Source organism: Myxococcus virescens, from assembly GCF_900101905.1.
In the GTDB taxonomy this organism is placed as follows: domain Bacteria; phylum Myxococcota; class Myxococcia; order Myxococcales; family Myxococcaceae; genus Myxococcus; species Myxococcus virescens.
On the sequence record NZ_FNAJ01000006.1, the window covers coordinates 56,356 to 169,655 of the forward strand.

99 protein-coding genes (2 of these 99 only partly in view) are annotated in these 113,300 nt (G+C 70.3%); 54 read left to right on the plus strand and 45 right to left on the minus strand.

What is annotated here, in order from left to right; translation table 11 throughout:
• A protein-coding gene (locus tag BLU09_RS18845; protein WP_090490936.1) for a sensor histidine kinase crosses the window boundary here: on the minus strand, nt 1-2,031 show its 5' portion. Its footprint begins 39 nt before the window's first position; 2,031 of the gene's 2,070 nt are visible here — the first part of the coding sequence; it begins with the start codon at nt 2,029-2,031; its stop codon lies off the left edge, out of view.
• Nucleotides 2,032-2,073: 42 nt separating this feature from the next.
• Between BLU09_RS18845 and BLU09_RS18850 the strand changes: the two genes are divergently transcribed.
• Complete coding sequence (locus tag BLU09_RS18850; RefSeq protein WP_090490937.1) at nt 2,074-3,183, plus strand: DNA alkylation repair protein; 1,110 nt, start codon at nt 2,074-2,076, stop codon at nt 3,181-3,183.
• On the opposite strand, the gene sitI6 is transcribed toward BLU09_RS18850, so the two are convergent.
• The 3 genes from sitI6 to BLU09_RS18865 form a co-directional block, all read right to left on the minus strand.
• The gene (gene sitI6 / locus BLU09_RS18855; protein ID WP_090490938.1) at nt 3,173-3,895 is read right to left on the minus strand and encodes a SitI6 family double-CXXCG motif immunity protein; all 723 of its coding nucleotides are present in this window, start codon (nt 3,893-3,895) and stop codon (nt 3,173-3,175) included. The two genes, BLU09_RS18850 and sitI6, sit on opposite strands and share 11 nt — an antisense overlap.
• A 6-nt stretch (nt 3,896-3,901) precedes the next feature.
• Entirely contained in the window at nt 3,902-4,573 is a 672-nt protein-coding gene (sitA6, locus tag BLU09_RS18860; RefSeq protein WP_090490939.1) for a SitA6 family polymorphic toxin lipoprotein, read from the minus strand.
• Nucleotides 4,574-4,697: 124 nt separating this feature from the next.
• Entirely contained in the window at nt 4,698-5,027 is a 330-nt protein-coding gene (locus BLU09_RS18865) for a hypothetical protein (RefSeq protein WP_090490940.1), read from the minus strand.
• Nucleotides 5,028-5,110: 83 nt separating this feature from the next.
• Here BLU09_RS18865 and BLU09_RS18870 point away from each other — a divergent pair, with 83 nt between their 5' ends.
• On the plus strand, nt 5,111-5,743 hold the full coding sequence (locus BLU09_RS18870; RefSeq protein ID WP_090490941.1) for a DUF1990 family protein: 633 nt from the start codon (nt 5,111-5,113) through the stop codon (nt 5,741-5,743).
• Nucleotides 5,740-7,014 carry a DUF1990 family protein gene (locus tag BLU09_RS18875; protein ID WP_090490942.1) on the plus strand — a complete coding sequence of 425 codons (1,275 nt, stop codon included), beginning with the start codon at nt 5,740-5,742 and terminating at the stop codon, nt 7,012-7,014. The genes BLU09_RS18870 and BLU09_RS18875 overlap by 4 nt, the downstream gene beginning before the upstream one ends.
• 124 nt (nt 7,015-7,138) lie before the next feature.
• Here BLU09_RS18875 and BLU09_RS18880 read toward each other — a convergent pair whose 3' ends face one another.
• Nucleotides 7,139-8,461 (minus strand): hypothetical protein, encoded by a 1,323-nt coding sequence (locus BLU09_RS18880; protein WP_186817947.1) that lies wholly within the window; start codon nt 8,459-8,461, stop codon nt 7,139-7,141.
• 100 nt (nt 8,462-8,561) lie between these two features.
• Nucleotides 8,562-9,668, minus strand: a complete 1,107-nt coding sequence (dnaN, locus tag BLU09_RS18885; RefSeq protein ID WP_090490944.1) for a DNA polymerase III subunit beta — start codon at nt 9,666-9,668, stop codon at nt 8,562-8,564.
• Between the two features lie 210 nt (nt 9,669-9,878).
• Here dnaN and BLU09_RS18890 point away from each other — a divergent pair, with 210 nt between their 5' ends.
• Nucleotides 9,879-10,340 carry a DUF6748 domain-containing protein gene (locus BLU09_RS18890; RefSeq protein WP_090490945.1) on the plus strand — a complete coding sequence of 154 codons (462 nt, stop codon included), beginning with the start codon at nt 9,879-9,881 and terminating at the stop codon, nt 10,338-10,340.
• A gap of 21 nt (nt 10,341-10,361) precedes the next feature.
• On the opposite strand, the gene BLU09_RS18895 is transcribed toward BLU09_RS18890, so the two are convergent.
• From BLU09_RS18895 to BLU09_RS18905, 3 genes are read right to left on the minus strand one after another with little or no spacing between them, the layout of a single operon-like run.
• Entirely contained in the window at nt 10,362-10,970 is a 609-nt protein-coding gene (locus BLU09_RS18895; protein WP_090490946.1) for a peptidase, read from the minus strand.
• Complete coding sequence (locus BLU09_RS18900) at nt 10,970-11,761, minus strand: ActD-like protein (RefSeq protein WP_090490947.1); 792 nt, start codon at nt 11,759-11,761, stop codon at nt 10,970-10,972. Before BLU09_RS18900 ends, BLU09_RS18895 begins: the two co-directional genes overlap by 1 nt.
• Nucleotides 11,758-12,243 (minus strand): RNA polymerase sigma factor, encoded by a 486-nt coding sequence (locus tag BLU09_RS18905; RefSeq protein ID WP_090490948.1) that lies wholly within the window; start codon nt 12,241-12,243, stop codon nt 11,758-11,760. Before BLU09_RS18905 ends, BLU09_RS18900 begins: the two co-directional genes overlap by 4 nt.
• A 298-nt stretch (nt 12,244-12,541) precedes the next feature.
• Here BLU09_RS18905 and BLU09_RS18910 point away from each other — a divergent pair, with 298 nt between their 5' ends.
• From BLU09_RS18910 to BLU09_RS18925, 4 genes are read left to right on the plus strand one after another with little or no spacing between them, the layout of a single operon-like run.
• Entirely contained in the window at nt 12,542-13,204 is a 663-nt protein-coding gene (locus BLU09_RS18910) for a cobalamin B12-binding domain-containing protein (protein ID WP_090490949.1), read from the plus strand.
• Nucleotides 13,205-13,211: 7 nt separating this feature from the next.
• A complete protein-coding gene (locus BLU09_RS18915; RefSeq protein WP_090490950.1) occupies nt 13,212-13,916 on the plus strand; it encodes a hypothetical protein in 705 nt (234 codons plus the stop codon).
• The gene (locus tag BLU09_RS18920) at nt 13,913-15,964 is read left to right on the plus strand and encodes a hybrid sensor histidine kinase/response regulator (RefSeq protein WP_090490951.1); all 2,052 of its coding nucleotides are present in this window, start codon (nt 13,913-13,915) and stop codon (nt 15,962-15,964) included. The genes BLU09_RS18915 and BLU09_RS18920 overlap by 4 nt, the downstream gene beginning before the upstream one ends.
• Nucleotides 15,957-17,483, plus strand: a complete 1,527-nt coding sequence (locus BLU09_RS18925) for a response regulator (RefSeq protein WP_090490952.1) — start codon at nt 15,957-15,959, stop codon at nt 17,481-17,483. Before BLU09_RS18920 ends, BLU09_RS18925 begins: the two co-directional genes overlap by 8 nt.
• 20 nt (nt 17,484-17,503) lie before the next feature.
• Here BLU09_RS18925 and BLU09_RS18930 read toward each other — a convergent pair whose 3' ends face one another.
• The gene (locus BLU09_RS18930; RefSeq protein WP_090490953.1) at nt 17,504-17,872 is read right to left on the minus strand and encodes a helix-turn-helix transcriptional regulator; all 369 of its coding nucleotides are present in this window, start codon (nt 17,870-17,872) and stop codon (nt 17,504-17,506) included.
• Nucleotides 17,873-18,356: 484 nt separating this feature from the next.
• Here BLU09_RS18930 and BLU09_RS18935 point away from each other — a divergent pair, with 484 nt between their 5' ends.
• Nucleotides 18,357-19,988, plus strand: coding sequence for a methyl-accepting chemotaxis protein (locus BLU09_RS18935; protein WP_090490954.1), 1,632 nt, complete (start codon nt 18,357-18,359; stop codon nt 19,986-19,988).
• Nucleotides 19,989-20,273: 285 nt separating this feature from the next.
• On the opposite strand, the gene BLU09_RS18940 is transcribed toward BLU09_RS18935, so the two are convergent.
• Nucleotides 20,274-21,791 (minus strand): acyl-CoA synthetase, encoded by a 1,518-nt coding sequence (locus BLU09_RS18940; RefSeq protein WP_090490955.1) that lies wholly within the window; start codon nt 21,789-21,791, stop codon nt 20,274-20,276.
• Between BLU09_RS18940 and BLU09_RS18945 the strand changes: the two genes are divergently transcribed.
• A complete protein-coding gene (locus BLU09_RS18945; RefSeq protein WP_244171834.1) occupies nt 21,790-22,101 on the plus strand; it encodes a hypothetical protein in 312 nt (103 codons plus the stop codon). The two genes, BLU09_RS18940 and BLU09_RS18945, sit on opposite strands and share 2 nt — an antisense overlap.
• 242 nt (nt 22,102-22,343) lie before the next feature.
• Entirely contained in the window at nt 22,344-22,814 is a 471-nt protein-coding gene (locus tag BLU09_RS18950; RefSeq protein WP_244171835.1) for a hypothetical protein, read from the plus strand.
• 9 nt (nt 22,815-22,823) lie between these two features.
• On the opposite strand, the gene BLU09_RS18955 is transcribed toward BLU09_RS18950, so the two are convergent.
• Nucleotides 22,824-23,861: a synaptic vesicle VAT-1 family membrane protein gene (locus tag BLU09_RS18955; RefSeq protein WP_090490957.1), complete on the minus strand. Its 1,038-nt coding sequence runs from the start codon at nt 23,859-23,861 to the stop codon at nt 22,824-22,826.
• 155 nt (nt 23,862-24,016) lie between these two features.
• Between BLU09_RS18955 and BLU09_RS18960 the strand changes: the two genes are divergently transcribed.
• The gene (locus tag BLU09_RS18960; RefSeq protein ID WP_186817946.1) at nt 24,017-25,015 is read left to right on the plus strand and encodes a lipase family protein; all 999 of its coding nucleotides are present in this window, start codon (nt 24,017-24,019) and stop codon (nt 25,013-25,015) included.
• Between the two features lie 62 nt (nt 25,016-25,077).
• Here BLU09_RS18960 and BLU09_RS18965 read toward each other — a convergent pair whose 3' ends face one another.
• The 6 genes from BLU09_RS18965 to BLU09_RS18990 all read right to left on the minus strand — a co-directional run bounded on the left by BLU09_RS18965 (nt 25,078) and on the right by BLU09_RS18990 (nt 32,193).
• Nucleotides 25,078-26,268, minus strand: coding sequence for an alpha/beta fold hydrolase (locus BLU09_RS18965; RefSeq protein WP_090490959.1), 1,191 nt, complete (start codon nt 26,266-26,268; stop codon nt 25,078-25,080).
• A gap of 2 nt (nt 26,269-26,270) precedes the next feature.
• Entirely contained in the window at nt 26,271-27,932 is a 1,662-nt protein-coding gene (locus BLU09_RS18970; RefSeq protein WP_228557589.1) for a hypothetical protein, read from the minus strand.
• A 209-nt stretch (nt 27,933-28,141) separates the two neighbouring features.
• The gene (locus tag BLU09_RS18975) at nt 28,142-28,762 is read right to left on the minus strand and encodes a hypothetical protein (protein WP_244171836.1); all 621 of its coding nucleotides are present in this window, start codon (nt 28,760-28,762) and stop codon (nt 28,142-28,144) included.
• Nucleotides 28,763-28,864: 102 nt separating this feature from the next.
• The gene (locus BLU09_RS18980) at nt 28,865-30,442 is read right to left on the minus strand and encodes an acyl-CoA synthetase (RefSeq protein WP_090490962.1); all 1,578 of its coding nucleotides are present in this window, start codon (nt 30,440-30,442) and stop codon (nt 28,865-28,867) included.
• Between the two features lie 8 nt (nt 30,443-30,450).
• A complete protein-coding gene (locus BLU09_RS18985; RefSeq protein WP_090490963.1) occupies nt 30,451-31,446 on the minus strand; it encodes a 3-oxoacyl-ACP synthase III family protein in 996 nt (331 codons plus the stop codon).
• A gap of 9 nt (nt 31,447-31,455) precedes the next feature.
• Nucleotides 31,456-32,193, minus strand: a complete 738-nt coding sequence (locus tag BLU09_RS18990; protein ID WP_090490964.1) for a TetR/AcrR family transcriptional regulator — start codon at nt 32,191-32,193, stop codon at nt 31,456-31,458.
• A 631-nt stretch (nt 32,194-32,824) separates the two neighbouring features.
• On the opposite strand from BLU09_RS18990, the gene BLU09_RS40105 reads away from it, so the two are divergent.
• The 4 genes from BLU09_RS40105 (at nt 32,825) to BLU09_RS19005 (ending at nt 35,890) form a co-directional block, all read left to right on the plus strand.
• Nucleotides 32,825-33,004, plus strand: a complete 180-nt coding sequence (locus tag BLU09_RS40105; protein ID WP_222595302.1) for a DUF5953 family protein — start codon at nt 32,825-32,827, stop codon at nt 33,002-33,004.
• A 269-nt stretch (nt 33,005-33,273) separates the two neighbouring features.
• Entirely contained in the window at nt 33,274-33,750 is a 477-nt protein-coding gene (locus BLU09_RS18995; RefSeq protein ID WP_090490965.1) for an Lrp/AsnC family transcriptional regulator, read from the plus strand.
• 3 nt (nt 33,751-33,753) lie between these two features.
• A complete protein-coding gene (locus tag BLU09_RS19000; protein ID WP_090490966.1) occupies nt 33,754-34,974 on the plus strand; it encodes an aminotransferase-like domain-containing protein in 1,221 nt (406 codons plus the stop codon).
• Between the two features lie 169 nt (nt 34,975-35,143).
• Complete coding sequence (locus BLU09_RS19005; protein WP_011550357.1) at nt 35,144-35,890, plus strand: SDR family oxidoreductase; 747 nt, start codon at nt 35,144-35,146, stop codon at nt 35,888-35,890.
• Between the two features lie 61 nt (nt 35,891-35,951).
• On the opposite strand, the gene BLU09_RS19010 is transcribed toward BLU09_RS19005, so the two are convergent.
• Nucleotides 35,952-38,348, minus strand: a complete 2,397-nt coding sequence (locus BLU09_RS19010) for a lytic transglycosylase domain-containing protein (RefSeq protein WP_090490967.1) — start codon at nt 38,346-38,348, stop codon at nt 35,952-35,954.
• 290 nt (nt 38,349-38,638) lie between these two features.
• Here BLU09_RS19010 and BLU09_RS19015 point away from each other — a divergent pair, with 290 nt between their 5' ends.
• The gene (locus tag BLU09_RS19015) at nt 38,639-40,249 is read left to right on the plus strand and encodes a DUF3466 family protein (protein ID WP_090490968.1); all 1,611 of its coding nucleotides are present in this window, start codon (nt 38,639-38,641) and stop codon (nt 40,247-40,249) included.
• A 38-nt stretch (nt 40,250-40,287) separates the two neighbouring features.
• Here BLU09_RS19015 and BLU09_RS39420 read toward each other — a convergent pair whose 3' ends face one another.
• The 3 genes from BLU09_RS39420 to BLU09_RS19030 are packed head-to-tail and all read right to left on the minus strand — an operon-like array spanning nt 40,288 to nt 41,179.
• Complete coding sequence (locus BLU09_RS39420) at nt 40,288-40,575, minus strand: type III secretion system effector protein (RefSeq protein ID WP_244171838.1); 288 nt, start codon at nt 40,573-40,575, stop codon at nt 40,288-40,290.
• A complete protein-coding gene (locus BLU09_RS19025; RefSeq protein ID WP_143043146.1) occupies nt 40,572-40,946 on the minus strand; it encodes a hypothetical protein in 375 nt (124 codons plus the stop codon). Before BLU09_RS19025 ends, BLU09_RS39420 begins: the two co-directional genes overlap by 4 nt.
• The gene (locus BLU09_RS19030; protein ID WP_143043147.1) at nt 40,943-41,179 is read right to left on the minus strand and encodes a hypothetical protein; all 237 of its coding nucleotides are present in this window, start codon (nt 41,177-41,179) and stop codon (nt 40,943-40,945) included. The genes BLU09_RS19025 and BLU09_RS19030 overlap by 4 nt, the downstream gene beginning before the upstream one ends.
• Nucleotides 41,180-42,046: 867 nt before the next feature.
• Between BLU09_RS19030 and BLU09_RS19035 the strand changes: the two genes are divergently transcribed.
• Complete coding sequence (locus tag BLU09_RS19035; protein WP_143043148.1) at nt 42,047-44,467, plus strand: FG-GAP repeat domain-containing protein; 2,421 nt, start codon at nt 42,047-42,049, stop codon at nt 44,465-44,467.
• A gap of 330 nt (nt 44,468-44,797) precedes the next feature.
• Here the strand turns inward: BLU09_RS19035 and popD are convergent, their stop codons facing one another.
• The gene (gene popD, locus BLU09_RS19040; protein ID WP_244171839.1) at nt 44,798-45,214 is read right to left on the minus strand and encodes a PopC secretion inhibitor PopD; all 417 of its coding nucleotides are present in this window, start codon (nt 45,212-45,214) and stop codon (nt 44,798-44,800) included.
• A gap of 63 nt (nt 45,215-45,277) precedes the next feature.
• Entirely contained in the window at nt 45,278-46,705 is a 1,428-nt protein-coding gene (gene popC, locus BLU09_RS19045; protein ID WP_090490973.1) for a subtilisin-like protease PopC, read from the minus strand.
• Between the two features lie 644 nt (nt 46,706-47,349).
• Here popC and BLU09_RS19050 point away from each other — a divergent pair.
• Both BLU09_RS19050 and BLU09_RS19055 read left to right on the plus strand, forming a co-directional pair.
• Nucleotides 47,350-48,159 carry a prolipoprotein diacylglyceryl transferase gene (locus BLU09_RS19050; RefSeq protein ID WP_090490974.1) on the plus strand — a complete coding sequence of 270 codons (810 nt, stop codon included), beginning with the start codon at nt 47,350-47,352 and terminating at the stop codon, nt 48,157-48,159.
• A gap of 115 nt (nt 48,160-48,274) precedes the next feature.
• A complete protein-coding gene (locus BLU09_RS19055) occupies nt 48,275-48,853 on the plus strand; it encodes a class I SAM-dependent methyltransferase (protein ID WP_244171840.1) in 579 nt (192 codons plus the stop codon).
• Between the two features lie 16 nt (nt 48,854-48,869).
• Here the strand turns inward: BLU09_RS19055 and BLU09_RS19060 are convergent, their stop codons facing one another.
• On the minus strand, nt 48,870-49,835 hold the full coding sequence (locus tag BLU09_RS19060; protein WP_090490976.1) for a sigma-70 family RNA polymerase sigma factor: 966 nt from the start codon (nt 49,833-49,835) through the stop codon (nt 48,870-48,872).
• A gap of 3 nt (nt 49,836-49,838) precedes the next feature.
• Entirely contained in the window at nt 49,839-51,134 is a 1,296-nt protein-coding gene (locus BLU09_RS19065) for a phytoene desaturase family protein (RefSeq protein WP_090490977.1), read from the minus strand.
• 295 nt (nt 51,135-51,429) lie between these two features.
• Here BLU09_RS19065 and BLU09_RS19070 point away from each other — a divergent pair, with 295 nt between their 5' ends.
• On the plus strand, nt 51,430-52,374 hold the full coding sequence (locus BLU09_RS19070) for an alpha/beta fold hydrolase (protein ID WP_090490978.1): 945 nt from the start codon (nt 51,430-51,432) through the stop codon (nt 52,372-52,374).
• Between the two features lie 25 nt (nt 52,375-52,399).
• Here the strand turns inward: BLU09_RS19070 and BLU09_RS19075 are convergent, their stop codons facing one another.
• Together BLU09_RS19075 and BLU09_RS19080 are read right to left on the minus strand one after the other, a co-directional pair.
• A complete protein-coding gene (locus BLU09_RS19075; protein ID WP_244171841.1) occupies nt 52,400-53,314 on the minus strand; it encodes a DMT family transporter in 915 nt (304 codons plus the stop codon).
• Between the two features lie 56 nt (nt 53,315-53,370).
• Nucleotides 53,371-53,652, minus strand: a complete 282-nt coding sequence (locus BLU09_RS19080; RefSeq protein ID WP_090490980.1) for a rhodanese-like domain-containing protein — start codon at nt 53,650-53,652, stop codon at nt 53,371-53,373.
• A gap of 87 nt (nt 53,653-53,739) precedes the next feature.
• On the opposite strand from BLU09_RS19080, the gene BLU09_RS19085 reads away from it, so the two are divergent.
• Nucleotides 53,740-54,255, plus strand: a complete 516-nt coding sequence (locus BLU09_RS19085; protein WP_090490981.1) for a GreA/GreB family elongation factor — start codon at nt 53,740-53,742, stop codon at nt 54,253-54,255.
• A 70-nt stretch (nt 54,256-54,325) separates the two neighbouring features.
• Nucleotides 54,326-56,842 carry an ATP-binding protein gene (locus tag BLU09_RS19090; protein WP_244171842.1) on the plus strand — a complete coding sequence of 839 codons (2,517 nt, stop codon included), beginning with the start codon at nt 54,326-54,328 and terminating at the stop codon, nt 56,840-56,842.
• Nucleotides 56,843-56,846: 4 nt separating this feature from the next.
• Here BLU09_RS19090 and BLU09_RS19095 read toward each other — a convergent pair whose 3' ends face one another.
• Complete coding sequence (locus BLU09_RS19095) at nt 56,847-58,571, minus strand: sensor histidine kinase (RefSeq protein ID WP_244171843.1); 1,725 nt, start codon at nt 58,569-58,571, stop codon at nt 56,847-56,849.
• 232 nt (nt 58,572-58,803) lie between these two features.
• On the opposite strand from BLU09_RS19095, the gene BLU09_RS19100 reads away from it, so the two are divergent.
• From BLU09_RS19100 to BLU09_RS19110, 3 genes are all read left to right on the plus strand, one after another.
• On the plus strand, nt 58,804-61,662 hold the full coding sequence (locus BLU09_RS19100; RefSeq protein ID WP_186817683.1) for a PAS domain S-box protein: 2,859 nt from the start codon (nt 58,804-58,806) through the stop codon (nt 61,660-61,662).
• 113 nt (nt 61,663-61,775) lie between these two features.
• On the plus strand, nt 61,776-63,212 hold the full coding sequence (locus tag BLU09_RS19105; protein WP_090490985.1) for a vWA domain-containing protein: 1,437 nt from the start codon (nt 61,776-61,778) through the stop codon (nt 63,210-63,212).
• Between the two features lie 18 nt (nt 63,213-63,230).
• Nucleotides 63,231-64,334: a hypothetical protein gene (locus BLU09_RS19110; protein WP_090490986.1), complete on the plus strand. Its 1,104-nt coding sequence runs from the start codon at nt 63,231-63,233 to the stop codon at nt 64,332-64,334.
• An 8-nt stretch (nt 64,335-64,342) separates the two neighbouring features.
• Here BLU09_RS19110 and BLU09_RS19115 read toward each other — a convergent pair whose 3' ends face one another.
• Nucleotides 64,343-64,690, minus strand: coding sequence for a hypothetical protein (locus BLU09_RS19115; RefSeq protein ID WP_090490987.1), 348 nt, complete (start codon nt 64,688-64,690; stop codon nt 64,343-64,345).
• Between the two features lie 277 nt (nt 64,691-64,967).
• Between BLU09_RS19115 and BLU09_RS19120 the strand changes: the two genes are divergently transcribed.
• The 5 genes from BLU09_RS19120 (at nt 64,968) to BLU09_RS19140 (ending at nt 70,089) form a co-directional block, all read left to right on the plus strand.
• Nucleotides 64,968-65,783 carry a sterol desaturase family protein gene (locus BLU09_RS19120; protein ID WP_090490988.1) on the plus strand — a complete coding sequence of 272 codons (816 nt, stop codon included), beginning with the start codon at nt 64,968-64,970 and terminating at the stop codon, nt 65,781-65,783.
• Between the two features lie 150 nt (nt 65,784-65,933).
• On the plus strand, nt 65,934-66,329 hold the full coding sequence (locus tag BLU09_RS19125) for a BlaI/MecI/CopY family transcriptional regulator (RefSeq protein WP_026113917.1): 396 nt from the start codon (nt 65,934-65,936) through the stop codon (nt 66,327-66,329).
• The gene (locus BLU09_RS19130; RefSeq protein ID WP_090490989.1) at nt 66,326-68,458 is read left to right on the plus strand and encodes a M56 family metallopeptidase; all 2,133 of its coding nucleotides are present in this window, start codon (nt 66,326-66,328) and stop codon (nt 68,456-68,458) included. Before BLU09_RS19125 ends, BLU09_RS19130 begins: the two co-directional genes overlap by 4 nt.
• Before the next feature lie 109 nt (nt 68,459-68,567).
• Nucleotides 68,568-69,545, plus strand: a complete 978-nt coding sequence (locus BLU09_RS19135) for a GPI anchored serine-threonine rich family protein (RefSeq protein ID WP_090490990.1) — start codon at nt 68,568-68,570, stop codon at nt 69,543-69,545.
• 112 nt (nt 69,546-69,657) lie between these two features.
• Nucleotides 69,658-70,089, plus strand: coding sequence for a fibril protein (locus tag BLU09_RS19140; protein ID WP_244171844.1), 432 nt, complete (start codon nt 69,658-69,660; stop codon nt 70,087-70,089).
• 8 nt (nt 70,090-70,097) lie between these two features.
• Here the strand turns inward: BLU09_RS19140 and BLU09_RS19145 are convergent, their stop codons facing one another.
• Nucleotides 70,098-71,792, minus strand: coding sequence for a DUF885 domain-containing protein (locus BLU09_RS19145; protein ID WP_244171845.1), 1,695 nt, complete (start codon nt 71,790-71,792; stop codon nt 70,098-70,100).
• A gap of 344 nt (nt 71,793-72,136) precedes the next feature.
• On the opposite strand from BLU09_RS19145, the gene BLU09_RS19150 reads away from it, so the two are divergent.
• From BLU09_RS19150 to BLU09_RS19180, 7 genes are all read left to right on the plus strand, one after another.
• Nucleotides 72,137-73,651 (plus strand): ELWxxDGT repeat protein, encoded by a 1,515-nt coding sequence (locus BLU09_RS19150; RefSeq protein WP_244171846.1) that lies wholly within the window; start codon nt 72,137-72,139, stop codon nt 73,649-73,651.
• A gap of 372 nt (nt 73,652-74,023) precedes the next feature.
• Nucleotides 74,024-76,726, plus strand: a complete 2,703-nt coding sequence (locus tag BLU09_RS19155) for a DUF748 domain-containing protein (protein ID WP_090490994.1) — start codon at nt 74,024-74,026, stop codon at nt 76,724-76,726.
• A 151-nt stretch (nt 76,727-76,877) separates the two neighbouring features.
• Complete coding sequence (locus BLU09_RS19160; RefSeq protein ID WP_143043149.1) at nt 76,878-78,149, plus strand: NAD(P)/FAD-dependent oxidoreductase; 1,272 nt, start codon at nt 76,878-76,880, stop codon at nt 78,147-78,149.
• Nucleotides 78,150-78,178: 29 nt separating this feature from the next.
• Nucleotides 78,179-79,465, plus strand: a complete 1,287-nt coding sequence (locus tag BLU09_RS19165; RefSeq protein ID WP_090490996.1) for a sigma-54 interaction domain-containing protein — start codon at nt 78,179-78,181, stop codon at nt 79,463-79,465.
• 231 nt (nt 79,466-79,696) lie between these two features.
• Nucleotides 79,697-80,401, plus strand: coding sequence for an MBL fold metallo-hydrolase (locus BLU09_RS19170; protein ID WP_090490997.1), 705 nt, complete (start codon nt 79,697-79,699; stop codon nt 80,399-80,401).
• Between the two features lie 17 nt (nt 80,402-80,418).
• On the plus strand, nt 80,419-81,030 hold the full coding sequence (locus tag BLU09_RS19175) for a rhodanese-like domain-containing protein (protein ID WP_090490998.1): 612 nt from the start codon (nt 80,419-80,421) through the stop codon (nt 81,028-81,030).
• On the plus strand, nt 81,030-81,908 hold the full coding sequence (locus tag BLU09_RS19180; protein ID WP_244171903.1) for a sulfite exporter TauE/SafE family protein: 879 nt from the start codon (nt 81,030-81,032) through the stop codon (nt 81,906-81,908). The genes BLU09_RS19175 and BLU09_RS19180 overlap by 1 nt, the downstream gene beginning before the upstream one ends.
• A gap of 7 nt (nt 81,909-81,915) precedes the next feature.
• On the opposite strand, the gene BLU09_RS19185 is transcribed toward BLU09_RS19180, so the two are convergent.
• Nucleotides 81,916-83,460 (minus strand): sensor histidine kinase, encoded by a 1,545-nt coding sequence (locus BLU09_RS19185; RefSeq protein ID WP_244171847.1) that lies wholly within the window; start codon nt 83,458-83,460, stop codon nt 81,916-81,918.
• 153 nt (nt 83,461-83,613) lie between these two features.
• Here BLU09_RS19185 and BLU09_RS39425 point away from each other — a divergent pair, with 153 nt between their 5' ends.
• Both BLU09_RS39425 and BLU09_RS19190 read left to right on the plus strand, forming a co-directional pair.
• Nucleotides 83,614-84,048 carry a hypothetical protein gene (locus tag BLU09_RS39425; protein WP_244171848.1) on the plus strand — a complete coding sequence of 145 codons (435 nt, stop codon included), beginning with the start codon at nt 83,614-83,616 and terminating at the stop codon, nt 84,046-84,048.
• A gap of 241 nt (nt 84,049-84,289) precedes the next feature.
• Nucleotides 84,290-85,945 carry a formate--tetrahydrofolate ligase gene (locus BLU09_RS19190; protein WP_090491000.1) on the plus strand — a complete coding sequence of 552 codons (1,656 nt, stop codon included), beginning with the start codon at nt 84,290-84,292 and terminating at the stop codon, nt 85,943-85,945.
• A gap of 61 nt (nt 85,946-86,006) precedes the next feature.
• On the opposite strand, the gene BLU09_RS19195 is transcribed toward BLU09_RS19190, so the two are convergent.
• Both BLU09_RS19195 and BLU09_RS19200 read right to left on the minus strand, forming a co-directional pair.
• Entirely contained in the window at nt 86,007-87,599 is a 1,593-nt protein-coding gene (locus BLU09_RS19195) for a methyl-accepting chemotaxis protein (RefSeq protein ID WP_090491001.1), read from the minus strand.
• A 376-nt stretch (nt 87,600-87,975) separates the two neighbouring features.
• Nucleotides 87,976-88,452 (minus strand): hypothetical protein, encoded by a 477-nt coding sequence (locus tag BLU09_RS19200; protein WP_244171849.1) that lies wholly within the window; start codon nt 88,450-88,452, stop codon nt 87,976-87,978.
• Between the two features lie 70 nt (nt 88,453-88,522).
• Here BLU09_RS19200 and BLU09_RS19205 point away from each other — a divergent pair, with 70 nt between their 5' ends.
• From BLU09_RS19205 to BLU09_RS19220, 4 genes are all read left to right on the plus strand, one after another.
• Nucleotides 88,523-89,884, plus strand: a complete 1,362-nt coding sequence (locus BLU09_RS19205; RefSeq protein ID WP_090491003.1) for a sigma-54-dependent transcriptional regulator — start codon at nt 88,523-88,525, stop codon at nt 89,882-89,884.
• Nucleotides 89,885-90,077: 193 nt separating this feature from the next.
• Nucleotides 90,078-90,545 (plus strand): hemerythrin domain-containing protein, encoded by a 468-nt coding sequence (locus BLU09_RS19210; RefSeq protein WP_090491004.1) that lies wholly within the window; start codon nt 90,078-90,080, stop codon nt 90,543-90,545.
• Between the two features lie 226 nt (nt 90,546-90,771).
• Nucleotides 90,772-91,275 carry a helix-turn-helix domain-containing protein gene (locus tag BLU09_RS19215; RefSeq protein ID WP_244171850.1) on the plus strand — a complete coding sequence of 168 codons (504 nt, stop codon included), beginning with the start codon at nt 90,772-90,774 and terminating at the stop codon, nt 91,273-91,275.
• Nucleotides 91,276-91,362: 87 nt separating this feature from the next.
• Nucleotides 91,363-91,941 (plus strand): PIN domain-containing protein, encoded by a 579-nt coding sequence (locus BLU09_RS19220; protein ID WP_143043151.1) that lies wholly within the window; start codon nt 91,363-91,365, stop codon nt 91,939-91,941.
• Nucleotides 91,942-91,950: 9 nt separating this feature from the next.
• On the opposite strand, the gene BLU09_RS19225 is transcribed toward BLU09_RS19220, so the two are convergent.
• The 7 genes from BLU09_RS19225 to BLU09_RS19255 form a co-directional block, all read right to left on the minus strand.
• The gene (locus tag BLU09_RS19225) at nt 91,951-93,798 is read right to left on the minus strand and encodes a HAMP domain-containing sensor histidine kinase (RefSeq protein ID WP_090491006.1); all 1,848 of its coding nucleotides are present in this window, start codon (nt 93,796-93,798) and stop codon (nt 91,951-91,953) included.
• Complete coding sequence (locus BLU09_RS19230; protein WP_090491007.1) at nt 93,795-94,964, minus strand: sensor protein KdpD; 1,170 nt, start codon at nt 94,962-94,964, stop codon at nt 93,795-93,797. The genes BLU09_RS19225 and BLU09_RS19230 overlap by 4 nt, the downstream gene beginning before the upstream one ends.
• Nucleotides 94,965-95,051: 87 nt before the next feature.
• A complete protein-coding gene (gene kdpC, locus BLU09_RS19235; RefSeq protein WP_090491008.1) occupies nt 95,052-95,687 on the minus strand; it encodes a potassium-transporting ATPase subunit KdpC in 636 nt (211 codons plus the stop codon).
• Nucleotides 95,688-95,701: 14 nt separating this feature from the next.
• Entirely contained in the window at nt 95,702-97,762 is a 2,061-nt protein-coding gene (kdpB, locus tag BLU09_RS19240) for a potassium-transporting ATPase subunit KdpB (RefSeq protein ID WP_090491009.1), read from the minus strand.
• A gap of 1 nt (nt 97,763) precedes the next feature.
• A complete protein-coding gene (kdpA, locus tag BLU09_RS19245) occupies nt 97,764-99,485 on the minus strand; it encodes a potassium-transporting ATPase subunit KdpA (protein ID WP_090491010.1) in 1,722 nt (573 codons plus the stop codon).
• A gap of 9 nt (nt 99,486-99,494) precedes the next feature.
• Nucleotides 99,495-99,584: a K(+)-transporting ATPase subunit F gene (gene kdpF, locus BLU09_RS19250; protein ID WP_044890200.1), complete on the minus strand. Its 90-nt coding sequence runs from the start codon at nt 99,582-99,584 to the stop codon at nt 99,495-99,497.
• A 108-nt stretch (nt 99,585-99,692) separates the two neighbouring features.
• The gene (locus BLU09_RS19255) at nt 99,693-100,796 is read right to left on the minus strand and encodes an outer membrane beta-barrel protein (protein WP_090491011.1); all 1,104 of its coding nucleotides are present in this window, start codon (nt 100,794-100,796) and stop codon (nt 99,693-99,695) included.
• Between the two features lie 287 nt (nt 100,797-101,083).
• Between BLU09_RS19255 and BLU09_RS19260 the strand changes: the two genes are divergently transcribed.
• The gene (locus BLU09_RS19260) at nt 101,084-101,743 is read left to right on the plus strand and encodes a cytochrome b/b6 domain-containing protein (protein ID WP_261770650.1); all 660 of its coding nucleotides are present in this window, start codon (nt 101,084-101,086) and stop codon (nt 101,741-101,743) included.
• A complete protein-coding gene (locus BLU09_RS19265) occupies nt 101,736-102,431 on the plus strand; it encodes a molybdopterin-dependent oxidoreductase (protein WP_090491013.1) in 696 nt (231 codons plus the stop codon). Before BLU09_RS19260 ends, BLU09_RS19265 begins: the two co-directional genes overlap by 8 nt.
• A gap of 107 nt (nt 102,432-102,538) precedes the next feature.
• Here BLU09_RS19265 and BLU09_RS19270 read toward each other — a convergent pair whose 3' ends face one another.
• Both BLU09_RS19270 and BLU09_RS19275 read right to left on the minus strand, forming a co-directional pair.
• On the minus strand, nt 102,539-102,973 hold the full coding sequence (locus BLU09_RS19270; RefSeq protein ID WP_090491014.1) for a hypothetical protein: 435 nt from the start codon (nt 102,971-102,973) through the stop codon (nt 102,539-102,541).
• 25 nt (nt 102,974-102,998) lie between these two features.
• Entirely contained in the window at nt 102,999-103,784 is a 786-nt protein-coding gene (locus BLU09_RS19275) for an alpha/beta fold hydrolase (RefSeq protein ID WP_090491015.1), read from the minus strand.
• Between the two features lie 129 nt (nt 103,785-103,913).
• On the opposite strand from BLU09_RS19275, the gene BLU09_RS19280 reads away from it, so the two are divergent.
• A complete protein-coding gene (locus tag BLU09_RS19280) occupies nt 103,914-104,654 on the plus strand; it encodes a site-specific DNA-methyltransferase (protein ID WP_167371116.1) in 741 nt (246 codons plus the stop codon).
• Here BLU09_RS19280 and BLU09_RS19285 read toward each other — a convergent pair whose 3' ends face one another.
• Entirely contained in the window at nt 104,655-105,317 is a 663-nt protein-coding gene (locus BLU09_RS19285) for a hypothetical protein (RefSeq protein WP_186817684.1), read from the minus strand.
• Nucleotides 105,318-105,404: 87 nt separating this feature from the next.
• Nucleotides 105,405-106,292, minus strand: a complete 888-nt coding sequence (locus tag BLU09_RS19290; RefSeq protein ID WP_090491018.1) for an EamA family transporter — start codon at nt 106,290-106,292, stop codon at nt 105,405-105,407.
• A gap of 173 nt (nt 106,293-106,465) precedes the next feature.
• On the opposite strand from BLU09_RS19290, the gene BLU09_RS39430 reads away from it, so the two are divergent.
• The 7 genes from BLU09_RS39430 to BLU09_RS19325 all read left to right on the plus strand — a co-directional run.
• Nucleotides 106,466-106,888, plus strand: coding sequence for a hypothetical protein (locus tag BLU09_RS39430; protein WP_244171851.1), 423 nt, complete (start codon nt 106,466-106,468; stop codon nt 106,886-106,888).
• Nucleotides 106,885-108,243, plus strand: a complete 1,359-nt coding sequence (locus tag BLU09_RS19300) for a sensor histidine kinase (RefSeq protein ID WP_090491019.1) — start codon at nt 106,885-106,887, stop codon at nt 108,241-108,243. Before BLU09_RS39430 ends, BLU09_RS19300 begins: the two co-directional genes overlap by 4 nt.
• Nucleotides 108,240-108,977: a hypothetical protein gene (locus BLU09_RS19305; RefSeq protein ID WP_090491020.1), complete on the plus strand. Its 738-nt coding sequence runs from the start codon at nt 108,240-108,242 to the stop codon at nt 108,975-108,977. Before BLU09_RS19300 ends, BLU09_RS19305 begins: the two co-directional genes overlap by 4 nt.
• On the plus strand, nt 108,974-109,855 hold the full coding sequence (locus tag BLU09_RS19310) for an SAM-dependent methyltransferase (protein ID WP_090491021.1): 882 nt from the start codon (nt 108,974-108,976) through the stop codon (nt 109,853-109,855). The genes BLU09_RS19305 and BLU09_RS19310 overlap by 4 nt, the downstream gene beginning before the upstream one ends.
• A gap of 143 nt (nt 109,856-109,998) precedes the next feature.
• Nucleotides 109,999-110,328, plus strand: coding sequence for a hypothetical protein (locus BLU09_RS19315; RefSeq protein WP_090491022.1), 330 nt, complete (start codon nt 109,999-110,001; stop codon nt 110,326-110,328).
• A gap of 287 nt (nt 110,329-110,615) precedes the next feature.
• Nucleotides 110,616-111,869 carry a metallophosphoesterase family protein gene (locus BLU09_RS19320; RefSeq protein WP_174256807.1) on the plus strand — a complete coding sequence of 418 codons (1,254 nt, stop codon included), beginning with the start codon at nt 110,616-110,618 and terminating at the stop codon, nt 111,867-111,869.
• Nucleotides 111,866-113,300, plus strand: partial view of an AAA family ATPase gene (locus BLU09_RS19325; RefSeq protein ID WP_090491024.1) — the beginning only. It continues 1,790 nt past the right edge of the window; only the first 1,435 of its 3,225 coding nucleotides appear in the window; it begins with the start codon at nt 111,866-111,868; its stop codon lies off the right edge, out of view. The genes BLU09_RS19320 and BLU09_RS19325 overlap by 4 nt, the downstream gene beginning before the upstream one ends.

Sequence of the window (113,300 nt, forward strand, 5' to 3'; positions counted from 1 at the left end):
GGCGCCCTCGCCGGGCTGGCTGTCCACCTGGATGGTGCCGCCCAGGGCCTCCACCAGCGTGCGCGTCACGTAGAGCCCCAGGCCCATGCCGCCGTAGTTCCGCTCGGACACGGCGCGCTCGAACTTCTGGAAGATGCGCGCGTGGGCTTCCGAGTCGATGCCAATGCCCCGGTCCTTCACCCACAGCCGGGCGCCCATGCCCCCTGGCGCCACGTCGATGTGCACGGGTGCGCCCGCACCGTACTTGAGCGCGTTGGACAGCAGGTTGGAGACCACCTGCTCCAGCCGCAGCCGGTCCCACACCCCTTCGAGCCCTTCCGCCCGCGTGACGTGCAGCTCGCAGCCGGCGCGCGCGGCCTCCAGCTCGAAACGCGCGGCCACCTCACGCACGAGCGAGGGCAGGTCCACCGGCTCGAACTGGAGCTTCAACCGGCCGGTGCTGATGCGCGACACGTCGAGCAGCCCGTCCACGAGCTCGGCCAGACGCGTCACCTGCCGGCGCATGGCCTCCACCTCGCGCCCGTGACGCTGGGCCAACGCGGACTCCGGGTCCGCGTGGATGGCGCGCACGAAGGACTGGAGCCGCAGCCCCAGTGACGTCAGCGGCGTCTTGAGCTCGTGGCTGGCCACGGACAGGAACTCGTCACGGGCACGCACGGCCTCCTGGAGGTGCTGCTCCACCGTCTTCAGGCGGGTGATGTCCAGGAAGGGAATCACCACCACGGACGGGTGGCCATGCATGGCGGGCAGCGTCTCCGACGAGATGCTGAGGGCGTACTGGCCCGCGGGCGTGTGCCAGTGGACCTCCAGCCCGTCCAGCCGCTCGCCCCGGGCCGCGCGGTTGGAGGGGATTTCATCCACGCTCAGCCGGCGGCCCTCCAGGTCCGTGACGTGGAAGTGGTCGCCAAACGCGGTGGCGGGCACGTCCTTGGGGATGTGCAGGCCGTAGAGCCGGTCCGCCGCGGCGTTGGAGAAGGTGAGGTCGCCACTGGCCGGGTCCGCCATCACCACCGGCATGGGCATCAGGTCGAGCACGGCCTCCAGCCACTTCTGCTGGCTCTCCACGGCCTGGCGCGCGAACACCTGTTCGGTGACGTCGAAGGCCAACGTCACCAGGCCGTCCACGAGGCCGCGCTCGTCGCGCAGGGGCTCGAAGATGATGTTCCAGAACCGGGTCTCGACGCGGCCGGCGCCCTCGTAGTCGATGGTGACGGGGTACTCCCGCGCGGTGGCGCGCTCGCCCGTCTCCAGCACGCCCCGGTGGAGGCTCAGCAGCTCCGGGGACAAATCCGGAATGGCCTCCTCCTGGGTGCGCCCGTTCAGCTCGCGTCCGCCCATGAGCTTCTGGAGCAGCGGGTTGGCGAACTCGTAGCGCAGCTCGTAGCCACGCAGCACGCTGATGGCCACCGGCGCCTGCGTGAAGACCTGGAGCAGGTTGCGCCGCTCCACCTGCGCCGCCTCACGGGCAGCCAGCTCCGCCGTCATGTCCTTGTAGGCCACGGCGAGGTGCGTGACGCCGCCGCTGGAGGAGACCAGGGGGAAGCCGGTGCAGGAGATGGCGATGCGCCGCGCCTCGGCGGGCGCGCGGACGTGCGCCAACTCCTTCACGTCGTACCAGAACACCGGCGTCTGGACGCGCTCGCCCGACACGACCCGCTGGAGCAACTTCGCGTAGCCCAGCTGCGCGAGCAGCTCGTCCTTGAAGAGGCTGTACTCGGGTGGCGGCGCCGCGCCGAACATCGCCAGGAAGGCGGGGTTGGTGAGCAGGCAGTGGCCGTCCGAGGTGAAGACGGCGTAGGGCACCGGCGAATGGGTGAACAGCCCTTCGAGCAGCGCGAGCGAATCCGGCACCTCGGAGAGCTGTTCGCGCAAGGAGCGGGGCTCCGTCACCACGGGCCTGCTGCGCGTGTCCTGACTCCAGTGCTGGCCCGTTCGCGTCGCCACGGGGCCAGGGCCTAGCAGAGCCACCCCGGGCTGCCCAGTCCACCGTTGACCAGCCGCCTGCCCACCGCGGTCCCCTGGCACGCACATGGTGCTGGTGCACCGGCGAGCCCATGCCAGGATGCGCGCCCCATGGCGGACCACCTCAAGACCTTCTTCGACGCGCGGCTCGTCGAGCGCCTCGGCGCGTCACTCCACGCCGCGGCGCCTACCTTCCCTCGCGCTGCGTTCATCCGAGAGGCCGCGAAGGGCCTGGATGGCCATGAGTTGATGGACCGGGCGCGTCATATCGCTGGCGCGATGCACCGTGCGCTGCCCCAAGACTATCCGGAGGCGGTGGAGGTGCTGCTGCGCTCGCTCGGCCCCCGGACGGAGGCCACGGAGGGAGGGGCCATGGCGACCTTCTACTATCTGCCGCACACGATTTTCGTGGCGGAGCATGGCCTGGAGCACTTCGAGCCGTCCATGCGCGCCCAGCATGCGCTCACCCAGCGCTTCACCGCGGAGTACTCCATCCGGCCCTACCTGGAGCGGCACACCACGAGAACGCTGGCCCGCCTGCGCGAGTGGACAGAGGACCCGAGCGAGCATGTCCGGCGGCTCGTGTCAGAGGGCACGCGCACGCGCCTGCCGTGGGCCTCACGGCTGCGCGAGTTCCAGAAGGACCCCACACCCGTGCTCGCGCTGCTGGAGCGACTGAAGGACGACCCGGCGCTGTACGTGCGCCGCTCGGTGGCCAACAACCTGAACGACATCGGCAAGGACCACCCCGCGCTGCTGGTGCAGGTGGCGACGGCGTGGATGAAGGACGCCACGCCGGAGCGGGAGTGGCTGGTGCGCCATGCGCTGCGCTCGTCCATCAAGCGCGGAGAGCCCGCGGCGCTGGCGGTGGTGGGCGCTCGGCCGCCGTCAGGCATCGAGGCCCGCGTGACGCAGCTGCCCCGCCGCGCGGCCCTGGGCGACACGGTGGAGGTCCACTTCGAGGTGACCAACCGCTCGAAGCAGCAGCAGACGCTGGTGGTGGACCTCGCGGTGCATTTCCAGAAGGCGAACGGCGAGGCGCGGCCCAAGGTGTTCAAGGTGCGCGAGCTGCTGCTTGGCCCCGGACAAGCGGAGACGGTGAGCAAGCGCGTCTCCTTCGCGCAGCTCTCCACACGCAAGCACTACGCCGGGCCACACCGCTTCGAGGCCCTGGTGAACGGACAGGGATTGCCGCTGGGTGTCGTCGAGGTCAGCGGGTAGGAAGTTCCCGGCAAGCGATCCCCTCCAGCCCGAGGCGCCTCACCGCATCCACGAACCGGTCGGTCCCGATAATCATCGTCGCGAAGTTCACGAGCCGGAACGCGTCCACGTCCGCCGGGAGCGAAGCTGCAGCGAGGATGGGGGCATCGGGCCGAGCAAAGGCATTCCGCCCGCAGGTTGGACACGGCGGCGATGCGTCGGATGGGATGCAATCCGGATGCAGCAGACCGCGTGGCTCCAGTTGGAGGTCCAGTAACTCCGGTGACTCCTTCTTGCGGAATCGCAGTTCCGTTTGTCCGCCCAGCAGACCGCGTACGCCTTCAGCTTGCAGGCGCTCCAGCGCATCGCGGCGTACGAGCAATAGCGAAGTCCCCTGCCATGTGAATGGACCGAATTCGCCGGACGCAGTGCCAACCAATGGCCCGAAGGCCGCGCCAGGGGGCAGCTCCGCATCCGGAGGAGCCAAGGGGCGTACCAGTTCCCGAAGACGGGAGAACTCCGTGAACGGCTCCGGCCGGGCCTTCTCGAACGCGGCACGCTCCGGCAGCTGCGACAGGTCCACGAGGGGATAGTGGTTCCCCCAGGAACTCCAGGTCGTGCCACAGGCAGAGCACTTCACGCCGGGCAGACTCCACTTGTGCGCGGCGTTGAAGCTTCCACTGAAGGCGGCCGTTGCCGCTTCGTCTTCGCGCAGCCAGAAGAATCGGGTCATGGGTCCCTACGCGCCAGGACGGGAATAATAGGGCTGAATCGGACCACCGATGAGCTCGAAGCGATGAATCAACTCCCCCGCATGCTTGAAAATCTCCTCTGCGCTCGCGTTCCGGTTCCGGTCCCGGAACTCACGCCATGCTTTGTTCCACGCGCCACCATTGCCAAGGGGCCCATGAATCCGCCGGTGCACGTCACGAGGAATGGGCATGGTGTAGCTGTGGATTTTCACGCCCTGCCCTTCGAACCATCGAGCCAGGTCTTCTGCCTGCGGGAAGATGTGGTGCTTTTCCCAGCGACCGGGCGTTAGACGGTGCGACGGAGGAATGACCCGCGAGGAACCACCATTCCAGTTGGGGAAGACCATGACAGCCCCGCGTGGAAGCTGCTGCCCACCTCCCCAATTTCGCCGAGGTCCACTGCCCGGCGCTGCCGCGGCCACAGGCGGACGTGCGGGAGGAAAGCGCGCCAACTCCACTTCACCGTGCAGGTCCTCGCAGCGGTAGAAGCCACATGAGTCCCCCTCGCAAAGGAGGCTGACGCAACGGTCCTCATGCGAAGCGGAACACGCCTCCGTCGCCGCGTGCGCTGCTCGCTGAATGGGAGTCTTTGCGGTGGTGGAGCACCCCAACCCAAACGCAACAAGCAGTGAAAGACCCAAGCCAGGATGGATGCGCATCTCAAGCGGACCCTATCCTGTTTGGAACGACACGTTACGCCACGAGGCCCTCGGCTTCTCACCTTCCGTGCCCCCTCCACCTCATTCTTCACCACGACGCGATGGGCCGCATGGGCACACGGCCTCACCGCTGCCCGAAAATCTTCACCAGCTTGTTGTAGACGCCCATCACCAGCAGGGGCGACACCCACTGGCCAATGAAACGGCTGGGGCGCGAGCGGCCCGTCACCTCCAAGACGAAGGAAGCGCCCATCGAGGCGAGGCTCGCCACCAGGAACACGTGCGAGGGCACCTTCGCCGTCTGCTGTTCAATCAAGCGCGTCAGTGACGCCTCGGCGTGCTCCGCTCGCACCACCGGGGGCACGTCCATGTACTCATGCTCCGAAGCCCGGCTCGCCGGGTTGACGTCCATCTCCATGCTCCCTCCCAGGGCGGGCAGACAGGCCCGCCGCATGCACTGCTCTTCCGCCGAGCCACGCCATGCAGCCCGGCGGAGAGGTCCCCATCATGGTGTGACCGATGGAGGCAAACGGCGAGATGGCGAGCGAGTCCATGCACACAGATGCCAACCCGTCAGGCGAACTGCAGCTCCCTGAAGAAGGGGCAGGCCCCCTGCTCCAGCGCGACTACTGGGCGGTCATCCGCGACTGCCGGGTCTCCCCCAAGGAGCTCATGCGCTGGGTGGCCGTGCGCTTCGCCGAGTTCGCCCCGTCCGAATTCTGCGTCTTCGAGCGCGGACACCCGGAACGCGGGGGCCAGCCGCTGGAACTGGGCGACGAGCTGACGGTGAAGATTCAGGGCGCGGGCACCTTCGCCGTGCGCGTCATCCACCAGGACGCCCAGAGCTTCACGCTCGGCACGCTCCACGGGCACCCGGAGGCGGGGCGCATCACCTTCGGCGCTTACCGGAACGCGCGCGACGATGTCATCTTCCACATCCGCAGCCGGGCGCGCTCCGGCTCGACGTTCCACTACCTCGGCTTCGTCACCGCCGGAGACGCCATGCAGACCAACACCTGGACCGAGTTCGTCCTGCGCGCCGCGCTGACGGCCGGTGACGGGGTGCATGGCGTCATCCACGCGGACACCACCGAGCTGGAGGACGAACCGCCCGGCGGCGACACCGCCCACGGGCCCACCTTCCTGGCGCGGGGAGACGGAAGACAATGATTGAGTGGCGCTGGTTCTCCGGCTGGACGGAAGAGGAAATGGTGCCCCGGCTGGCGCGGGCTCGCACGCTGGCGCGCAACTTCCCGGAGGTCTCCGGAGAGATGACGCTGCAGGGCGGGTGGAGCCAGGTCCGCTCGGAGAGCGTGCTCGGCCGCGAGCCGCCAGGGCGCCCTGTCCCGGGCGGGCTCTTCGAGCGCGCCCAGCAGGTGCTGGAGACCTTCGACTTCTCCGACCCGCGCATCGTCGCCTGGCACTTCTCCGACGAGGAGCCGATGCAGGGCCGCACGGTGCTGCTGGAGCTGCGCGCGCTGGGGCAGCAGCTGCGCTACCTGTGCGGCGTGCGGGTGGGAGGCACGCGCGAGGAGCACGACGAGGGGTGCAGCGTCTTCGGCTTCAGCTTCGAGACGCTCCATGGACACATCGAGGCCGGGCGCGAGTGGTTCCTGCTCAAGAAGGAGCACGAAAGCGGCGAGGTGCGCTTCCACATCGAGGCGGCCTGGCGTCCCGGCCAGTTCCCCAACTGGTGGAGCCGGCTGGGCTTCGCGATGGTGGCTCCGCGCTATCAGCGCGCGTGGCACCGGCTGACACACGTGCGGGTGCGCGAGCTGGCGTTGAAGCACCCGGAGCTCATCGGTCAGCTCGCGAGCCACGGCCGGCTGGCGCACGCCGGCCATGCGCTGGGGACGGCCCCGGTGCAGTTCTTCGCGCAGCGGGCGCCAGGGCGGCGAGAAACGCAGTTGGAGGAGGAGATAGAGGCCATGAATCGAGCACACGGGTTGAGGGCCCTGGGATTGGGCGTGCTGGCGGGAATGCGGAGCATGAGCGCGCCGGCGCTGGCGAGCCGCTGGCTGACGAAGACACAGCCCGACAGCGAGGACCGGCTCGCCAGAACCCTGGCGCATCCGTGGACGCCGCGCGTGCTGGGCCTGCTCGCCGTGGGTGAGCTTGTCGCGGACAAGCTGCCGATGGCGCCCCCGCGTGTCGCCGCCGTGCCGTTGACGGGCCGGATGTTGTCGGGCGCCCTGGCCGCGGCCTCGGTGACGACGGAGCGCCAACGCGGTGTGCGGCTCGCGGCGGCGGCCCTGGGCGCCCTGGCGGCGCTGGCATCGAGCTGGGCCTTCTATTCGCTGCGGCGCACCGCCACGAAGAAGCTGGGCGTTCCGGACGTGGCCGTGGCCCTGACAGAGGACGCGCTCCTCGCGGGCCTGGCCTCGCGGCTGCTGCCTGTCAGCGAGCATCAGGCCGGACAGGCCACGCTGTCGCCCGCGTGACTGTCTTGGCCCCTCACGCGGTGGCGGGCATCTCCGCCACGCCGCCGCGCGGCCACAGACACCCCTGAAAGCAAGCCCCACACGGCCAATGCCGGCCTCCGCCGCTGGCCCCCGCGCGGCGGCCTTAGCGCCCGCGCCACGCCGCCGCGCGGGCCGCATGCACCAGCGCGGGAAGGTCCTTCACGGCCGCCCCCGCGTCGGCCCCGATTTCCACCGTGGGAACCCGCGCCCGCTCGGGAGAGAACAGGCGCGCGGGCGTCTGTCCCTGGCCGCGAAGGAGGATGAACAGCCGCAGCGCGTCCCGCAGCCGCTCCACGTCCTCGCCCTGCTCGCCTCGAGCCCGCTGCGCCGCGTTCCACAGCCGCGCCCACGCGGTCTCCTCATCCCACGTGCCCACGGGGCGCTCGCGAGACAGCGCCGCCAGCTGCGCGGCCAGCTCGAAGAGCCCGGCGCGCCCTTCTCCAAAAACCTCGCAGGCCGGAAGCCGCACCTCCCCAGCCCCCTCCACGCCCACGCCGCGCGGCCCTACGGCCCCGCCCGTCCGAGGCTGCGGGCCAGGCGCCTCGGGCGCGAACAGCCCCGGCCCGCCCATCCGAGGCCCCGCGCCCCGCTCGAAACGCCCCTCGCGCGCCGCCAGCCACACCAACAGCGCCGGCACCTCGGCGTCCGCGGGCACCACCGGGGCCAACCGCTCCTCCAACGAGGCGCGCAGCCGCGCCCAAGCCACGCCCCGCCAGAAGGCCGCGTGCAGCAGCAGCTCCGGCCCGCTGCGAGGCACCCGCCGCGGCGCGCGCGAGACGCGGGCCTGCAGGAAGCCCTTCACCTGCCCCCGCGTATCGAAGTGCTCCAGCCGCTGCCACAGCGCCGCCAGCGCGGTCTCCGCCAGCGGCAAGGCCCGCTGAAGCGCCTCCGCCTCCTCCACCGTGAAGGGCAGCACCCCTTCCGGCGCGGGCCGCTTGAAGACGTGCTCGAACACCTCCGCGGCGGCGCACGCGGCGCGCAGCTCCGGCAGGTTGCGCGGCAACAGCTCCACCGCCCGAGCCCAGATGTGCCGCCCCAGGAGCGGCCCCGCCTCCAACACCGTCTCTTCCAACTTCAGCAGCGCCTCGCCCAGCGTGGCGGGCCGGCCCTCCGCGGGCAGCCGCTTGAAGGCCACGCGCCGCACGTCCTCCCGCAGGCGCTCCACCTCACGCATCAGCTTCATGGGCGCGGCGTTCGCCGGCCACCCTTCCGCGGCGGCGCGGCGCTTCAGCGCGGCCAGGGTGGCGTCCACCTCCGGCTGCGCGCGCGCCACCTCCAGCAGCAGCTCGAACTGCGCGCGCACCCGCTGCTTCCAGAAGAAGGACGCCAGCATGCCGCGCAGGGCGCGATAGCGAAGACGCGTGGCCTCCAGGAGGTCCGCGCGGTCCTCCAGCCGGGCGCGCAGGTTGTCCGGGTGCGTGGCCATGCCCTCACCATAGGAAGGCACCGGCCGGGTGTCAGGCCCCCCAGGGGGCCGACGCGTCGCGAGTGAACGGTGCGGGCCCTCTCGAGGGGGCCCACCCGACTCACACGCGCATGGGCATGACGACGGCGGTGAAGCTCCGGTCACCGGGGGCGTGGAGCACGCCCGGGCTGTGCTCGTCACCCAGCTCGAAGGAGACCTCGTCCGTCTCCGTCACGGAGAGCACATCCATCAGGTAGCGCGCGTTGAAGCCGATGGTGATGCCGTTGCCGCGGTAGGCCAGCTCCAGCACGTCCTTGGCCTCGCCCAGGTCCGGGTTGCTCGCGGTGATGATGAGCTGGTTCTCCTCCAGGCCGATGCGGACCGCGTTGCTCTTGTCCGCCGACAGCAGGGCGATGCGCTTGAGGCTCTCCAGCAGGCGCACCTTGGGCACCAGGACGACCTTCTCCCCTTCCTTGGGGATGACGCGCTGGTACTCCGGGAACTGGCCGTCGATGAGCCGCATCACCATGGTGAGGCCCGGCTTCTTGAAGAGCGCCGAGTTCTCCGCGAAGCCCAGGTAGCACTCCGCGTCCGGCGCCTCGTCCAGCAGGCGCTTGAGCTCCATCAGGCCCTTGCGGGGGATGATGACGCCGCTCTTGAGCTTGAAGTCGCCCGGCAGCTCGCGCTCCACCAGCGCCAGCCGGTGGCCGTCGGTCGCCACCATGCGGACCTTGCCGGTGGACTGGGGCTCGAAGAAGACGCCGTTGAGGATGTAGCGCGTCTCGTCGCTGGAGATGGCGAACTGCGTCTTCTTGATCATCTCCAGCAGCGTGTTGCCCCCCACCTGCACCAGGGGCGCGTTCTCTTCCTTCGGCAGCTTGGGGTACTCCTCGGCCGCCATGCCCACGATCTTGAAGTGGGCCGAGCCGCTGGAGATGTCCACGTAGTTGTTGGCCAGCTTCTTCAGCGTGACCTGCGCGTCCGGGAGGTTCTGGACGATGTCGAAGACGTACTTGGCGCTCAGCGTGACGGCGCCCGTCTTGATGACCTCGGCCGGGTGCTCGGACACGACGCCGATGTCCAGGTCGAACGCGGTGACGGTGATGCCGCCCTTGTTCGCGGTGACGAGCACGTTCGCCAGGATGGGCATCGTCGTCTTGCGCTCCACGATGCCCTGGGCGCGGTAGAGGGCCTTCTTCAGCTCGTCGGCGGCGATGCGGAATTCCATCGGAGGGCGTCCTTACGGGTCTCGGCCGCGAAGGCCGATCTACGAGGCCGGATGTAGCCCCTGCACTCCCCTCCGTCAACGAACCCTGAGCGACGCGGGAGCATCAATGTCCACCTGCAACTGACCGCCAGTCACCAATTCGCGAGACAGACTGGCCCCCGGCAGCGAGCCGGAGCACACTGGCGCCTCTTTCCTCCCCTGGAGCCCCTCATGAACAGCCGCTCGCTGGTGCTCGCCGCCCTTGTCCTAGGCTTCGTCTCCGGATGTAGCAAGCCGCCCGCCGCGACGTCCTCGCCACCGGCGAGCGAGAATGGCCTCCCCTCCAGCGAGAACGGAACGCCCACCATGACCCCACCGCCCAGCCATGACTCCCAGCCCAAGCCGGGTGAGAGCGCCGTCTACATCGTCAAGGACAGTGGCGTGCGCTGCTTCGCCCCGCCCTGCCCCACCTACAACGCCTTCCCGGTGGACAAGCCGGACGCGGAGCCCATCCCCGTGCACGAGCTGGAGCTGTCGGCGGTGACGAAGGGCTCGGACGAGCAGACGGAGGCGTTGATCCGAAAGACGCTGGACGGCACCGGGCTCAAGATTCAGGGCACCTTGGAGACGCGGCCCAACGCGGGCCCCGCGGGCGCGGCCACCGTCCTGCGCGCCAGCAAGGTCGAAAACTGAAACCACCCGTCCGGGCGGGCCTCAGATGTGGAGGCCCACCTGGATGCCGGGCCAGTGCTGGAGGCGTTGATCCGGCTCGGGATGGGTCTCCCGGACGGACAGCCGGGTGATGGAGTCGAAGTCCGACTCGCCCCAGGAGAACCACGCGTTGTAGGTGGGCCCGGCGAACACGGCCAGGCGGGGCATGAGCTGGAAGCCCAGCATCAAGCGGGCCTGCCCCAGCACATTGCCGCCGTCACCCTCCAGCGGGTTGCGCACCGGCTGGACGGCGCCGCCCGTCACGTCCAGGTCCACCCAGAGCCGCTGGGACAGCGTCATGTGCCCGCCCACGCCCGCCGCGAAGCTGAAGCGCGCGTCGCGGCCCGGCTCCAGGCCCGCCATCAGCGTGAAGTAGACGGCCCCGCCGCCCAGCTTCACCCCCATGTTGGCGACCTGGATGTCGCTCAACCAGAACTCCATGTGGGTGGAGCCCCGGCGCAGCCCTCGCGAGGAGGACTCGGAGACCTCGTCCCCCGGCTGCAGGGCGAAGGCCCCCCGCTCGCTCATCAGCGAAAGGCGGGGTGCGTACCGGGACTCAGCGGTGGCTGTCCCCGCCCACAGCCCGAATGCGAGGAGCGCAAAGGATTTCATCACTCATGCTTTTCCAGCGTGAGGGAGGCCTGCGTCAAGTTCTCGGGCAATGACAGAGGTGCCGAGGAGGCGTCGGGATTTCCAGCCAGTGCCTCCGCGGCGGCCAGCACCACCGCCACGTCGAAGGGCGCATCGGACGAAACGAAGAAGAAACGCTCGAACCCCGGGGCATCGTCCAGCTCGTAGGCGCGCGGCAACACCTGCGTTCCCGACGGCACCAGGGCCATGGACCGGGAGCCCTCGTCCGGCGCGTGGAGGGTGACTGCGCCGTTGCCATCCAGGGAGACGATGACGCCATGCGAGCGGCCCGAGGCGATGTACGCCACCTGCACCACGTCACCCGCGGCGGCGGCGGCCCCGTCGGCGAGCCGCTCCGGGCGGGCGGCGGACTGCCGGTGGATGACGAGCTGCGGCGCCAGCCCCTTGATGCGCGTGACCTCCCGGGTGTCCCCCGGGGCCGTGCCGTGCCCGGTTTCCGAGGAAGGCAGGACCACCATGACCAGCGCCACCGCGGCGAGCGCCGGCACCAGGCCCCACGCGGGCGACAGGCGGAAGGCCGGGCGGGGCGCGTCCTGCCGGGCCGCGCGCGCTTCCACTTCGCGGACCACCCGGGCGGGCGGCAGCGCCTCCAGCGTGGCGCGCGTGTCGGACTCCAGCGCCGCGAGCCGGGCCGGGCCGTCGGGCTCCTCGGCCAGCCGGGCGCGGGCGGCGGCCAGCTCCGCGGGCGGCAGCTCGCCCAGGGCGATTCGTTCCAGCAACCAATCCGGGGTGCGGTGGTGGGCGGATGTCATGCGGCCTCCAGCTCCAGCTCTTGCAGCACTGCCGTCAGCGCCCGCAGGCGCTTGCGCACGCCGGACACGGACAGCCCCACTTCGCGGGCCGTCTGCTCCAGCGTCATCCCATCCACCAGGTGCAGCACCGCGATGTCCTGACTGGACGCGGGCACCCGGCCGAAGAGGCGGTCCAGCAGGCCGCGCGCGGCGGTGCGGGACTCGGTGTCGTCGGCGGAGGCAATCTGCAGCACCAGTTCGTCCTCCCGGTCCTCCGGACGCCGCTTCGCGCCGCGCAGCCTGTTGAGGCACACCGTGGTGGCAATCCGGTGCAACAGGCTCGACGGCGCCGCGTCCTTCAGCGCGCCCTGGTAGCGCAGCAACTGCACGAACACGTCGTGCATGGCGTCCACGGCCTTCTCCTCGTCACGCAAGAGGAAGCGGCAGCGCCGGAGCACCTGGGGGCCATAGCGCCGGTAGTAGGCCTCCACATCGATTGACACCGCTCGCTCGCCTCCCTCGGTTGCCGCGGACAGGGAAACACCGCGGCCTCGGAGAACTGTCACTCGGACTTTTCAGTCCCGTGTTTCCTGGGGACGCTTCGGGAATCTGCGCGGCGTCCTTGTACCCAGGTACAATGCCGCCCTTCGATCCGGTAAAAGCTACAAGCAAGCAGGCACGCGAGCGCGTGAAAGAAGGGCCGGGCACTGTCAGGTTGGCGATGAAATCGGGGCCAGTTCGCTGTAACTGAGAAACACAACCCCGGTACGTTGCCCCCTCGCCCTCCCCTCCACGGCGCCCGTGCTCACCTCCAACGACTCCGCCCTGTCGGGCCTGCTGAACGCGTATCTCGCAGCGCAGCTCGCCGGGAACCGGCGCGAGGCGTTGCGGCTGCTCGTGGACGAGGGACTGCTCCGGGGCATCCCCCTCCAGACGCTGCACCTGGAGGTCATCCAGCCCGCCCAGTATGAAATCGGCCGGCTGTGGCAGGAGAACGTCATCTCCGTGGCGCAGGAGCACCTGGCGACCGCCGTCTCCCAGCTCGCGCTCGCGCACCTGTACCGGCACCTGCCCAGGGACCCATTCAACGGCAAGGTCGTCCTCGTCTCCTGCGTCCAGGGCGAGCTGCATGAAGTGGGCGCGCGCATGTCCAGTGACTTCCTGGAGATGGCCGGCTTCGACGTGCGCTTCCTGGGCGCCAACGTTCCACCGGAGCACCTGGCCCGCATGACGAACGAGCTTCGTCCGGACCTGGTCGCCCTCTCCGTGACGATGACGTACCACCTGCCCGCGCTCCGCGAAGCCGTGGCGCACGTGCGCAAGACACTCCCGGATGTCCACATCGCCGTGGGCGGCCTGGCCTTCAACTGGGCCCCCGGACTGGAGGAGGAGCTGGGCGTGAACTTCTTCGGCAAGGACGCGCGGCAGTTCGTCGCGTCCGCCTGTCGGGCCCTGGGAGTCTGAAAGCACCATGGAGAGCGTGAGCAAGAGCGTGGAAGCACGGGCGGACCGGCTGGCCACCGCCTCTCAGGAGGCGCTCTATCAGGACCCCTTCTGGGCCGCCCGCTACGGGCTGGAGCGCGCGCAGCGCTTCGGTGACGAGGACGCGCGCTTCCACATCCGCTACCTGGTGCAGGCCCTGGACGAGCACCTCCCCTCTGTCCTGGAGGGCTACGCCCGCTGGCTGCGCACCCTGCTGGTGTCGCGCGGCATGTGCTCGCGTCATCTGGACCGGCACTTCGCCGGGCTGGCCGCCGCGCTGGAAGCGGAAGGCTGGGGCCCCGGGAGCGAACCCCACGACTACGTGGGCGCCGCGCGACAGGCCCTTCGCTACCAGGAGGGCCCAGCCCGCCTGCTGGAGGAGGAGGCGCCCGAGCTCGCGCGCGCCGCCACGGCGCGCCTCACGCTCTACATCATCCCCGAGGACCAGCCCCGCCTGGAGGAAGAGCTCCAGTTGCAGCTGTCCTACGTGGCTGACGCGCTCGCCGCCGGGAAGCCCGACCTGCTGGGCGACCATGTGCGCTGGTACGCCGGCTTCTGGCCACGGCGCGGATTTGGCCTCCTGGCATTTCCCAGTGTGCTGGGCATGTTGAAGTCCGTGCTGGGCTCACGTCACCCCGAAGCACGGACACTCCTCTCCGAAGCGGGGGTGTCCTGGGAGGAGACTCGTTCATGAGGCTTCCCGCCTCCGCCGAGCCGCCGTTCTTCGACGACCTCAGCCGCGAGGTCGCCCTGGCCTGCGACGCGGGCGGCACCCTCACCTGGGTGGACGCCCGCGCCCGGAACGCCCTCGCCGCCGAACCCGGACAACCGCTGCGTGGGCTGGCGGCCCAGGGCACCGAAGAGAAGGTGGACCGGCTGCTGGCCCAGGCGCGCGAAGAGAAGGTGGAGGGCTGGGAGCTCATCCTCTGCCGGGACCAGGTGCCCGCGACGTTCGCCTTCCGCGCCCGGCCCCATGACGGAGGCGTGCTGCTGGTGGGCAGCCTGGTGCCGGAGGACTACGGCAGCGCGCTCGAGCGGGTGAGCACCACCCTGAGCGAGCTGTCCGCGCTCCACCGCGAGACGGAGCGCCAGCAGCGCGAGCTCAAGCGCCGCGCGGACGAACTGGCCCGCCTCAACAACGAGCTGGAGGAGTCCAACCGCGGCGTGCGCAGCCTCCACGCCGCGCTGGATGAGAAGGCCGAAAGCCTCCAGCTGGCCGCGGAAATCAAGAGCCGCGTGGTGGCCAACGTCAGCCACGAGTTCCGCACTCCGCTGCACTCCATCCTCGGCCTGTCGAAGGTGCTGCTCAACCCCATCAACGGCCCCTTGAGCGGCGAGCAGGAGAAGCAGGTCCAGTTCATCCGCAACTCGGCGGAGGCCCTCTTCGAGCTGGTGAATGACCTGCTGGACCTCTCCAAGATGGAGGCCGGCAAGGCGGCGCTGCGCCACAGCCGCTTCGTGGTGCACGACGCGCTCAGCGCGCTGCGCGGCATGATGAAACCGCTCTTGCCACCTGGCGTGCCCGTGGAGCTGCGGTTGGTGGAGCCAGACGCGCCGCTGGAGCTGGAGACGGACGAATCCCGGCTGAGCCAGGTGCTGCGCAACCTGGTGTCCAACGCGCTGAAGTTCACCGAGTCCGGCCACGTCACGGTGTCAGCGGCGCCCGGCCCCCGGGACACGGTGGTCTTCACCGTGCAGGACACGGGCATTGGCATCGCGCCGGAGCACCACGAGCGCATCTTCGAGGAGTTCTCGCAGGTGGAGAGCCACCTGCAACGCAAGGCGAAGGGCACCGGCCTGGGCCTGCCGCTGGCGCGCCGGCTGACGGAGCTCCTGGGCGGCACGCTCACCGTGAAGAGCGCGCTGGGACAGGGCGCCACGTTCACCGTCACCCTCCCGCGCGTCCACCTGGAGGTCACGGAGATGACCGGCCTGACGGAGCGCAGCGAGCACCTGGACCCCAGCCGGGCCCCGGTGCTGGTGCTGGAGGACGACCGGCAGACGCTCTTCCTCTACGAGAAGTACCTGGCGCGCTCCGGCTTCCAGGTGCTGCCGGTGCGCAGCACGGATGAGGCCCGGCGCGTGCTGGAGCGCGTGCGCCCCGCCGCCATGGTGCTGGACGTCATGCTGGAGGGCGAGACGAGCTGGGGCTTCCTGGCGGACATGAAGAACAACGAGGCCACCCGCGACATCCCCATCCTGGTGGTGACGGTGACGGACCGCGAGCAGAAGGCCCGCGCGCTGGGCGCCGACGAGTTCTGGCTCAAGCCGGTGGACGAGGTGCGGCTGCAACGCAAGCTGCAAGCCATGGCCCGCACCGGTCCGGTGGAGCGCATCCTCATCATCGACGACGATGATGTGCACCGCTACCTGCTCAAGCAGCTCCTCAAGGACATGCCCTACGTCCTGCTGGAGGCGTCTGGCGGCAAGGAAGGCGTCCAGCTGGCGCGGGAGAAGTCCCCGCACCTCATCTTCCTGGACTTCGTGCTGCCGGACATCACCGCCTTCGACGTGCTGGACGAGCTGAAGGCGGACCCGCGCACGCGTGAGGTCCCCGTCATCCTCCACACCTCGCACGAGCTGAAGGAGGCCGAGCGCTCGCGGCTGGCGAAGGAGACGGCCGCCATCCTCGCCAAGCACACGCTGAGCCGCGAGGTGGCCATCACCCGCATCCGGGACGCACTGTCCAAGGCCGGCCTGGGCTCCCAAGCGCTGCCGCAGGAGGCAAGCCGCCGTGGTTGAGCCCCGTCTGGCCACCGTCCTCAACGTCAACGACGACGACGCCAGCCGCTACCTCGTCAGCCGGCTGCTCTCGCTGGCGGGCTACAACGTGCTGGAGGCGGCCACCGGCATGGGCGCGTTGCTGATGGCGCAGCAACACCGCCCGGACGTCGTCATCCTCGACGTGAAGCTGCCGGACATCAGCGGCTACGAGGTCTGCGAGCGGCTGCGCGCCAATCCCCAGACCGCGGCCATGGCGGTGCTGCACACCTCCGCCACCTTCGTCACCTCCGACAAGAAGGTGCGCGGCCTGGACGGCGGCGCGGACGCCTACCTCACCCAGCCCTTCGAGGGCGCGGAGCTCATCGCCACGGTGAAGTCGCTGTTGCGCCTGCGCCACGCGGAGCAGGTGGCGCGCAACCGCGCCAACGAGCTGGCGGAGATGGACCGCCGCAAGGACGAGTTCCTGGCCATGCTGGGGCACGAGCTGCGCAACCCGCTGGCCGCCATCATGACAGCCATTGGCATCCTGGAGCGCAGGCCCACCAGCGATGACAAGGAAGCGCGGATGCGCGGCATCATCCAGCGCCAGACGAACCACCTGGCGCGGCTGGTGGATGACCTGCTCGACGTCAGCCGCATCACCCGCGACAAGGTGGAGCTGCGCCCCGGCAACGTGGACCTGGTGCCCCTGCTGCGGCAGGTGCTCCAAATCGCGCAGCCCATGGCGGATTCGCGTGGGCTGGGCCTGGACGTCTCGCTGCCTTCCGGTCCACTCTGGCTGCGGGCGGATGCCACGCGGTTGGAGCAGGTCTTCACCAACCTGCTCGACAACGCCATCAAGTACACCGACGCGGGGGGCGTCCACCTGCACGTGGAACTGGAAGGCGTGGGCGGCTCGGCCCAGGCGGTGGTGCGGGTGAAGGACTCTGGCATCGGCATCCCGCCGGAGGTGCTGCCGCACATCTTCGAGCTGTTCGCGCAGGCGGACACCTCGCTGGAGCGCTCGCGCGGCGGCCTGGGTATTGGCCTGACGCTGGTGCGCAAGCTGATCCAGCTCCACGGCGGCGAGGTGACGGCGCGAAGCAACGGCCCCGGCCACGGCAGCGAGTTCGTGGTGAAGCTGCCCCTGGACCCCACGATGGGCGAGTCCGCGCCCGCGCGCGACGCGGTGGACCTCCGCCGCGGCCGGCGCGTCCTGGTGGTGGAGGACAACTCGGACGCGCGTCAGGCCATGCGCGACCTGCTGGAGCTGTGGGGCCACCAGGTGGCGGTGGCGCCGGACGGCCTCCAGGGCGTGGCGCTCGCGGTGGCGCAGCCGCCCGAGCTGGCGCTGGTGGACATCGGCCTGCCAGGGCTGGACGGCTACCGGGTGGCGCAGACGCTGCGCGCCCAGGTGGGCAATCACATCCGGCTGGTGGCCATGACGGGCTACGGCAGCCCCGAGGGACGGGACCAGGCACTGCGCGCCGGGTTCGACCGGCATCTGGTCAAGCCCGTGAAGCCTGACGAGCTGAACCGACTCCTCTCCGAGCTGTGAGGGATTGAAGCGGCGGAGGCTCAGCGGCGGTTCAGCGCGTTGGCCACCAGCCCCAACAGCTTCACCTTCGCGGGCTCCAGCGGACGCACGGTGCGCAGCAGGCGCCGGACCTCGGGGCGCTCCTGCGGCGAGGTGGGCGGCTCACCGGGACGCGCGCCCCCGTTGACGGCGTTCGCGGAGAGCCCCAGGAGCTCATCCGCTGAGACGTGGAGCTCGTGGCACAGCTTCAGCAGCGTCTGCACGCTGGGCAGCATCCCGCCGCGCTCCAAGCGCCCGTAGACCTCGGTGGCCACATCGATACGCTCAGCCACGTCCGCCTGGGTGAGCTCCAGGCGGGTGCGAGCAACGCGCGCGGCAGCTCCGATTGTGGTTGCGAGTTTCTTGTCCATGCCTTACCGACCCGGAACGTTTGGCCGCTGGCATAGGACGTATGGGGGCAGACAGACAGAACTTGCCGGGTCAGTCTCCAATTGTTCACCCATAGGGTTGCTGTGCACGCGGTGGACTTCGCGAGTCCATCCACGACGCGCGGCCGATGCCTTTTCTCGACGGAAAACGTCGAGTGAGAGGCCTCCGCATGCCTTCCGGACCCATGCAGTCACCTGGGTGGCAGGAGAACCTGACACGTTGTGCGGCGACTTTCCTACGGTTCCGTCGAGTCCTGCACGCCGTCCCGCCCTCTAGGGTTGGTTCATGTTTTCAACGTGCGCAGAAGCGGTTCACCACGCTTCATATCTATCTGGAAATACAGGACTTGATGAATCGCAGGAGACCTCACCGGGTGTGCGAACCCCCGGCAGGACTGACACCGGGGGTATTTCCAGACTCAGGTGAACGAGCGTGGTGACGATGCGGCGGATACGCTGAGGGCCGATGGCGGTCGGCCGGAATTTGCTGGTGAAGCTGTGCGTGGCGATGGGCGTGGTGGCGCTGCCGCTGCTCGTCGTCATCCTGGGGGTCGTCTTGCCGCAGCTGCGGGAGCAGCTTCGCGCGGACCGCATCCTGGGACTGAAGCAGGCGGTGGAGACGGCCTACGGCGTGTTGGAGGTCTACGAGGCCCGTGAGCGGTCGGGCGCGCTGACGCGACAGGAGGCCCAGGCGCAGGCCGCGGCACTGCTGGAGCAGCTGCGCTACTCACAGGTGGAGTACTTCTGGGTCAACGACCTGGACACGCGGCTCGTCATGCATCCGTACCTGCCGGACATGCTGGGCAAGGACTTGAAGGGCTACCGCGACGTGCGCGGCAAGCCGGTGTTCGTGGACATCGTCACGCTGGCGCGGGCCCAGGGCCAGGGCGCGGTGTCCTACGAAGCCACGCGGCCGGGCTCGCCGGAGGCCATTCCGAAGGAGAGCTACGTGAAGCTCTTCGCGCCCTGGGGTTGGGTGCTGGGCACGGGCGTGTACGTGGAGGACATCGAGCGCGAGGTGGCGGCGGTGCGCCAGCGCATCCTCCTGGCGGTGGGCGGCGCGCTGGCGCTCGCGCTGATGGCCGGCGCATCTCTGTCGCGCCGGGTGGTGCGGCCGGTGCGGGAGCTGGCGCAGGCGGCGCACCGGGTGGCGCGCGGTGATTTGGAGACCCGGGTGGAGGTGCGCTCCTCGGACGAGGTGGGCCAGTTGGCGGCGGCCTTCAACACCATGGTGACGGGGCTGCGCGAGGTGGTGGCGGCGCTGGTGGATGCGGCGGGCGCCACGGCGGCGGACGCGGAGCGCATCCGAGCCTCCGCGGAGGCGTTGTCCGTGACGACGCGGGAGCAGTCGGACTCACTCCAGCGCGCCGCGCAGACGGTGCAGGGCATGAGCGCGCGGGTGTCGCAGGGAGCGGAGGCGGCGCGCACGGCGGCGAAGACAGCGGCGGACAACGGTCAGGTGGCGCGCGAAGGTGGCGCGGCGGTGGGACAGGCGCTGCGGAAGATGGCGGAAATCGTGGAGGTGGTGGAGGGCTCGGCGCGGACGGTGGAGCGGTTGCAGGCCTCTGGCCGGGTGACGGCGGAGATGTTGCGGCTCATCCAGCAGGTGGCGGAGGAGACGCAGTTGTTGGCGGTGAACACCGCGATTGAAGCGGCGCGCGCGGGCCAGCACGGCAAGGGCTTCGCGGTGGTGGCCGGCGAGGTGCGCAAGCTGGCGAACCGGACGCGGGATGCGGCGGGGCAGGTGCAGACGCTGCTGAGCCGGAGCGAGGCGGACACGCGGGCGGCGGCGGACCTGATGCGCCAGGGCACCACGGCGGCGCAAGAAGGGCTGGGCTTGTCCACGACGGCGGGAGACGCGCTGTCGCGGTTGCTCGCCGGCGTGAATGAGATTGGCGGCAAGGTGGAGCGGATGGCGGACGAGAACACGCGCCAGTCCGCGTCGGGGGAGAGCATCGCCGGGAGCATCCAGGCGCTCTCGGTGCGCTCGACGGAGTCGGTGGCTGGCGTGCAGCAGATTGCCCGCTCCGTGGAAGACCTCCGGGCGCGGGCGTCCAAGCTGAAGGACCTGGCCGGACGCTTCACGGCGCGGGGGTGAATTGGCCGCGGCCCACATGGCCCCCAACCTCCCAGAACTGGGCCACGAACGGTGCCAGTTCTTCGCCAGCATCTGGTTCGCCGCGCGCGCTGGCACCCAATTGAAGTTCAAGGTCCTCTCATTCTGCGTGTTGCTGTCGGGATGTATCCCCCGCTCCGCGACGCTTCCACGCGCCGCACCAGAAGAAGCCGCGTGGTTCAAGTTCCCGAACGCGCTTCCTCCTGATGGCCGACAACGAATGCGCAGCCGCCAGGGACACGGGCCTGGGGAGGACTTGTGGGCAACTCAGGGCGCGCCGTGCGCGGCACCGAGCGCGCGCCGGTCGACCTTGCCCGCGGAGGTCCTCGGCAGGGCATCCACGAAACGAATCGACTTCGGCGCCTTGTAGCGAGCAAGCCGTCCGTCGCAGAAGCGCAGCAGGGCCTCCGCCGAAGGCGCGGTGCCCGGCCGTGCGACGACGAGCGCGCGCGGCGTCTCCCCCCACTTGGGGTCCGCCACGCCGATGACGGCGACCTCGGCCACATCGGAATGCCCCGCGAGGACGCTCTCCACTTCCGACGGGTAGATGTTCTCTCCGCCGGAGATGATGAGGTCCTTGCTGCGGCCCACGATGCGGAAGCATCCCTCCGCGTCCCGCGTGGCCAGGTCACCGGTGTGCAGCCAGCCGTCCGCGAAGGTGCGGGCGGTGTCCTCCGGACGGCGCCAGTAGCCCGCGCACAGGTGAGGGCCTCGCAAGAGCAGCTCGCCCACGTCGCCCGGCTGCGTCTCACCGTCGATGCGAGCCTCGACGTGGAACAGGGGCACGCCCACCGCCCCCGGCTTGCGGCGCACGTCTTCTGGCGGAAGCCAGAAGTTGTTGGGGCCCGCTTCCGTGAGGCCATACCCCGTCTTGAAGTCCACGCCCCGAGCGAAGAAGCGCTCGAAGACGGGGGCCGGGCAGGGCGCGCCACCGCTGATGACCAGCTTGAGGCGTGACAGGTCCACGGCATCGAAGCGCGGGTGGCGCTGCATCTCGATGAACATGGTGGGCACGCCGAAGAAGAGACTCACCACGCCCCGCTGCACGAGGTCGAACACGCCCGCCACATCGAAGCTCCGGCACACCACCGATGCGCCGCCAATGTAGGCCAGCGGCGCGGTGAAGACGCTGAGTCCTCCGGCATGGAACAACGGCGCGTTGAGGATCGCCACGTCATCGGCGGTCAGGCCCCAGCCCATCACCGTGTTCACCGCGTTGGCGGTGATGGAGCGGTGCGTGAGCACAGCGGCCTTCGGCAGACCGGTGCTTCCGCCCGTGTAGCAGAGCACCCATGGAGCATCCTCCTCCAGCTCCAGCGGAGGAAGGGCCACGTCCGTCTGCGTGTCGCGCTCGGAGAAGGCCCGCTCGCTCGGCCCTGGAGCCGCGAGACTGAGCCAGTGGCGCACGAAGGACGCGCCAGACCGCACGGCCTCCACCTGGGCTTGGAACTCCGGCCCGAAGGCGAACACGGCTGGCTCGGCATCCGCGAGCAGTCCACCCAGCTCCGTGGCACTCAGCCGCCAGTTGAGGGGCTGAAGGACGGCGCCCAGCTTCGCGCACGCGAAGAAGAGGTCGAGGAACTCGACGCAGTTGTAGGCGAGCACCGCCACACGGTCCCCTCGCCCCACGCCCAGCGCATGGTGGAGGAAAGCGGCGGTACGCGAAGCCGAATCGTTCCATTCACGAAAGGAGATGCGTCGCTCGCCATGGTCGGCGTCGATGAGGGCGGTACGCTCAGGGGCCAGCGCGGCACGCCGGGCCAGCCAGTCATGGACGATGGGCATGGTATCCACGCTAGCTGAACCCGGCGGCATCGTCCGCTCCCTGCCCGGCAAGCCCTGGCGCCGATACATCGTCGTGTTCCTGTCCAACCTGGGCGACCGCTACTACGACGCGAAAGTGGCCGACGCGGCTGACTTCGCGAAGGACGAAGACGGCTTCCCTTACGTCAGCACGTCCATCAGCGACACGCAGCGAATCCCTGCGCTGGGCCGCCGAATCGACGCGATGATGCGGGAGCGCCAGCGCGCACGCCCCCAGGTTCCTCTCGCGGAGGACGCCGCTCCCCAACAGGCGCCTCGGCCCGCTCGATAGAATGGGGCTTTCGGACGTGCCGTCGCGTGCTTGAAAGTACGTGCCGGGACACACACAGCACGGCCTGAATGTCCGTCATCCCAGGCACACAGAAAGTCGTCACGAACATGCTCGCGCACCACACAACCCAACTCGTTGCATTGAGCCCTGCGCCGTCGACTCTCGCCGAGGGCGCCACGCCACCGTGGCCGCCTCCACCGCTGCGCGTTCAGCCGAAGCCGCCCGCGCATTATCAAGGGACCATGAACACCCTCGTCATCGGCATCGGCCTTCCGTTACTGGGCGCCTACGCCCTCTACGAAAACGAGCGCGCCGTGGCCATGGTGGGCTTCATCGGTGGACTGGTGGCGTGGATCTTCGCCGCGCTCCGGTTCAGCCAGGAGAGCAAAGCCCGCCAGCACAACCAGGCCGAACACTTTGAGCACGTGAGCCGCGCCATCCTGACGTGGGCGCGCATCACGGATTCGGCCATCGTGGAGCAGGTGCGGGACAGCGACGGCCGTGGCACCCACTACCTGCTCGACCTCCACGTCACCCCGTGGCACCCGTCCCACCCGGCGCCGCGAAAGGTGCCCCTCCGGTTGAAAGTCCCGGTGGCGCACGGCCCCCATGTGGTTCCGGGCGCGTACCTCGGCGTGCTCTCCGACCCGGAGGCGGCATGGGTCGTCCCGCAGAGCCTCCTCACCCTGCAAGGCGCGCAGCTCCCCCTCTGAAGCACGCCCTCATGGCACCAACACCAGCTTCCCCACCGTGCCGCCGGACTCCAGTGCCCGGTGCGCATCCGCCACCGCGTCCAACGGAAACGACTTCACCGGTGGCGGCACCAGCTTCCCCTCCTCCAACCAGCCCAAGAGCCGCGCCATGGACTCCTCCAGCACGGCGCGCTGCTCGAACAGGTACGACAGGTTGAACGCCAGCACGCTGGTGTTGTCGTTCGTCAGCGAGAGCGGATCGAACCGGGGCGTGCGCAGCCAATCCCAGGCCAGCTTCGCGTAGTTCGGCCGCCCACCGGTGCGCGGCAGCATGGAGTGGAAGCCGTAGATGACGAGCTTCCCCGGCGACGCCAGGTGCTTGTAGCTGTCGCGCAGCGTGGACGGCCCGTTCGCATCCAGCACCACGTCATACCCACGGGGCGCCGCCTTCTTGGCCGCGCTCCACAAGTCCTCCCGGCTCTTGTCGATGACGACCTCCGCCCCCTGCGCGCGAGCCGTCTCCACCTTGTGCGTCCCACCCACCACGCCCACCATCCGGCACCCGGCGATGCGGCCCAACTGGAGCAACGCCCCACCCACGCCGCCCGCCGCGGAATGCACCAGCACGTTGGCCCCCGGACGCGGATGCGCCAGCTCAAAGAGCGCGTAGTACGCGGTGAGGAACACCGTGGGGAACCCCGCGGCCTGCTCCATGCTCAGCCGCGCGGGCAATGTGAACACCTGGTGACGAGGCACCGTCACGTGGGTGGCGTACCCACCAAAGCGCGTCACGCCGAACACTCGCGCGCCGGGGGCCAGGTCCTCCACCCCTTCGCCCACGGCCTCCACGCGGCCGGCGAACTCAAAGCCCGGGGTGATGGGCCACCCCACGTACTCCTTCGCGGAGGCGTACAGCCCCATGCGGATGACACAGTCCGCATAGTTCACCCCGATGGCTTCGGTGGCCACCCGGACCTCTCCGATTCCAGGTGAAACCTGATTCACCTCTTCAAGGTGGAGCTGTTCGTACCCACCGGCTTTGCGGATGACGACCTTGCGTGCGCGCATACCCCGTTGAGTACCACGCGACGCAGCGCGACAACGTCAGTGCACGTCCAATCGACGGAAGACGCTCGCGTGAGATGTCTCTAGACTCTGTATCGCGCTCGAGGACAGGTCCTGTTCCGGACGCGTCTTCCAAAAACAAACAGAGGAGTATGCCCATGCGATTGAGGCCTTCGCTGTATCTCGCGAGCACGCTGCTGCTTGGCATCACCACCGGCTGCGGCGAGGACATCGCGTCCCACGAAGAGGCGCTCGGTGAGGTGGAAGCCGCGGCGGTCTCCACCGCCGGCGCCACCACGCACTTCCGGAACTGGCTGTCGTCCAACGGCTACAACAGCTACGACTTCGTTCGCACGGACCTCACGGGCGGCAGCTACGGCGGCAAGGCCAGTGCCTCCGACACCGTGACGAAGCAGCCCGTCATCTTCATCCACGGCAACTCGGACAAGGCGGTGGGCTCGGTCTTCGGCCAGACGGGCTGGACGAACTCCCTCGAGTACTTCCACTCGCGGGGTTACAAGACGAGCGAGCTGTACGCGACGACGTGGGGCCCGGCCAACGCGCTCCAGTCGGCGAACCAGTACCACTCGAAGCAGCACGTGATGAAGGTGCGCAAGTTCATCGAAGCGGTGAAGGCGTACACCGGGGCCTCGAAGGTGGACATCATCGCCCACTCCATGGGCGTGACGCTGGCGCGCAAGGCCATCCTCGGCGGCACGGCCCACGACGCGGCGGACGGCGGCACATACAACGTGGGCGCGCCGCTCACGTCCTCGGTGGACACCTTCGTCGGCATCGCCGGCGCCAACCTGGGCCTGACGTCCTGTTACATGTCCGGCCCGTCGACGCCCACCTGCGGCTCCACCAACGGCCTGTACCCGGGCTACCTCTTCTGGGGCAGCGTCACCGGCCGCTCGACGTACCTCAATGACTTGCGCTCGACGAGCGGTTACGAGGGCGCCTTCCGCTACACCATCTACTCCACGGCGGACGAAATCATCGGCTACGACGGCATCGTCTACGGTGAGTACACGTCGCGCATCCCCGGGCAGACGGGTGAGAAGCGCTACACCGGCTACCCCTACGGCCACTTCAACTCGAAGGACCTGACGGCCGAGGTTCAGTACGACATGGTGGTCAACCACACCATCCCGTAGTCATCCGCCCCCGGCGCCTCCACCCTCGCGAAAGGGTGGAGGTGGACCGGCTCAACACCCCATTACGGCTGGGGCAGCACGCCCGGCGTCGGCTCGCCTTCCTGGCCCGGCGTGGGCGGAGGCAGGCGCTCCGGCGTGAGCGGCTCGGACGCCGGCGCGGGCGGAGACTCCGGCCGCGGCGCCTCCTCCTTCGCGGGAGCGGACGGCACCTCGATGCGCCCCGCCGCCGCGTCGCGGACGAAGGCGAAGGCCGCCTCGTTGAAGCGCTCCGCACAGTCGAGCTGCACGGTGTGCCCACAGCCCTCCAGCGCCACCAGCTTCGCGCCGGGGATGTGGGACGCGCCGTACTCCATGATGCCGCGCGCCTCGCCGCCGTGGAGGAAGGGGCTGGGGATGAGCCGGTCATCCGTGCCGTAGATGATGACGGTGGGCACGGTGACGCGGTGCAGGTTGTCGCGCACGAAGTCGTTGTGGGACAGGCCTCGCACCGTGCGCACGTTGGCGTAGGCGTAGGCGTCGAACTCGGGCGACTTCGCCAGCCGCACGCGCTCCTCAATCAGCCACTCCAGCTCCGGCCGCCAGTGCATGAAGTTGGCCTGGCGCACGCTGCCCCAGATGCTGGCCTCCGGCGCGGACTTGATGAACTCGGAGCTCATCGCCCGCGCGAACCACTCCTTCTCCCGCCAGCTGAACTTCTCGAAGCCGGCGGGCGACGCCAGCACCAGCGCGCTCAGCGACTCCGGGTAGCGGATGGCGAAGGAGAGCGACGTCTGCCCGCCCATGGAGTGACCGGCGAGCACGGGCTTGTCCAGGCCCAGGCCGTCCACCAGCTCCAGCACCGCGTCCGCCATGGCCTCCATGGTGTACGGGAAGGTGCCGGGCTTGTCGGACTTGCCGTAGCCGGGCAGGTCCACCGCGATGACGCGGTAGCCCTGTTGCTGGAAGGCGTCCAGCTGCGCCCGCCAGAACTTCAGGTACGAACCCAGGCCGTGGATGAAGACGACGGCCTTCGCGTCCGGGCCGCTGCCGGGCATGTCGACGTAGGCCATCTGGGGCACCACGGCCATGCCGTACTGATTCGCGGTGCGCGGAAGCGGAATCCGTTTCACCGGCCAGGGCTGCTTCGAGCCCTCGGAGGTGTAGTCCAAATCCTGGAAGGAGAGCGCGGGCTGGTGCGCGTACGAGCGCACGCAACCGGCGGAGGAGAGCCCCGCCGCGAGGAGCAGGGCCGTGAATGCGCGGGAGGTGCTCATGGTCAGAACGCGTACCAGGTGAAGGTGGTGAAGACGGAGAAGGGATTGGTCCGGATGGTGGGCGAGCCGTCGTAGAAGCTGCCCCGGAACAGGTAGCCCGCGTGCAGGCCGGCCGTCATGAGGTAGCGGATGTGGTAGCGCAGCTCCGCGTTGACCTCGGTGCCGATGTACCGGCCGCGCTCGACCTCGGGCGTCCACCGCACGGGCGTCGCGTCGGAGGTGGCGGTGCCCACGCCCAGCTTGAGGTTCAGCTTGTTGGGCACCATGTCCCACGCCGCGGTGGCGATGGCGGCGCGCATGCCGTAGCCCTGGTTGGAGATGTCCGTCACCGCGCCCGTGTAGTTGTTCACCGTGCTGGTGAACGGGAACAGGATGAGCATCTTGTGGTTGAACCACACCGCGCCCGGCAGGCCGTACTGGTTGAGCGTGAAGGCACCGGTGTAACGGCTGTCAGAGAGGTCGTCGTCACCGGTGGTGTACATGCCCTCCAGCGTGAGCATGTCCGCGGGCCCGCGGCCCCACTGGTACATCAGCTCCAGGTTGGCGGAGAGGCCGGAGATGTTGAGCTCGGCTAGGGCGGAGCGCTCCGGGTCGTCGCTGACGTACTTGCCGCCGTTGTACATGACGAAGCCGGACGCGCCGAACCGGCCCGTGCGGAAGTCGATGTTGTGGTTGAAGTTGGCGCCCGCCCAGAAGACGTTGCCCGTGGGCCGCGCGATGTCGAAGCGCGCCGTGCCCGTGAAGGTGTTGAGCCCCGTGGAGGACGGACCGCTCTTCACCAGGCCTTCGAAGGCGTAGGCGTCACCCTTCGTCTGGTCGTTGAGGAACCACAGCGACAGGCCCACGTTGGTGTTGGGCCGCACCGGGTAGACGTAGTCACCGGTGATGAGCCAGATGTACTTCAGGCGCGGGTCGTTGCGCGTGCCCTTGTCCGCCTGCGCGGTGCCCAGCGGCATCAGGCTCAGCTTGGCCAGACCCTTGTAGCCACTGAAGAGGGAGATGCCCGTGGCATCGCTGCCCAGGAAGCTCATCTTGTAGCCGGTGCGGGTGATGTCCGACAGCGGCGTGCGCGTGGGGTCGTAGACGTTGTCGTAGACGGGCTGCGTGCCCACCAGCAACGTCAGCTCACGCGGCTTGCGCGTGGGATACAGCGCGACGTTGACGTTCTTCGTCTGGATGTTGACCTGGTCGGCGTTGAAGCCGCCGCCCTCGTTCTGCTGGAGCGCGTTGGCCGACCGGCCCCACATGTAGTCGATTTCGAACTGGGCCCGGAAGGAGGCCAGCCCATCCACGAAGTGGGGGCTGTACTCCATGACGGGAATCCACCGCTGCTCGATGAAGTACGCGGACAGGCCCGGCTCGGCGCGCACCGCGCTTCCCGCGGGCATGCCAATGGGGCCCAGCGACACGCCGCGAAGGCCGGCCGGGTCGCCCACCTGGTTCTGCACCGACACACGCGTGAAGAAGTAGTTGATGAGGCTGAACTGACTCGGCTTCGCGTCCTCGTCGCGGTTCGCCTCGTCGTTCCACTCACCGTAGTAAAGGCCGGGAACGGGCGTGCTCTGCGCCGCCGCCGGAAGCGACACACCCGCCAGCGCCAACGCCAGGGCTCCCGCGGACCGCCGCGCCGCCCTGCGTGCCTCGGACAACCACCACCGTGCCATAAACACCTCGGCCCCGTGCGCGGGGGCGCTCCCAGCCTTCCGGCGGGACTGCGAACGTCTGCGTGCTCGACTTTTCCCGTGGCCCGCGGACTGCCCGCCTCGCGAGGCCGTGCTCCACCCCTGCCGCGCCCGCGCCACACGGCACCCGCCGGGCACGGGCCCCACGCGGAAGGGAGGAGGAGCACGCCTCCCTTCCGGCGGGACTCACGCTAGCCGCCGATGGTGTAGCGCTGCACCGCCTTGCCCTCGAACGGCCGGCTCTCGCCCCCGATGACCTGGTTCACCGTGGCCGAGCCCACCGAGCCCGCCGCGCAGTTGGCGCCCGTGGCGCCGCCCTCGAAGAAGAGCTCCAGGTCCAGCGTCCGCCGGTCCGCGGAGAACGCGCCGCGGCCCACCTGGCGGAAGCCCGGGAAGGTGAACGCGACGTCGAAGCACTCGCCGTCCCCCTGCACGTTCTCGATGCTCACCACGGTCGAGGTGAAGGTCAGCGCGTTCTGCGGGAGCTCGGGGTTGCAGGTGCCGGACATGCCCGCGTTCGGCGCGCCCTCGATGGTGCCCGGGATGCTGTCGACCCGGAAGTTGCCGCCCTGCACCGTCATGGTGACGCTCTGATAACACTGCGAGCTGGCACCGAAGTTGATGTCTTCACTGAAACCGTTCGGATGGCTGGGAATGTTGGCCCCAGTCATCGTCAGCGTCTTGCCTTCCACGAACGCCAGGATGCCCTGCGGCGTGCTCAGGTTGGGCGTGTTGTCCACCGGGTCGCTCTCACCACAGCCCACCAGGGACAGCGCAGACGTCATCACCGCGGACAGCAGCATCTTCTTCATGGGTTGCTCCTCTTCCTCCGGCGGGCATCGCCGGGCTGACGCGACAGTCGACAGGCAGCGAGCCACCGTTGGCGTGGCCCGTCCTTCAAGGTGCGTTCACGCTCAATGACGCGAGCGGTCCCGGTCCGCGGCCACGGCCGCGTCGCGAAGCTCACGCTTGAGAATCTTTCCGGCCGCGGAGATGGGCAGGCGCTCCATCAGCTCCACGCGCTTGGGCACCTTGAAACGCGCCACGCGTCCCCGCAGGTGCTCCAACAGCGCCTCCGCCGAAACCTTCCCATCCGGCTTCAACACCACGAAGGCGCGGCCAACCTCGCCCCACTTCTCGTCGGGCACACCCACCACGGCGCACTGCGCCACCGCGGGGTGCTCGTACAGCGCGGACTCCAGCTCCAGCGGGTAGATGTTCTCTCCGCCGGAGATGAACATGTCCTTCTTGCGCCCGGCGATGGTGAAGAAGCCGTCCGCGTCCACGCGCGCCAGGTCGCCGGTGTGCAGCCACCCTTCCGCGTCAATCGCCTCGCGCGTGGCGGCCTCGTCCTCGAAGTAGCCGGAGCACATGGAGGGGCCCTTGAGGAGCAGCTCACCCACCTCGCCCGTGGGGACCTCCCGGCCGTCGTCATCCACCAGCTTCGCGGCGATGAAGTAGTTGGGCCGGCCAATGGAGCCCGCCTTCGACACCGCGTACTCCGGCCCCATGCTGAAGAGGCCCGGGCCGAACTCCGTCATGCCGAAGCCCTGCTTGAAGGGCACCGGGTGCACCGCCTGCCACGCCTGGATGAGCGGCACCGGCAGCGCCGCGCCGCCGCTGGTCATGAAGCGCACGGAGGAGAAGTCCGTCGTCTTGAAGCGCGGCGACTCCAGGAGCTGCTGGTACTGCGTGGGCACCGCGAAGAAGAGCGTCACCTTCTCCCGGGGGATGAGGTCCAGCAGCGCCTCCGGCTCCCACCGGCGCATGAGGACGACGGTGCCGCCCACGGTGAGCAGCGGCAGCGTGTACACGAGCAATCCACCCGTGTGGAACATGGGCGTGTGCGTCACCGTGACGTCGCCGGGCCGCACCTCGTGGACCAACGTGTTGAGGGTGTTCCACGCCACCATGCGGTAGCTGACGCGCGCCCCCTTCGAGCGCCCCGTCGTTCCGCCGGTGAAGATGAGGCAGAGGATGTCCTCCTCGGACACCGCGTCCTGCGTCACCGGCGAGCCCGGCACGTGGGCCAGCGTCGCCGCGTAGGCGTCCGCGCCCGGCAGGCCCTGCGACTCCAGGGACACCAGCCGGGGGCCGCCGCCCAGGCGCTCGCGGACGTCCGCCACGGTGTCGCGGAAGTCGTCGCCGAAGAGGAGCACGCAGGGACGGATGGAGCGCACCAGGTCCGCCAGCTCGGCGGCGTGCAGGCGCCAGTTGAAGGGGACGAAGACGGCGCCAATCTTCGCGCAGGCGAACAGCGCGTCCAGGTACTCCACGCCGTTGTGGGCCACGATGCCCACCCGGTCGCCCTTCTTCACGCCGGCCACGTCACGCAGCCAGCCGCCCAGCGCTGTGGCGCGCATGTTCATCGCGCGGTAGGTGAAGCGGCCCGCGTCACCCCGGGACGGGTCCACCACCGCGACACTGTCGGGCCAGTAGAGGGCGCCACGGCCCATCCAGTCACCGATGAACATGTGCGCGCCCTCCGTCATGGCGTGACTCAGGCCGTCCAGCGGTAGAGGGCGGAGGCCATGGCGAGCCCGCCGCCGCTGGCACACAGGGCCACCAGGTCGCCGCGCTTCACCTTGCCCTGCACCACCGCGTCATCCAGCGTCATCGGGATGCAGGCCGAACCGGTGTAGCCCCACTTGTCCATGGTGTAGTGGGCCTTCTCCATCGGCTGGCCCAGGATCTTCATGGTCGCTTCGATGGTGCGCAGGTTGAGCTGCGTGAAGACGAACTGCTTCACGTCGTCCAGCTTCAGGTTCTGCCGCTTGAGGAGCTGGTCCAGCAGCATGGGCCAGCGCTCGGTGTTGAACGTCGCCGGGAACTTGCGGACGAACTGCACCGCGGGCTTGCCGCCCGTGAGTTCCAGCGACTCCGCGGTGGCCGGGCGGTTGGTGCCGCCGGTGTAGACACCCAGCGCGTCGTGGTACTCGCCGTTGGCCAGCAGCTTCGCGCCCATGAAGCCGGGCGTGTCACCCGCGCCCAGCACCACCGCGCCCGCGCCGTCCGCGAACAGGGTGGCGGTCTTCTTGTCCTTCCAGTTGATGTAGCGCGACATGCCGTAGGCGCCCACGACGAGGATGCGCCGGTAGCTGTCATCCGCGGCAATCGTCTTGGAGCCCACGTCCAGCGCCGTCACCCAGCCCGCGCACGCGCAGTTGAGGTCGTAGGTGCCGGCGTTCACCGCGCCCAGCTTCGCCTGCACCACCGAGGCCGTGGCGGGGCTGAGATAGTCCGGGGTGTCGGTGGCGATGATGATGAGGTCCAGCTCCTCCGGCTTCGTGCCCGCGCGCTCCAGCGCCTGGCGGGCGGCGCCCACGCAGAGGTCGGAGGTGGCCTGGTCATCCGCCATCATGTGGCGTTCGCGAATGCCCACGTTCTGCTGGAGCCACTCATCCACCTTCTCACCGAGAATCTTCTCGACGTCAGCGTTGGTGAGGACCTTCTCGGGGACGTAGCGGCCAGTGGAGAGAATCTGGGCGTATCGCATGGGTGTTCGTCAGCTCCGGGCGGCGCGCGCCGGTCGGCGGGCGGGACGCAGGGTGTTCTTCTTCAGGGGCTTCGGTTTGGGCTTCGGCTTCGGCTTCGAAGCGGCGGAGGACTTCACGGTGTTGCGGCCCGTGGACGCGCGCGGGTCCAGGCCGTGGGAGATGAGCGCCATCGCGGTGTCGAGGACGCGCTCGAGCCCCGGGTCCTCCTCCCAGAGGACCCAGCGCATGCCGAGGAAATCACTGATGCCCATGAGGCAGTAGGCCAGCGCCTCCGGGTCCATGCGCCGCACCTGGCCCGCCTCCATGGCGCGGGTGAGCCCGCTCACGTAGCCGCGAGCGAAGCGGTCGTAGTAGCGGCGGTAGCAGGCCTCATCCACGAACTCCGCCTGGCGCACCACGCGATAGAGATTGGGGTGCTGCCGCACGAACTGGAAGAAGGTGCGCAGGCCCTGGCGCTCCACGTCGACGCGGTCCTCGCAGCCGGCCACGGACTCGGCGATGAGCCGGCGCAGGCGCGTGCCCAGCTCGTCCACCACTTCGACGAAGATGGACTGCTTGTCGGGGAAGTAGACGTAGAACGTCCCGAGCGCCACGCCACCCTTGCGCGTGATGTCCGCGATGGAGGCGCGCTCGTAGCCCTTCTCACCGAAGACCGACTCCGCGGCCTTCAACAGCTTCGCACGCGTCTTCTGGCCTCGCGGCGTGACGGGTCCGGAGCGGTCTTGAGAAGATGAAGCCCGATTCATGTTTCACCTAGCGGTAGCACCCGGCAGGGAGGGTGTCAAAGCACGGTCGATGGCTTCGCGCGTCAAACCGCACGTTCGACGCACGGCGTCAGCGCTCGTGCGGCGCCGACGTGTGCAAAGCCTACTCTGAATGTTCAGTACACGTGCTCACGCGACGGGAGCCGTTGCGCGTCGGGACGTGCCGCGCAGGAGGCGGCGCGGGCACGACATGCCCCATCATCCTCGGCCTGAGTGACTGCCGGTGACACGGAGTCGACGGGCAGATACACGGCCGCTCATGCGTGGCTCCTCCGAAGCGACATGCAGCCCACCGCACCGCGCTCGGAGCTGGAAATCACAAACACATAGAACTGTCGGCCATGGCCTCGCGAGAGGTCGTGCGCCGCCAGGCAGACTCCCAGCGCGCCACTGACAGCCCCACGTCCCCCACATCGGTGCCGGACAGGTGCAGCCGAGGCGCCCCGAGTCACGCACCAAGGCGGACGCGCACGCAACCCCACTCATGGGACTGCCACTGCTCGCCATTGAGGTCGGCGTAGATATCCCCTTCAAAGAGAGACGGCAGACCCGACAGGATCTCCTGGATGCACGCAGCGAGCCCGCGGCCCATGTTCTGCCGCCCTGACCCAAAGTGATCGGGCTCCCGGCCCGTGACGCGGACCTGTTGTCGCGAGCACGGCGCACGGCGACGGGGGGCTGGTTCGTGCGCCTCACGCATGCGCCGCTCGTTCGCAACAACCCAGCCCACGCGGGCGGGCGGCTTGGAACCGATGAGCGCTTTCCGGAAATCGGTGGGCACGCTGCGCCGTGAACAGTCAGGCGCCAGCCCTCCGTTCATCCGGACACAATGCGCGGCGTCAACGAGCCCCGGGCAGGTGCCACCGCACCTGGCTCGCCCCAGCTTCGCGCCACCGTCCAGCCGAGGCGTCCCCCGGCGGACGGACACACCTTTCCACTGTCAGCATCGACACAGTTCACGGTGCGAATGGACGTCACATTCGAGGTTGCACCCTTGGAGCATCAAATATAAATTATCTGCCATCCCGCTAAAGTGCCTATAAATTCAAGGCAAACGCCCCCATGTTCCTGGACGAACTAGACCACCGCATCATCGACATGTTGCAGCGCGATGGCCGCGCCACGCAGCTGGAGCTGGCGCGTGCGGTGAAGCTGTCCCAGCCGGCGGTGGCGGAGCGGATCCGCAAATTGGAGGAGCGCGGCGTCATCACGGGCTACTCGGCTCGTGTGGACGCGGCGAAGCTCGGCAAGGACATCACGGCCTTCATCGGCGTGAGCATCGAGCACCCGAAATACTTCGACGAGTTCCTGACGAAGGTGTTGTCGCTGCCGGACGTCCTGGAGTGCCACCGCGTGGCGGGCCAGGACTCATACCTTCTCAAGGTGAAGACGGCGAACACCCGTTCGCTCGACTCCCTTCTGGTGGGAACGCTGCGCACCATCGCGGGAGTCACCCGCACGCAGACGACCATCGTCCTGACGTCCATGAAGGAGGACACGCATGTCCACGTGCCTCCGCAGCCCCCGAAAGGAGCGTGACGTATGAGCGCCGACGCGATGAGCGCCCCCCTTCCCCCGCCGCCCGTATGGCGGTTGGCCCAGCGGATGTCCCGCATCAAGACGTCCGCGGTGCGCGAAATCCTGAAGGTCGCCGAGCGGCCCGACATCCTCTCCTTCGCGGGAGGCCTGCCGGCCCCGGAGCTCTTCCCGCTGGAAGCCATCGCCGAGGCGCACGCCGAGGCCCTGGCCACCGAGGGACGCGCCGCGCTCCAGTACAGCACCACTGAGGGCTTCGGCCCGCTGCGTGAGTGGATTTGCGGCCACCTCCAGAATCGCGGCCGCCAGTCCAACGCGGACCAGGTGCTCATCACCAACGGCTCGCAGCAGGGCATCGACCTGGTGGCCAAGGTCCTGCTGGACCCCGGTGACCTCATCATCGTGGAGAACCCCAGCTACCTGGCGGCGCTGCAGACGTTCGGCGCCTATGAGGCGCGCTTCGCCACGGTGGGCAGCGACGACCAGGGCATGCGCACCGACGACCTGGAGCGCCTGCTGGCCACGCACAAGCCCAAGCTGGTGTACGTGGTCGCCAACTTCCAGAACCCCAAGGGCACCACCCTGTCGCTGGAGCGGCGGCGCGAACTGGTCCGCCTGGCCCAGCAGTACCGCTTCCTCATCCTGGAGGACGACCCGTACGGCGAGCTGCGCTTCCGCGGCGAGCACCTGCCGTCCCTGTCCGCCTTCGACGACGAGGGCGTCGTCGTGTCGCTGGGCACCTTCTCCAAGACGCTGGCCCCGGGCATGCGCCTGGGCTGGGTGGTGGGCCCGCGCGACTTCGTGCGCAGCCTGGCCATCGCCAAGCAGTCCACCGACCTGCACACGGCCACGCTGGCTCAGCGCGCGGTGGTGAAGCTGCTGGCGCGCTTCGACTACGCGGCCCACCTGGAGTCGCTGCGCCCCGTCTACGGCGAGCGCGCCCAGGCCATGCTGGATGCCCTCCAGGCGCACATGCCCGCGGGCACCCAGTGGACGCACCCCGAAGGCGGCATGTTCCTGTGGGTGGAGCTGCCCGGCGGTCTGGACGCCCAGGCGCTGCTGCCCAAGGCGGTGGAGCAGAAGGTGGCCTTCGTACCGGGCGCGCCCTTCTTCGCCAACAACCCGCGCCCGGAGTTCATGCGCCTCAACTACTCCAACCGCCCGCCGGAGCTGATTACCGAGGGCATGCGCCGCCTGGGCGCCGTGATTGCCGCCGAGCTGGGTTGAGCCGCTGACGGGGCACCTTTGCCGCGCCGCGTCGGAAACGACGCGGCGCTTTTCGTTCCAGCGAAGTTGAAGATTGATTCAGGTTTCACATCGCTCACCGCTGGCCAGCGCGGTCGGGGTTTCGTACCCTGCGCGGCATTTCGTATCACCCCACCTGCCGGAGAGACACATGCAGCTCAAGGACCTGAAGATCATCGTCACGGGCGGCGCCCAGGGCATGGGCGCTCACTTCGCGCAGCGCCTGCACGAGGCGGGCGCCCAGGTGGCCGTGGGTGACGTGGCCGAGGAGCGCCTCGCCGCGCTGCCCGCCGGCATCCACCGCCGCAAGCTGGACGTGTCCTCCGAGGAGGACATCGTCTCCTTCGTGAACTGGGCGCAGGGCGCCATGGGCGGCCTCAACGGCCTCATCAACAACGCGGGCATCCTCCGTGACGCGCTGCTGGTGAAGAAGGACCGGACCACCGGCGAGGTGAAGAAGCTGTCCACCGCCGACTGGAACGCCGTCATCGGCGTCAACCTCACGGGCGCCACGCTGATGGTGCGCGAGGTGGTGGCGAAGGTCGCCGAGTCCGGCCAGAAGGGTGGCGTGGTCGTCAACATGTCGTCCATTGCCCGCCACGGCAACCGCGGCCAGTCCAACTACGTGTCCGCGAAGGCGGCGCTGGCGGCCAACACCGTCACCTGGTCGCGCGAGTTCAGCCCCTTCGGCGTGCGCGTGGGCGCGGTGGCCCCGGGCATGATCGAGACGCCGATGACGCAGGGCATGAACCAGAAGGCCCGCGACGCGCTGGTCTCCAACATCCCCGTGGGCCGCATCGGCGTGCCCGAGGACATCTGGCTCGCCGTGAAGTTCATCCTGGAGTGCGACTACTTCAACGGCCGCACCATCGACGTGGACGGCGGCCTCAACTTCTGAGCCTCCTCCTCCGGGCGGCACGGCAGCGTGCCGCCTGGAGGGTCCGCTGGGATGCCGCGCTTCATCGCCGGCTGGCGTCACTGAGGCGCATGTCCCTCAGCAGCGCGGGCTCGTCCGCGTAGAGCAGCTTGTAGGCGCTGTAGCTGCCGAGCACCTTCTTCACGTACTCGCGCGTCTCCTCGAAGCCGATGTGCTCCACCCACTCGTCGAGCTCCGCTTCAGGCAGCGCATGCCGCCAGCGTTCCACCGCGCGCGGCCCGGCGTTGTAGGCCGCCACCGCGTAGGCCACGTTGCCGCCGAAGTGTTTGACCAGTTGTCCCAGGTACGCCGCGCCCAGGCGGATGTTGGTGTGAGGCTGGAGCAACGCGGACTCACCCGGCATCGGCATGTCCAGTGAGTCCGCCACCTGTCGCGCCGTGGCCGGCATCAGCTGCGCCAGGCCCAGCGCGCCCGTGGCCGAACGCGCGCGGGCATTGAAGCGGCTCTCCTCGCGGATGAGGCCCTGGAGCAGGTCGGGGTCCACGCGGTGGGCCCGCGCGTAACGGGCAATGGACGAGCGGTACGCCAGCGGCCAGGTGGCCTCCCAGATGGGACGGGACGCGGCGCTCAGCGGACCGTGCACCTCCTGCTTCAGCGAGGTGCGCGCCACCTGCCGCGCGGCCCGATTGCGGCCGGTGCGCTTCAGCGTCTGATACAGCAGCCGCGCCGGCGCCTCGGGCAGCGCGCGCGCATCCACGGCGAGGAACTCCTCCACCGCGCCGGGCAGCCCCAGGCGCATCAGCTCCACGCCCGCGTTGAAGCGCGCGTCCTTCGCCAGCGCGCCGGGCGGCAGCGGCCAGATCTCCTCGGACTCGCCCACCTCCTCCACCGCTTCGTCCGCCGGGGCGGCGTCGCGGCCGGAGCCGCCAGTGCCCTCCATGGCCGCGGCAGGCACGGGCTTGGGGTACAGCCGCGCCACGCGCTCCGGTGAGAGCAGCGCGAGCCGTGAGCGGGCCAGCATCCCGTACCAGGCCGCGGGGCGCTCGGCGGCGATGTGCGCGTATGCATCGAGCGCCGCCTGCGCCGAGGCGCCGGACTCCTGCATGCGCGCACGCCAGTACCGCGAGCGCCACAGCGCCTCGTCCGTGCGCGCCGCTTCGGGCAGGTCCTCCACCGCCTTCAGCGCGGCCAGGGCCGCTGGGGCGTTGGCCTTGCGGGAGTGCAGCCAGAAGGCACGGAAGAGCGACTCCGACGCGAAGTTCCCCGCCGGATAGCGCCGCGCGGCCTCTTCGTAGCGCGCCAGGGCCGTCTCCACGTCGCCCGTGCGCTGGAGCAACCACGCCTCGAAGAAGAGCGCGTCATCCGCGTAGCCATGCTCCGGGTAGTCCCGGGCGAGCGTGGCGTAGGTGGTGACGGCCGCCTTTGGCTCCACCACTGACTGGGAGTAGCCCAGGATGTAGAGCGCCTGCGGCCGCTGCTCGGACGCGGTGCAGCCCGCCACCATGGGCTCCAGCACCTCGATGGCACGGCGGTGCTTGCGCTCCTTGCGCAGCGCCCGGCCGTAGGTGAGGTGCGCGCGGCAGGCCAGCTCGTCCGGCAGCTCCAGGTGCGGCAGCACCTTGTCCAGCAGCGCCATGCCGGCATGGTTGCGGTGCAGCTCCACCAGCGCCTCCGCGCGGCGCACCCGCCACTTGAGGGGCAGCGGCAACCCCTTCAGCCGCTTCTCGGCGCGGCGCGCCTCGTTCGACAGCGGGCTGGTGGCCCACACCTCCAGCAGCGCGCGGTGCTCGGCGTTGTACTGCCCTTGCGCGCGCGCCAGGTCACAGATGGCCAGCAGTGCCTTCATCCGGAGCGCGTCCGGCCCTCGCGACTGGCGGCTGTCGATGAGCTCCTGGAGCGCCGTCAACGCGCCCGGAATGTCCCCCCGCCGCTGGAGCACCCGCGACAGGCTGAAGCGGGCCTCCGGGTACAGCGGCGAGCCCGGGCTCACGCCGCGGTACTGCCCGGCGGCCGTGTCCAGCTTGCGCCGCCGCTCGTTGGCCTGGGCGGCCCGCAGCAGGCTGTGGTCGCGCAGCGCGCCGTAGCCGTCCGCCAGCGCGGCGAACTCCTCGGCCGCCACCGCGTGGTTGCGCGCCAGCAGCGCGCTCTGCGCCATGAGGAAGCGGACCTGCGGCGTGGCCTCCTCCTGGGCTAGCAGGCTCCGCGCCCGCGCGTAGCGCCCGCGCCGGAACTCCGCGTGGGCCTTCGCCAGGGTGCCTTCCGCGAAGTACGGCGCCAGTTGCTCCGGCCCGAAGGCCGCGGTGGACAGCTCACCGTCGGACGGCTGCGCCACGGGTGAGTCGAGCAGCGCTTCCAACTGGTCCTCGGAGAGCACCTCGCCGGGCTCTTCCTCCAGGGGCGCCTGCGCCCAGGAAGGGGATGCGCCCAGCATGCCCGCGCACGTGAGGAGCACCACGGCGCCTGCTCGAAGTCCGTCCATGACCGCCCTCTTTGTCGAACCAGGGGCGGCAATCCATCGTCACTCGCCGTGCGTTTGGGATGGGGGGCGCCGCGTTTTCCCGCGTGCCCTGTCATCCAGCGAATACAGCGCTGATGTGCGCGGCCGGGCCCGTGCGGGAAATCCAACGGCCGCGCCCGGCACCTCCCGACTCCCACCACACCGGAACTATTGTAACATGGTTGCTCAAACGGAACGGCCGTGACATATGTCGCCGACCGCGTGACGTGCGCCGCTCGTCCGCGGCATCCCCCCTTGAGCCGGAACTCGCGATGCAACTACGACCCCTCCAACTCGCCCTCTTGACCGCGACGGCCCTCTTCCTTGGAGCCTGCGGGTCCGACGACTCCAATCCGCCCGACCCCACCGAGGAATGTGGTGGCCACGGCCACCTGCACGGTGACCACTGCCACTGCGACGCGGGCTACACCGAGCAGGACGACACCTGCGTCCCCACCGAGGAGCCCGTCGACGAATGTGGTGGCCACGGCCACCTGCACGGTGACCACTGCCACTGCGACGAGGGCTACACCGAGCAGGACGGCACCTGCGTCCCCGCCGAGGAGCCCACGCCCGACTGCGGCGAGCACGGCCACGCCCATGGCGACCACTGCCACTGCGACGCCGGCTACGTCGAGCAGGACGGCACCTGCGTTCCCGAGACGCCCACGCTGGACTGCGGCGAGCATGGCCACGCCCACGGCGACCACTGCCACTGCGACGCGGGCTACGTCGAGCAGGGCGGCACCTGCGTCCCTGCCGAGGAGCCCACGCCCGACTGCGGTGAGCATGGCCACGCCCACGGCGACCACTGCCACTGTGACGCGGGCTACGTCGAGCAGGACGGCACCTGCGTCCCGGAGGAGCAGCCCGGGCAGGTGGAACTGCCTGACTACGCCCTGGTGCCCATTGGCCATCCCGGGGGCACGGGCAGCTACGCCCAGGCCCTGAACGACGCGGGGCAGGTCGTCGGGAACGTGCGCTCCGCCATCGTCGGCGGCACGCCGTCGCCGCTCATCGCCTATCACTGGGGGAGCGACACCCTCACGGAGCTGGGCACCCTGCCGGGCAGCAACGCCTTCAGCCGCGCCTACGGCATCAACGCCAGCGGCGTCGTGGTGGGCGAGAGCGACAACGACGCGCCCCGGGCCTTCCGCTGGGAAGCTGGCGTGCTGACCGACCTGGGTACGCTGGGCGGCGCCACCGCCGTCGCCACGGACATCAACGACAGCGGCGTCATCGTGGGCAGCTCGTCCACGGGGACCGCGAGCCGCGCCTTCCGCTGGGAGGCGGGGACGATGACGGACCTCGGCTCACTGGACGGGCTGGGCACCACCCTGGCGCGCGCCTGGGCCATCAATGCCCAGGGCGACGTGGCGGGGTACTCCAAGAACGCCCAGGGCGTGACGCGCGCCACGCTCTGGACGCACGACGGCACCCGCGTGAACCTGGGCTCGCTGGACGTCTCGCGCGCCAGCCAGGCGTATGACGTGAACGACTCGAGCACCGTCGTGGGCTCCTCGGTCGTGGGCGCCGCCGCCGATGGCTCGCCCATCTACAACGCCTTCGTCTGGAGCGATGGCACCATCCGGAGCCTGGGGACGCTGCCCAGCCTGCCGGCCGCCGTCCACAGCGAGGCCAAGGGCATCAACGCGGAGGGCTGGGTCGTGGGCTACGTCGGTCAGTACTACGGCAACACCACGCTGGGGACCGCGGCCGCCGTCGCCTGGGTGGGCGGGCAGGTTCACGACCTCAACAGCGTGCTGCCCGCCGACAGCGGGTGGACGCTGCTGAGCGCCGAGGACATCAATGCCCGCGGAGACATCACGGGCATCGGCCGCTTCAACGGCACCATCACCGCCTACAAGCTGGTCCGGCAGTAGCCCCCGCGCCGCGTGGGCCCGAGGGCATCCCCCCGGGCTCACCGCTCCAGGGCGGAGACAATCCCGCCGACGGGCGACGGCTCGCCCCGCAGGCGCTGGAAGAAGCTCCGGTTGTCCGAGCCCACGTCGAACATGCTCAGGTGGGTGGTGTTGCTGTTGTTGCCCGGCCGCATGCCCGAGCAGTCCTGGCGCAGCGGCAGCCCGTGCTCGGCGCGAATCATGTTGTCGCTGGGCGCCCAGCCCGTGCGCGTGTGCGGCGTGGGACGCAGGCCCACCGTCTCGAACTCCTCCGTGAGGCGCAGGCGGTCATCGACCGTCTGCTTCATGGCCCCCGTGAACTGCGGCTGCTGGTGGAAGACGGGCGCGTCGGCGTGCTTGCTGGCCGCCAGCGGTCTGACCTGGAGCCCGTGGGCCCGCGCCAGGCGTGGACCGACTCGTGGCCCAGGCTGGCGACGTGCGAGCCCGAGCCCTGCTCGTTGGACTTGATGTCGCTGGGCCGGCCCGCGCCGGGCTGGCCGCCAATGCGGGACGCCGGGCGCGTCGACTCGAACGTGCCGTCGTTCCGGGGCGCCTGCGCGTTGGGCAGCGAGGCATTGCGGCCCGAATAATAGATGTCCGCTACCGTCACCGGGTTGCGCAGGGTGCCCGTCACGCCAGGGTTTACCGCCTGGGTGCAGCCGTCGAGCTCCGTCATCATCCGGCGGCCGTTGGGCTGCTCATCAGTTGGTGCGTGGAATTGCGCGCGTCCAGGGTGAAGTCCGCGAAGTCCGCGCCGGACTGGCCATTGTCACGGCGCGTGCGGATGCCCCGCAGGTCCGGGTGGACCACGCCGGAGTCCGCGCGGTTGAGGTTGTCCTTACGCGTCTGCAGCTCGCGGGGCGATGGGGGCCTTGGGAGCGGGAGGTAGGCGATTTCCTGACACCAGGGCATCTCCCGTGCCTGCCGCACCGCGGCACAGCCCACCGAAAAACCTACCTGATTTCAGCGACTTACGTGAGGCCCGGAGATGCCTCCGGGCGAGAACGCCGGTGATACCGCTCATCCCCAAGTGACTGGCATCACCAGTCACCACCACGAATGCGTCTGGCGGCGAATCCGCTCCACGCGGTGCCGGACGCTGCGGTGGCCCGAGGCCAGGCACCCGCACCGCCTGCCGGCCACGCACCGCGCCGCGGCGCTGGCAGGCGGGCCCGCCTTCGGCGCGCTGGAGGTGGTGGGCGGGCGGGACACCCGGGGGGAGCGCCTGCGTCGGCAGCAGCGGCACGAGCTTCCTGGATTCCAGGCCGTCATCGCGCCACCTCCAGGTGAGAAGGGTTGCACGCACCTCGTGAGGGTTTCATCGCCAGTGGCATGGATGGACTCCGGGGGCTCGCGTCCAGTCATCGCGAAAGGCAACCTTCGTGCCTTTCAACGAACAAACGCAGGTCCCTGGTTTTCCTGGCGACGCTGGGACGAGATGGGGGCGAACCGACTGTGCGCGTGTGCAATGGTCGTCACACCGCGTGACGCGGGTGTCAGCGAGACACTGCGGAACAGGGAGACAGGCGCGCCCACTCCCGCCACATCCCGCACAGCCGCCCACGCCCTCGCCAGGCTCCCCCGCATGCACTCCCCGTAAATCAAGCGCGACCAGAACTCCCAGCAAGGCGGGGCCATCCTGGCTGCGCCTCTCATCGGGCCGGCGTCAGTCCCTTGGGATAGGGAAAGCCCTCACCGCGCAACGACTGACGCGGTGCCTCGACTGGAAGTGAAATTCTTTCGCCGCAATTCCAGCGCTCCCCCAGAATGTTCCTTCACATGAACAGACAGCTTTTCCTCCTCGCCGCCCTTGGTGCCACCGCGGCCCTGGCCAATGACACTCCCGTCTTCCAAAAGAATGGAAAGCCATTCTTTGTCATTGGCGTCTATGACTACCCGGACTACGACGCGGACAGCTACCCCAACTACGGCACGACGCCCACGTACCACCCCGGGATTGCGCGCGAGAAAGACGCCTTCGCGCTCAGTGAGCTGGCCAGCGCCGGCATCAATACGGTCCGCACACGCATGCAGCACCTGGGGCTCACCGACCTGACGCGGGCCGAGGACTATGGCGTCTACTACGTTCCGTTCGCGTACAACTACGAGCCGGAGCCCTACGGCCCGGGCAAGATAGACTGGTCACACTTCACGGAGTTCCACGTCATCGGCTCTCCGCTGGACCAGAAGATCGCCGAGATTCGTCACGCCGATTCACTGCTCTTCTACGAGCACCAGGACGAGGCCGCCTGGAGCCGCGAGGCCTGCATCCTTCCGGGGGTCAACGACCCACGGCCACTGGACCCGGATGGCTGCGTCATCCACACGCAAGGGCTCCTGCTGTGGCCCTCCTACGAAGCAGCGCTGAACTACAAGGACTTCGTCCGGGCGCGAGACCCCCACCACCTGATGTGGGCGAATGAAGCGGTCATCCCGGAGAACCATCCACGAAACGTCGGGCTCGCACGCAAGTGGCGGCTCATCGCGGACATGTGGTCCCAGGACACCTACCCCGTCTACAACCACAACTGGAGCACCAACGCGAACACGAACTACCCCCAGGAGCCGGGGATTCCGTTCCCCCTCATCGACCAGAACGCCATCGGCGGGGCGCTGGACCGGATGAAGGCGACGTACGACGCGGATGGCGTCGCGCCGTTCGTCCCGGCCGCCCCCATGTTCTTCGTGCTGGAAGCCCAGGGCTTCAATGAGTGCTGCTGGGATTGGAACGGCATGCCCGGCCGCGGCCGGCGGCCCGAATACGAAGAGCTCCGCTTCCAGGCGTACAGCGCCATCATCCACGGCAGCCGCGGCATCTGGTGGTGGGGAACCGACTCCATCGGCAGCTCCTCCCTGCTCTGGGACCACATCAAGCGGCTCGCCAGCCAGCTTCGAGACCTCGAACCCGCGCTCGTCGCGAACACCATCGCCGCGGGGCCGGGAACCTGGAGCGTCTCCGCCGCGTTCAGCGCGCAGGTCGAAGGCACCCTTCGGGAGGTGAACGGCCGGCGCTACCTCATCGTCGCCAACAAGACGAACCAGCCGCTCCAGGGCGTGTCGTTCCAGGTGTCGAGCTGGAACAAGGCCCATGCGCCAGGCGGCCCACGGGTCCTCTTCGAAAGCCGGACGGGCGCATACACCGCCAGCGTCCCTTCACCCGGCGCCTCCTGGACGGATGACTTCGGGCCCTGGGGCGTCCATGTCTACACCGACGCGCCGGACCGGAGGCCCCCCAGCGACCTCGACGCGGATGGGAAGTCGGACCCCGCCGTCTACACGCAATCCAGCACCGCCAACGTGCCCAGCCACTTCACCGTCCTGCGCAGCGCCGTGGACCGCAAGGTGGGCTTCGACCTGGGAGACCTCACCGACGACCTCCCCCTGAGCGGGGACTTCGACGGGGACGGACACACGGACTTCGCCGTCTACACGAAGAAGGTCCTGCTCCCCAACGCCACGACCTGGGGAGGTTGGTACGCCTGGCACTCCAGCCGGGACAACAAGGACTACTGGGACACGCTGGGCGAAGTGGGCGACGTGCCCGTGGTCGGCGACTACGACGGCGACGGCCGCACCGACTTCGGCGTGTACCGGGCCCCGACGAGCTGCCAGACCCAGGATGACCTCTTCATCTACCGGGCGTCCCACAACGGCGCCGTCACCACCTTCTCCCTCGGCGCCGAGTGCGATGACCTGCCCGTCAGCGGGGACTTCGACGGGGACGGACACACGGACTTCGCCGTCTTCAAGAAGCGCGTCGACCTGGGCGGCGGCACCTCCTGGGGCGGCTGGTACACGTGGTTCTCCTCCAGCACCCTCCAGAAATACTGGACGGACCCGCAGGGCCCGGTGGGCGCCCTGCCCGTCGTCGCCGACTACGACGGGGACCGCGTCGCCGACATGGGCACCTACAAGACGGGCACCTGTGGTGCGCCCAGCACCTTCAAGTACGTGCGAAGCACCGATGGGCAGTTCATCACCGCCAGCCTCGGCGAGTGCGACGACGAGCCCGTGGTGGGTGACTTCGACGGAGACGGCGCCGACGACCTGGCCCTGTACAAGCGCAAGGTCCTGCTGGGCAACAACACGCCCTGGGGCGGCTGGTTCACCATCCGGCCCAGCCAGCAACCCACCCAGACGCTCTATTACAACCTGGGCGAGGTAGGCGACGTGCCCGCCAGCCCCGCCCATTTCCGCTGACGCAAGCTCGCGCGGTCAGGGTGCCCGGCTCACGACCGGGCGCCCTCCCGCCTCCCCTGGCGAGCGCCACGGACACGCCGTCCGCCAGCCGACGTCATCCTTCGACTCGCGGACGACTGGCGGGATGACGGGCTAATCACGAGATTCCAAGCTATTCAGGAAGAAGCGGCGGAGCCGTCGGTTCTCAGTAGCGGAAACGAAGGCTCGGCCACATCTTCGGGAAAGGCGGGAACATGCGCCTTTCCAGGTGGCGGCAGGGCCACCCGGGCAGCCCTCTTCAGACAGGGAGGGAGTCCCAGACCAGGGGTGCGAGGCGAGGGGCACCCACCGCTAGATGAGGTCGAGGGGCATCATCGTGCCCGCTTCGAACTCCGGGGCACGGCGCAGCTGGTCCAGCACCCGCGGCGCGCAGCGCAGGTGGAGCATGGGCATGGAGCCCGGCTCGCTCACCGAGCGCACCGCGCCCAGGAGGTGGTGTGCCTCCAGCCAGCGCATGAGGCTCTGGTGGAACTGCGCGCTTTCGGCCAGGCCGGCCTGGTGCACTTCCGCGCGGGAGCGGACGGGCGGCCGTGGAGACGTGCGTCTACGCGACGCCGCCGCGGGTTCCTCGCGGGGCATCACCGTCACGTCAATCCAGTCGGGCTGCGTGTCCGCACTCGCGGCGCCCGGCAATGGGCGCACGCGCGCGGACAGACCCGGGACGCCGCCGACCCGGACGTCCCCCCACTCGCCATTTTTCCTGCCCATGGCCCTCATCCTCTCCCGGGTCCGGCGCTCCCATGGCGCCGACCCCGGCTTCAACCACCACCGTCACCTGAATACGGCCAGGCCCTTGCCTGTCTTGTGCGTTCCCGACCGAGGGAGCTTCACCGCATTCGACAGGATCAAATCCCTCACCTCGAGCGCCGTCAAGTCAGGGGCACGGCAACGGTACAGCGCCGCGATACCCGCTACATAAGGCGCTGCCATGCTCGTGCCACTCATTCGCTCGTAGAACGCCTGGTTGTTACAACGACGCTCCGTGCTGGAATAGACATTCACCCCATACCCCATGATGTCCGGCACGACGCGCCTACCCACGGTGCCACTCGCGGAGAATGTGGCCACGTTACGCTCGAAGTCGACCGCGCCGACAGCCAGTGATTCTGGAAAGGCGGCTGGATAACCAACCGTGTCGGGTCCACTGTTACCTGCCGCCACAACCGGCAGGACATTGCTGTCGAGCAGGCGACGAATCATCGTCTGCAGCGCGCGCAGGTTGAGGTTGTAGTCCGCCTCCGAGATGCCGGGCGGCGGCATCAGCGGGAAGCCGAGCGACAGGTTGACCACCGCGGGCCGCGTCGAGTTCTCCGGGCGGCTGAACTGGTGCAGCAGCCACTCCATGCCCGCGGCCACGCGGCCCAGGCTGGTGCGGATGGTCTCCGATTCGATGACGGACGCGACGTAGAGGTCCACCTCCGGGGCGACGCCGTGGTGCACGCCCGCGGCGATGCCGCACACGTGCGTACCGTGGCCGTCCGGGTCGAAGCCGCGGATGTCACGCGCCGGATTGTGCGGCGAGTTGGGGAACAGCGACACGTAGCGGAACTGGATGACGCGCGCCGCGTGCTCGGGGTGGTCCGCGTCCACGCCGGTGTCGAGGATGCCCAGCATGACGCCGGCGCCGCGGATGCCCTGGGCGTGGGCCAGGGGAACGCCGGACTCGTCGGGCCACTCGCGCTCGGCCAGCGAGGACATGCCCCGGTTGCGCGGTCCGGGTTGTCCCGCCGACACCGGGCCGGGGAAGGACAACGGGACGACGTCGGGGATGAACTCGAAGTCGCGCTCCAGCGCGCCACGGGCTTCCTTCTCCGTATGGTCTTCGTAGAAGTGCGCCATGGTGGCACCGATGAGCGGCATGTACCGGTAGCTGCCGGGCTCCGCGCCGGTCTGCTCGGCCACCGTCGCGCCCGGCATGGGCGGCGTGGAGGAGTCCGCGCCGCGCGTGCCCGTGCGCGCCGACTTCGCGCCCTTGCCCTTCCGACGGCGCTCTTCCTGTCCACTGACGGGCGGACGCGCGCCGGGCAGCGTGGCCGACCGCAGTCCGAGCGCGAACAACGCGTCGGGCGCCTTGTTCGCCACCGCGAAGCGCAGCGCCGTCGTGCGCGACAGCACGCGCTCGCCCTGCTCCGTGCCGCGAGGCCCCACACGCGCCTGCGTCTCGATGGACTCCTTTGGAACCAACAGGTAGGACTTCATGAGTTGTGTGCTCCTTGAACCACCGTGCTACGCCGGACGCATGAGGCGAGGTCATCCGGCATCAGGTCAGCACCCGTCGCGTGCGGAGCCTCGCGCGTGCGACAGGGGCAATGGGGCCGCGCCCGTGGCCGCGCGCCTCCGACAGGGGTGGCCCACCAGCGCGACCTCCGCGCCGCGTGCCTGTGGCGACGTCCCCCCGGGACCTCCGGCCCGGCGGGTGGAAGGAGTTGCCCGGGCGAAGGGTGGCGCAGCCAGGAGCGCGCGCACGTCCGCAGCGCGTTGCTTCGCGCGCCCGGCCCGACGTGACAGTCTGCTCGCGGCGTCATGCCTGTCCCCCTTCCTCCAGAGAGGCCCTGCGTTCCCGTCCGATTGGACAGGAAGGGCCTGACAAAAAACCACGGATTTCCCGTAGTACACGCACGAATGGATTAATTCGGTTCTAACTGGCCTTGCGCGAACGTCCGGAAGTGGGAGTGATTCCCTCCCGGGTACGAGCGAGGTGCCCGGAGGCACACAGGAGCGGTGTCCTCCACCCGACCTCCAAGAAGACGAGGCCGGGAAAGACTCCGTTCCGACAATTGTTCGCCCACATCCCTCCGCCCGGATTAAGGGAGGGACGTTCGCATCCCCTGGAGCCGCCTGACGTGATTCCCTATTGGCACGCCCCCTCGATTGAGCTGGGGCCCCTGAAAATCGAGCCCTTCGGCATCCTCGTCGCGGTGGGCATCCTGCTGGCCGCTCGCCTGCTTGGCCGTAACGCCGAGCGCGAAGGCCTGAACCCGGAGCCGCTCGCCGACTTCGCGCCCTGGGGCGTGGGTGTCGGCGTCGTCGTGGGCCACTGGGTGCACCTGTTTTTCTACCACCCGGAGGAGCTGTCCAAGAGCCCGTTCCAGATTTTGAAGGTCTGGGATGGCCTGTCCTCGTTCGGCGGCCTCCTGGGCGGCATCCTCGCCGCCGTCGTGTTCTTCAAGGTCCGCAAGCTGCGCTTCTCCGACTACGCGGACTCGTTCGCCCTGGGCGTGGCGCCGGGCTGGGCGGTGGCGCGGCTGGGCTGCTTCGCCGTGCATGACCACCCGGGCGTGCCCACGGACTTCTTCCTGGCGGTGGCCTTCCCCGGTGGCCCCCGGCACGACCTGGGCATGTACGACGCCATGGCGCTCTTCGCCATCAGCGGCGTGCTGTACGCCCTGCGCAACGCGGGGAAGCTGAAGGGGCGCCTGCTGCCGCTGCTGGCGGTGCTGTACGCGGCGTGCCGCTTCTTCTTCGACTTCCTGCGCGCCACGGACATGGCCTACGTGGACGCCCGCTACTTCGGACTGACGCCCGCGCAGTACGGCTGCATCGCGCTGGCGCTCTACGGCATCTGGGGCGTCCTGCGGCCCCAGGCGCCGGGCGCGGCCTCCTCGCCGCCGCCGTCGTCGCCGAAGAGCCCGGGAACGGTGGGCGCGCGGTAGGGTCGCAACGTCCGCTGCCCTTCTCGCGGCAGCCTGGCGTCTCATGGGCCCGGAGTTCCGGCGCATCCGCGGCGGGCTTCCGGGCCCGCGTGTTTCTGACGAGGAGGCTGCTCGCATGAAGGCACTCGCGTACGACGCAGTCATGACGCCCCTGGGCTGGCTGGGCCTCACCGCCGCCCGGCGCAAGCTGGTGCGCGGCCTGTCCGGCCACGTGCTGGAGGTGGGCACCGGCACCGGACTGGCGTTGCCCGGCTACCCGGACACCGTCACCGCCGTCACCGCCATCGACGTGGACGAAGCGGCGCTCGCGCGCGCCCAGCGACGGCGGCCCGACGCGCGGCTGCTGTACGCCAGCGTGGAGTCCCTGCCCTTCCCCGCCGCCTCCTTCGACGCCGTGGTGTCCAGCCTCGTCTTCTGCAGCGTGGAGGCCCCGGCGCGGGCGCTGGCGGAGATTTTCCGGGTCCTGCGCCCGGGCGGCGCGCTGCGCATGCTGGAGCACGTGCGCGCGCCCTCGCCAGCGCTGGCCACCGTGCAGGACTTGCTCACCCCCGCCTGGATGCGGGTGAGCGGCGGGTGCCGGCTGGACCGGGAGACGTTCGACCTGGTGCGGCGCGCGGGCTTCGACATCGAGCGGCGCGTGCAGCGGCTCCAGGGCGTGAGCGAGCTCATCCTCGCCCGGCGCCCGGCGAGCTGACGCGCCGCCGGAGCGCTCAGGCGGGCACGGGCATGCGCAGCCCGGCGAGCTTGCGGTCCGCGAGGATGGAGTGGACCTGGGTGATTCGCCCGTCCGCCGCCAGCTCCATGCGGACCACCATCTGGGTGCCCGCCTGCGGGTCGCGCTGGGGCGGAGGAAACACGGCCACCACCGCAGGCAGGCCGTTGAGCATCCGCAGCTCCACGGCGGAGGGCGCCCCCCGCATCTCCATCAGCCGCCGGTAGAGCAGCAGCACGCGCGATTGTCCCAGCACTGGCACGCGCGCGGCGCGGTACTGGCCACCGCCGTCCGACAGCGCGCACACGTCGCCGGCGAGCAGCGCCTCCGCCGCCGCCACGTCCCCCGTCAGCAGCGCGCCCAGGAAGCCCTCCAGCGCGGCGCGGGCGCGCGCCTGGAACTCCCGCGTCGGCAGGCAGCGGGCGCGGTCGTACGCCGCCATCGCCGCCCGCGCGCGGTGGTGCACCACCTTCACGTTGGACTCGCGCAGGTTCAGCGCCTCGGCCACCTCGCGCACCGAGTAGTCGAACACGTCGCGCAGGAGCAGCACCGCCCGCTGCTTGGGCGACAGCGCCTCCAGCGCGAGCAGGAAGGCGAAGGAGACACTCTCCAGCAGCGCGTAGCGCCCCTCCGTCGAGCCGCCTCCCGGCAGCCGCGCCTCCACGCCAGGGGGCGGCAGCTCCTCCTCTCCCGTGTCCAGCGGCGAGGGCAGCCAGGGTCCCACGTAGCCCTCGCGCTTGCGCCGCCGCAACGTGTCCCGGGCCAGGTTCACCGCCACCCGCGTCAGCCAGGGGCGCAGCGCCTCCGTTCGCGCGGGCGGCGAGGCCAGGGCGCGCGCGAAGGTCTCCTGCACCAGGTCCTCCGCGTCCGCCGACACGCCCGTCATGCGGTAGCAGAGCCCCCACAGGAAGCGCTCGTGCTCGCGCACGGCCTGCGCCAGTCCTTCGCGCGCGGAGCGGTCCATGCGTCAGCGCCCCACTGCCCGGCGTGACGCCACCTGCTGGCTCGGGACGAGCGCGCGCGCCACCGACTCCGCGCTGGCGAAGGACGCCTCCGCGAGCAAGCCCTCCGGCCCCACCCAATCTCCCACGCGGTACAACCCAGGCACGTGCGGCACCTCCACCGAGGGGCGTCCGCACAGGCCCCCCGTTTGCGCCGTCGGCAGCCAGTGCGACACCAGCAGGGAGGGCCGGTAACGGCGCGCCACCACGGACGCCCGCCAGCCGGGTTGCAGCGCATCCATCACTTTCTCCAAGCGGGCCTCGCTCGCCTCCGGGCCCCTGCCGCCCAGGTATTGCATCACATGCACCATCGCGCCGCCTTCCGGCGCCAGCTTCGCCACCGCGGAGTGCACCGACGCGTACCAGGGGCCATCCGTACCGAGCGCGAACAGCGCGTCCGGACGGGGCAACCGGGACAGCCCCAGCTCCAGCGTGGCCGCCTTCACCGGCACGGCGCGGGCCGCGTCGTGCGCCAGGAGCGCGTCAGCGGGCAGCAGCGCCGCGATGTCACCCGGCCCGCCCGCCACCACCACCGCGTCCGCCGCGTGCTCCGTCCCATCCGCGAGCCGCACGCCCCGAACGCGCGGGCCCGCCTCCGCCAGCAGGACCGCGCTCACCCGCGCGGAGAGCTCCAGCCGCGTGCCCGCATCGCGCGCGCGGGTCTCCAACTCGGAGACCAGCGTGCTCCATCCGCCGTCCACGTAGAGCACGGCCGGCTTCGCCTGGAGCTGGGCGACGGCGGACTGGGCGCTCATCGCGTCCACGTCCGCGCAGTAGGTCATCACCCGCACCAGCGCCAGGATGAAGGCGCGGGCGTCCGCGTTCGTCAGGTGCTGCTCCACCCAGTCGCGCGTGGTGATGTTCGCCAGCGGCGCCAGGTCCACGCGTCCCAGCCCCGCGAGCAGCTTCGCGAGCTCCAGCTTCCCCGGCAGCCCCAGCGCATCCGTGGTCAGCATGGAGACCAGCCCGCGCGGCATCGTGCGCAGGCGTCCGCCACTCAGCAGATACGAGCCCGCGCCGGGCATGCCACCCGGGGGCTTCACGCCCAGTTCGCCAAGCACGCGCATCCCCGCGCCCCCCTGGTACAGCGCGTGGGCCCCGAGGTTGAAGCGGAAGCCCTCCACGTCCGACGTCTGTCCCCGGCCTCCCAGGTGCTTCGAGCGCTCGAAGAGCGTCACCGCGCAACCGCCCCGCGCCAGCAGCGCCGCCGCCGACAGGCCACCCAGTCCTCCGCCGATGACCGCCACTCGAGGTGCCTTCATGTGCCGTCCTCCACCGAAATGGCCCGGTGAAACGCCGGGCATTCAGCGACACCACGAAGGCGGCGGCCGAAAGGTTACGCGGGCCCGTGTTGCACGGCCGTGACAGACGCGCCGCCCGCGCGAGAACCTTCCGTCCACGGTGCGTTTTGAGCGGGTTCCCGCTGGCTCTCAGCTCTGAAAAACGGGTGCGCACCCACCCCGCAAGTCACCTACAGCGAGGCAATGTCAGAGGTAGTCGTAGACTTCTCCATGCACCGGCGGACTTTCCCGCCGGAGAGCCTCGAGGCATTCACGCATGAGAAAGCTCCTCGCCGCCCTGCTCGCTCTTCCCGTTCTCGCCGCCTGTGGTCCCGCGCCGGAGTCCGACTCGAATGACCTGCGGCTGGCACCCGAGGGCGCCGAGGTGGCCTCCACCGAGCAGGAGCTGTTCGGCACGCCCCGTGAGCGCTCCGTCCGCCTGCGCACCGGCGTGACGCTGCGCTACGTGGAGCAGGGCCTGCCGCTGGGCCCCGCGGTGGTCTTCCTCCACGGCTTTTCGGATTCCAACCACACGTGGGACCTGAACCTGCGCACCTTCCCGCGCAACCACCACGTCTACGTGCTGGACCAGCGCGGCCACGGGGATTCGACGCGCCCGGCGTGCTGCTACACGCAGCAGTCCTTCGCCGCGGACGTGGACGCCTTCCTGGAAGCGGTGGGCGAGCGCAGCGCCATCCTCGTCGGCCACTCCATGGGCAGCTTCATCGCGCAGCAGGTGGCGTTGGACTTCCCGCGGCGCGTGAAGGGACTGGTGCTCGTCGGCTCGGCGCCCACCGTCGCCGGCAACCCGGTGGCGCTGGAGCTGAAGTCCATCGTGGACACGTTCGAGGGCACGGTGGATCCGGAGTTCATCCGCGCGTTCCAGGAGAGCACCTTCGTGCGCCCTGTCCCGGCGTCGTACATCAACACGATGGTGTCGGAGAGCGGCAAGGTGCCCGCGCGCGTGTGGCAGGACGCGCTGGACGGCCTGCTCGCGGAGGACCACTCGGCGCGGCTGAACCACATCCGCGTGCCGGTGCTCGTCATTGGCGGAGACCAGGACGGCTTCTTCTCCGTCGCGGACCAGCAGGCGCTGGTGGACGCCCTGCCGGACGCCGAGTTCAAGCTGTACCCGAACACCGGCCACGCGCCCCACGCGGAGCAGCCGCGGCGCTTCAACCAGGACGTGCACCGCTTCCTGCGCGAAGTGACGCGCTGGTAGGACGGAGGAAGTCGCGTGCCCGGGACTAACCGGGCACCGCCCCCGGAGCACCGCCTCCCGCGGGCGGCTCCGGGGAGGCGCGGGGCACATCGGCGCGGGCCAGCATCACCGCGGCCCCGAGGATGAGAACGCCTCCCAGGACCTGGCGCGGGGTGAGCCGCTCGTCCAGGAAGAGCGCCCCCAGCACCACCGCCGTCAGGGGCTCCAGGTTGGACACCAGCGACGTGTTCACCGGGCCAATGCGCTGGATGCCCACGAAGAAGAGGAGCACCGCGGCCACCGTGGCCACCAGCGCCAACCCCACCACCGCGGCCCAGCCCGTGACGGAGCCGGGGAAGGCAGGGCCACGCACCAGCATGGCCACGCCGAAGGAGAAACCCGCCGAGCAGAGGATGACGGTGCTGGAGGCCAGCGGCCCCGCCCGACCGGACACCCGGCCGCTGGCCACGACGTAGACGGTGTAGAACAGCGCGGACAGCAGGCCCAGCAGCACGCCCGGCAGCGTGGCGCCGCCCTGGGACAGGTCGGCTGTCAGCACCGTGCCGCCCACCGACAGGACCACCGCCAGCCACTTCACCCGGCCCAGGTGCTCCTTGAAGACGACACGCTGCACCAGCGCCACCAGCGCGGGGAAGGAGTAGAGCAGCAGGGCCACCAGCCCCGCGGGCGCGTGCTGCAGGGCGAAGAAGTAGGCCCCGGACTGGCTGAAGTACCCGGCGGCGCCCAGCAGCACCAGGACCCCCAACACCCCACCCCGGGGCCACCGCTGGCGGCGCAGCACCATGACACCGGCGAGCACCGCCCCCGCGATGGAGAAGCGAAGGAAGAGCAGCGTGGCGACGTCCGTGCCCGCCGCATAGGCCATGCGGCCAAAGAGGCCCAGCGCGCCGAAACACACGCCCGACAACGCCACGATGAGGAAGCCAGCCGTGCGGCTCATGGCCGGAGGGCGAACCCTGCTCCAACCGGGCGCCCGTGTCACCTGCCGCCGGTTGGCTACCAGTTCTTCACGGACTTGAGGTCGAAGACGTCCGGGAAGCCGTTGGCGTGAAGCAGCTGCACGGCCTGGGCGCTGCGGCCACCAGCGGCGCAGTACACCACCACGCGCGTGCCGGGCGGGCCCACCTCGGCCAGCCGGCGGGGCAGCTCCTGCACGGGGATGTTCCGGGCGGGCTCGGGGTGCCCTTCCTGAAATTCCTGCGGCGTGCGCACATCCAGCAGCACCGCGCCTTCGGCGACGAGCTGCCGAGCCTTCTCCGAGAGTTCCTGGGGTGTCATGCCCCCCACTCTAAGCCCGAGCGGGCGGGGGGCGACTGGCCGAAAACTGGAGGTGTCCGCCATGGACGCTACAGTTCTGTACCACCCATGCGACTCGACAAGCATGCACTCCTGGGCCAGCTCGCGGACCGCCTCCAGCAGAGCGACCGGCTGGCCCACCGCGCCGAGGCGGAGGCCCGCGAGGCCGCCCGCAGTCTGGCCACGGAGTCCGAGAAGAAAGAGGACGGCCGCGCCGCCCTGGAGTTCGGCAGCCTCGCCACCGGCCAGGCCCAGCGGGCCCGCCGGGTCCAGGAAGAACTCCAGGCGCTGACGAAGTTCGGTCAGGCGGAGTTCCCACGTTTCCCCCGGCAGGGGCCGGTGGCGCTGGGCGCCATCGTGGACGTCAGCACCGAGGACGAGGAGGGCTTCTCCGAGCGGACCTTCTTCGTCCTGCCCGCGGGCGCCGGCACCGAGCTGACGGGGCCGGGCGGTGACGGCTTCCTGTCCGTCATCACCCCCGCCTCCCCCGTGGGGCGCGCCCTCATGGGCCGAAAGGCGGGAGATACCGTGGAAGTGATGCTCGCGGGCGAGGTCCGCGAGTGGACGGTGCTCGAGGTCGCATGATGTCGAGCCTTCGACGAAAGCCCGGGGGGCACTAGCACCCATGGCGCCCGTCGCGCGTGAATCCGCAAAGATGTCTTCTTCGCCTTCACCGCAAATCCAGGCGCTGCTCCCACCGGCCCACCTGCCGCTCACCTGGCCCGCCGCCGTCGTGGGCCTGATGTTCGGCGTGCTGATGACGTACGTCCCGTACGAGTTCCGGGTGGCCTCCTTCCGGCCGCTCTACCCGTATGTGCGCATGCTGGGCCTCACGTACCTGACGGGCAGCATCATGCTGATGGGCGCGCTGCTGTACCCGCGCGCGCCGCGCTGGCTGGACGTCACGGGGCGCCTGCTGCTGGGCGCGGCCATGGCGCTGTACTGGTGGGTGCTCAACGTCCTGCCGGGCAGCTTCACGGGCATCATCCTCTACCCGGTGCTCTTCGGCGGCGTGGTGCTGGAGGCCTGGCCCGCCATGCGCCAGCGGCCCGTGCTGCGCACCTTCGCGGCGCTCACCGGCGCGGCGTTCGGCGTGGCCATGCTGGTGGTGCCCGAGCGCTTCCCGCTCTCCGTCTACGCCCACCTCGCGCCCCTCCGGCCCCTGGTGGGCCTGCTCTTCGCCGTGTGCGGCGTGGGCCTGCTGCTGCCTTCCTACCGAATCCACCGCCGGCTGCCGGCCCTGTTCATGGGCGGGCTGGCGGTGCCCTTCGCCCTGCTCGCGTACGCGCTGGGCCGGGGGGCTTCATGGCTGGGCGCCAGCGTGTATGCGGTGCTCACCCTGGCCTGTGTCGCGCAGGCCCTGGACTGGCGGCCGCGCGCGCCTCGCACGGTGGGGTGGAAGCTGCTGCGCGGGCTGGCCTTCGCGGGGCTGGTGCCGCTGCTGGCGCTGGGCGGGCTGGCGGCGTACCTGGCGCAGAACGCGATTGAACAGCAGGTGCGCGACGACACGCAGCGCGCCGCCGCGGGCGAGGCCGACTTCCTGCGGCGCTACCTGGACGACGCGGGCGAGTCCCTGGCGCTGATGCTGGAGTCCCCGGGCTTCCGCGCCGCCTTCGCCGCGGCCGCGCCGGAGCGGCTGGAGCCCTACCTGGTCAACCTGGCGGCCCAGGAGCGCGCCTTCGACGCGGCGCTCGCGGTGGACACCCAGGGCCACATCCTGGCCGCGTCTCCCAGCGTGGAGGGGTGGAACCTGGAGCCGCGCGACTTCCTGCCCCCGGCCTTCACCCGGGGCGCCGAGGTGTCTCCGCCCTTCATCCGTCCGCCCGGCCAGCCCCTGGTCGCGGTGACGCAGCCCTTCCGCGAGGACGGCGAGGTGCGGGGCATGCTGGTGGGCCTGCTGTCCCTGGAGCGCCTGAGCCAGGCCACCACGCCCGCGTCGCGGCGCTTCCGCGTGCAGGTGTTGGACCGGCGCGGCCTCAAGGTGCTGCGCGACACCGCGCCCGGCGCGCCGCTGCTGGGCGAAGCCCACCTGCCGGACGCGCTCAGCCTGGAGCTGCAACGTCCCGGCATCGGCGTGCTGGAGGCCTTCGACGCGGCGGACCGCCGCATGCTCGCCGCCGAGGCCCCCGTGGAAGGCACGGAGTGGAACGTGCTGGTGACACAGGAGCTGGTGGTGGCCTACGCGGCGATTACGCGCATGAGCGCCGCGGTGGTGGGGCTGGTGCTGCTGGGCGTCCTCATGGCCCTGCTGCTGTCGCAGCTGGTTGCCCGCGACGTCATCCGCCGCCTGGACCACCTGCGCTCCGCCACCGCCGCGCTGACCGCGGGGGACTGGTCACAGCGCGTGGACGTGGAGGAGGACGACGAGCTGGGCGAGCTGGCCCGCGGCTTCAACGAGATGGCGGCCCGCACGGGCGCCACGCAGACGGAGCTGAAGGAGGCGGTGCGCGCGCGCGAGGAGTTCCTCAGCGTGGCCAGCCACGAGCTGCGCACGCCGCTCACCCCGCTCAAGGGCTTCGCCGCGCTCACCCTCCAGCGGTTGGAGAAGAGCGGAGACTTCCCGGAGCGCGAGCGGCTGCTCAAGGCGCTGCGCTCCATGGCCCGGCAGACGGAGCGGCTGACGCGGCTGGTGGATGACCTGCTGGACACCGCGCGCATCCAGGGCGGGCGGCTGGAGCTGGAGCGCAAGCGCCTGGACCTGGTCCCCTTGCTGCGCGAGGTGCTGGAGCGCTTCGAGCTGCGCACCGAGTCCGGCGTCACCTTCGAGCTGGACGTCCCCGCCCACCCGGTGGAGGGCGACTGGGACGCGCTGCGGCTGGAGCAGGTGCTCACCAATCTGGTCAGCAACGCCGTGCGCTATTCACCCCACGGCGGCGCGGTGCGCATGTCATTGGAGGCCGCGGAGACGCACGTGCTGCTGAGCGTGCGCGACGAGGGCATCGGCATCCCTCCGGAGAACGTGGCGGACCTGTTCCGGCCCTTCGCGCGCGCGTCCAACGCCCAGGCGCGCCACTTCGGCGGACTGGGGCTGGGCCTCTTCATCTGCCGCGAAATCGTGGAGCGCCACGGCGGCGCCATCTGGGCGGAGAGCCCGGGGCCCCAGCGCGGCAGCAGCTTCCACGTGCGGCTGCCCCGCCGCGCCGAGCCCGCGGCATCCGCGAGCGCGGCCTAGCGCGTCAGGACGACGACGGCTCCGGCGCGCCGTGCGCCGTCAGCCACTCCTCGGGGATGTCGCCGCGCGGCAGCTCCAGCACGAAGAGGGAGCCCTGCCCCGGCTCGCTGGTGGCGCGCACCGTGCCGCCGAAGGCCTCCACAATCTGCCGGGTGATGTAGAGCCCCAGGCCCAGGCCGCCGTAGTGCCTGTCACTCACCGCGCGCTCGAAGCGCTCGAAGATGCGCGGCAAATCCTCCGCGGAGATGCCGATGCCGCCGTCGCGCACCGTCAGGCGGGCGGTGAGCCCCTCCGCCTCCACCACCACGCGCACGGGGTGGCCCGCGCCGTACTTCAGCGCGTTGGACAGCAGGTTGGTCACCACCTGCTCCAGCCGCAGCCGGTCCCACCGGCCCATGACGGGCGCCGGCGCGTGCAGCTCCAGCTCACACTTCAGCTGCGAGGCGGAGGGCGCGAAGCGGTAGAGGATTTCCGCCGCCACGCTGGCCAGGTCCATCTCCTCCACTTCCAGCCGCAGGCGGCCCGCGGTGATTCGCGACACGTCGAGCAGGTTGTCCACCAGGCTCGTCAGCTTGCGCACCTGCCGCTGCACCACCTCCAGCGTCTCCGACACGCGCTCGGCGGACACCGGCTGGTTGTGGGCCGCCATCCCATCCACCTGCTTCTGCAGCAATTGCACCTTGAGGTGCAGCGGCGTCAGCGGCGTCTTCAGCTCGTGGCTGGCGATTCCCAGGAACTCGTCGCGCAGGCGCACCGCCTCGCGCGCCTCCTGGAGGAGCTGCGCGTTGTCCACGGAGAGCGCGGTGCGGCGGGCCACCTCCTCCGCCAGCCGCAGCTCCTCCGCGCTGAAGTCACGGGCTTCATCCGCGCGGAAGAGGGCCAGCGTGCCGATGACGCGCTCGCGCGCCACCAACGGCACGCCCAGGTAGCAGCGCAGGCCCAGCCCCCGCAGCAGCCGCGCGTGCTCCGCGTCCCGCGCGGCGGCCTCCACGTGGGCCTCCGTCACCCGCAACCGCTCCGACTGGCCCGTGCCGAACAACGGCAGCACGCGCTCGGGCGGCAATGGGTAGCAGCGCAGCATCTCCTCCAGCAGACCATGGCGCTCCGGCTCGGCGTGCAGCGCCGTCACCGGGCGCGGCGGCCCGCCGGGCTGGCCCAGGTACAGCACCGCCGCGTCCGCGAGCGCGGGCACCAGCAAACGGAGCAACCGCGGCGCGGCCTCATCGTCGAACGCGGCGCCCAGCAGCGCACCGGCCTCCGCCAGCAGCCGCGCCGAGCCCACCGCGTCCAGCCCCACGGCCGAGGCCACTTCACATGCGCGCAGCAGCGCTCCAGCCGTCGGGCCCGCGTCGCGCTCCAGCGGCACCGCGGAGGCGCGCAGCAGGACGTGCGTCCCATCCGGCCGTCGCACCCGCCAGCGGGCCTCCGCCACCCACTCGCCCGTGAGCGCGCGCGCCAGGGGCGGCACCTCCACCGACATGGACGCATCCTCCGCACGCGTCCATACACAACCGGGCAACCAACCCTGCTCGGCGCGTTCGGGCCGGCTCATGCGGAACTGACGCCCAGCCTCCATGTTGAAGGCGAGCACACGCCCGGTGACATCCACCAACACGAGCGCCTCGCCCGCCTGCTCGAGCAGCAACCGGAGAACGCCCTCCTTCAGCAGGGCGTCCGCCTCTTCGGAGTCCAGATGCGTCATCGAAAGCGGGGCGCTTCCAGAGGCCATGAGGGACTTCCCGCGAGCAGAGGCAACATGGAGGCATGTCTCCTTCCCCGGACGAAGGGCAGCCTCCGTGTTTCCACAGAACAGCAGAAGGGGCGCCGTCCCCATCCCGCGCCTGCCAGGGTCATCGAAGCCCCCTTGCTTGCCTGCCCGGAAATCCAGATTCTCTGTCCCTTTGTAGCGCATTCGGGTGACCTTGCGTCCACCCGCGCGGCCCACTTTCTCGAGTTCCATCATGCAGAAGCCGCACTCCACGCCTGACTGGACCTCCAACGAACACCGTTACCGAGGCGTCATCGACAGCCTGCGGGAAGTGGTGTTCCAGACAGACCTGGCGGGGACGTGGACCTTCCTCAACCCGGCCTGGACGGACATCACCGGCTTCAGCGTGGAGGAGAGCCTGGGCCGCTCCTTCTCGGAGTTCCTCCACCCGGATGACCGGGAGCGCGACCCGGAGCCGCTCCAGAAGCTGTTCGCGGGGGAAGTGGAGTTCGTGCGCCATGAGATGCGCTACCTCACGCGCGACGGGAGCTACCGCTGGGTGGAGGTGTTCGCCCGGCTGATGCACGACGACGACGGTGGCATCCTGGGCACGGCGGGCACGCTCAACGACTTCACCGAGCGCAAGGCGGCGGACGGCGCGCTGGCGCGGCGCGAGCGCTACCTCACCGCGCTGGTGGACATGCAGCAGCGGCTGCTGGCCACGCAGGATGGCGGCGACCTCTACGGGCCCGCGCTGGCGCCGCTGGGCCACGCGTCGGGCGCCAGCCGCGTCTACGTGTTCGAGCTGCACCGGGCGCAGGACGGCGCCATCCTGAGCAGCCAGCGCGCGGAGTGGTGCGCGCCCGGCGTGAAGCCCGAAATCGACAACCCGGACCTCCAGAACGTGCCCATGGAGCCCGCGCTGCGGCGCTGGACGGAGACGCTGTCGCGGGGCGACGTCATCGAGGGCCTGGTGGAGAGCTTCCCCGCGTCGGAGCGGGAGCTGCTGGACCCGCAGAGCATCCTGTCCCTGCTGGTGCTGCCCCTGCGCGTGCGCGGCGTGCTGACGGGGTTCGTGGGCTTCGACAACACCCTGGAGGCGCGGCGGTGGGACCGGCTGGAGGTGGACCTGCTGTCGGCGGCGGCGGGCGCCATCTCCATGGCGCTGGAGCGGCGCGAATCAGAGCGGGCGCTGCGCGAGCGCGAGCGGCGCTTCCGTCAGCTGGCGGAGAACGCGTCGGACGTCCTCTACGTGTACCGGCGCGAGGCCCCGCGCGGCTTCGCCTACGTCAGCCGCGTGGCCCACACCAAGCTGGGCTACGGGCCGGTGGCGCACTACGCGGACGCGGAGCTGTGGTACCGGCGCGTGCACGAGGAGGACCGCGCGCTGATGGAGCAGCTGCTGGAAGCGCCGGAGCCCTTCCAGGGCGCGCCGGTGGTGGTGCGCTTCCTCCACCCCGACGGGCGGACGCTGTGGCTGGAGCACGTGGTGGCGCCGGTGACGGACGCCTCCGGACGCATGGTGGCGGTGGAGGGCCTGGCGCGCGACATCACCGAGCGCCGGCAGGCGGAAGAAGCCCTGCGGTTGTCGGAGGCGAGCTTCCGCGCGCTGCTGGAGGGCGTGCCGGACGCGGCGGCCATCGAACGGGACAACCAGATTGTCTACGCCAACGCGGCGCTGGTGGCCACGCTGGGCTTCGAGCGCGCGGACCAGCTGGTGGGCCGCCCCCTCACGGAGTTCGTGCGGGACATGCGCAGCCCGGACGCGGTGCGGGCCGGCGCGCTCACCGGCGAGCGGCGGCTGGTGCGCAGGGACGGGCGCACCCGCGTGGCGGAGGTGGTGTCGTTGCCGCTGCGCTTCGACGGCCAGCCCGCGGTGGTCTCCATTGCCCGCGACGTGACGGAGCAGCGCCAGCTCCAGGCGCGGCTGACGCTGGCGGACCGGCTGGCGTCGGTGGGCACGCTGGCGGCGGGCATCGCGCACGAAATCAACAACCCGCTGGCCTTCGTGCTGTCCAACCTGGGCTTCCTGTCCGACGAGTTCAGCCGCAGCCTGCCGCCCGGGGACGGCGCGGCGGCGCTCCAGGCGCGGCTCAAGGGCGAGCCGGACCTGGGGGAATGGCAGGAGGTGCTGCAAGAGGCCTGTGAAGGCGCCGAGCGCGTGCGGCAGATTGTCCGCCAGCTCAAGACGTTCTCCCGGCCGGACGAGGAGCGCGTGTCACCGCTGGACGTCCACGCGGTGCTGGAGTCGGTGGCGATGATGGCGGCCAACGAAATCCGCCACCGCGCGCAGCTGCGGCGCGACTACGGCGACATCCCGCCCGTCATGGCCAACGAGGGCAAGCTCAGCCAGGTGTTCCTCAACCTCGTGGTGAACGCGGCGCAGGCCATTCCGGAGGGCGCCGCGCACCGGCACGAAATCCGGCTGGCCACGCGGGTGAACGGCGCCGGGCGCGTGGTGGTGGAGGTGGCGGACACGGGCGTGGGCATCGCGCGAGAGGTCATCGACCGCATCTTCGACCCCTTCTTCACCACCAAGCCGGTGGGCGTGGGCACGGGGCTGGGCCTGTCCATCTGCCACAGCATCATCAGCGGGCTGGGCGGCGACATCACCGTGGACAGCGAGCCGGAGCGAGGCACCCTCTTCCGGGTGGTGCTGCCCACGCCGGAGACGGTGGAGCGCGCGAAGCCCTCGGAGCCTGATGCGCGACAAGCACCGCGCGCGCCGCGCGGCCGGGTGCTGGTGGTGGATGACGAGCCCGCGGTGGGCCGGGTGTTGCAGCGCATCCTCCGCGAGCACCAGGTGGACGTGGCGTGCAGCGGGCGCCAGGCGCTGGAGCTGCTGGAGCGCGGGCTGAAACCGGACGCGGTGCTGTGCGACGTGATGATGCCGGACCTGACGGGGCGCGACGTGTACGAGGCCGTGCGGCGCCAGTACGCGGGGCTGGAGCACCGCTTCGTGTTCGTCTCCGGTGGCGCGTTCACCTCGGGCGCGCGGGACTTCCTGGCCAGCATCCCCAACCTGATGCTGGAGAAGCCCTTCGACGAAGCCCGTGTCCGCGGCGTGGTGGAAGAGCTCGTCCGGCAGCGACAGCCAGCGCACGACGCCTGAGCCCGCGAGCAGGGGCCGTATCGGGCAACGGGTGGACCCTCCTCCTGGTGACCGATGCGGCCTCGGGTGACTCCAGGCGAGTGTGCCGCATCCCTCCAACCTCGAGGCCCTGAATGAACCGCTCACTGCTGCTGGTCGCCGCGACGGGAGTGCTCGCCGTGGGCGCGCTCCTGCTGGGCACGCCGCCCACGCCGCCCGGACCGCCCCCTCCCGCCGTCACGGACACCAGCCACACGGTGCGGCGCCCGGAGGACCCGCCCGCCACGCGGACGCTGGCGCTGGTGACGTCCAAGCCGGAGGACGGCGCCCTGCACATGACAGGCAAGCTGTCCGGCGCGTACGTACAGACGGGGCCCAGCGAGGCCTTCGCGTGGCTGGAGCTGAAGGCGCGCCCCGCGGAGGCCGGCCAGCGGGTGCCCGTCAGCCTGGCGCTGGTGCTGGACCGCTCCGGCTCCATGAACGGCCAGAAGCTGGCCGACGCCCGGCGCGCCGCCACGGAGCTGGTGCAGCGCCTGACGCCCGAGGACCGGCTCGCCTTCATCGACTACGGCACCGACGTGCGGGTGCAACCCAGCCAGCGGATGACGGAGGAGGCGCGCGCGGAGCTGCTGACCCTCATCGCCGGGCTGCAGGATGACGGCAGCACCAACATCAGCGGCGCGCTCGACGCCGCGGCCAACGCCCTGCGGCCCCACATGCGCGAGTACCGCGTCAGCCGCGCCATCCTGCTGAGCGACGGCCAGCCCACCACGGGCCTCCTGTCCGAAGCGGGCCTGCTGAACCAGGTCCACCGGCTGCGCCGCGACGGCATCACCGTCAGCGCGCTGGGCGTGGGCCGGGACTATCAGGAGACGCTGATGCGCGGCATGGCCGAGCAGGGGGGCGGCTTCTCCGGCTTCATCGACGACTCGGCGCGACTGGCGGAGGTCTTCTCCCGCGAGCTGGACCAGGCGACCAGCACCGTGGCGCGAATGGTGGAGCTGCGGCTGGACGTCCCGCCCGAAGTGCAGGACGTGGAGGTCATGGGCATGGCGTCCTTCCGCGAGGGCAACGTGCTGAAGGTGCCGCTGTACGACATGGCCAGCGCCCAGACGGTGCGCGTCATGGCGAAGCTGACGCTGAACACCCCGCGGAGCGCCGGCGCGCTCGCGCTGCTGAACGCCCGGGTGCACTACGTCGACGTGGCGCGTGACCTGCCGGCGGAGACGGCGCTGCAGCTCACCGCGGAGGTGACGAGCGACCTGGACCTCGTGCGCGAGCACCTGGACAAGGAGGTGCGCGTCCACGCGACCCGGGCGTTGGGCACCCAGCACATGGTGGCTGCCGCGGAGGAGATGAAGCGCGGCAACAAGGCGAAGGCCCGTAGCCTGCTGGACAACGCCCGGACCATTTTCGGCTCCTCCGCGGCCGCGCTGTCCGGGGAGCTTGCGGACGTGAACCGCTCCCAGGCAGCCTTGGCGGGCGCGTCCAGCGCGGAGGAGGCGCAGGCCGAGTCGCGCAACCTCCTCAAGAAGTCCATCAAGAACTTCGGCCAGAACAATACGTACTAGCAGCAGGACGGTGAACCCATGGCCCTCTCCGTGCAGTACTTCCACCGCGAGGAGTTCGAGACCCGCACGCTTCGCGCGTTGGGAGGTGCCGCCTGCATGGGCCTGGTCGCGGGGGCCGTCCCGGACCTGCACCTGACACCGGAGTACCTCGCCATCGTGGCCGCGGCGCAGGCGTGCGTGAAGCCCACCGGGGTCCACCCCCTGGCGCTGCGCCTGGCGCTGACGGTGCTGCCCGCCCTGCCCTACTTCTTCCGGGCCCCGGAGCCGTTGCCCGTGAGCCTCGCGGGCGCGCTCGCCGCGGCGCTGGTGGCCTGGCTGGGCCATGGACGGGAGCAGCCGGGACAACCCGCCGCGGTGGCCACCAGCGCCGCCGCCGCGGGCGTGCTCGTGCCGCTGGGCCTCTACGTCCAACAGGTGCTGGAGGCGCGCTTCCTGGGGAGCGACGGCCTGCTGTCGACGCTGGTGGGCTTCCTCGTCGTGGGCCTCTTCTGGAGCATCGGCACGCTGCCGGCCCACCTCCGCGTGGAGCTGGACGCGGTGGAGGCGCGGGGCCGCCAGTTGCAGGACGCGCTCAAGGGCGACTCGCACACCCTGGCCACGCGGGCCCTGGCCCTCTACCGCCAGTGCAAGGACGTGGTGACGAAGATGCCGCCCAGCACCGGGCGCACGGAGCTGCTGGGCGTGCTGGAGAAGATGACGGGCGACAGCTTCTCACTGGCGGAGGTCCACTTCGGGCTGGAGGCGCAGCTCGGCTCCGTGGTGGCCAACGACGTGGACGCCCAGGTGCGCGAGCTGCGGGAGCGCGCCGCGGCCACGCAGGACGCGGTGGCCCGTCGGCAGTTGGAGCTGGCCGCGTCCTCGCTGGGTGAGGAGCTCAACCACCTGGACGTGCTGGCCCGCCGCAAGGAGCGGCTGCTGGCCCAGCTCCACGCGCAGGTGGCGCTGCTGGAGCGGGCCCGGGTCTCCTTCATCGGAGTGCAGGGCAACGAGCTGGGTGCCAAGGGCGCGCAGGCCGCGGACCTGGCGCGCAAGCTGAAGCAACTGGGAGAGCCCTCCTCCAGCGTGGGGCCCGACGACGTCGCCTCCGTGGCCGCGCCGCCCCCCACGCGCGTCGCCCCCTGAACGACGCGCTACTTCTTCCGGGACGCCCGGGTGGCGCGCTTGCGCCGCGGCGGGGGCGTGTGGCTCACCGGCGGCGCGTGCAGTTGATCCGCGATGCGCTGTTCAATGGCCTCGCGGGTGCTGCGGGCCTGGACCAGTGCCGCCTCGATTTCCTCACGCACGCGCGCCGCCTGCTCCTCCGCCGTGGCCCGGTACTCTGACGCCGTGCGGCGCAGGGCGATGCTGCCCCGGTCTGGCCCGGCATTCCGTTCACCAGTGCGCACTGCCTTGGGAGTCGGTGTCCTGCGCCTGCGGACCTTCGTCCTGGGTGTCTGCTGTCCTTCGTGCTCCGCCATCCGCGCCTCCCGGAAAGTCATCCTGGCCTCCAGGAAAGTGGGCTGCTATCGGACGCGAAGGAAGCCCGTGCCTGGGCCGGCTTCTGGGCAGGCAGGCAACACACCGCCTGTTCATTCAGCAGGGTTGCTTCTCACCTGCTCCAGCAAAACGCTATGGGGCGCCCTTCAGGATGCGGCAATTTCAAGGGCCCCTGGTACTGACAGCACCGCCGTAAGCCCCGTGGCCGGCGGGTACGGCGCGCACACACTCCTGCTTCGTCTGCCTCCCTGGGGGGCAGCGGCTCCCTGCGAGGATACCGTGGCAGTCAGCGCACCCTTTTCGTTCCTGAAGAACCGCAAGCACAACCTGGACCGGATGACGCTGGGCGACCTCATCTACTCGTTCTTCACCTACTACGCGGTGGTGGCCTACATCACCGTGGGCATCATCAGCCTGGTCCTGGCCGTGAAGTGGTTCGAGAACCCGCTGCGCATGCTGCTGGCGATGCTCGCCGCGAGCGTGGCGTTCCCCTTCGGCTGGTACCTGGTGCACAAGCACATCCTGCACAGCCGATTCCTCTACAAGTCACCGCTCACCGCGGCGACGTGGAAGCGCATCCACTTCGACCACCACCAGGACCCGAACGACCTGCGCGTGCTCTTCGGCGCGCTGGCCAACGTGCTCCCCACCGTGGGCGGCGTGATTGCCCCCATTGGCTATCTCATCGGCGGCAAGGCGGGCGCCGCCGCCGCGCTGGGCTGGGCCATGGTGATTACGTGCTTTTATGAGTTCTGCCACTGCATCCAGCACCTGAACTACACGCCCAAGTCCCAGTTCCTGAAGGACATCAAGCGGCTGCACCTGTCGCACCACTTCCACAACGAGCAGGGCAACTACGGCATCACCAACTACTTCTGGGACCGCCTCTTCGGGACCTTCTACGAGAAGTCGGGTGACAAGCCCAAGAGCCCCACCGTCTTCAACCTGGGCTACACGGCCGAGGAGGCCCAGCGGTATCCCTGGGTGGACCGGCTCTCCGGCGGCACCCGCGGTGACGGCCACCCGCGCCGCTTCTGGGAGAACCAGGCCGCCGCCCAGACGCCGCCGGAGCCCGCGACGCGACAGGAAAGCTGACGGCCAGGCACCCGCCTGAATCCCCCAAGCCCCCTCCCTCACCCAGAGGCTGGGGGCTTTTGACGGACCGCATCTACGAAGGGCTTCGTTGACATCTACGAACCCATTCGTAATATAGGTCCAGGCAATCGAGTCACGGAAGGAAGCATCATGAGTGAGACGAAGCTGCCGCGTCCCACGGATGGGGAGCTGGCCATCCTGCGGGTCCTCTGGGCGCGCGGCGACAGCACGGTGCGCGAGGTGCACGAAGCCCTCACCCGCGACGAGCCGGAGGGCACCGGGTACACGACGGTGCTGAAGCTGATGCAAATCATGACGGAGAAGGGGTTGGTGGAGCGTGACGAGTCCCAGCGCGCGCACGTGTACCGGCCCCGGGCCACGGAGCAGCGCACCCAGCGGCAGCTGGTGACGGACCTGGTGGACCGCGCCTTCGGTGGCTCTCCGGCGCGGCTGGCGATGCAGGCCTTGTCGTCGAAGAAGACGCGTCCCGAGGAACTGGCGGAGCTGCGCCGGCTGCTCGACACCCTGGAAGGAGGCGAGGAATGAGCCGGCTGCTGATGGAGTCCCTGGGGTGGGCGCTGCTGCACTCGCTCTGGCAGGGCACGCTGGTGGCGCTGACGCTGGCGGTGGCGCTCGTCACGGTGGGGCGGCGCGCGGCGCATGCGCGTTACGCGCTGGCCTGTGGGGCGCTGGTGCTCGCGCTCGCGTTGCCGGTGGCCTCCGGGTGGAAGCACTTCCACGGCGCGCCCGCGCGAGTGGCGGTGGACACCTCCGTGCCGCGCGCGCAGTCCCTGCCCTCGGCGCAGGGAGCGCGGGGCCTGGAGGAGACGGTGACGCAGGTGGCGCGGTCCGCCTGGCGAGTGGCGCCCGGCGCGGCGACGCCCGCATGGATTGACGCGGACATGGCCGAGGACGGCGCCGCGAGCGGCTTCGAGAGCACGCTGCTGACGGGCCTGGGCTCTTTCCTGGTCATGGCCGGCCTGCTGCTGCAACGCGCGCTGTCCCAGGTGGAAGCGCACCTGCACTGGCTGGTGTTGGCGTGGGTGGCGGGCGTGGGCCTGTCCTCCGGGCGGATGGCGGCGGAGTGGATGAAGCTGCGCCGGATGGCGGACCGGGCCCTGCCCGCGCCCGAGGCGTGGCAGGAGCGGCTGGACGCCCTGTCGCGACGCCTGGGCCTGCGCCGCGCGGTGCGGCTGCTCCAGTCCTCCGACGTGGACGTGCCCGCCGCGGTGGGCTGGCTGTCGCCCGTGGTGCTCCTGCCCGTGTCCACCCTGGCGGGCCTTCCTGCTCGGCAGCTGGAGATGGTGCTGGCCCATGAGCTGGCCCACATCCGCCGTCATGACTTCGCGGTGAACCTGGCGCAGGTGCTGGTGGAGACGCTGCTCTTCTTCCACCCGGCGGTCCGCTGGATTTCCCACGTCATCCGCGTCGAGCGGGAGCACTGCTGCGACGACGTCGCGGTGGCCGCCAGCGGCAACTCCGTCTCCTACGCCCGGGCGCTGACGGCGCTCGAGACGCTCCGCGTGCTGCCGGGAGCGCCGAGCCCCGCCATGTCCGCGCTGGGCGGCTCGTTGCCGGAGCGCGTGCGGCGGCTCATCACCCTGCCCACGTCGCGCTGCGCCTCGCGCTGGGCGGCGGGTGCCTCCGTGCTCACCCTGGTCAGCAGCCTGGCCGTGGCCGCGCCGCTGACGTCGCTCCTGCTGGGACAGACGGACGCCGCGCCGCAACCGGGCGACGAGCCCGTCCTCAGCCAGCCTCCGCCCATCCCGGCGCTCTCGCTCGCCCCGTCGACGCCGCCCGCGCCCACACCCGTGGCACCGCCCGCGCCCCCGGCGCCTCCCGCTCCTCCGGCCAGTGTCGCGGCCGTGGCGCTCCAGTCAGCCCCGGGCCCCACCCCGCCACCTGCGCCTCCGGCGCGGAGCCTGGGCTCGCGCGCCCAGCGTGAGTTGGACCAGCAGACGCGGGTCGGCGCGGGGCAGCAGCTCTCCGTGGCGCAGCTCATCGCGCTCAAGAACGCGGGCATCACCCCGGAGCGCGTGCAGCAACTGACGGCCATGGGCTACACGCCGACCGTCTCCAACCTCGTGAGGATGAGCCACGCTGGCATCACCCCCGACTACGTCCAGGACATGAACACGCGCTTCGGCCGGAAGCTGGAAGCGAACGAACTGACGCGCCTGCGGCACCTGGGCGTCACGCCCGAGTACATCCAGTCCCTCAAGTCCGCGGGCTTCAACGTCGATGACCCGAAGGCCCTGTCCCACGCGCGCGCCGTCGGCGTGGACGAGGACTTCGTCCGTGGCCTCAAGGACGCTGGCTACACCGGCATGTCGCTGGAGGAGCTCGCCCACCTGCGCGCCGTGGGCGTGAACCCCGAGTACATCCGGGAGATGAACAAGCACGGCCTGTCGAAGCTGAAGGCCCGGGAGCTGATGCAGCTTCGCGCCGTGGGCGTGGACCCGGGCTGGCTCGCCAGCATTCGCAAGGCGGGCGTGCAGACGATGGATACGAAGGAGCTCCAGCGGCTGCGCGCCACCGGCGTGGACGCCCACTTCCTGGGTGAGCTCCACAACGCAGGCCTGAAGGACCTCTCCGTCGACGAACTGGTGCGGCTGCGCACCGGCGGCGTGGACGCGGACTTCATCCGGAAGATGCGCGGCACCGGCTCGAAGTAAGCCGTTCGTCCCGCGCCCCATCACCCAACACGTCTCGATTGCCCCCCGCTCGGCGCGCGTCCCATCCGACGCGCGCCGCACGGGAGGCGTCTACCCAAAGGAGCCCACCATGCGTCTCATGTCGTCACGCCTGTCCCTCGTGGCCCTGTTGTTGATGGCCACCTCCGCCGTCGCGGCCTCTTCCACCTTCGAGCCTCGCGGCACCTGGTCGGCCTCGCCCAAGAGCAGCGACCCCTCCACCCTGAACCTCCAGCTCCACCAAGGCCCGCACCGCAACATGGGCTTCACGGAACCCCTGGCGTCCTTCCAGGGACTGTCCACCACGGACGGCGCCACCACCTTCACCCTGCCGCGCGAGGCCGGCACCTTCCGCTTCGAAGGCCAGTTCCAGGACGGCCAGGGCGCGGGCCACTACCGCTTCGATGCCAGCAACGACTTCCTCAAGAAGATGGCCACGCTGGGCTACTCGGACATCACGCCCGAGGTGCAGTTCCAGCTGGCGGCGACCAACGTCACGACGGCCCGCATCCAGGCCCTGGCCGCGCTGGGCTACAAGCAGCTCAGCACGGAGGAGCTCATCCAGGTGGGCATCTTCGGCGTGACGCCCGAGTACGCGCGCGGCCTGTCCGACGCGGGCTACTCCGGGCTGTCGTTCAAGGAACTGGTCGAGGGCCGCATCCACCGCGTCACGCCCCAGCGCGTGAAGGAGTTCTCCAGCGTCGGCTTCGCGAAGCTGCCCTGGAATCAGCTGACGGCCATGAGCATCCACGGCGTCACGCCCGACTTCGTGAAGCAGATGCGCGAGCTGGGCTTCCAGGGCACGGACGCGGATGACGTCATCGCCTTCCGCATCCACCGCGTCACGCCCGACTTCGTGAAGCAGATGCGCGAGCTGGGCTTCAAGGACCTCACCCAGGACCAGATTCTGGCCTTCCGCATCCACGGCGTCACGCCCGACTTCGTGAAGCAGATGCGCGAGGCGGGCTACCCCAACGTCACTCCGGACGAGCTGGTGGCCCTGCGCATCCACGGCATCGACCGCGTCTTCATCCGCGACATGTCGGGGACGGCGCCGAAGAAGAAGTGACGCCGGGCGCGGTCAACGTCCGCCGGTGAACGGCCGGCCCCGCTACCGGGATGCACGGAGCGCCACCCGGCCACATCTTCCCCGCGGGACGGTGGTGGTGGGGAGGGTCGGAATGTCGCTGCTTCGAGCCGCTGGTGCCGGGATGCTCCTCCTGGCTGCGTGTGCATCAACCAACAAGTCCGCGGCGCCAGAGCCCCGCGCCGCGGCGCCGCGAGTCGAGGGGGTGGAGTACGGCTTCCACCCCCAGGACCCGGTCCGCGTCGGCTGGGGTGACCGGGGGATGATGGCCTTCCTGGAGCTGCTGCGAGGCCCCCAGGGCCAACGCATCGCCTGGCGCCGCGTGGGCCCCTGCTGCGGCGCCGGCGCGCCCACCGAGCTGGAGGTCTTCGAGGTGACGTACGACGGCCTCGCCGCTCCGGTGAGCCTCTACCTGGACCCGAACACCGCGGGCGCCGTGCACGCGCCCAACGGCTTCAACCTCCAGGGGCTCGCCTCCCGCTCGCAGGTGGGGCAAGAGGAGACGCCCCGGGTCATCGAGCTGTAGTCCGCGGCTCACTCCAGCGACGGCGCCGTGTCGCCCGGCAGGAACACCTCCCGCGCGAGCGACACCGGCAGCCCGAGCTGGAGGAGCCGGTCGTGAAAGTCCTTCAGCACCAGCGTCTTCCCGCGCGACTCCAGGTGGCGGCGGTAGTCGTCGCGCAGCTTGAAGATCTGCATGCGCCCCACGGCGTAATACAGGTACGTGGGGTCGAGCGTGCCGCGCTCCACCTCGCGCAGGGCGGGGAAGGGCTCGAAGTACGCAATCTCCGCGTACCGCTTCGCCACCGCCTCCACGGGCTCTCCGTACACGTGTAGCGCCAGCGCCGCGTACCAGCGCGCGTGCCGCTGGAGCGCGCGGCGGAGCTGCCCCAGCCGCACGACCGGGTCACCATTGCCCAGGCCTTCATCCACCATCATCTGCTCGGAGTAGTGCGCCCAGCCCTCCACCAGTGACGCGGGGGTGAAGACCTTGCGCACGTCCGTGGGAATCCGCGCGCCGTAGAGCAGCTGCACGAAGTGGCCGGGCATGGCCTCATGGACGGTGATGCCCAGCAGGCCCGCGCGGTTGAAGTACGTCAGGTGCTGGGCCTTCTGCTCGGGCGTCCAGCCGGGCTCCACGTTGGTGATGTTGTAGAAGGCCTCGGTGGCCTTCGTCTCGAAGGGGCCGGGGGTGTCCATGGACGCGAAGCCCAGCCGCGCGTAGGGCGGCGTCTCCCGCACCACGGGCAGCCGGTCCGACGGCAGCGTGAGGATGTTCCGCTCGCGCACGAAGCGCTGCAGCTCCACCAGCTGCGCCCGCGCCGAGGCCACCAGCTCCTCCGCCTTCGGGTGGTCCTTCACCAGCTCCGCCATCACCTGCTCGGGCGTCTTGGTGGCGTCCAACCGGGCGGCCTCGCGCGCCACCCAGGCCTTGTAGTCGCGGATGGCGCGCTCGTTGATGTCGCGCAGCGCGTCCGCGTCCAGCGTGACGTGCTCCTCCAGCGCCAGCTTCTTCTCGAAGCGCTCGCGCCCCAGGCGGAAGTCGCCGTCCGCCTGGGGCAGCAGCTCGCGCTCCAGCCACACCGCGAAGGCCTCCATCTGCCGCGCGGCCTCCTCACGCGCGGCGGAGAAGGCGGCGCGCTCGCTCAGCGGCACCTGGGCATACCCCTGCGCCGTCAGGGCCCGGGGCAGGTCCGTGCGCAGGTACGCCACGGTGCCGCGCGCGTCGCGCAGCGCGTACTCCGCCCACAGCTTCGGCACGCCGCTCAGGTTGAACTGCGCCGCGTCGAGCACGCCAGGGATGCGCGCCATCCGGGAGCGCATGGCGCGCATGCGCTCGGCCACGGGGGCGAACTCGCGTGACGACAGGCCGTCCAACCCGCTGGAGATGATGCCCACGTAGAAGCCCGGGTCGCGCTCCCAGGGGCGCACCTCCTCCAGCTCCAGCAGGTCGGCGCGCATCGCGTTCTCCAGCACGCGCACGTCCACGGCCGCGTCTCCCGACAGGCCACCGCGCGCCACCACCTGCTCCAGGCGCGTCAACCAGCCGCGCAGCGCCTCCGCCTTGCGCTTCAGCGCGCCCGAAGAGACGTCCGGCAGGTGGGCGTCATGCATGTGATAGCCGAGCCGCGTGGCCCGGGTGGGATGCGCCGCCGCATACCAATCCAGGTACTCGCGCGCGAGGACGACATAGTCGGCATCCGCGGCGGAGACGGAAGCGGTGGGCATGGCCGAGGAAGACTCCGGCCCGGCCCCCGAACGCGAAGCGCAAGCGGAGACACAGGCCAACAGGACGAATGCGGAGCGAATGCGCATGGCGCGTCGAGTCTCGTAATGGGACGGCGGTTCGGAAAGCGGGAAGCGCGCTCTGGATGCTTCTTCGTCGAACAGCTCTCGCCCGGGTTGTCGGCTGAAGGTCCCCGGTCTCGTACGCCGAGGCGCCCTCGGAGGGCGACTGTCACGCAATGACAGCCCTGGACCGACTCGCGGACGGCTTGGGTTTCGTCACATCCCAGCCAGATTGCGCGACCGCGGCACCCCACCGCAGCCAGCCACCGCAACAAGGAGTGAGTATGCGTCTTCGCGCACAGAGCCTTCCTTTGCTGTTGTCCGCCGTTTCAGGCATCGCCACCCTCGGATGCGGCGTCGAAGCACCCTACCCGGCTCGCCAGGAGCACGGGGAGGTGGAAGCCGCCGCCAGCCGTGAAGACACCGCGCGCCTGGGTGCGGCTTCCGGCTGGGACCTGTGCGACACGACGGCCCGGCTCGTGCGGGACATCATCCCGGGCGCGGGACACTCCCATCCGCGGGACCTCACCCACGGCAACGAGGTCCTCCTCTTCTCCGCCACGGATGGCGTGGGGGGCCGGGAGCCCTGGATGAGCTCGGGCGTGGCTTCGGGGACGCATCCGCTCCGGGACGTGCACTCCGGAGGCTCGGGCTCGGACGCGGGCCCCTTCCTCCAGGGCGGGACGACGACGTACTTCGCGGCGAGTGATGGAGTGCATGGCCGCGAACTCTGGAAGACGGATGGCTCCACCGCGGGCACGGAGCTGGTGAAGGACATCTCGCCGGGTGGGCTGGGCTCGGACCCGGAGCACCTGACCTTCTACGACGGCGTGCTGTACTTCACGGCGAACGATGGCGTGCATGGCCGCGAGCTGTGGCGCAGCGATGGCACGGAGGAGGGAACCTTCCTCTTGCGCGACTTCAGCACGGAGGGAGACCTGGTCTCCAGCCACTTCGAGCTGGTGGCGGGGTCGAACGCCCTCTACGTCAAGGTGAGCATCTTCTCACCGACCGACCGCCAGTCGAGCCGGGTGCAGCTGTACCGGACCGATGGCGCCAGCTTCGTGCGGCTGGTGGACGGGACGGAGGAGAACATGCTGGGCGACCTGACGCCGGTGGGGGACAAGCTGTTCTTCACCTGGAACTTCGATGCGCCGCAGACGCGGCTCTACGTCACCAACGGCACGTCGAGCTGGGCGCGCTACGTGTACACGTTCATCGGCGCCCCCCTGGGGTTGGTCGCCTACAAGAACAAGCTCTTCCTGAGCGCGGCGACGGGAGCCGGGGGGGCGGACTTCGAGCTGTGGCGCAGCGACGGCACCACGTCCGGCACGACACGGGTGAAGGACATCTACCCGGGCCCGGTGCCGTCGCAGCCGACGAGCCTCACGGTGGTGAAGGACCGGCTCTTCTTCGTCGCGGATGACGGGGTGCACGGCCGCGAGCTGTGGAGCAGCGACGGGACGAGCGCGGGGACGCAGCTGCACGCCGACATCGCCGTGGGCGCGCCGGGCTCGGAGCCCGCGGAGCTGACGGCCGTGGAGGAGTACCTCTTCTTCAGCGCCCACACGGAGGCCGGAGGCCGGGAGGCGTGGGTGAGCGACACCCGCGAGCCGGGGGTGTTCGAGGTGCAGGGCATCGCGCCGGGGGCCATGCACTCGGACCCGAACAACTTCGTGCGCTCGGGGTGGGACCTCTACTTCGTCGCCAGCGACAACGCCGACTACGGCCGCGAGCTCCGCGCGCTGCGCATCCGGCCCGCGGGCATGTGTGACATGAGCGGCAACGGCGGGCTCTGAGCGGTAGGCGCCTGCCCGCCCTCGGCACAGCCGGCCCCAGGGGCCAACCGGGACGGCGTTGGCCCCCTTCCCTTCCCGGCGCCGGGTGCCCACATCGGAGAACTGTCGAGTGGCAGGGGGCACCAGGAGCCGGCTGGTGTCCCCTTTTTTCGTGCTCCCAGAGCGGCCGTCCGTCCTTCGAATTGTACGCCTCCGTGCATTTCTCCCCGCCTCCAGCGTCGTCTTGGGCAGAACTGTCATGCTGCTGTCCCGGTGCGGGCTGGCGCGTCTGACGCGTGCGGACGAGCCGGGGCTGGGCTAAGCGTCTGCCTGCCCGTCGGGTACCGCACAGGCCGGCGCCTGCGGCCCGCTCGCTGGAGGAGGTTTCAAGCGATGTCCGACACCGTGGTGAAGAAGAAGCGCCGTTGGCCCTATGTCCTTGGAGGAGTCTTCGCGCTCCTCGTCATCATCGTGGCCGTGGCGCTCTGGCGACTGGACGCCATCCTGCTGAAGACGGCCCGCGACCAGGCGGCCACCTATTCCCAGCTCCTGGGACGTCCCATCGAAATCGGGGACATCTCCACCAAGCTCTTCCCCACCATCGGCGCCCAGGTGGAGAACGTCACCGTCGGCCCCGCCGAAGGGGAAGACCTGCCGCTGGCCCAACTGGCCCTGATTGACGTCCGCGTCGCCGCGGGCCCGCTCCTGTCCTCCAGCGGCAAGGACATCCAGGTGAAGAACGCCGAGGTCTCCGGCCTCACCGTCAACCTGGTCCGCTTCGCCGACGGCACCACCAACGTGCAGCGTCTGCTCCAGCGGCTGGAAGAACAGCAGCCCAAGGAAGAGGAAGCCCCCGCTGAAGAGTCCCAGCCCATGGACCTCTCCGGCGTCCACGTGGAGCGCGCGGCCCTCACCGACGGCGCCATCCGCTTCGTGGACCGCGGCGCCGGAGCACAGGCCCGCGAGCTGGGCGTGAAGGACCTGGACATCGAGGTGAAGGACCTCCGCGTGGGCAAGCCGCTGGTGGTGAACCTGGCCGCCGCCGTGCTCGCGGACACCCAGAACCTCCAGGTGTCCCTCCACGCCGCGCCGCTGCCGGCCACGCTGGTCCCCACGCCCGAGCGCGTGACGCTGAAGGCGCAGAAAATCGACCTCGCCCCGCTGGGCCCCTTCCTGCCGCCGGACATCGGCCTGCGGGCGGGCACGCTGGACGCGGACTGGCAGGCGGACCTGGGCAGCGCCGTTCCCGGCGGCCAGGGCCCCACGAAGCTGGTGGGCATCATCAAGGCCCTGGGCCTGAGCTTCACCGGCTCCGAGGGCGGCAAGGCGCTGGACGTCGTCATGGACACCGACGTCGCGGGCGACATCACCACGGGTGACCTGGCGCTCAACAAGCTGAAGGTGGACCTGGGCCCCGCAAGCCTCACCGGCAAGGGCAGCGTGAAGGGCCTGCTGACCGACAAGCCCGCGGTGGAGGGCTTCGAGCTGACGGGCCGCAACCTGGACCCGGCCGCGCTCGCCGACTACTACCCGCCGCTGCGCAAGCAGCTCAACGGGATGATTGCCGGTCCCATCGGCCTGGACGTGCGCGGCAGCGGCACGCAGGACGCCCAGGCCATCGACGTCAACGTGGACCTGACGCCCGTGCGGCTGCGCGTGCCGGCCCAGCTCACCAAGGACGCGGGCGGCGCGATGAAGCTCTCCGCGCGGGTCTCCGGCGCGGCGGCCACGGGCGGCGCCCTGCGCTTCGACGCGAAGGCGGACCTGGGCGGCATCGACCTGCGGCCCGGCCTGCTGGTGGACAAGGCCCCGGGACAGCGGATGGACCTGAGCGCCGCGGGCACCTACGCGCCCGGCCAGGGCTCCGGCATGAAGGTGGACATCCCCAAGCTCACCGCGAACGTGCTCGAGGACACGATGACGGGCAGCGCGGCCTTCGCGCTCGCGGGTACAGGGAAGAAGCAGACGACGACGTTCTCCGCGGACCTCAAGAGCCAGAAGCTGGACGCGGACGCGCTGATGATGAGCGAGGAGGAAGTCCAGGCGCGCGGCGGTCCGCCGCCGGAGGAGCCGCCATCCGATGACCCGACGCGCTTCAGCGGCTACCGGGGCGACATCCGCTTCGCGGTGGGCACGCTGCGCTACATGGAGATGAACATGACCCAGGTGACGGGCGTGGTGAAGATGACCGACGACCTCATCACGGTGGAGAAGTTCTCCACGGGCGTCTACGGCGGACGCATCGTCGCGGACGGCACCACCATGCGCCTGGGCCCGCTGCCGGAGCAGCGCCCCTTCGAGGCGAAGGTGAAGGTGGAGGGCGTCGCGGTGGAGCAGGCGCTGACGCAATTCACGCCGCAGAAGGCCGTGACGGGCAAGTTCAACGGCAACGTGGACGTGAAGGGCGTGGGCTACACGCCCGAGCAGCTCAAGCAGACGCTGCTCGGCGGCATCAACGGCGACCTGCTGGATGGCGAGCTGCTGGGCAAGGACCTGGTGGCCGCGGTGTCCGAGCCGCTCGCCAAGGCGCTGCCCATCGCGGCCAAGGGCCTGAAGAACGAGCAGGTGACGAAGCTGGGCGGTGACCTGCCCTTCAGCGTTCAAATCAAGGACGGCGTGGCCCAGCTCTCCAAGCCGCTGACGTGGGCGCGGCCGGAGGCGGAGCTGAGCTTCGACGGCGGCATCCGGCTGGATGGCTCGCTGGACCTGACGGGCTCCGTGGCGCTGACCCCCTCCACGGTGAAGACGCTGACGCTGGGCAAGGTGACGCCGCCGGCCGCCATCCCCGTGGGCCTGAAGCTGACGGGCCCCGCGTGGAAGCCGGAGGTCACCAGCCTGGACGTGAAGCCGGCGGTGACGCAAATCGCGAAGCTGGCGGCCTCGTCGCTGGCGGGCAACCTGATTGGCGGCGAGCGCGGCCAGCAGGTCCAGGGCATCATCGAAGGCGGCGAGGACAAGCTTCGCGCCGAAGCCGAGGCCAGGCGCAAGGAGCTGGAGGCCAAGGCCGCCGAGGAGAAGGCGCGCCTGGAGGCCGAGGCCAAGAAGCGCGCCGAGGACGAAGCGAAGAAGCGCCTGCGCGGCCTCTTCGGGAAGTAGGGCCCGCGGCCCGCGCTCCCTGAAACACGCTGAAACAGTCGGGAAACAACGTGTTCACCTCGTCACCCGGGGCCTGCCCTCGGGGACGAGTGTGGCATGCGCCCTGCTAGGGCTTCCTGCCCGTTTCACGCGTCACAAGGGAGCGCGCGACATGCAGACGAGCGAGGACTTTGGCCGCGGGGATTCGGTGACGCCGTCCAGCCCCGTGGTGGTGCCGGTACGCGAACACCATCGCGTGCTCATCATCGGAGGTGGCACCGCCGGAATCACGGTGGCCGCCCGGCTGGCGCGCGCCGGGCAGAAGGGCGTCGCCGTCCTCGAGCCCTCCCAGCACCACTACTACCAACCCCTGTGGACGCTGGTGGGCGCCGGGGAGGCGCGCATCGAGGACACCGTGCGCAACGAGTCCCGCCTCATCCCGCACGGCGTGAAGTGGGTGCGCGACGCCGCCACGGAGATAGACCCGGAGGCGAGGGAGGTCCTCACCCGCGGGGGCCTCCGCCTGGGCTACGACTTCCTCGTCGTCGCCCCTGGCATCCAGCTCGACTGGGACAAGGTCGCGGGCCTGCGCGAAGCGCTGAAGACGCCGCACGTCAGCAGCAACTACGACGTCCAGCTCGCGCCCAAGACGTGGCGCCTGCTCCAGAACTTCCAGGGCGGCACCGCGCTCTTCACCCAGCCCTCCACCCCCGTGAAGTGCGCCGGGGCCCCGCAGAAAATCATGTACCTGGCCGCGGACCACTTCCGCCGCACCGGCGTGATGGAGCGCACCAGCGTCGTCTTCGGCTCCGGCGCCAAGACCATCTTCGGCGTGAAGCCCTTCGCCTCCGTGCTGGAGGGCGTGGTGCACCGCTACGGCATCACGCCCCGCTTCCAGCACGACCTCATCGCCGTGGACGGCGAGCGGCGCGAGGCCACCTTCCAGGCCACGCGCGACGGGCAGACGGAGCGCCTCACCCTGGCCTACGACATGCTGCACGTCACCCCGCCGCAGAGCGCGCCGGACTTCATCAAGCGCAGCCCGCTGTCCTGGCGGGAGGGTCCGAATGCCGGCTGGGTGAAGGCGGACAAGTACACGCTCCAGCACCCGGACCATCCGAACGTCTTCGCGCTCGGCGATGCGTCGGACCTGCCCACCAGCCGAACGGGCGCCGCCATCCGCAAGCAGGCGCCGGTGCTGGTGGAGAACCTCCTGGCCTGCATGAAGGACCGGCCCCTGCCCGCGCGGTATGACGGCTACGCGTCCTGCCCCCTCACCACGGGCTACGGGCGCCTGCTGCTCGCCGAGTTCGACTACGACGGCAAGCCCGCGCCCACCATCCCCTTCATCGACACCCTGCAGGAGCGGCGCGACATGTGGCTGATGAAGAAGTACGGCCTGCCACGCCTCTACTGGGCATTCATGATGCGGGGCCTTGCATAAGACGGCGGGAGCCGGGCTATGCACCGACGATGCCCACCTCCCACCTCGCGCTCCCCGCCCTGGATGCCCTCGCGGGCCCCGTGCTGCTCGTGGACGACGCGCGGAAGGTGACCGCGCTCACGCCCGCGCTCGAAGCCCTGCTGGGCGGCACGCTGCGCGCAGGAACGCCGCTGGCGCAGGTCCTGGAGCGCGCGGATGGCACGGAGCCGCTGGACGCCGTCTTGAAGAACGGGCGTGAGGCCTCCGTCCGCCTGCGCGTGGGTGGGCGCTCGAAGTCCGTGCGGGTGCGCGCCGTCCCCCTGGCGCGAGGGCCTCGGGCATCCGGGTGGGCCTTGCTCGTCTCGCCTGGCGCGGTGGAAGAGACGAACGGTCGCGCGGAGGTGTTCCACGGCCTGTGGACCCAGGCGCCCGAGCTGCGGCGCGTCTTCCGCATCGTCGAGAAGGTGGCCCGCACCGAGTCCAGCGTGCTCGTTCGCGGGGAGTCGGGCACCGGCAAGGAGCACATCGCTCACGCGCTGCATGCGCTGTCGGCACGGGCGCGCGGGCCGTTTCGCGCCATCAACTGCGCGGCGCTGCCGCCCAACCTGCTGGAGAGCGAGCTGTTCGGCCATGTGCGCGGCGCCTTCACGGGCGCGGTGCGCGACAGCCCAGGACATTTCCGGCTCGCGGACAAGGGCTCGCTGTTCCTGGACGAGGTGGCGGAGATGCCCCTGGACCTCCAGGCGAAGATGCTGCGCGTGCTGGAGACGCGCACCGTCATCCCCGTGGGAGGCCGCCAGCCCGTGCCCGTGGACGTGCGCATCATCGCCGCCACGCACCGGCCGCTGCGGCGCGAAGTGGAGGCGGGGCGCTTCCGCGCGGACTTGATGTACCGCCTGCGCGTGGTGCCGCTCTTCCTGCCCACGCTGCGGGAGCGGCGAGGCGACATCCTCCCGCTGGCCCTGCGGTTCCTGGAGGAGCTGCACCAGCGAGGCGCCCGCCGCGTGGAGCGCTTCTCGCCTGGTGCCCGCCGCTTGCTGGAGGAGCACCCCTGGCCCGGCAACGTGCGTGAGCTGCGCAACGTGATGGAGTACGCCTATGTCATCGGCGAAGGCCCGGTGGTCCGTGAGGCGGACCTGCCACCGGAGTTCTCCGAGCCGCGGCAGGCTGCTCCCGGGACGCAGCCGCCTCCGGATGCCTCGCTGGAGCCGGAGCGGATCCGCGCCGCGCTCGCCCAGGCGGGCGGCAACCGCTCCGAGGCCGCGCGCCTGCTCGGCGTCAGCCGCGTGACGCTGTGGCGGCGCCTGCGCGACCTGGGTGTGACGGCGGAGCGCTGAGCGACGGGCGGGCGTCGGCCACGAAACACCACGAGCATGGCCCTCAAACGACGTTTCACGCCTGTTTCAGGTGCGTTTCACGAGAGGACGCCGCCTTGCCCGCAGGGCCCGTTTCCGCGGTGCCGGCACCCCGTGCCCCCTCGACCCGAGCCCCGCCACCTCCATCACCACGCCTGTTGGCACATCACTGGCAATGACGGCCTCGCACCCCCACTCCGACGGAGGCGAACGATGCTCTTCCGCCAGCTCTTCGACGCGGACACCTCGACGTATACGTACCTCCTGGCCGACGAGGCCACGGGCGCCGCCGCGCTCATCGACCCGGTGCTGGAACAGGCCGAGCGCGACCTGAAGCTCCTCCGGGAGCTGGGCCTCACATTGTCCGTGGTGCTGGAGACGCACGTCCACGCCGACCACGTCACCGGCGCGGGCGTGCTCCGCGAGCGGACAGGCGCCACCGTGGTGGCCTCCAGCCGCGGCGCGCCCTGCGTGGACCGGACGGTGAACCATGGAGACATCGTGCGCGTGGGCGGCCTCGAAGTCCGCGTCCTCGAGACGCCCGGACACACCGACGACAGCCTGAGCTTCCTCTGTGAGCGCCGCCTCTTCACCGGAGACGCGCTGCTCATCCGAGGCACCGGAAGGACGGACTTCCAGAACGGCGACCCGGGCCAGCTCTACGACGCCATCACCCGCGTCCTCTTCACCCTGCCCGACGACACGGCGGTCTACCCCGGCCACGATTACGCCGGGCACGCCATGTCCACGGTGGGCGAGGAGAAGCAGCACAACCCCCGGCTCGCCGGACGCACGCGCGCGGACTTCATCGTCTTGATGAACGCGCTCCAGCTCCCGCCACCCCGGAAGCTGGATGTGGCCGTCCCCGCCAACCGGGCCTGCGGACACACGCCGCCCACACCTTCCCTCCAGGCCTGAAGCCACGCGGAGCCCTCATGCATCCTCTCTTCGACAACGCCACGCCCCACCCCGCGGGCTACCGCGACGTGGACGTGGGGCAGCTCGCGGCGTGCCTGCCCTCCGAGCTCACGCTGGTCGACGTGCGTGAGGCCGCCGAGCTCGACGGTATCCTGGGCCACGTCGCGGGCATCCGGCACGCCCCCCTGGCCACGGTGCCGGACGTCGTCGACGCCTGGCCGCGTGACACGGACGTGGTGCTGCTCTGCCGCTCCGGGGCACGCTCGGCGAGGGCGGCCACGGGCCTGGTCACCCTGGGCTTCACTCGAGTGATGAACCTGCGAGGCGGGATGCTCGCGTGGAACACCGCGCGGCTGCCCGTGGTGCGCCCCGTCCCCCACGCGCTGCCCACCTTGAGCACCGTCCGCGACGGACTGCTCGACGGCCTCCACCGCGCCCTGACACCTCCGCCCCATGAAGGGCCCACCGTGCCCCCCCTGACGTCCCCGTCTCGGGAAGCGCTCACCGCCGTGCTCGACGCGCTCCAGGCCGCGCGGCCGACGGATGTCCGGGACACCGCCGCCTTCGAGCACCTGCTGCGCACATGCCGGGACCTGCTCGCCGTCGCGCGCGCGGAAGGCGAGCGGTGATGCTGTACGCGGGCATCGCGGGCTCGGCGCTCGTGGGCATCCTGCTGGGCCTGCTCGGAGGTGGCGGCTCCATCCTCATCGTGCCGCTGCTCATCTACGTGCTCGACGTCGAGCCTCGGACGGCCATCGCCATGTCCCTGGTGGTGGTGGGCGTCACCAGCGCCAGTGGCGCCTTCCTCCACGCGCGCGCGGGCCGCGTCCGCTGGCGCACCGCGCTCGTGTTCGGCGCAGGAGGCATGGGCGGGGCCTTCCTCGGTGGCCGGCTCAATCCCCACCTCGCGCCCGACACGCTGCTGCTCCTGTTCGCGGGCGTCATGGTGGCCGCCGCCGTGGCCATGCTCCGCCGCCGGGAAGCCGGGCCCGCCGCCACCAGCGGCTCCCCGCTCCCCGCTCCCCGCGTGCTCGCACAGGGCATCGCGGTGGGCGCGTTGTCGGGACTGGTGGGTGCCGGGGGCGGCTTCCTCATCGTGCCCGCGCTGTCACTGGCGGGGCTGCCCATGCCCGTCGCCACCGCCACGTCCCTGGTGGTCATCGCGCTCCAGTGCGCCGCCGGCCTGGTGGGCCACCTGGGCCACCTGGACCTGCCCTGGGTGCTCACCGGCGAAGTCCTCCTGGCCGCGATGACGGGCAGCTTCGTGGGCGGAAGGCTCGCGGGGCGCGTGTCCCCCGCGTTGCTGCGCAAGGGCTTCGCCGTGTTCGTGCTGACCACCGCCGCCTTCCTCCTGAGCGCCCAGGCTCCCGCGCCCCTGCGTGAGCGCGTATGGACGGAGCGGCTGTGGCTCTGGAGCGTGGCGCCTCTTGCCGTGGGCATTCCCGTGACGGTGTGGCGCCTGCGCGTGGCCCGCCAGCGTCAGGCCGCGCAGGCCCTGCCCCGGTGAGGCACCGTCACGTGGACGCCAGCGGCACGGTGAAGCGGAAGGTGGAGCCGTGGCCCAGCACGCTCTCCACCCACAGACGGCCGCCATGCCGCTCGACGATGTCCCCGCAGATGTAGAGCCCCAGGCCCAGCCCACCAAAGCCGGAGATGGGGGCGTTGCGAGCGCGGAAGAAGCGCTCGAAGAGGTGCGCCTGCTGGTCCCGCGGAATGCCCATGCCTTCGTCCTGGACGGAGACATGGGCGTGGCGGTCCTCCCGAGCCACCCGGACGCGAACCGTTCCCCCACTGGGGCTGTACTTGAAGGCGTTCTCCATCAGGTTGACCAGGACCTGCGCGAGCCGGTCCGCATCGCCCAGGACGACCAGGGGTGCCTCCGGCGCTTCGTACTCGACCCGGTGATGCGCGCTGGACAGGCGCATCTCGGAGACGACGTCATGGGCCAGCTCCTGCAACACGACGGGCCCATGCTTCAGCGTCAGCCGCCCTTCCTGGATGCGCGAGGTGTCCAGCAGGTCATTCACCAATCCCGTCAGGCGGCTCACCTGCATCAACGACTTGTCCACGTGCCGGGCGGAGGCTCCGTCCCCCTCGGCGCCGTGTTGCCGCAGCATCTGGAGGTGCAGCTTCAGCGGCGTGAGCGGCGTCTTCAGCTCGTGCGCGGCGATGGACAGGAAGTCGTCCCGCACGCGGATGGCCTCCTGGGCTTCGCGCAGCAGCCGCTCGCGCTCGGCCTCGGCCTGCCGCTCCGCCGTCACCTCGCGGTAGCTCCACACGCGGCCGATGATGGCGCCCCCCATCCGCTGCGGCAGCGACTTGCGCTCCAGGATGCGCCCGTCCAGCAACTCCACCGTCTCTACGTCCACCTCTTCGGACGGCTCGAAGCGCTCCCGGATTCGCGAGGTGAACGACTCCGGATGTTTCACGCCGCCCGCCGCGCGCACCAGCACCCGCTCCGCGTCGCGGTCCACCATCATCTCCTCGGTCAGCCCCCAGATGTCGAGGAAGCGCTTGTTGAAGGCCGTGACGCGCTTGTTCAGGTCCACCACGATGACGCCTTCCGCAATCGAGTCGAACGTGGCGCGCAGCACCGAGTTCATGTGCGCCAGGCTCTCCGGCGCGTGCCGCGTCACACCGCCTTCGGCGACCTGCCCCATCGAGGACTCAGGGAGCTGGAGGCGCGCGCAGGCCCCCAACAATGTCCCCTGCTCATCGAACACGGGCAGGACGAAGGCCTTCAGGCCCGGCTCCTCGTGAACACCGGCCTTGCCCTGGAGCGCGGGCCGCATCGCCTGCGCGAGCCAGGGCAGCCGAGCGAGCACCGCGGCCATGGGACGCGCTTGAAAGGGCTCACCCTGCGGTCCGGTGGCGTGTGTCAGCGCATCGTCCATCCAGACCACCCGTCCGTGCGCGTCGACGATGAGCGCCGCCTGGAGCGCCTGCCCCAATCTCAGCAGCGCTGGAGCGAAGTCGGACCCGCTCGGGTGACGAGCCTCGGCAGGCCCCGGCGCGCCCCATCCGCTCCGTCCTTCCTCATGGATGTGGGCCTTCGACATGGGCGCTCCTCGGCCTCGTTGGCGGGACATTTCCGGCGGAAAGATGCGGCGCCCGCCAAGGGCATGAAAGGGGTCCCCCTGCTCGGCCGCCACCGCCGAAGGGGCTCCGACTCCCAGGCCGCTTGCCGTGCGAAAGCGGTAGGCTTCCGCCACATGACGACCTCCCGCCTCGCGATGCTGTTCCTGGTGCCCATGCTGGCCACGGGCTGTGCCTCCACCGCTGGCGCCACCCGAACGGACGAGCCCGCGACGGAAGCGGCGGCCCCCGAGGCCACGCCCAGCGCGCCCAGCGCGCCCAGCGCGCCCTCCGGCTATGGCTACAGCAAGAACGACCCCATCCACGTGGGTGGAGGTGTCGACGGCGAACACGAATACCTCCAGCACCTGCGGGGACCGCAGGGGCAGAAGGTCCGCTACGAGCGGCACGGGAGCTGCTGCGCCTTCGAGTCGAAGGGCTCGCCGTTCGGCAGCGGCATGCTCGACGTGTACGTCGTCACCTACGACGGGCTGGAGGAGCCGGTGATGCTGTACCTCAACATGTATGACAGGAAGGACCCGCGCGCCCCCGAAGGCTTCCGCCTGGACTGACGCGCGCTAGGAGCAGTCCTCGGTGATGGGACCTGCGACCAGCGGGCCCGACATCCATTCCGACAGACACATCGGACCGCGTCTCGATGTCGCGCGGGTCCGCCGCCAGCACGGGGCTGACGCCGCTCATGCAGACCCGCAGGAATCCAGACACACGTGCGAGAGGCTTCACGGCCCTGAATTGTAGCAGGCACGCGTCTCCGCCGTTGACCGCTGCCAGTTCCGCACGGAGATTCCCCGCATGACGCTGAGAGCCATGACCGACGTAGGCGCCGAGCTGGGCCTGTCTCCCGAAGACGTGCTGCCGTGGGGAACCCACCGCGCCAAGGTGTCGCTGGACGCGCTCGGCAAGCGGGGCGGCCGGCAGGGACGCCTGGTGCTCGTGTCCGCCATCAACCCCACGCCACCGGGCGAAGGCAAGACCACCATGTCCGTGGCGCTGGCCATGGGCTTGCGCAAGCGGGGGCGCCGCGCGGTGGCGGCCCTGCGCGAGCCGTCACTGGGCCCTGTCTTCGGCGTGAAGGGCGGCGGCACCGGCGGCGGGCAGGCCAGCCTGGAGCCCGCGGCCGACATCAACCTGCACTTCACCGGTGACCTGCACGCCATCACCAGCGCCAACAACCTGCTGTCCGCGCTGGTGGACAACGCCGTCTTCTACGGCCAACCGGTGGCCCTGGATGCCACGCGCGTGCGCTGGCGGCGCGCGCTGGACATGAATGACCGCTTCCTGCGCAACGTCATCGTCGGTCTGGGCGGCAAGGCGCAGGGCGTGCCACGCGAGGACCACTTCGACATCACCGCCGCCAGCGAGGTCATGGCCATCCTCGCGCTCGCGGAGGGCCTGAAGGACCTGGAGGCGCGGCTGGGACGCGTCATCATCGGCCACACCCGGGACGGCCAGCCGGTGCGCGCGCGGGACGTGGACGCGGCGGCGTCCATGGTGGCGCTGCTCAAGGACGCGCTGATGCCCAACCTCGCCCAGACGCGCGAGGGCGGCCCCGCGCTGGTGCACGCGGGCCCCTTCGCCAACATCGCGCACGGGTGCAGCTCCGTGATGGGCACGCGCATGGGGCTGGCCTACGCGGATGAAGTCATCACGGAGGCGGGCTTCGGCTTCGACCTGGGCGCGGAGAAGTTCCTGGACATCAAGTGCCGCGGCAGCGGGCTGTGGCCCCGGGGCGTGGTGCTGGTGGTGACGCTGCGCGCGCTGAAGCACCACGGGGGCGCCGCCCCCGCGCGCGTGGCCGAGCCAGACCGCGAAGCCCTGGTTCGCGGCTTCGCGCACCTGGAGAAGCACCTGGAGTCGGTGGCCGCCTTCGGCCTGCCGGCCGTGCTGTGCGTCAACCGCTTCCCGCAGGACACCGAGTCCGAGCTGGAAGAGCTGCGCGCCTTCGGCAAGGCCCGTGGCGTGGAGACGGCCGTGTGTGACGGCTTCTCGCGGGGGGGTGACGGCTCGCTGGAGCTGGCCGACTGCGTGCTGGAGATGCTGGACGGCACGGACGCCGCGCCGCCCCAGCCGCGCTTCCTCTACGACGTGGCGCAGTCGCCCGAGGAGAAGGTGGCCGCCATCGCCCGCACCGTCTACGGCGCGGACGACGTGGCCTTCACCGCGAGCGCGAAGAAGGACCTGGACGCCGTGCGCGAGCTGGGCGGCGCCGGGCTGCCGGTGTGCATGGCGAAGACGCACCTATCGCTGTCGGATGACCCCACGAAGCTGGGACGGCCGCGCGGCTTCACGCTCACCGTGCGCGAGGTGCGGCTGTCCGCGGGCGCGGGCTTCATGGTGGCACTCACGGGAGAAATCCTCACCATGCCCGGCCTGCCACGCGAGCCCGCCGCCCGCCGCGTCACCGTCCACGACGACGGGCGCGTCACCGGGCTGATGCAGGGGGAGTGAGCCGAGCCCCAAGCCGGGGTGCCACCCAGGACGGTGGCACCCGCGCGGCCCCGAGGCGGCGTCAGACGCGGAAGCCGGTGGACAGCTCCTGGAGCTGTCCCAGCGACGCGTTGATTTGCGCCACCGCCTGTTCGGCCGTCATCGTGGCCGTCACCACGTCCGCCATCATGGAGGACAGCGTGGTCATCACCTCGGTCATCTGCGCGATGCCCGCGTTCTGTTGGGTGACGGAGGCCACAATCTGGCGCGCGGCCTGACTGCTCTCCTGCACCACGGTGGTGATTTCCTTCAGCGTGTTGGCCGAGGCGAGCACCTGCTCGATGCCCTCCTCCATCTTCTCGCTGTCGCCCTCGGCGATGCCCACCGTCTGGCGGATGGCCTGGTTGATTTCGAGCAGAATCTTGCCGATGCGCTGGGTGCTCTGCAGCGACTGGCCGCTGAGCGAGCGCATCTCCCGCGCCACCACCGCGAAGCCCCGGCCCTGCTCCCCGGCGCGCGCCGCTTCGATGGCCGCGTTGAGCGCGAGCACGTTGGACTGGTCCGCCAGGTCCTTCACGCTGCCGATGATTTCACCGGCGTGCACGGCCTGGTCGCTCAGGTGCCCGATGCTGCCCACCAGCGCGCCCACGCGCTGGCGAATCTGCTGGAGGCCCTCGGCGCTCTTCTCGATGGACTCCTGACCGGACGCGCTGAAGGCGTCCGCCTGTCCCGCCACGCGGAGCACCATCTCCGCGCGGCTGGAGGCCATGCTGGACGTCTGCGCGATTTCGGCGATGGTGGTGCTCGCCTCGGTGAGGCTGCGGGACTGGTTGGTGAGGAAGTTCACCTGCTCCTGGCTGGCCTGCGTCAGCGTCTTCGCCGCGGTCGTCAGGTCCGTCACCACCGTCTGGATGGTGGTGGGCACGTTGCGCAGCCGGGTCACCATGACCTGGAAGCCGCGCGCCAGCTCGCCCACCTCGTCGTGGGCGCTCACGTCGATGGCCTGCGTCAGGTCGCCCTTCTCCGCGATGCGCGTGGCCACGTGGGTCAGCTTCGCCAGCGGCAGCGTCACCTCGCGGTGCAGCCAGTAGGCCAGCCCCACCGTCAGCGCGATGCACAACAGCACCAGCACGCACACCGTCCAGGTGGTGGCGCGGTGCAGCCCGGCCACCTCCGCGTAGGAGGTCGCAATGGCCTGGCCATCCGCTTCCACGGCCCTCTCCAGCTCATGGGACAGCCCCGCGGCCAGGGACTCCACCCTCGCGAGCGCGGACGCCGCCTGCGCGTCCCCCTCCACCGCGAACGTCACCGCCGCCCTGGAGTTCCTCCAGTACGTGGCCAGGGACGACTTGAGTTCATCCACCCGCTGGAGGTTCGCGCCCGGTACGGCCCTCGTCAGGTCGAGCTTCGACTGGAGGTCGTCCACCTCCGCGCTCAGCGACTCCAACCCTCCCGCCTTCGCCGCCACCGCCGCCAGCACGTTGCGGTGCAGGCCCGGGAAGCGGTGCATCACCTCACGGTTCAGCTCGATGGTGGGAACCTGCGAGCTGCTGATGCGCGCGTACACGCCACCGGAGCGCGCGCCCAGGGCGATGAACGCCACCAGGATGGCCACCAGGAACACCGCGACAACGGCCGGCAACAACATCATCTTCTGCTTGAGCTTCAGACGCACCCGCTGGCCTCCCCGCTACCGTGAGCACCCTTCAACGCCCGCGACTCCCCGCCGCGCGCCGCGGCCAGAATCCGGCTGTGGAAGAGCCACCCCGTTTTCCAGGGCCCGCTGCGCCAGCACATGTCGCCATCCTTCCGTGAACTCCCGTGGGAGCCACAAACCCGCGCGGCCGGTGCTCACGCCGCGCGTCGTAGGATAGCCAACTGTCTGCGGGCTGGTAACTCTCACCACCCGTGTCATTCAGACGGACGCGGAGCGCCGTGAAAGACGGGTAGGACCCGACCCCACCTGCGGGAGATCGTTCCAACCCATCGCCCGGTTTCAGCGCGCGCTCCGGGTGGAGGGCAAGCCGTCGCTTCCCCGGTGGAGCCCCGTCTCAGCGCACGGAGCGATGGAGCGCGGGCGCAATCTCCTGCTGGCAGGTCGCGTCACATTCCGTGAAGCGGGTGAGGAAGTCCGCCATCTGCGCGCAGCGCTTCGGGAAGCGGCTGGTGCCCGCATCCCCCATGCACATCTCGCGGAAGGAGTCGCGCGTCTCCTGGAAGAGCGAGGCCCGCTGCGCGGGAGACAGCGCGTTCAGCGCCCGGTTCTCCCCGCCCTGGAGGTACAGCCAGACGCCGCCGAGCAACAGCAGCACCAGCCCCACCAGCACGGCCTTCCGAGTCCGCTTCTCGGCCAGCGAGGGGCCCCGGGCTCGGGAGAAGACGTTCTCCTCTTCACCGTCTTCGGGCGGTGGGCCGCCTGCCATCATCCCCATCAAGCGCATACGCCCCCTGTTCCAGCCCAAACCGGAGAGCAACGCCAGCACGGAGTGCAGCGGATGTGCGGCAACCGCCAACAGCCGGGCTGCCATGGCGCGTGCTCCCGCACGCTGCGCGGGAGTCTGACGGCGCGGCGGCGCGGATTGCTCCTAGGATGAAATCATGGACATCCGAGAGCGCCCCATGCGGGTGCTGGTGGTGGACGACGAGCGGAACATCCGCCACACCCTGCGCGTGTGCCTGGAGGGCTTCGGCTGTGAGGTCCGCGAGGCGGCTACCCCGGAGGCCGCGCTGGCCGCGCTGGCGCAAGGTCCCGCCGACCTGGCCTTCGTCGACCTGCGGCTCGGCACGGCCAGCGGAATGGAGCTGTTGCCGCGCCTCCTGGCCGAGTCGCCCCACCTGGACGTCGTGCTCATCACCGCCTACGCCACGTTCGACACGGCGGTGGAGGCGATGCGACGCGGGGCGCGGGACTATCTGCCCAAGCCCTTCACGCCCGCGCAGATTCGCCACGCGGTGGAGAAGGCGCGGCGGCACCAGGAGCTGGCATCGCAGTTGGAGAACCTGGAGGGGCAGCTTTCCCAGGCGGTGCCAGAGGCCACGTTGGAGACAGCCTCGCCCGCGATGCACGCGGCCATCGGGCTGTTGACGCGCGCGGCGGCGTCCGACGCGGCGGTGCTGCTGCGGGGGGAGAGTGGCACCGGCAAGGGGGTGCTCGCCCGCGCGCTGCATTCGATGAGCGCTCGGCGGCGCCGGCCTTTCGTCACCGTCAACTGTCCCACGCTGTCCGAGCAACTGCTGGCCAGCGAGCTGTTCGGCCACGTGCGCGGCGCGTTCACCGGCGCGGTGAAGGACCAGCCGGGACGCGTGGAGGCGGCGGAAGGGGGCACGCTGTTCCTGGATGAAATCGCGGAGATGAGCCCGGGGCTCCAGGCGCAGCTGCTGCGCTTCCTCCAGGAGAAGCAGTTCGAACGGCTGGGCGAGGGACGCACGCGCAAGGCGGACGTGCGGGTGGTGGCGGCGACGAATCGGGACCTGGAGAAGGACGTGGCCGAGGGGCGCTTCCGGGAGGACCTGCTCTACCGGCTGAACGTCATCGAGGTGAAGCTGCCGTCGCTGCGAGAGCGGCCGGAGGACCTGCTTTCGCTGGCCCGGCGCTTCGTCTCCTTCTTCGCTCGCGCGGCGCAGCGCCCACCGCCGGAGCTGTCGCCCGCGACGGAGAAGATGCTGCTGGCCTATGGGTGGCCGGGCAACGTGCGCGAGCTGCGGAATGCAATGGAGCGAGCGCTCATCGTCTGGCCCGCGGAGGTGCTGGAGCCACAGGCGTTCCCCGACCGCATCGCCGCGGCGGGGAGCCCGGTGATGACCCTGGGCGGGCCGCACACGCTGGAGGACATCGAGCGCGAGCACGTGCTGCGCGTCATGGCCTCGGCGCCCACGCTGGATGAGGCGGCGCGGGTGCTGGGCATCGACGCGTCCACGCTGTGGCGGAAGCGGAAGAAGTACGAGTCGGGCGAGGGCTGAAGGGCCCTGGATTCCCGCATCCACGTCAGCCGAGAACGCGCGAGCCAGGCACAGCGGCCGCACGCGTGCCGGGCCGGAGTTTCAGGGAAGCCGACCGGGCGGGGCTCCGCCGCGCGCCTGGAGCGGCGATTGCGGCGTCCTGTGCGCATGCGGAGCCTTGGAGGACACCGAACCGATTCCAAGGAGCGCAGACGTGGACGTGATTGACTTGTTGATTCAGCAGCACCGCGAGGTGGAAGCGCTGTTCGATGCCTGTCGCGCGGCGCAGGACGACGCGAGCAAGCGAGAGCTCGGCATCCAGCTCGCGGAGGCGCTCACGCTACACACCACGATTGAAGAACGCTGGGTGTACCCCGCTGCGCGCCGGGTGGTGGAGGACAAGCTGATTCAGGACTCCGTCGAGGAGCACGGGAAGATGACGGAGCTCATCGCCCAAATGATTCGCGCGCGCAACGACCCGCAGAAGCTGGTCTCCCTGTTCGGCGAGCTGGAGAAGGTGGTGAAGGAGCACGTGACGGTGGAGGAACGGGACGTGCTGCCCAAGCTCGGTCAGAAGGTCACCGAGGAGGACCTGGGCATGTCGTGCAAGGACATCGTCCGCACCGCCTCCGAGGTCCGCCGCGAGGAGATGCAGAAGCTCCAGGGCCAGGCGAACGCCTGAGGGCCTGTTTGGCACACACTGTGAGCTTGCACCTAGGGCAGCTAGCTGCCGACTTGCACTTGGCTAGCTGCCACCTAGCAACGGGCTTCACCTGCACTTGCGTCGAGTAATACCCCGTATTACACCGTTAGACGCGTGCAGCGCACGCAGTGCACTCTCTGCGGGGCGCAGCGGTGCGCGCATGACATCTCGAAGCGCCGTTCAGGAGGCGTCCCACGGGGCCCGTATGTCACCTTCCACCATCAATCCCGTGAAGGACGACGCTCCGGTGCGCGTCTCAGAGCCCGTGGCTGCCACGGAAGGCACCCTGGGGCAGGTCCAGCAACTAGCCAAGTTGATCACCGAGACGCTTCACGGGACGGGGACCCAGCCGCGATTCACGCTCCTTGGTCCCAATCATGAGGCGCTCCCTCTTCCCAAGGACGTTCTGACTTTGCTTCAGCAGCTCCTGGCCGTTTTGGCCTCAGGGGACGCTGTCTCCATCGTCCCAGTCCAGAAGGAGCTCACCACGCAGCAGGCCGCCAACCTGCTCAACGTGTCGCGCCAATACCTGGTGCAGCTCCTCGACGAGGGAAAGATTCCGTTCCACCGAACCGGTACCCATCGGCGCGTCAACACCCAGGACGTACTTGAGTACCGTGCCCGCAGAAAAGCGGAGCGCCGTGCGCAGCTAGCCGAAATGATTCAGGACACGCAGCTAGCTCGTGGCTATCCCGAGTTCGACGAGTAGCAAGCTGGTGGCTATCTTCAGTTCGATGCGGAGCGAGCTGACGCGCCACCGTTGACAGCCGCCGTCCAGAGAAGGGACGACTAGGGCGTGAACCCTGCTCCGTTCCCGGTCGTTCTCGATGCGAACGTCCTGATTCCGGTCTCTCTCTGCGACATGCTTCTCAACGTCGCCAACGAGGGCCTCATCCAGATCTACTGGACCGAGGAAATCCTAGATGAGGTGCGCCGCAATCTGGTCGAACAGCTCGGGCTCACCTCGGCTCAGGCTGAACGCCGAGTCTCGGCCATGCGCAGGCACTTTCCCGAAGCGCTGGTGTCCGGCTACGAGCGCCTCGTCCCGGCCATGACGAATCACCCCAAGGACCGGCATGTCCTTGCGGCGGCAGTGCACGTCGGAGCGCAGACCATCGTCACCAACAATCTGCGCGACTTCGGTTCTGAGCATTTACCCCGAGCCATGCAGGCGCAGGACGCGGACACCTTCCTGCAAAATCTCCTCAGTCAGTCCCCCGGCGTCATGCTGGAAGTGCTCCGCGCTCAGGCAGAGATGTTGAAGAACCCGCCCATTACCTTTCCTCGCCTGCTGAACGGATTGGCGAAGTCCGTGCCGAAGTTCATCAGCGAGGTGCGTGAACTCCTCCCGCCTCCGCCGCTCGAAGGCGCCTGAGATACGTCCTCACGCGCTCGCCGGCCCGGACGCCTCCCGCCGGGGCAGCGTGAACCAGAACGTGCTGCCCTGGCCGGGCGTGCTCACCACGCCAATCTCCCCGCCGTGTGCCTGGACGATGTCCTTCGCGATGGACAGCCCCAGCCCCGCGCCGCCCGAGGGCGCGCCGGGTGCCCGGTAGAACTTCTCGAAGATGCGCGCCTGTTGCTCCAAGGCAATCCCCGCCCCCGTGTCCCGCACCTCGAAGCGCACCCCGTGCGACTCCTGCCACACGTGCACCTCCACCTCGCCTCCCGGGGGCGTGTGCTTCACCGCGTTGCCCACCAGATTCCCCAGCACCAACCCCAGCCGCTCCGGGTCCGCGTCCACCGGCGCCACATCCAGCGACACCTGCTTCGACAACCGCACCCCGCGCTCCTCCGCCGCCGCGCGCTGTGCGTCCAGCGCCGCGTCCACCAACGCCTCCGCGGGCACCTGGCGAATCTCCAACTGGAGCTGCCCCGCCTGGATGCGCGACAGGTCCAGCAGGTCATCCACGATGCCCTGCAGCCGCTCGGAGTCCTCGCGAGCCGCGAACAACAGGTCCGCCTGCTTCTCCGTCACCGGCCCCACCACGCCCTCCGTCACCAGGTGCAGCGCCATGCGCAGCGACGTGAGCGGCGTGCGGAACTCGTGCGCCACCGTGGCCACCAGGTCGTTCTTCAGCTCGTCGAAGCGCCGCAGCCGCGTCACGTCCTGGAGAATCACCGTGGCCCCCACCACCTCCCCTGACTCGCCATGCACCGGACTTCCCCGAGCCAGCAGCCACCGGTCCCCGTCCGGGAGCGGCGCCCGCACCGCCTCTTCGTACCCGCGCGGCTGATACGTCCCTCGCCCCGTCAACACGTGCTCACGCACCCGCTCCAGCACCGCGCGCGCCTCCGGCACCACCCGCCCCAGCATGTCCCCGCCCGCTTCCAACGACAGCCGCAGCACGTCCTCCGCCGCGCGGTTGACGTTGAGCAGCCCTCCGTCCGCGCCGAACACCACCACCGGGTCCGGCAGGCTGTCGATGGCCGCCTGTGATGCCGCCTGCGCCTGGAGCAACTCTCCCAGGCTGCTGCGCCGGTACTGCTGAAGCGCCTCCGCCATGGCGTTGAAGTCCCGCCCCACCTGCGCGATTTCGTCTTGTCCCTCCACCACCGCGCGCGCCGCATAGTCGCCCTCGCCCAGGCGCCGCACCGCCTGCGACAGCACCGACACCGGACGGAGCGCCCGGTGCGTCAGCGACTGCGAGGCGAGCAACCCCACCACGAAGGCCACCATCACCGCCGCCACCATCACCGTGTTCACCCGCGCGCTCTGCCGCTGCAACGCCTCGCTCTTGCGCACCATGGCGTCCTGGTTCAGGTCCAGGATGGCCCGGGCCGCTCCGGTCACCTCCTGAAAGGCCGGCTCGAGAACACCGAAGTACGCCTCCCGCGCCCCCTCTGGTGACGACTGGGCGAGGAACCCGTCGTAGGCCGCCTGGTAACGCCGCCAGGCCGTGCGCAACTGAAGCGTCGCCGCATCCTCCGCGGGCTCGGTGACGTTGCCTTCCTGCACCCGCAACTGCGCCTCCAAGCGCGCGCGCTGCGCCGCCTGCTGCGTCAGCCCGCGCTGCCGCTCACCCGCGATGATGAAGAGCGCCCCACTGTCCATGCGCTCCAGCTGCGCCATCATCTCCTGCGCGGCCAGCACACTGCGGTAGTTGTCCTGAAGCACCCGAGGCCCAGAACGCCCCAGCTGGGACAACGTCACCACGGCCACCATGCCCACCAACAACAGCGCCAGGGCCAGGGGGGCCTGCGCCAACAACAGCCGGGCTCGCAGCGTCATGGGCGGCGTCCCTCCTCGCGCGGCTCGAAGGCCACCACGTGGATGTCGAAGCCCCGGCCTTCACGCACCAGTCGCATGTCCACCGCGCGCCCCAGCCGCTGCTTCCACCACGGCTGATGCGAACGGCCGACGATGATGTGGCCCACGCCGTGCGAGCGTGCGAAGTCCAGGATGCCCTCCACCGGGTCGCGAGCCCTCAGGCGCACCACCTCCGCGCCCAGCTCCTTCGCCTTCTCGATGTTCGTCAGCAGATGCCGCTGCGCCTCCGCGTCGATGAGGTGCGGCGCCTCGCGCGGCGTCTCCACGTACACGACGAACCAGTCCGTGTTCAGCCGGCCCGCCATCCGTGAGCCCCGGCGCAGCAGCGTCGCCGCGTGCCGGGGATAGCTGGACAGCGCCACCAGCACCCGGCCCCAGGCCGCGCTCCGCTGCGAACCGTCATCCCCCTCCCCCGGAAGCGGCCTCGCGGTGGCGCGGTCCAGGCTCTCCGCCACCTCACGCAGCGCCAGTTCGCGCAGCGTGGCCAGGTTCTCCTCCGTGAAGAAGCGCTCCAGCGCCCGCGGCACCTTGTCCTTCGCGTAGATCTTCCCCGTCCGGAGCCGCTCGTGCAGGTCCTCCACCGCCAGGTCCAGGTTCACCACCTGGTCGGCGGCCTTGAGGAAGCTGTCGGGCAGCGTCTCCCGCACCGTGACGCCGGTGGCGCGCTCCACCAAATCGTTGAGGCTCTCCAGGTGCTGGACGTTGAAGGCCCCGATGACGTTGATGCCCGCGTCCAGCAACGCCTGCACGTCCTGGTAGCGCTTGCGGTGGCGGCACACCGGAAGGTTGGTGTGCGCCAGCTCGTCCACCACCGCCACCTGGGGCTTGCGCGCGAGCACCGCGTCCAGGTCCATCTCTTCCACGGTGACGTCGCGGTAGGTGTACTGCTTGCGCGGCACCACCTCCAGTCCCTCCACCAGCGCCTGCGTGTCCGCGCGGTCATGCGACTCCACGAAGCCCAGCACCACGTCCACGCCGCGCCGCTTCAGCGCGTGTGCCTCCTCCAGCATCCGGTACGTCTTCCCCACTCCGGCCGCGAAGCCGATGTAGAGCTTGAGCCGGCCACGCCTGCCCCGCTCCACCAGCTCCAGGAAGTCCTCCGCGCGCGAGCGCCGCGTCATCGTCATCCTCTGCCCATCCGGTGGGACGCCGGGCGGAGGATGCCCTCGCGCCCGGTGAATCTCACGTGGTGAATGCGCGTGCCCCCACGCCGCTCAAGGTGCGCCCTGGCCCTGCGAGGCCCCGCCCCCCACGCCCGGCGCCGCGTCCGGAAGCGGCCCGAAGCGCCTGTCCAACGCGAGGTTCAACAGCAGGACGTTGACGCGCGGCTCGCCCAGCACGCCGAAGGTCCGCCCCTCCACCAGCGCGTCCACCACGTTCAGCACCCGCTCCAGCGCCACGCCGCGGGCCCGTGCCACCCGCGCCGCCTGCCAGCGCGCCGCCTCCGGCGACAGGTGAGGGTCCAACCCGGACGCGGACGTCGTCACCAGCTCGGCGGGAACGGGCCCCGCAGCATCCGGATTCTCCCGGCGCAGGCGCTCCAGCTCGGCCGCCGCGCGTTCCTTCAGCTTCAGCGACGTGGGCCCCAGGTTGCTGCCCGAGGACGCCGCGCCGTCGTAGCCCGCGCCAGCGGCGGAAGGACGCGGATGGAAGTACCCCGCCCGGGTGAAGCCCTGGCCGATGAGCGCGCTGCCCACCACGCGGCCCCGGCCGTCCTTCACCCACGAGCCGTTGGCCTCCCCCGGAAAGAGGAGCTGTGCCAGCCCGGTGACGGCCAGCGGATACAGCAAGCCCGTGAGCACCAGCGTGACGGCGCACGTGCGCAGGGCCGTGAGGAATGTGGAGAACATGGGGATAAGTCCTTTCACGCCAGACCCACGGCGCCGAGCAGCACGTCGATGACCTTGATGCCCACGAAGGGAACGATGACACCGCCCACGCCGTACAGCAGCAGGCTGCGCCGCAGCAGGGCCTCGGCGCCCAGCGGGCGGTAGCGGACACCCTTCAGCGCCAGGGGGATGAGCAGGATGATGATGAGCGCGTTGAAGATGACGGCCGACAACACCGCGCTGAACGGCGAGGACAACCCCATCACGTTGAGCGGCGCAATCTGCGGGAACACGCCCATGAAGAGCGCCGGGAGGATGGCGAAGTACTTCGCCACGTCGTTGGCGATGGAGAAGGTCGTCAACGTGCCGCGCGTCATCAGCAACTGCTTGCCCACCTCCACCACCTCCAGCAGCTTGGTGGGGTTGGAGTCCAGGTCCACCATGTTCCCGGCCTCCTTCGCCGCCTGGGTGCCGGTGTTCATCGCCACGCCCACGTCCGCCTGGGCCAGCGCGGGCGCGTCGTTGGTGCCGTCGCCCGTCATGGCCACCAGCTTGCCGCGGCCCTGCTCGGTGCGGATGAGGGCCAGCTTGGCCTCGGGGGTGGCCTCGGCCAGGAAGTCATCCACGCCCGCCTCGCGTGCAATGGCCGCCGCCGTGCGCGGGTTGTCGCCCGTAATCATCACCGTGCGGATGCCCATGGCGCGGAAGCGGTCGAAGCGCTCCTGGATGCCGCCCTTCACCACGTCCTTCAGGTGGATGATGCCCAGCAGCCGCGCACCGTCCGCCACCGCCAGCGGCGTCCCACCCGCGTCGCCGATGCGGCCCGACGCCTGCGCCAGCTCATCCGGCACCACGCCGCCCTGGGAACGGACGTACGTGACGATGGCGTCCACCGCGCCCTTGCGGATGCTGCGCGGGTGCGGGTCCACCAGGTCACAGCCGCTCATGCGCGTCTGCGCGGTGAAGGGCACGAAGGTGGCGTGGTGCGCCTGCAGTTCGCGCGGGCGCATCTTGTACGTGTCCTTCACCAGCGTGACGATGGAGCGCCCCTCGGGCGTCTCATCCGCGAGGCTGGCGAGCTGCGCGGCCTCGGCCAGCTCCTCCATCCGCACGCCCAGCATGGGGAGCAACTCCGTGGCCATGCGGTTGCCCAGGGTGATGGTCCCCGTCTTGTCGAGCAGCAGCGTGTCCACGTCACCCGCCGCCTCCACCGCGCGGCCACTCATGGCCAGCACGTTCTTGCGCAGCAGCCGGTCCATGCCCGCGATGCCAATGGCGCTCAGCAGGCCGCCAATCGTCGTGGGGATGAGGCACACCAGCAGCGCCACCACCGCCGTGCCCGACAACGGCACGCCCGAGTAGAGCGCCAGCGGCACCAGCGTCACGCACGCCAACAGGAAGATGAGGGTGAGCCCCACCAGCAGGATGTGGAGCGCCACCTCGTTGGGCGTCTTCTGCCGGGCCGCGCCTTCCACCAGGCCAATCATCCGGTCCAGGAAGGAGTCGCCGGGGTTGGCGGAGATGCGCACGCGGATGCGGTCGGAGAGCACCTTCGTTCCGCCCGTCACCGCCGAGCGGTCGCCACCCGACTCCCGGATGACGGGCGCGGACTCGCCGGTAATCGCGGACTCGTCCACGCTGGCGATTCCCTCCACCACCTCACCGTCACCTGGGATGAGGTCCCCGGCCTCGCAAATCACCTCGTCACCCTTGCGCAGGTCCGGCGCGGGCACGCGCTCCTCGCGCCCGTCCTTCCAGCGGCGCGCGGTGGTCTCCTTGCGCATCTTCCGCAGGGCGCCAGCCTGCGCCTTGCCGCGCCCCTCCGCCACGGCCTCCGCGAAGTTGGCGAAGAGCACGGTGAACCACAGCCACAGCGTCACCTGCACGGTGAAGCCCAGCGGCGCGGCATCCGGGCGCGGCGCCGCCACGTCCTTCACCACCAACACCGTGGTGAGCAGACTCCCGGCCCACACCACGAACATGACGGGGTTGCGCGCCACATCGCGCGGGTGGAGCTTGCGCAGACTGTCCACCAGCGCCGGTTTGAGCAGCGAGGCGTCCAGCAACGACGCCGGTTTCGAAGCAGGCGAGGACATCTCAGTAGCGCTTTCCGGCCCCGGCGAGGAAGTGCTCGACGATGGGGCTCAAGGAGAGGGCGGGGAAGAACGTGAGCGCGCCGACAATGACAATCACGCTCACCAGCAGACCGGTGAAGAGCGCGCCGTGCGTGGGGAAGGTGCCCGGGCCCGCTGGCACCACCTTCTTGCCCACCATGGAGCCGGCGATGGCCAGCGCGGGCACCATCATCAGGAAGCGTCCGCCGAGCATCGCCACGCCCAGGGTGATGTTCCAGAAGGGTGTGTTGGCGTTGAGGCCCGCGAAGGCGCTGCCGTTGTTCGCCGTGCCGCTGGTGTATGCGTAGAGGATTTCCGACAGGCCATGAGGCCCCGCGTTGTTGAGCGAGGACACGCCCTGCGGCAGCACGGCTGCCAGCCCGCTGAAGCCCAGCGTGAAGAGGGGGAAGACGAGCACGTACAACATTGCGAGCTTCATCTCCCGCGCCTCGATTTTCTTGCCGAGGTATTCGGGCGTGCGCCCCACCATCAGCCCGGCGATGAAGACGCTGAGCACCACCATGACGAGGATGCCGTAGAGGCCCGCGCCCACGCCGCCGAAGACGACCTCGCCCAACTGCATGTTGACCATGGGCACCAGGCCGCCCAGGGGCGTGAAGCTGTCGTGCATCGCGTTCACAGCGCCGCACGAGGCCGCGGTGGTGACAGCAGCGAAGAGCGCGGAGGCCGCGACGCCGTAGCGCACCTCCTTGCCCTCCATGTTTCCCGCCTGCGCCACCTGCCCCGCGGCGCTCAACGCCGGGTTGGCCTGGGCCTCCGCCGCGTACACCGCTGCCACGCCGACGAGGAAGAGGACGGACATCGCCGAGAGCAGGGCCCAGCCTTGCCGGGTGTCTCCCGCCATCTTCCCGTAGGTGTACGTGAGGGCCGCGGGGATGGCGAAGATGGACAGCAGCTGCACCAGGTTGGTGAAGGGCGTGGGGTTCTCGAAGGGGTGCGCGCTGTTGGCGTTGAAGAAGCCGCCGCCATTGGTGCCCAGTGTCTTGATGGCTTCCTGCGAGGCCACCGGTCCCTGCGCCAGCGTCTGACTCGCGCCCTCCAGCGTCACCCCCTGCGAATAGGGCGCGAAGTTCTGGAGCACGCCCTGCGACACCAGGAAGAGCGCGTAGACCAGGCACAACGGCAGCAACACGTAGAGGGTGGCGTTCATCACATCCACCCAGAAGTTGCCCAACGTCTTCTGTCCGTCCGGACCGGGCCGGCGGGTGAAGCCCCGCGCCAGCGCCAGCGCCACGCCGATTCCCGCGGCGGCGGAGACGAAGTTCTGCCACGCCAGCCCCACCATCTGCGTGAAGTAACTGAGCGTGGACTCACCGGCGTACGACTGCCAGTTGGTGTTGGCGGTGAAGCTGACGGCCGTGTTGAACGCCAGCTCCGGCCCCACCGCTCCCAGCCCTTGCGGGTTGAGCGGCAGCAGGTGCTGCACGCGCTGGAGGCCGTAGACGATGAGGACGCTGAAGAGGCTGAACGCCAGCAGCGAGCTCGCGTAGGCCACCCACGTCTGCTCGCGCCGGTCCGCCGCGCCGCACAGGCGCAGCAGCAGGCGCTCCACGGGCCCCAGCACGCGCGGCAGCGGACGAGGGTCCCCTTCGAGGACACGGAAGAGATAGGCCCCCAGCGGCTTCGTCACCGCCAGCACCAGGGCGAAGAACAATAGGATTTGCGACCAACCGATGAAGGACATGGCGGGGGCCTAGAAGCGCTCCGGGCGAAGCAGCGCGTAGATGAGGTAGGCACCGAGCAGCACGGCCAGGACGGCGCCAGCGGCGTATTCGAAAGTCATCGGGCAAGGCCTCACAGGCGCTCGCAGCCGTGGACGTAGGCCCACGCGAGCGCGAAGAAAGCGATGGTGACCAGAACGAGCACGAGGTCCATGAGATGGGGCTCCTGTTCAGAACCAGGCGACGGCGCTGAGCACCCCGAGCGTCTCGGCGTCCTCGAGCGTGGGCGCGCCATCCCCTCCCGTGGCGCGGCCGGTGAACACGTCTGCGGTGGAGGTGTCGCGGCGCGCCTCCATCTTGAGGACCAGGTGTTCTGCGGGCTTCAACTCCAGGGTGAGGGTGCCGCCCGCCAACGTCTGGACGGCCCCCGTGATGAGCCCGTCCTCGTCGCGATAGGCCTCCACCCGGGCGGCAACGGCCACGGCTTCGGAGAGTTGCATCCGCGCGTTGAAGCCCGCCGCGTACCACAAGGCCGCGGACTGTCCGGAACGCGCCTGCCGGCCCACGTCCGCCGTGGCGGCCAGCGCGAAGGCGTGCGTCACCTTCCAGGTGGCCACGGCGTCCACGAAGAGTCGCAGGCCACCGTCACCTTCTTCCCCCACGAAGGTGTTGAGGGCGGTGGATAGCTGCGAGCCCGCATAGGCCACCTGCGTGCCCAGCGCCTTGCCTCGGTTGTTCTCCCCAATCGTCTGCCAGCCATTGAGCAGGTGGAGCTGCGCGCTCCACGCGTCATCGAAGGCCCAGGTGCCCTTGAGGCCGGACTGGTAGTAGGGCGACAGCTCGCCCATCCACGAGCGCGTGTAGTTCCAGTTGAGCTGCGACTGGAACGACTCCAGACCGATGTGACTGGGATAGACGCCCGCCTCCAACGTGAGAGGTCCCGTCGCGTACGACACCGTGGCCTGCTGGAGATGGCGCCACACCTCGGGCCCGATGACCGGGCCTTCCGGCTCGGACTGGTGCAGCACTTCGATGCCGGTGCCGAAGCCCAGCAGCACCTTGAAGCCCACGGGCTCGGGCGCGAGCGACACGCCCAGCGATGCGAGGTTGATGGAGACCTCGTTGTCCCGCCGGGCGGTGGTGCCCGTGCCCGGGATGAAACTGGCACCGTCGGCGGGGCGATTGGCGTTGTAGCCGAAGTACACGTCCACCCCGCCTTCCACCTCCAGGCGAGACAGCAGGCCCGGGGCTTCGGCATCGGGAGACGGCTCCGGCGAAGGGGCCTGGGACAACAACAGGGAGGACACCAGGGATGGCAGTGGAGAAGCGAGCATGGTCGTGTCTCCCCAAGAGCACGCGCCGTGCCCGACCACGGCTCACGAGCCCCCTGTCATTCCAGGGGCTTGTGTCCCTGCCGCCATTCTCCAGGTTGCAACTTGCACGAACGGGCTCGGGCACATCGTGCGCGCTGAAATCCGCCGCCGCTTCCTGCCCCGCGAGGCCAGGGCCCGTCCTCACGTCGACGCAGGGAGAGCGGCACCCGCCCTGAATGACGGCTGTCCACCAACGCGGGACGAGCCGCGCCCACGCCGCGTGACGCCGGGTGCTTTCTTCCGCGCGCGTGCAAGCCCCTGAACGACGCAGTCCTCAGCCGTGGCTCATCCGAGTCACCCACTGGCTCAACGTACCGCTGCTGCTCATCATGGCGGCCAGCGGACTCCAGATACTCGTCGCCTATCCCATGCTCGGACCACAGGGCCGGCCCTACGGCTGGTATCCCTTCCAGGGCATCCCTCCGCCCGAATGGATGCGGCTGGGGAACTGGCTGGCCGGCGCCCGTCACTGGCACTTCGCCTTCGCGTGGTTCCTCACCCTCAACGGCGTGGCGTACGTGCTCTACCTCGCCCTCAGCGGAGAGTGGCGCCGCCGCCTCTTCCTGCCCCGCCGCGATACACGCAACGCCCTGGACACGCTCGCCTTCTACCTGCGCGTGCGAAAGCACGCGCCCGCGCAGGGTCTCTACAACGGCCTTCAGCGGCTGGCGTACACGGGCACGCTGGCGCTGGGGTTGCTCGCGGTGCTCTCCGGGCTGGTCCTCTACAAGCCCGTGCAGCTCGGCGTGCTCACTTCGCTGCTGGGTGGCTACGACGCGGCGCGCGCCCTCCACCTCGTCATCCTGGCGCTGCTCGCCCTCTTCACCGTGGGGCACATCGCCCTGGTGCTGCTCCACCCGCGAAGCCTGGCGGAGATGGTGACGGGCGGAAGGAAGCCGGATGCCTAGACACCTCCTCACGCGGCGCACGGCGCTGCTGGGCACCACCGCGCTCACCGCCAGCGCGTGTGACAGCAGCCGCCCTCGCGAGGGCTTCCTGGGCGTCATGGAGCGCTTCAACGCGCGCGCGCAGGCCGTGTTGTTCGATGAACGCCGGCTGGCGCCGGAGCTGCCACCCGAGGAGACGACGCCTCCAGGCAAGTTCCCCGAGTACTACGTCTCCGACACGGTGCCGCTCGCGCCCTCGGGATGGGCGCTCCGAGTGGGCGGGCTCGTGGCACGCCCCGCCGTGCTGACGCTGGACGCCCTCCAGCGCCTGCCTCGCACGGACCTGCGCATTCGCCACCACTGCGTGGAAGGCTGGAGCGCGGTGGCGTCCTGGCATGGCGTTCGCCTGAGCGAGCTGGCCCGGCACGTGGGCGCGGACACCCGCGCGGACTACGTGGAGCTGCGCTCGTTCGACGCGGGCTATTACTCGTCCTGGGACCGGCCCAGCGCCTTCCATCCGCAGACGATTCTGGCCTACGGAATGAACGGCCAGCCGCTGACGCCCGGCCACGGCGCGCCGCTGCGCCTCTATTCGGGCGTGAAGCTGGGCTACAAGATGGTGAAGTACCTCACCGAGGTGAACTTCCTGCCCGAGCCCACCGGAGGCTACTGGGAGGACCGCGGCTACGAGTGGTTCGCGGGCGTGTGAGGCCCCCTCAACTCGCCACGCGCCCACGACATCAACGACAGCCAGCGACGCCTGCGACGGGGCGTGTGTTCAGACGCACCGCCGCGCACGAGGCGGTGAAGCAAGGCTCAGACCTTGGTGCCGGCGAAGCCACCACCGAAGGGCGAGAAGCCCCGCTTGCGCAGCGCCTCGCGCTCGGCCTGGAGCGCGGCCAGCGCCTCGTCGCGGGTGGCGTAGTGATTGACGGCCGCGCCGTTGATGGCGCCGCTGGTGAGCACGAACATGCGCGTCATCTCGTCACCACCGAAGCGGTACGAGCGGTGCGTGTAGCGCTCCAGCACCTCGCGCCGCTCCTTGCCGAAGACGCGGCCGGCGGTGAACTTCACCACCAGCCCGTCCAGGTTGATGAGGAGGTCCACCTTGGGTGGGTACTTGGAAAGGTGCTCCTCCACTTCCTTCCGCCAGCGAAGGACGTCCGCCTCACTCACCAACACACAGTCGGTGAAGTAGGCGGTGACGACGTCGTTCAGCGCGTCGTACTCGAAGGACATGCTCCAGGCCATCGTGCTGCCTCCTCGAAGCGGGCGCTCAGGCCGGCAGGGAGCCGGCGAGGAAGGCGGACACCAGCGCCGCCGTCTCCGCCGGGCGCTCCACCTGTGGGTAGTGACCGGGGCCGGGAAGGTACGACAGGCGCGCGCCGCGAATCCTCGCTACCACCGCCTCCCGCAGGAAGGCCGCCGGCAGGAAGGCGTCGTCCGTGGCCAACACCAGCGTGGGCGCCGTAATCGAGGCCAGCTTGTCGGCGAAGCCACCCGCCGTCCACGCGTCGAAGACGTGCTCGATGGCCGCCGGGCTGATGCCCATCGAGTCCTTCACCAGCGCCTCCAGGGCCTCCGGCGACAGCTGCTTGCACGCGAGGCCGAGGATGGTCTGCTTCTTCTCGCGGCTGTCCGCCGACGTGCGGAACAGCCCCGCCGCATCCGGAGGCAGCGGAAGACCCGCGGCGGGCACCGTGTTGAGGAGCACCAGCCCCTCCACGCGCGCCGGCACTTCCGCGGCCACCCACTTCACCAACTGGCCGCCCATGCTGTGCCCCACCAGCGTGAAGCGCCGCGCGTCCACGGCGTCCGCCACGGCCAGCACGTCGTGCGCCAGCGACTCCAGGCTGAAGCCTCCGTCCGGCCGGCCCGACTGACCCGAGCCCCGCATGTCCGGAATCACCAGCCGCAGCCCCATCAGGTCCAGGCGCTCCACCAGCGCATCCCAGACCGCGCCTGATACCATCCAACCGTGGACCAGGATGACCGTGCGCGGACCCTCACCCACGACACGGTAGTGGAGCGAAGTCCCGTCTTTCGCTGAAGTCGTGGGCATTCCGTCTCTCCGTTGCAACGAGATAAAACAGGATTGTAGAAATCTACAGAAGCGCTAGCAAGCCACGGTTTGGGCGTGTTGACCAGCCCGACGCGGAGTGCGCGCGGCTCTGGCAGACTCCGACACCACATGGTGGACGAACAGGCAGGCGCCACGGGCGCGGCGAAGCGCACGGTGTACTGCGAAGACGCACTCGTGTGGCTGGAGGCGCGGCCGGTGTTGGAGGGCAGCTCGGCCATCGCGTCCCTGCCGGACTGGTCCGAGTTCCCGTCCCTGTCGCTGGCGGAGTGGAAGGCCTGGTTCATCCGCGCCGCGGCGCTCATCCTCGCGCGCGTGCCGCCCGAAGGCGTGGCCATCTTCTACCAGACGGACGTGAAGGAAGAGGGCACCTGGGTGGACAAGGGCTACCTGGTGGCTCGCGCCGCGGAGGAGGTGGGCGTCGACCTGCTCTGGCACAAGGTGGTGTGCCGGCGGCCGCCCGGGACGGTGACGTTCGGCCGGCCCGCGTACTCCCACATGCTGTGCTTCTCGCGCGGCGTCCGCGTGGACATGGCGAAGTCCACGCCGGACGTCCTGCCCGAAGCGGGCGAGGTGACGTGGACGCGCGGCATGGGCGTGGAGGCGTGCCTCATCGCGTGCCGCTTCATCCTGGAGCACACCCGCACGCGCACGGTCGTGGACCCCTTCTGTGGCCACGGCACCGTGCTGGCCGTGGCCAACGCGCTGGGGCTGGACGCGGTGGGCGTGGAGCTCAGCCGCAAGCGGGCGCGCAAGGCCCGCAACCTGCGCGCGGAGCTGATGGACGGCACGCTTGTCCTGTCAGGCGCCCATGGCACGGGCGCGCCTGTGAGCGACGACGACGCGCTGTAGTCACCCTTGCGGCGACCGCGCCGCGACGTCCTCGCCGGGCGCCGGAACGAAGGCCGCCGGGGCGCCCGACTCCCGCGCCACGGTGGCCTCCAGCTCACCGATGAAGGCCGCGAAGAGCCGCTCTTCCAGCGCCAGCGCGGCATCCAGCGTGGCGCCCACCGCGGTGAGGCGCTCGACACACGCATCCTCGATGGTGCGCCGGTGGCTCTGCTCCTCGGTGACGACGCGCCCCAGCTCCTCGCGCACGGCCGGCTGGCGGGACGCGGCCTTGTAGAGCGGGTACAGCACCATGGCGCGCCGTTCGATGGCCGTCGTCGTGAGCAGGTAGTGCAGATAGACGTCCGGCGCGCCCGTGAAGGACGTCGCCCAGGTGGCCAGCTCGTGGTCCAGCGCCTGGAAGTAGCGGCCCGCGGCCTCCGGGCAGAGGAACGTGGTGATTTCCGCGCCAGCGACCTCGGCGGACAGGCGCTTGAAGGCGAAGGCGTGGCGCGTCTCGTCGGCCAGGTGCCCCAGCACCTCCAGCGTCGGGTGCCGGTCCGCCACGGTGCGCGAAATCTTCCGCGCGCCGATGAACTCCATCAGGGACAAGGTGTGGAGCCAGCGCGCCTCCAGTTCGGGCGTCTGGGAAAGCTGGCGGAGCACGGCCTGGATTCGGTCACGCATGAGGCCGTCCTCTAGCCCGGCGCCGGGCCCCATTGCGAGCCCGAAGACAGGCCCAGCCCCGGAGAACGGCATCGACGCCCCTGCCGGTCAGCTCGCGGCGACGGCTTCAACGGGCTTGCGAGACGTCGCGGAGCTGCCCACGGACGCCAGGATGATGCAGCCGATGGCCGCCCATTGCACCAGCGACAGCCGCTCCTTCAGCAGCAGCAGCCCGGACACGGCGGCCATCGCCGGCTCCAGGCTCATCAGGATGCCGAAGGTGCGCGTGGGGAGCGCCTTGAGGGCGTACATCTCCAGCGAGTACGGCAGCGCGCTCGACAGCACGGCCACACACAGGATGATGGGCAGCAGCGACACGTCCAGCAGCTTCATGCCCGCGTGCGCGACCCCGAAGGGCATGACGAGCAGCGCCGCGACGCACATCCCCAGCGATGCCGCCGTGCCGCCGTGGACGGTGCCTCCGGCCCGCTGACCGAAGAGGATGTACAGCGCCCAGCAGGTGGCGGCCACCAGCGCCCAGAAGACGCCCATCCAGTCCAGCGACCGCGACGTCTCCGACAGCGGCAGAATCAGCAGGATGCCGGCCACGGCCAGCAGCGCCCACACGAAGTCGAGCGCCCGGCGCGTGGAGAAGAGGGCCAGGGCGAGCGGCCCGGTGAACTCGATGGCGACGGCGATGCCCAGCGGGATGCGCTCCAGCGCCAGGTAGAAGGTCAGGTTCATCCCGCCCAGCGCCGCGCCGTAGATGGCCACGGCCCGCAAGTCCTTGCGGGTGAGCCGCTGCCGCCAGGGCCGGAACACCGCCGCCAGGATGAGCGCCGCGAAGAACACGCGAAGCGCCGTGGCCCCCGCCGCGCCCAGCACGGGGAAGACTTGCTTGGCCAACGAAGCGCCCGTCTGGATGGAGGCCATCGCGACGAGCAACGTCAGGACCGCCACCGTGACCGGCCCCGGCTTCGTCAAGACTCGAGACATTCCGCGCACCTCTTCCACCGCACCCTCTGTCCATCCCGTATCACCCGCCTGCCTTGAAGGGTGAAGAGAACACGCTGGACAACACTCGCCTGGCCGGGAGTTTGACGGCGCGGGGGCGCCTTCGCTTTGCTCGGGGGTGAAACGACTGTGCCGGGCCCCGGGGGGGAGCCAGCATGACGCCAAGAGTCCGAGAAATCCGGTTCCATCCACTTCGCACACGACGAGAATGCCCACCGCGCTGGGATGCCCGCACGGGCGCGCTCGCGACGCCGCGGCCTCGAAACCGTGCGCTCAAGCCAGCGCACGGTGGCGAGCGCGGTGACACCGTCCGTGACGACGCGCTGACGGCCTACCTGGCGCGCTGCAATGAGCTGGGCGCGGTGGAGGGTCCGTTGGGTGCGCGCACGCTCAACCCCGCCCTGCGGCCCGTGGTGGAGGCCCTCCACCACGTGCTCGCGGGCGGCGAGGTGTCGGTGCAGCTGCTCCAGCGCGGCAACGCGGACATCGTCAACGAACTGAACCTCCGGGCCGAACACGCCACCGAGGAGTCGTCCAGCCTGGGTACGGCGGGTGACATCCTGTCCGCCACCGTATGAGTCCGCGCTCCGCCGGGCGACAGGCCCTCCTGTCCTCGTTCCGGCGGTGGACGCGCGCCCAGGATGCCGCGGAGGTGCTGGCCGCCTCGGGCCTGGGCGCGTGGCTCGCGCTCTGTGCCTTCGTGCCGAGCCTGCTGGCCATGACAGCCTGGGCCCCCGGCGCGCGGAGCTTCTTCGGCATCCACTTCGGCACCGCGCTGCTGTGCGCCGCGCCCATGTTGACCAGCGGCGTCCTGTTCTCGCTCGTCCACCGGCGGCGCCGCCGCATCGAGCCCTGGGGCTGGGTGTGGCTCATCTTCGGCGTGGCGACGATGCACTTCTTCGTGGCCGCGCTGATGGCCCTGTCGGCGCCGCCAGGGGCCGCCGTCATCGCCTCGCTGTTCCTCTTCACCACCGCCTTCCATGGACGGCTGCACCGGGTGACGCCGCACCAGCCCTTCCTCGCCCTGGGCACCGCCCTGGCCCTGGCGCTGGCCCTGCCCTTGCGCGGCAGCGACGAACACCTGGCCCTCTTCGGCGTCATCGGCCCCGCGGCGCTCACCGCGCAGCTCTACCTGGGGACCTTCGCCGTACAGCATGACCGGGCCCGCGCGGACGCGGAGCGCCTGCGCGCCGCTGTTCACGCGCAACTGCTGGAGCAGCAGGAGCGCGACGTGGGCCGCCTGTCGCAGGCGCTGTCGGAAATCCTGGGCTACCACCACGACATCGACAACGCGCTCATGGCGGCGGGCAGCGCGGCGGACATGCTGGCCGTGGTGGGCGCGCACCGCCCGGGCCCCGGCCGCACCGAGTTCGACGACCTGCTCCGGCAGCTCAACGACAACCTGACGCAGATACGGGACATGATGATGGACGCCCGCACCAAGGGGCGGCGCCATGCCGGCATGGAGCCGGAGCCCGTGGAGCTGGCGCCGGTGCTGGACTCGGTGCAGGCCAGCGTGGGCCTGCGCTTCCCGGACGTGGACATCCAGGTGGAGGTGGAGCCGCCCTCCCCGCCCCTGCGCGCCCTGATGCGCGGCGGCGCGCCCACGCTGCGCCGCGTGGTGGAGAACCTGGTGCTCAACGCGTGCGAGGGCAACGGCGAGGAAGGCGCGGCGCGGGTCCACATCCATGCACGCGTGGAGCCGCTCAGCGGGCGCCTGGAGGTCACCATCACGGATGATGGCCCCGGCTTCCCGCCCGGCCAGCTCGGCCGCCCCGCCGAGGCGCTGTACACCAGCAAGTCCCACGCGACGGGCCTGGGCCTCTACACCAGCGAGTGCCTGCTGCGCGCCAGCGGCGGCATGCTGCACCGGCAGAACGCGGCAGGGGGCGGCGCCGTGCTCCGCATGGTCCTTCCCAGGGAGTACCGATGAGCGGCGGAGCCCTGTACCAGGAGTCACTGCGCGCGCTTCGCCGGCTCGGCTTGCCGGAAGTGTCGGAGCGGGACGTGCTCGCGGCGCTGGAGGCGGCACAGCCGGGCCCCCTGTCCCTCTTCTACGAGGCGGGCGCGGAGGCCGGCCTGCCGCGCGAGGCCCTGATGGCGCGCGGCGCCGGGCTCTTCCTCAGCTTCAGCGCGGGCAACCTCGCCGACGACCTCATCGACGGCGAGTGCACGTACCACGACCCACCCATCCGCGTGGGGCCGTGCGTGCAGTTCATCCTCCAGAACCTGGCCTTCGCCACGCTGTGCGGCGCGCAGGCGCAACTGCCGGGCCCGGTGCTGGAAGAGGCGGTCCGCACCCTGGCGGTGGCCGCCGGCCCGCAGGCGCTGGAGGTGCGCGCCAGCGACTGGACGGCGCCGTTGTTCCGCCAGGTGGCGGAGGGCATCGCCGGCCAGCAGTGGGCCGCGTACCTGCGCGTGTTGTGGGCGGGCACGGTGCTGGAGCCCCGCGCGGCGGCGGCGGGCCGGGCGCTGGGCGTGGCCGCGCACGTGGCGGAGGACATCCGCACGCGGGACGTGCGGTTCACCAGCATGCCCGGGGCGGACCGTCACGCGGTGGTGGCCTGGGCGCGCGCCGCCGCGCAGGCGCTGCGCCGACTGGACCTGCGCTGCCTGGACGCGGCGCTGCGCCGCATCGAACCGATGCTGCCAGAGGGGGAGTCATGAGAGCCGAAGCCGTGCAACCCGAGTGGAGACGCGACGAGGTGAGCGCGTACTACGAGGCGAAGACGGAGCGGCTGCTCCAACGCTACGGGCCCGGCCCCCGCGTGCACTATCACTCCGGGCTGGTGGACGTGGTGCCGCCGCCCGGCGCGTCCTCGGAGGTGCTGCGCGACACGGTCCATGCCGCGCAGGAAGCACTGCTGGTGGAGCTGGCGCGCGCCGTGGGCCGCTTCCCGGACGGCGGCGAGGTGCTGGACGTCGGCTGCGGCCTGGGCGGCGGCGCGATGTACTGGGCCACCGAGCATCAGGCGCACGTGACGGCGGTGACGAACGTGCCCTCGCATGTCGCGCTGGTGCGCGGCTTCGCGGAGGCCGCGGGCGTGAGCGCGCGCGTGCGTCCCATCCTCTGTGACGCCCTCTCCGTTCCGGGCCGCGCGGCCTTCGACGCGGTGGTGGCGGTGGAGAGCGCCTGCTACCTGCCGCGCGCCGAGTGGTTCCGCCGCACGCGGACGCTGCTGAAACCAGGCGGCGTGCTAGCCATCGCCGACTGCTTCCTCTGCCGCCCGGAGCTGGCCCCCGGCTTTGATCGGTATTGGCGCACGCGCATCGGCTCGCTCGATGAGTATCTGTCCGCCGCGCACGCCGCGGGGTTGGAGCTGGAGGTACGCGACGACGTGTCCTCACGCGTGGTGGGCTTCTGGTCGCTGACCCTGGAATTGATGGTGCATGAGCGCGCTTCGGCACACCCCTCCCAGCATCCCCTGCGTGCGCTCGCGCAGGCCGGCCGCGGCGAATCCAGCCGCGAGCACCTGCGCCTGCAACAAGCGTTGATGGACGGCGGTCTGGAGTACGGGCTGCTCGTGCTCCGGCGGGTGGACTGAGGCCGCGACACCTCCGACAAAAGCCAGCCCCTGGCCGCCCGGCCGCAGCCCAGGCGTGCGTGTGCAACGGCCGAGGGGACGGGGTGCAACACGCGAGAGCCGCCTCCAGCCTTGGGCCAGTCGCTACTCAGGGAGGAAACGCGATGCAGGCTTTCAATCGGTGGATGGTGCTCGGTGCGGTGGCGGTGGCGATGTCCGTCACGGGATGCAGGGAACAGAACCGTGACCAGCGAGGGACGACCACCCCGGGCATGGAGGGCACCGGCGGTAGCGGCCAGGGCAACCAGCCGCGCCCCAGCGACGGCACCGGCGGCACGGGCGGCTCCGGCCACGAGATGCAAGGCTACGACGCCGGCACCGGCGGCTCCGGCCACGAGATGCAAGGCTACGACGCCGGCACCGGAGGCTCCGGGATGATGAACGACCACAACACCCAGGACACCGGGACACACAGCCCCGAAGGTCAGCAGTAGGCCGCCTGCTCGCGAACGGCCGCGAGCAAGCAACCCACGGGGTCCGGGATGCTCCCGGGCCCCGCTCCGCGTCTGGACCTTCGCTCGGAACAACCTGGCGAGTCCGCCACGCCGACCCGTGAGGATTCTCTCCGGACCTTCGGCTCTGTCCTACCCGGCACACCCATTGTGGCCGCGAGTCGACGCCACCCAGGCACAAAGGGAGGGGTCGCTGTCGGCCAGCGACCGTGCGTCCGGGCCGGAATGTCGGGTCACCCGCCCGCATCGGGTACGTTGTGCGGCGCGCCATGCCCTTCAAGTTCGTTCATGCCGCCGACCTGCACCTGGACACGCCTTTCCGGGGCGTCGCGACCCAGGGACCGCTCCTGGGACGCTTCCAGGATTCGACGTTCCGAGCGCTCACGCGCATCACGGAGGTGTGCCTGCGAGAACGGGTGGCCTTCCTGCTGCTCGCCGGAGACCTCTTCGACGTGAAGGACCGCTCGGTGCGCGCGCGGCTGGCGCTGCGGCGCGAGCTGGGCCGGCTGGACGCTGCGGGCATCTCCACCTTCATCGTCCACGGCAACCATGACCCGCTGAGCGGAGACACCGGCGCGCTGGGGCTTCCGCCGTCGGTGAAGGTGTTCGGCCCGGACTGGGAAGAAGTGGAGGTGAAGCGCGAGGGCCGGCGACTGTGCCGCGTGCAGGGCATCTCCTACCCGGACGTGGAGGTGCGCGACGACCTCTCCGCGCGCTTCCGCCGCACCGGGGACGGCTTCAGCGTGGGGCTGCTGCACGCCAACCTGGGCGGCGCGGAGGGCCACGCCAACTACGCCCCCTGCACCACCGCGGGCCTGGGCTCGCGCGGACTGGACTACTGGGCGCTGGGCCACGTCCACACGCGCGCCGAGCACATGCTCCCCGGCGGCGGCGTGGCGGTGTACCCCGGCAACCCGCAGGGCCGGCACGCGAACGAGACCGGCCCGCGCGGCTGCATGTTGGTGGAGGTGGAGGACGGCGGCATGCGGCGGCGCTTCATCCCCGTGGACGGCGTGCGCTGGCACAAGCTGGAGGTGCCGCTGTCCGGCGTCAACACGCTGGACGGGCTGCTGGCCACGGCGATGGAAGGTGTGGAGGCACGCTGCGCGCCCGAGCTGGACGGCCACGCGGTGCGACTCACCCTCACCGGAAGAGGTCCGCTGCACCGCGAGCTGGCCCGCCCTGGCGCGCTGGCACAGTTGGAGGTGGACCTGCGCGAACAGCTCGCGAGGAGCCACCCACCGGTGCTGCTGGAGTCGCTGCGGGACAGCAGCCGGCCGGAGGTGGACCTGGAGGCGGTGTGCGCGGCGGGCGGCTTCGCGCGCACGCTGCTGGACGAGGTGGGCTTCCTCGCGGAGGACCCGGCGGCGCTGGCCCGGTTGTGGGAAGAGGAGACGCTGGGCGCGCTGAGCCAGCGACTGAAGCGGCTGGGCGTGGACGCGCTGGAGACGCCTCGCGCGGAGTGGGTGGCGCAAGCGGGGCTGCACGGCGTGGAGTCGCTGCATGAGGAGGAGACGTCATGAAGCCGGGGCTGCGCATCGACGCGCTGCGCGTGCTCGGCTTCGGCCGCTTCTCCGGCCTCACGCGCGACCTGGGGCCGGGACTGCACCTTTTGTACGGCCCCAACGAGGCGGGGAAGAGCACGCTGCTGGCCTTCCTGCGCAGCATGCTGTTCGGCTTCGAGAAGCGCGGGCAACCGGAGCGCTACGAGCCGGCCCACGGCGGCGCGTTCGGCGGCGAGCTGACGCTGACCACCCACGCGGGTCCACTGCTGGTGCGCCGCATCGCGAGCCGGCGCTCGTCGGAGGGTGAGCTGTCGGTGCGCGACGCGGAGGGGAAGGAGCTCTCGAAGGAGTCGCTGGAGAGCGCGCTGGCCCACGTGTCGCGCGAGCTGTTCTTCGACGTGTTCGCCTTCCGCCTGGATGAGCTGGCCGGCTTCGAACGGCTCACCGAGCAGCGAGGCGCCTCCGAGGCCCTGGTGGCCGCCAGCATGCGCGGCGCGCGCCGGCTGCCGGAGGTCATGGACCAGCTCCGCAAGCGCATCGAGAAAATCTACAAGCCGAACGGCGTGACGCCCTCGCTGAACGTGACGCTGAAGGCCCTGGAGGACGTCCAGGTCCGGCTGCGGCAGGAGGGAGACCGGCCCGCGCGCTACTTCGCGGAGAAGGAGCGGCTGGGCGCGCTGGTGGAGGAGCAACAGACGCTCGAAGCGGCGCTGCTGGAGACGGGGACCGGCCTGGAGCGGCTGACGCGGCTGGAGGCGGCGCTCGGGGACGTGGCGGCGCTGACGCAGGCCCGCGCCGAGCTGGCGACGCTGCCCGCGCTGGAGACCTTCCCCGAGGCAGGTGAGTCGCGGCTCGAGGACGGCCTGCACCGGCGCCGGAGCTATCGCGCGGAAGGCGCTCGGCTGGCGGAGCGACTGGCCACGGTGGAGGCCGGGCTGGAGCGGCTGTCCGCGCCATCCGGCGTCCGGGGTCGCGAGGAGGCGCTGAGCCAGGCTCTGGCGGCGTACACCGAGGGCGCCGCGCTGCTGCGCGCCCTGCCCTCCCGCCGGGCCGCCCTGGCGGAGAAACAACGGCAGGTGGAGCTGGCCTTGCGCGAGCTGGGCCTGCCCGTGGATGGACCCGGCCTGTTGGCGCTGGACTTGAGCGTGAGCGTCCGCGTGACGCTGGAGGAACTGGCGCTCCGGCTGGGAGCGGCCGAGGTCGCGCATCGCGAGGCGGAGGGCGCATGGGCCCGCGCCGTCTCGGAGCGTGAGCGACTGGATGGCGCGCTGGCGCGAGTGGACGCCGAGCTGTCGACGCTGCCGGAGGAACGGGCGTCGCGGATTCGCCAGCAACAGGCGGGGCTGGGACGGCTGCGCACCGTGCGCGCGGAGATGGAGCGCCTGTCGGAGCAGCGGGCCGAGCTGCACCGGCAATTCGAGAGCGTCCGCACCCAGGGCGAGCCGCAGG

Bases quoted from the DNA above. Each gene is read 5' to 3' on its own strand.
- BLU09_RS18850 (WP_090490937.1), top strand. From the start codon at position 2,074: ATGGCGGACCACCTCAAGACCTTCTTCGACGCGCGGCTCGTCGAGCGC.
- sitI6 (WP_090490938.1), bottom strand. From the start codon at position 3,895: ATGACCCGATTCTTCTGGCTGCGCGAAGACGAAGCGGCAACGGCCGCC.
- sitA6 (WP_090490939.1), bottom strand. From the start codon at position 4,573: ATGCGCATCCATCCTGGCTTGGGTCTTTCACTGCTTGTTGCGTTTGGG.
- BLU09_RS18865 (WP_090490940.1), bottom strand. From the start codon at position 5,027: ATGCGGCGGGCCTGTCTGCCCGCCCTGGGAGGGAGCATGGAGATGGAC.
- BLU09_RS18870 (WP_090490941.1), top strand. From the start codon at position 5,111: ATGGCGAGCGAGTCCATGCACACAGATGCCAACCCGTCAGGCGAACTG.
- BLU09_RS18875 (WP_090490942.1), top strand. From the start codon at position 5,740: ATGATTGAGTGGCGCTGGTTCTCCGGCTGGACGGAAGAGGAAATGGTG.
- BLU09_RS18880 (WP_186817947.1), bottom strand. From the start codon at position 8,461: ATGGCCACGCACCCGGACAACCTGCGCGCCCGGCTGGAGGACCGCGCG.
- dnaN (WP_090490944.1), bottom strand. From the start codon at position 9,668: ATGGAATTCCGCATCGCCGCCGACGAGCTGAAGAAGGCCCTCTACCGC.
- BLU09_RS18890 (WP_090490945.1), top strand. From the start codon at position 9,879: ATGAACAGCCGCTCGCTGGTGCTCGCCGCCCTTGTCCTAGGCTTCGTC.
- BLU09_RS18895 (WP_090490946.1), bottom strand. From the start codon at position 10,970: ATGAAATCCTTTGCGCTCCTCGCATTCGGGCTGTGGGCGGGGACAGCC.
- BLU09_RS18900 (WP_090490947.1), bottom strand. From the start codon at position 11,761: ATGACATCCGCCCACCACCGCACCCCGGATTGGTTGCTGGAACGAATC.
- BLU09_RS18915 (WP_090490950.1), top strand. From the start codon at position 13,212: ATGGAGAGCGTGAGCAAGAGCGTGGAAGCACGGGCGGACCGGCTGGCC.
- BLU09_RS18920 (WP_090490951.1), top strand. From the start codon at position 13,913: ATGAGGCTTCCCGCCTCCGCCGAGCCGCCGTTCTTCGACGACCTCAGC.
- BLU09_RS18930 (WP_090490953.1), bottom strand. From the start codon at position 17,872: ATGGACAAGAAACTCGCAACCACAATCGGAGCTGCCGCGCGCGTTGCT.
- BLU09_RS18935 (WP_090490954.1), top strand. From the start codon at position 18,357: ATGGCGGTCGGCCGGAATTTGCTGGTGAAGCTGTGCGTGGCGATGGGC.
- BLU09_RS18945 (WP_244171834.1), top strand. From the start codon at position 21,790: ATGGTATCCACGCTAGCTGAACCCGGCGGCATCGTCCGCTCCCTGCCC.
- BLU09_RS18940 (WP_090490955.1), bottom strand. From the start codon at position 21,791: ATGCCCATCGTCCATGACTGGCTGGCCCGGCGTGCCGCGCTGGCCCCT.
- BLU09_RS18950 (WP_244171835.1), top strand. From the start codon at position 22,344: ATGAACACCCTCGTCATCGGCATCGGCCTTCCGTTACTGGGCGCCTAC.
- BLU09_RS18955 (WP_090490957.1), bottom strand. From the start codon at position 23,861: ATGCGCGCACGCAAGGTCGTCATCCGCAAAGCCGGTGGGTACGAACAG.
- BLU09_RS18960 (WP_186817946.1), top strand. From the start codon at position 24,017: ATGCGATTGAGGCCTTCGCTGTATCTCGCGAGCACGCTGCTGCTTGGC.
- BLU09_RS18965 (WP_090490959.1), bottom strand. From the start codon at position 26,268: ATGAGCACCTCCCGCGCATTCACGGCCCTGCTCCTCGCGGCGGGGCTC.
- BLU09_RS18970 (WP_228557589.1), bottom strand. From the start codon at position 27,932: ATGGCACGGTGGTGGTTGTCCGAGGCACGCAGGGCGGCGCGGCGGTCC.
- BLU09_RS18975 (WP_244171836.1), bottom strand. From the start codon at position 28,762: ATGAAGAAGATGCTGCTGTCCGCGGTGATGACGTCTGCGCTGTCCCTG.
- BLU09_RS18980 (WP_090490962.1), bottom strand. From the start codon at position 30,442: ATGACGGAGGGCGCGCACATGTTCATCGGTGACTGGATGGGCCGTGGC.
- BLU09_RS18985 (WP_090490963.1), bottom strand. From the start codon at position 31,446: ATGCGATACGCCCAGATTCTCTCCACTGGCCGCTACGTCCCCGAGAAG.
- BLU09_RS18990 (WP_090490964.1), bottom strand. From the start codon at position 32,193: ATGAATCGGGCTTCATCTTCTCAAGACCGCTCCGGACCCGTCACGCCG.
- BLU09_RS18995 (WP_090490965.1), top strand. From the start codon at position 33,274: ATGTTCCTGGACGAACTAGACCACCGCATCATCGACATGTTGCAGCGC.
- BLU09_RS19000 (WP_090490966.1), top strand. From the start codon at position 33,754: ATGAGCGCCGACGCGATGAGCGCCCCCCTTCCCCCGCCGCCCGTATGG.
- BLU09_RS19005 (WP_011550357.1), top strand. From the start codon at position 35,144: ATGCAGCTCAAGGACCTGAAGATCATCGTCACGGGCGGCGCCCAGGGC.
- BLU09_RS19010 (WP_090490967.1), bottom strand. From the start codon at position 38,348: ATGGACGGACTTCGAGCAGGCGCCGTGGTGCTCCTCACGTGCGCGGGC.
- BLU09_RS19015 (WP_090490968.1), top strand. From the start codon at position 38,639: ATGCAACTACGACCCCTCCAACTCGCCCTCTTGACCGCGACGGCCCTC.
- BLU09_RS39420 (WP_244171838.1), bottom strand. From the start codon at position 40,575: ATGAAGCAGACGGTCGATGACCGCCTGCGCCTCACGGAGGAGTTCGAG.
- BLU09_RS19025 (WP_143043146.1), bottom strand. From the start codon at position 40,946: ATGATGACGGAGCTCGACGGCTGCACCCAGGCGGTAAACCCTGGCGTG.
- BLU09_RS19030 (WP_143043147.1), bottom strand. From the start codon at position 41,179: ATGCCCTGGTGTCAGGAAATCGCCTACCTCCCGCTCCCAAGGCCCCCA.
- BLU09_RS19035 (WP_143043148.1), top strand. From the start codon at position 42,047: ATGAACAGACAGCTTTTCCTCCTCGCCGCCCTTGGTGCCACCGCGGCC.
- popD (WP_244171839.1), bottom strand. From the start codon at position 45,214: ATGGGCAGGAAAAATGGCGAGTGGGGGGACGTCCGGGTCGGCGGCGTC.
- popC (WP_090490973.1), bottom strand. From the start codon at position 46,705: ATGAAGTCCTACCTGTTGGTTCCAAAGGAGTCCATCGAGACGCAGGCG.
- BLU09_RS19055 (WP_244171840.1), top strand. From the start codon at position 48,275: ATGAAGGCACTCGCGTACGACGCAGTCATGACGCCCCTGGGCTGGCTG.
- BLU09_RS19060 (WP_090490976.1), bottom strand. From the start codon at position 49,835: ATGGACCGCTCCGCGCGCGAAGGACTGGCGCAGGCCGTGCGCGAGCAC.
- BLU09_RS19065 (WP_090490977.1), bottom strand. From the start codon at position 51,134: ATGAAGGCACCTCGAGTGGCGGTCATCGGCGGAGGACTGGGTGGCCTG.
- BLU09_RS19070 (WP_090490978.1), top strand. From the start codon at position 51,430: ATGAGAAAGCTCCTCGCCGCCCTGCTCGCTCTTCCCGTTCTCGCCGCC.
- BLU09_RS19075 (WP_244171841.1), bottom strand. From the start codon at position 53,314: ATGAGCCGCACGGCTGGCTTCCTCATCGTGGCGTTGTCGGGCGTGTGT.
- BLU09_RS19080 (WP_090490980.1), bottom strand. From the start codon at position 53,652: ATGACACCCCAGGAACTCTCGGAGAAGGCTCGGCAGCTCGTCGCCGAA.
- BLU09_RS19085 (WP_090490981.1), top strand. From the start codon at position 53,740: ATGCGACTCGACAAGCATGCACTCCTGGGCCAGCTCGCGGACCGCCTC.
- BLU09_RS19090 (WP_244171842.1), top strand. From the start codon at position 54,326: ATGTCTTCTTCGCCTTCACCGCAAATCCAGGCGCTGCTCCCACCGGCC.
- BLU09_RS19095 (WP_244171843.1), bottom strand. From the start codon at position 58,571: ATGGCCTCTGGAAGCGCCCCGCTTTCGATGACGCATCTGGACTCCGAA.
- BLU09_RS19100 (WP_186817683.1), top strand. From the start codon at position 58,804: ATGCAGAAGCCGCACTCCACGCCTGACTGGACCTCCAACGAACACCGT.
- BLU09_RS19105 (WP_090490985.1), top strand. From the start codon at position 61,776: ATGAACCGCTCACTGCTGCTGGTCGCCGCGACGGGAGTGCTCGCCGTG.
- BLU09_RS19110 (WP_090490986.1), top strand. From the start codon at position 63,231: ATGGCCCTCTCCGTGCAGTACTTCCACCGCGAGGAGTTCGAGACCCGC.
- BLU09_RS19115 (WP_090490987.1), bottom strand. From the start codon at position 64,690: ATGACTTTCCGGGAGGCGCGGATGGCGGAGCACGAAGGACAGCAGACA.
- BLU09_RS19125 (WP_026113917.1), top strand. From the start codon at position 65,934: ATGAGTGAGACGAAGCTGCCGCGTCCCACGGATGGGGAGCTGGCCATC.
- BLU09_RS19130 (WP_090490989.1), top strand. From the start codon at position 66,326: ATGAGCCGGCTGCTGATGGAGTCCCTGGGGTGGGCGCTGCTGCACTCG.
- BLU09_RS19135 (WP_090490990.1), top strand. From the start codon at position 68,568: ATGCGTCTCATGTCGTCACGCCTGTCCCTCGTGGCCCTGTTGTTGATG.
- BLU09_RS19140 (WP_244171844.1), top strand. From the start codon at position 69,658: ATGTCGCTGCTTCGAGCCGCTGGTGCCGGGATGCTCCTCCTGGCTGCG.
- BLU09_RS19145 (WP_244171845.1), bottom strand. From the start codon at position 71,792: ATGCCCACCGCTTCCGTCTCCGCCGCGGATGCCGACTATGTCGTCCTC.
- BLU09_RS19150 (WP_244171846.1), top strand. From the start codon at position 72,137: ATGCGTCTTCGCGCACAGAGCCTTCCTTTGCTGTTGTCCGCCGTTTCA.
- BLU09_RS19155 (WP_090490994.1), top strand. From the start codon at position 74,024: ATGTCCGACACCGTGGTGAAGAAGAAGCGCCGTTGGCCCTATGTCCTT.
- BLU09_RS19160 (WP_143043149.1), top strand. From the start codon at position 76,878: ATGCAGACGAGCGAGGACTTTGGCCGCGGGGATTCGGTGACGCCGTCC.
- BLU09_RS19165 (WP_090490996.1), top strand. From the start codon at position 78,179: ATGCCCACCTCCCACCTCGCGCTCCCCGCCCTGGATGCCCTCGCGGGC.
- BLU09_RS19170 (WP_090490997.1), top strand. From the start codon at position 79,697: ATGCTCTTCCGCCAGCTCTTCGACGCGGACACCTCGACGTATACGTAC.
- BLU09_RS19175 (WP_090490998.1), top strand. From the start codon at position 80,419: ATGCATCCTCTCTTCGACAACGCCACGCCCCACCCCGCGGGCTACCGC.
- BLU09_RS19180 (WP_244171903.1), top strand. From the start codon at position 81,030: ATGCTGTACGCGGGCATCGCGGGCTCGGCGCTCGTGGGCATCCTGCTG.
- BLU09_RS19185 (WP_244171847.1), bottom strand. From the start codon at position 83,460: ATGTCGAAGGCCCACATCCATGAGGAAGGACGGAGCGGATGGGGCGCG.
- BLU09_RS39425 (WP_244171848.1), top strand. From the start codon at position 83,614: ATGACGACCTCCCGCCTCGCGATGCTGTTCCTGGTGCCCATGCTGGCC.
- BLU09_RS19190 (WP_090491000.1), top strand. From the start codon at position 84,290: ATGACGCTGAGAGCCATGACCGACGTAGGCGCCGAGCTGGGCCTGTCT.
- BLU09_RS19200 (WP_244171849.1), bottom strand. From the start codon at position 88,452: ATGGCAGCCCGGCTGTTGGCGGTTGCCGCACATCCGCTGCACTCCGTG.
- BLU09_RS19205 (WP_090491003.1), top strand. From the start codon at position 88,523: ATGGACATCCGAGAGCGCCCCATGCGGGTGCTGGTGGTGGACGACGAG.
- BLU09_RS19215 (WP_244171850.1), top strand. From the start codon at position 90,772: ATGTCACCTTCCACCATCAATCCCGTGAAGGACGACGCTCCGGTGCGC.
- BLU09_RS19225 (WP_090491006.1), bottom strand. From the start codon at position 93,798: ATGACGCTGCGAGCCCGGCTGTTGTTGGCGCAGGCCCCCCTGGCCCTG.
- BLU09_RS19230 (WP_090491007.1), bottom strand. From the start codon at position 94,964: ATGACGATGACGCGGCGCTCGCGCGCGGAGGACTTCCTGGAGCTGGTG.
- kdpC (WP_090491008.1), bottom strand. From the start codon at position 95,687: ATGTTCTCCACATTCCTCACGGCCCTGCGCACGTGCGCCGTCACGCTG.
- kdpB (WP_090491009.1), bottom strand. From the start codon at position 97,762: ATGTCCTCGCCTGCTTCGAAACCGGCGTCGTTGCTGGACGCCTCGCTG.
- kdpA (WP_090491010.1), bottom strand. From the start codon at position 99,485: ATGTCCTTCATCGGTTGGTCGCAAATCCTATTGTTCTTCGCCCTGGTG.
- kdpF (WP_044890200.1), bottom strand. From the start codon at position 99,584: ATGACTTTCGAATACGCCGCTGGCGCCGTCCTGGCCGTGCTGCTCGGT.
- BLU09_RS19255 (WP_090491011.1), bottom strand. From the start codon at position 100,796: ATGCTCGCTTCTCCACTGCCATCCCTGGTGTCCTCCCTGTTGTTGTCC.
- BLU09_RS19265 (WP_090491013.1), top strand. From the start codon at position 101,736: ATGCCTAGACACCTCCTCACGCGGCGCACGGCGCTGCTGGGCACCACC.
- BLU09_RS19270 (WP_090491014.1), bottom strand. From the start codon at position 102,973: ATGGCCTGGAGCATGTCCTTCGAGTACGACGCGCTGAACGACGTCGTC.
- BLU09_RS19275 (WP_090491015.1), bottom strand. From the start codon at position 103,784: ATGCCCACGACTTCAGCGAAAGACGGGACTTCGCTCCACTACCGTGTC.
- BLU09_RS19280 (WP_167371116.1), top strand. From the start codon at position 103,914: ATGGTGGACGAACAGGCAGGCGCCACGGGCGCGGCGAAGCGCACGGTG.
- BLU09_RS19285 (WP_186817684.1), bottom strand. From the start codon at position 105,317: ATGCGTGACCGAATCCAGGCCGTGCTCCGCCAGCTTTCCCAGACGCCC.
- BLU09_RS19290 (WP_090491018.1), bottom strand. From the start codon at position 106,292: ATGTCTCGAGTCTTGACGAAGCCGGGGCCGGTCACGGTGGCGGTCCTG.
- BLU09_RS39430 (WP_244171851.1), top strand. From the start codon at position 106,466: ATGACGCCAAGAGTCCGAGAAATCCGGTTCCATCCACTTCGCACACGA.
- BLU09_RS19300 (WP_090491019.1), top strand. From the start codon at position 106,885: ATGAGTCCGCGCTCCGCCGGGCGACAGGCCCTCCTGTCCTCGTTCCGG.
- BLU09_RS19305 (WP_090491020.1), top strand. From the start codon at position 108,240: ATGAGCGGCGGAGCCCTGTACCAGGAGTCACTGCGCGCGCTTCGCCGG.
- BLU09_RS19310 (WP_090491021.1), top strand. From the start codon at position 108,974: ATGAGAGCCGAAGCCGTGCAACCCGAGTGGAGACGCGACGAGGTGAGC.
- BLU09_RS19315 (WP_090491022.1), top strand. From the start codon at position 109,999: ATGCAGGCTTTCAATCGGTGGATGGTGCTCGGTGCGGTGGCGGTGGCG.
- BLU09_RS19320 (WP_174256807.1), top strand. From the start codon at position 110,616: ATGCCCTTCAAGTTCGTTCATGCCGCCGACCTGCACCTGGACACGCCT.